This is a genomic window from Streptomyces plumbidurans, assembly GCF_019857225.1.
Taxonomy (GTDB): Bacteria; Actinomycetota; Actinomycetes; order Streptomycetales; family Streptomycetaceae; genus Streptomyces; species Streptomyces plumbidurans.
In genome coordinates this window covers 170,262-285,604 of the sequence record NZ_JAFJSY010000001.1, presented here as the reverse complement: position 1 = coordinate 285,604, position 115,343 = coordinate 170,262, and the positions used below count along the sequence as shown (strand labels likewise).

Genomic DNA, 115,343 nt, shown 5'->3' with positions numbered 1-115,343 from the left:
ACTGGATCTCGTCCGCGATGAACAGACAGCCCTTGCGGCGGGTCACCTCGCGCACCCCGGTCAGATAGCCGTCGTCCGGGATGACGACACCCGCCTCGCCCTGGATGGGCTCGATGAGCACGGCGGCCGTGGTCTCGTCGACCGCCGCCTCCAGCGCCGCCAGGTCGTTGTACGGCACGATCCGGAAGCCCGGCGTGAACGGCCCGAACCCCGCCCGCGCCGTCTCGTCCGTGGAGAAGCTGACGATCGTCGTCGTACGGCCGTGGAAGTTGTCCGCGGCGACCACGATGGTGGCCCGGTCGGCCGGGACCCCCTTGACCTCGTAGGCCCACTTGCGGGCCACCTTGATGCCGGACTCGACCGCCTCGGCGCCGGTGTTCATCGGCAGCACCATGTCCAGGCCGGTCAGCGCGGCCAGCCGCTCGGCGAACTCGGCCAGCTTGTCGTTGTGGAAGGCCCGCGAGGTGAGCGTGAGCCGGTCCAGCTGGCGGTGGGCGGCCTCGATCAGCGCCGGGTGGCGGTGGCCGAAGTTCAGTGCCGAGTAGCCCGCCAGCATGTCCAGGTAACGGCGGCCCTCCACGTCCTCGACCCAGGCGCCCTCCGCGCGGGCCACCACCACGGGCAGCGGGTGGTAGTTGTGCGCCAGGACCGGCTCCTCGGCACGGATGAGGTCGGCGGACGAACGGGCGGTCACGGGTGCGGTCATGAACGGATCTCCTGAGTGCAGCACTTGATGCCGCCGCCTGCCTTGCGGAACTCGGACAGGTCGACGGGCACGGGGACGTAGCCGCGGTCGTTGAGGGCGGAGGCGAGCGCCTCCGCCTGGGGCGCGATGAAGACGTTGCGGCCGTCGGAGACGGAGTTGAGGCCGAAGGCCAGTGCGTCGTCGAGGGTGGCGAGCACCGCGTTCGGATACAGCCGGGCCAGCACCTCGCGGCTGCCCGGCGAGAACGCCTCCGGGTAGTACGCGATGTTGTTGCCGTCGGCGGAGTCGTCCAGCACGAACAGCGCCGTGTCCAGGTGGTAGAAGCGCGGGTCCACCAGGGTCAGGCTGATCACCGGGTGACCGAAGAACTCCTGCACCTCGCGGTGCGCCTCACGGGTCGTACGGAATCCGGTGCCGGCCAGGACGTAGCGGCCCGTCCAGACGAGGTCGCCCTCGCCCTCGCAGACGGACTCGGGACGGTGCACGTCGAAGCCGGCCGACTTGAACCAGGTGTCGTAGTGGGTGGACTCGGGGCGCCGTTCGGGCGCGTGGAAGAGGGAGCCGAAGACGCGGCCGTCGACGACGACCGCGGAGTTCGCGGCGAAGACCATGTCCGGGAGGCCGGGGGCGGGATCCACGGCGTCCACGGTGTGGCCGTGGGTGCGGTAGGCGCCGATCAGGGCCTGCCACTGCTCCCTGGCGAGATCGACGTCGACCGGGGCGTCGAGCCGCATCCAGGGGTTGATCGCGTACTGCACGGCGAAATGTCTGGGTTCGCAGACGAGGAAGCGCCGCCGGCGCGGCACACGCGAGGTGGGCACAGAGGGGTTCCTCCGCTTCCTGAGTGTCGACTACGGGTTGACACCAAGGTAGGAAGTGACCGCAACGAGCGACAAGGAAGGAGAATTGCGTGTCCGCGCAGGAATGCTGCGTCTTGGACCGGTTCCGCGCAGCGCTGCTGCGCATTCGTCCCTTTTTTTCGGACGCCTACTCGGGAGCGGCCTGGGTGGCGCCCGCCTCGGGGCTTTCCGGGAGCAGATGCGACAGCACCATGACGCTGATCGTCTTGCGGATGAACGGCTCGGTGCGGATGCGTTCCAGCACCTCCTCGAAGTGCTCCACGTCCCGCGCCCGCACATGCAGCAGCGCGTCCGCGCCGCCGGTCACGGTCATCGCCGCCGTGATCTCCGGGTGGTTGCGCACCACCTCCGTCAGCCGCCGCGGCGGGGCAGCGCCCTCGCAGTACACCTCGACGTACGCCTCCGTGCGCCAGCCGAGCGCGGACGGCTCCACCGTCGCCGTGAACCCGGTGATCACACCCGTCTCGCGCAGCCGGTCCACGCGCCGCTTGACCGCCGTGGACGACAGCCCGACCTCCGCGCCGATCTCGGCGAAGCTGGTCCTGGCATTGACCATCAGCGCGTTGACGATCTTCCGGTCGGTCTCGTCGAACGGCGCGAGCCTGCTGTTCATGCCCGCACTGTATCCAGCGAGAACGTCCATACCCGGCACATGTCCAGCCGTCCTGATAACACCTAGACTCCGGGGTCATGTTGCGCGCCCTCGCCGTCGACGACGAACGCCCCTCGCTGGCGGAACTGCTCTTCTTGCTGAACGCCGACCCCCGCATCGGCAGCGTGGAGGGCGCCGGTGACGCGACCGAGGCGCTGCGTCGCATCAACCGGGCGCTGGAGTCGGGGCCGGGCGGTCCCGAGGCCATCGACGTCGTCTTTCTCGACATCCACATGCCGGGCCTCGACGGGCTTGATCTGGCGCGGCTGTTGACCGGGTTCGCCCAGCCGCCGCTGGTCGTGTTCGTCACCGCGCACGAGGACTTCGCCGTACAGGCCTTCGACCTCAAGGCCGTCGACTACGTCCTCAAACCCGTGCGCAAGGAGCGGCTCGCCGAGGCGGTGCGCCGGGCCGCCGAACTCACCGGCGCCGCCCCCCGCATCCCGGTGCACGAACCCGACCCCGACCACATCCCCGTCGAACTCGGCGGTGTGACCCGCTTCGTCGCCGTCGACGCCATCACCCATGTCGAGGCGCAGGGCGACTACGCCCGGCTGCACACCGACCGAGGCAGTCATCTCGTCCGCATCCCCCTGTCCACCCTGGAGGAGCGCTGGAGCTCCCGCGGCTTCGTGCGCATCCACCGCCGCCACCTCGTCGCCCTGCGCCATGTCGGCGAACTGCGCCTGGACGCGGGCACGGTGAGCGTCCTGGTCGGCGGCGAGGAGCTCCAGGTCAGCCGCCGGCACGCCCGCGAGCTGCGGGACCTGCTGATGAGGAGGCCCTAGCCGTGCCGGGCCAGGACCCCGCCGAGCGCCGCGTCGTCGTCACCGGCCCGGCCCGCCGCGCCCGCCGGGCCTCCGGCTACTACCGCCCGCGCACCGAGATCGACGAGCAGACCACCCTCGGCCACACCTACGTCCGCTCCCTCATGCGCAGCCAACTGCGCGCGGGCCTCGCGGTGTTCGCGTTCCTCGTGCTGCTCATCGGCCCGCTGCCACTGGTGTTCGCGGCGATGCCGGACGCCCGCCGCCTGGAATGGGCGGTCCTCGGCTTCTGCCTCTACGCCCCGCTCGTCCTGCTCGCCCTGTGGTACGTACGGCGCGCCGAGCGCAACGAACGGGACTTCGTGCGACTCGTAGAAGAGCGATGAACTCGAGCTACGCCATTCCCGCGGTGGCCCTCGTCGTCGTGGTGACCGTCCTCGTCGGCGCGTTCGGCCTGCGCATATCCCGCACCACCTCCGACTTCTACGTCGCCTCCCGAACCGTCGGCCCCCGCCTCAACGCCGCGGCCATCAGCGGCGAGTACCTCTCCGCCGCCTCCTTCCTCGGCATCGCGGGCCTGGTCCTGGTCCAGGGCCCCGACATGCTCTGGTACCCGGTCGGCTACACCGCCGGCTATCTGGTCCTGCTGCTCTTCGTCGCCGCCCCGCTGCGCCGCTCCGGCGCCTACACGCTGCCCGACTTCGCCGAGGCCCGGCTCGCCTCCTATCCGGTACGGCGCCTTGCCGGGGCGTTCGTCGTCGGCGTCGGCTGGCTGTATCTGCTGCCGCAACTCCAGGGCGCCGGGCTGACGTTGATGGTGCTGACCGGTGCGCCGCAGTCGCTCGGCGGGATCATCGTCGCCTTCGTCGTGGTCGCGACCGTCGCCGCGGGCGGCATGCGCAGCATCACGTTCGTACAGGCCTTCCAGTACTGGCTCAAGCTCACCGCCCTGCTCGTGCCCGCCCTCTTCCTGGTGCTGGCCTGGCAGGGCGACGGCGCGCCCCGCCACGCCTTCGAGGAACCGGCGACCTTCCGCGAACAGCGGGTCGTACGCGTCGACGACAGCCTCGACCTCACCCTCGACCGCCCGCTGACCGTGACGGCCAGCGGCACCATCGACGGCCGTACTCGGCAGGGCCGGCGGATCCAACTCGCCGCCGGTACCCACCACATCGAGGCCGGCACCCGGCTGACCTTCGCCAAGGGGAGCCCCGTCCCCGCGGCGGACCGCGGAGCCGCCGGCGGTATCTCGACCACCCTGGAGACCGGCCGCGAGGAACGCCCGCTGTACGCCACGTACGGGCTGATCCTCGCCACCTTCCTCGGCACCATGGGCCTGCCGCACGTCGTCGTCCGCTTCTACACCAGCCCGCACGGCGTCGCCGCCCGCCGCACCACCGTCGCCGTGCTCGGTTTGATCGGCGCCTTCTATCTGCTGCCGCCCCTGTACGGCGCCCTCGGCCGGCTCTACACCCCCGAACTCACCCTCACCGGCGACGCGGACGCCGCCGTACTGCTGCTGCCCGACCGGCTGATCGGCGGCGTCGGCGGCGACCTGCTCGGCGCGCTGGTGGCGGGCGGCGCCTTCGCCGCGTTCCTGTCCACCGCGTCCGGACTCACCATGGCCGTGGCCGGAGTGCTCACCCAGGACGTCCTGCCGACGCGCGGCGTACGGCACTTCAGGCTCGGCACCGTCCTGTCCATGGCGGTGCCTCTCGCCGCCAGCGTGCTGGTGGGCGGCCTGCCCGTCGCCGACGCGGTGGGCCTCGCCTTCGCCGTGTCCGCCTCCTCGTTCTGCCCGCTGCTCGTCCTCGGCATCTGGTGGCGGCGGCTGACCCCGCCCGGCGCGGCCGCCGGAATGCTGATCGGCGGCGGTTCCGCGTTCGTCGCGGTGGCCGTCACCATGGCGGACTTCCCCGGCACGGGCGCGCTGCACTCCCTGCTCGCCTGGCCCGCCCTCTGGTCGGTGCCGCTGGGCTTCCTCACCATGGTGCTGGTGTCCCTGGCCACGCCGGGACGGGTGCCGAGCGGCACGGAGGCGATCCTGGCCCGGTTCCATCTGCCGGAGCAGCTGCGGGCGGAGGTGAAGGCATGAGCGGATTCCTCGCCGGGCTGTGCGTGGCCGTCCTGCCGCTGCTGGCCGCCGGGTTCTGGCTCGGGCGGCGCACGGCCCGGCCGGAGAGCCAGGGCGGCCTCGGCACCCCCGTCGAGCACGCCACCTTCGAGACCCTGCACACCGCCTCCCTCGCCGCGCCCCCGCTGCGGGCCGGCCTGACGGAGGAGACCGCCCGCAAGTCCGCCCGCAGACTGCGCACCCTGCTCGGCACGGACGCGCTGTGCCTGACCGACCGCAAGGACGTGCTGGTCTGGGAGGGAGTGGGCGGCCACCACCGCAGCGAGATCATGGATCGGCTCGCCGGACCGCTGGAGACCGGCCGTGGCGAGGCCTTCCGCCTCACCTGCGACACCCCGGACTGCCCGGTGCGCTGGGCGGTCGTCGCCCCGCTCACCGTGGACGACAGCGTGCACGGCACCCTCGTCGCCTGCGCGCCCCGCGAGTCCGCGGTCCTCGTGCGGGCCGCCGGTGAGGTCGCCCGCTGGGTCTCCGTGCAACTGGAGCTGGCGGATCTGGACCAGTCCCGCACCCGGCTCATCGAGGCCGAGATCAAGGCGCTACGGGCCCAGATCTCCCCGCACTTCATCTTCAACTCACTCGCGGTGATCGCCTCGTTCGTGCGCACCGACCCCGAGCACGCCCGTGAACTCCTCCTGGAATTTGCCGACTTCACCCGCTACTCGTTCCGCAGGCACGGCGACTTCACCACCCTCGCCGACGAACTGCACGCCATCGACCACTACTTGGCGCTGGTGCGGGCCCGCTTCGGCGACCGCCTCTCCGTCACCCTGCAGATCGCCCCCGAGGTACTGCCCGTCACCCTGCCCTTCCTGTGCCTGCAGCCGCTCGTGGAGAACGCCGTCAAGCACGGCCTGGAGGGCAAGGCGGCCGCCGCGGGCAAGAGCCGCATCAGCATCACGGCCCAGGACGCGGGGGCCGAGGCGCTGGTCGTCATCGAGGACGACGGCGCCGGAATGGACCCCGACCTGCTGCGCCGCATCCTCGCCGGCGAGGTCAGCCCCTCGGGCGGCATCGGCCTGTCCAACGTCGACGACCGGCTCCGCCAGGTCTACGGCGACGACTACGGGCTCGTCATCGAAACCGCCGTGGGCGCGGGCATGAAGGTCACCGCCCGCCTGCCGAAGTACCAGCCGGGCGTGCATCCGTCCGGGCACATCGCCGAGAGTCGCGCGGGGGACTGAGTGTCACGTGTTGCTGCGAGTGGCGATCATGCCGAGTGTGAGCAGGCCAAGGACGACCCAGCCGAACCACAGCCAGCCGTTGGAGCCGAGCGCCACCGTGTAGGCGGTCACCACGACGAGACCGCCGACCGTGAGCGCCCCCATCGTCTTCGTCGAACTGTCCGTGGAACCGGGCATCGCAACACCCTCCTCAGGATTCTTCTCCCTCCATGGTGCCTCCGTTCTGCCTGCGGACGGTGCACACGACGAAATGAGTGCCCGACTTCCATGATCCGGCGCTGGTCCAGGAGCCAGACGTGTAGACGGACGGGTCGAAGCCGTACTCGCGCGGCGGCACGTCCTTCGCGCACGCCGCGTCCGACTCCGTACGCGCCCGGCCGAGCGTGACGTCCTTGCCGAGGCGGGTGAACCCGAGCACCTGCTCGTCGTGCGGGCCGGCGCAGGACACCAGACGGGCGTCCCGGTTCGTACGGGCCTGCAGACAGTCCCGCCGCTGCATGTTCGCCGTGTCGGTGAAGGACGTACCGGGCTTGCGGTGGGCGCCGAGCGGCCCGTACACCGGCCCGTGGGCGCCCAGCACCAGACAGGCGGTGCGCCGCCCCGCGGCCTCGAACCCGTCGCCGCTCGGCACGATCGCGACGGTGCGGACGTCCGCCAGCCGCTCCCGGATCTCCTGGGTCCGCTCCTCGCACCGCCCGGGCCCCAGCTTGCGGGCCTCGTCCGCCGAGGCGGCCTGCACGAACGCCATCACCTGCCCGTCCGGTACGTTGCCGCAGGCGTCCAGGCGCAGCCGGGGCGTGCCCTGGAAGCGGGCCGAGTCCGGCCAGTCGGCCAGCACGCAGTCCCCGTCCTTGAGCGGCTCGGCGAGCCCGACCGCGCTGCCGTACGGCTTCGCCTTCGCGCCGCCGCCCGACTCCTGATGCGCCGTGGCGTACCACACCCCGCCGAGAGCGAGCACCAGGCCGAGCGAGGCGGCGAGGACGGCGCGCAGGGCGCGGGGCAGCTCGCGGCGCCGATGCGCGGGCGACTGCACCACGACCGGCCCGAAGCCGTCCGGCACCGGAGCGGTCGGCGCGGGCGGAAGCGGGGCGGGGGCCGCCGCGGCCCACGGCGGCTGGGAGCCGAGGTCGGTCTGCGTACGGGCGTAGGAGTCGGCCTGCGGTGTCACGATCCGCGACAGCGCCGCCTCCGCCTCGATCGCGGACGGCCGCTCCGCCGGATCCTTCGCGAGCAGGCTTTGCAGTACGGGGCCCAGCGCACCCGCCCGCACGGTCGGGCGCGGCTCCTCCATGACCACCGCGGTGACCTCGGCGAGGTTGGACTCGCGCTCGAAGGGGCCGCGGCCCTCGACGCCGTAGTACAGCGTGCAGCCCAGCGAGAAGAGGTCGGCGGCCGGAGTGGGCGAGCCGCCCGTCGCGCGCTCCGGTGCCAGATATCCCGACGTCCCCACCAGCACGGACGCCAGCGTGTACCGGGTCTCACCGGCGTCCGGCTGCACCGAGATGCCGTAGTCGGTGAGCAGGATGCGGCCGTACGGCGCTCCCGTGCGGTCCGGTGCCAGCAGGATGTTCGCCGGCTTCACGTCCCGGTGCATCACCCCTCGCTGGTGCCCGGCGGTCAGCGCGTCGAGCACGGCGAGCCCGAGGCGGGCGCACTCCGCGGGGGCGAGCGGGCCGCGCCGCTCGACCAGCTCCTTCAGATCGACGGCGCCCTCGACGTACTCCATCACGATCCACGGCAGCCCGTCGTGCTCCAGCACGTCGTGCACCGTCACCACGTGCGGATGGCCGCGCAGCCCCGCCGCGTGCCGGGCCTCCGCGCGGGCACGGGCGACCCGCGCCTCGCGCTCCCCAGCGTCCGGCTCGGGCTCCCGGAAGACGATCTCCTTGAGCGCGACCTCGCAGGCGAGTCTCTGGTCGTGGGCGAGCCACACATGGCCCATGCCGCCGCTGCCGAGCCGGTTCAGCAGCAGATAACGGCCGGCGATGACCCGGCCCACTCCTGACGTCGGTGATCCTGATGGCATCCGGTGACTCCCGGGTTCTGCGGGGGCGCTAGGTGATCGCGGTCAAGGCGGACCCGGGGGACGCGGGCCCGCTCGTGACGGGGGCGCTGCTCGCGGGCTCGCTCGTGGCCGGGTCGCTCACGCTCGGAGCGCTCGTGGTCTCGGGCGGAGGCGGGGGTGGGGGCGGAGGCGGCGGGGCGGTCGTCGTCGCGCTTGACGTCGTGTTGGACGGCGGTGCCGTGGACTCGGGCGGCGGTTTCGAGGTGGACGCCGAGGACGAGGGGCCGGGGCCGGTGCTCGGCGGCGAGGACGGAGACGTGGACGGGGGCGTGGAAGGCGGCCTGGACGATGGCTTCGAGGACGAGGACGAGGACGAGGACGAGGACGAGGACGAGGGCGAGGACGAGGGCGAGGACGACGGCGGTGGCGTGGACTTCGTAGCGGAGGATGACGACCCCGGGGGAGTCCCCGACCCGTCGGACGCCCCTCCGGACGCCCCTCCGGGCGTGCCTCTGGAGGCGCCCCCGGAGGTGCCCCCTGGCTTCTCGTCGGACGTGCCGCCCGACGCACCCCCGGCCACGCTCAGCGTTACGTACGCCCCGAACCCGAGCGCGGTCCCGGCCGGTGGATCCGACGCCGTGACCCGGGCGTCGTCGGCGGGCCGCCGCTTCCCGGCGTACCCGACCGCCAGGCCCCGGCCGGTCAGCCGCCGGCTCGCGTCCGCGAACGTGGACCCGGAGAGGCGGGGCACGACACGCCGCTTCTGCGCGTCGAAGGTCTTGTCCCGCGCGCCCGTGGTGCCCACCGGCCGGTCGATGCCCCGGCCCGGATCCGCGACGTCGACCAGGGTGAGCCGCGCGATTTTCCGCGGCGCCGGCCGCACGGACACGACCGACGAAGACTGATATCCGTGCCACTTCTTGTTGCCGGCCTCGAACTTGACCGAAATCCTGTTCGTGTCGCCCGTGAAGGGACGGAGCGGATTTCCGCACGAGCACTTCACAGCCGGAATTCCCCGCTCATCGACGAGAACGGCGATTCCCGTCTGCAGCAGGGAGTTGAAGGGGGTGGCTTTTCCCTTTTTGTAGTCGTGGTTCAGTACGAGCGTGTCGTGACGCAGGAGAACAGGAGTCAGCCGGTCCAGATATCCGGGAATCTGCGCCGTGGACATGTGCAGCGCCGCCGCCCAGGCTCGTGCCTTGCGATGGTTCGCCGGGTCCGTGAGGAACGCCTTGAGCCGCTTGACGTCGCAGATCGTCGGCTGCCTCGTGCCCCCGTACAGCCCGGGCGTGTCCCCCTGTTGCAGGCTGCCGTGCACGGCCTGCGGCCTGATTCCCTCGGCGTCGTGGCCCAGACCGCTGTGCTCGTCGAAGAAGGGCGACAGCGAAGGAACCCCCGCGGCCACCGCCTTCACCACGAGCAGCGGCGCTCCCCGGTCACACCCGCTGAGGACGAGCAAGAAAACAAGCAGGACGGCGATCTTTCGAATCGCCGATTTCCCCGCACCCTGCATAAACGCGCGAAGTGTCATCACCGCTCCCCCTTGCGGTTCCCCCGATGCACTTCATGCTACTGAAAAGCGGCGAAAGGCGGAGCGTTCAACGGCCCTGTGCGTTCAATGAGGCCAAATAGGCGTTGTATGCCTCGAGTTCCTTGTCGCCGTCGCGGTCGGCGGCCCGGTCCTGGCGCTTGGCCTGCCGCTGCTCGGAGCCGTACCACTGGAACAGCAGGGCGAGCAGCACCAGCACGGAGGGGACCTCGCTGAACGCCCAGGCGATACCGCCGGCCGCGGTCTGGTCGGAGAGCGCCTCGATGCCGAGCGAGGCGGGCGGGTGCTTGAAGGTGTCCACCATCGGCGTCGACGCCATCATCAGGGCGATGCCGAAGAACGCGTGGAACGGCATGCCCGCGAACAGCTCCAGCATCCGCATGAGGTAACCCGGGCGCTGCGGGCCGGGGTCGACGCCGATGATCGGCCAGAAGAACACCACGCCGACGGCCAGGAAGTGCACCATCATCGCGACGTGCCCGGTCTTCGACCCCATCAGGAAGTCGAACAGCGGCGTGAAGTACAGCGCGTACAGGCTCGCGATGAACAGCGGGATGGTGAACGCCGGATGCGTGATGATCCGCATGTACCGGCTGTGCAGCAGCATCAGCAGCAGCTCGCGCGGACCCTTGCGACCCTTGCCAGTCGTCGGCAGCGCGCGCAGGGCGAGCGTGACCGGGGCGCCGAGCAGGATCAGGATCGGCGACAGCATGCTGATGATCATGTGCTGCACCATGTGCACGCTGAACATGACCATGCCGTAGTCATTGAGCTTCGTGCACATCACGAGCCCGATGGTCAGCACCCCGATGACGAACGACACCGTCCGCGCGACCGACCACTTGTCCCCCCGCCGCCGCAACCGTACGACGCCGTACGCATAGAGCCCGAGCCCCAGGAGGCAGGCCACGAGGAAGAACGGATCCGTGGACCACTCCAGCCCCCGTCCCAGCGTGAACGGCGGCAGATCCATGGTCATGCCGTGCCCGCTATGGTCCATCGGCCGGCTCCTGATTCGTGGGGGTTGTGCAAGTCTGTCCGCACACAGACTAAGACTGCCCCCGGCCGCGTCTACGACCGGGGGCAACTGCAACCCACCCAGGGGCGCGGGGCTGTATCAATTTGCGGCTCCGCCGCGTGGGCGCGAGCAACCCAAAACAACCCGCACCCGACAGCCGGCTAAAGCACACACTCCGCTTCGTCGTACCGCTCCACCGGCACCGTCTTCAAAGTCTCGACGGCCTCCGCAAGAGACACCATCACAATGTCCGTCCCCCGCAGCGCCGTCATCCGCCCGAACTCCCCCCGATGCACAGCCTCCACCGCATGCCACCCGAACCGAGTGGCAAGCACCCGGTCGTACGCCGTAGGCGTCCCCCCACGCTGTACATGCCCGAGAATCACCGGCCGAGCTTCCTTCCCCAGTCGCTGCTCCAGCTCGATGGACAGCTGACGCGCGATCCCGGCGAACCGCTCGTGCCCGTAGACATCCTTCCCGCCCTCGTCGAACTCCATGGTCCCGACCCGGGGCTTGGCCCCCTCGGCGGCGACGACGATGGCGAACCGCTTGCCCGCCTCGAAGCGCTCGCCCACCTTGCGGGCCAACTCCTCGATGTCGAAAGGACGTTCCGGTACGACGATGGCGTGGGCGCCGGCCGCCATGCCGGAGTGCAGGGCGATCCAGCCGGTGTGGCGGCCCATGACTTCCACGACCAGGACGCGCTGATGGGACTCGGCGGTGGTCTTGAGCCGGTCCAGCGCCTCGGTGGCGACGCCGACGGCCGTGTCGAAGCCGAAGGTGACGTCGGTCACCGCGATGTCGTTGTCGATGGTCTTGGGGACGCCGACGATCGGCAGCCCGCTGTCGTACATCAGCCGGGCCGCCTTGAGCGTGCCCTCGCCGCCGATGGGGATGATCGCGTCGAGCCCGAGTTCCTCGACATGGCCCTTGGCCCGCTCCACGCCGTCACGCAGATGTGAGGGCTGGACCCGGGAGGAGCCGAGGATCGTGCCGCCACGGGCCAGGATGCCGCCCACCGCGTCGAGGTCGAGCTTGAGGTAGTCGCACTCCAGGAGGCCCTTCCAGCCGTCCCGGAATCCGATGACCTCGTCGCCGTGATCGACGACGGCCCGGTGGACGACGGATCGGATGACGGCGTTCAGGCCGGGGCAGTCGCCGCCGGACGTGAGGACACCAATGCGCATAGCCCGAAAAACCTTCTCCAACGTGGTCGGATCCGGACCACGTCGTCCGGCTCGAACCCCGCCACCCTAACGGCAGGAGGGGGCGGGGCCGCACTGTACGTCCGACTGCTGGACGACCGCGCTCACCTGTGCGGACGCGCCGTCAGACGGGCTGGTTCCCGGACCGCCGGACGGGCCGGTTCCCGGACTAGGCCGGCTGCTGAGCCGCGGCGATGCGCTCGTTGCGCAGTGCCTCGTACCAGCGGTCGTCGGTCGGGGGAAGCGCGTTCACGTCGAGCGCGAGCTTCAGCAGCAGGTCCGCGATCTGCGGGTTCCTGGCCAGCACGGGGCCGTGCATGTACGTACCGAAGACCGTGTCGTTGTACGCGCCTTCCGTGCCGTCGCCCGTGCCGTTGCCGTTGCCGAAGCGGACCTGCGCGAGGGCGCGGGCCGTCGGGCCGAGGTGGGTGACGCCCTGGTGGTTCTCGAAGCCGGTCAGCGGCGGCAGGCCGAGGCGGGCGTCGACGTCGCCGAGCACGTCGCCGACGCAGCGCCGGCCCTCGCCGCGCACCGAGACCACGTCGAGCAGGCCGAGGCCCGGCTCGCGCTGGCCGAGGTCGTTGATGAACTCGTGGCCGAGGATCTGGTAGCCGGCGCACACGGAGAACAGGATGGCGCCGTTCTCCGCGGCCCGGTTCAGACCGCCGTCGCGGCGCAGCCGCTCGGCCGCGAGCCGCTGCGGCCGGTCCTCGCCGCCGCCGATGAGGTAGATGTCGCCGGAGGTCGGGATCGGCTGGTCGCTGCGCACGTCGAGCCGGGCCACGTCCAGGCCACGCTGCCGGGCCCGGCGCTCCACGACCAGGACGTTGCCCTGGTCGCCGTAGGTGCTGAGCAGGTCGGGGTAGACCCAGACGACCCGCAGGCTGTTGTCGCTCATGAAGTCCTGTCCTTACGAGTACGTCAGTTGCCGACGCGGCGGCGCAGGTCCTGGAACGCGGTGTAGTTGGCGATGACCTCGATGCGCCCGGGCGGGCTCATCTTGACCGCCTGGTCGAGGTCCTCGCAGACCTGGAACTGCTGGTTCGCGACCTCCAGACGCACGGCGAGGTCCAGCTTGCGGTCGCCGATCACACAGATCGGGTGGCCGGTCAGGCGCGTGTAGTCGACGTCCCAGAGCCAGGAGGTGTCGGTGCCGTCGGCGCCGCGCGCGTTCACCGAGAGGATCACCGGGGTCGGCGGCGGGTCGATCAGGCTGAACGTCTCCAGCCAGCCGGCCGGGTTCTTCGCGAGCAGCAGCCGCAGGTCGCGCTGCTGGAACTGCACGACGTCGTAGCGGCCGGCCACGGCCTGCACCTGGTACATGCGTTCCAGGGCGACCTGCGGCGGCACGCCGAAGACGGCGGCCACGGCGGCCGAGGAGGCGGCGTTGGCCTTGTTGGCGCGGCCGGGCAGCTGGAGGTGGATCGGCCAGGCGGAACCGTGCGGGTCGAGGACGTGGTCGCCGGACAGGGCCCAGCTGGGCGTGGGCCGGCGGAAGCCGCACTCGCCGCAGAACCAGTCGTCGCCGGGCCGCTGCATCACTCCGCCGCAGGACGGGCAGGACCAGGCGTCGTCCTTCCACATCTGCCCGGCGGCGACCCAGATCACGTTGGGGGAGGAGGAGGCGGCCCAGACGACCAGCGGGTCGTCGCAGTTGGCGACGATGACGGCCTTCGAACCGGCGAGCCCCTCACGCCAGTTCTCCGCGAGCATGCGGGTCTCGGCGGCGCGGTCGAGCTGGTCGCGGGAGAGGTTGAGCAGGGCGATGCACTTCGGGTCGGTGTCCCGGGCCACGCCAGCGAGGTACTTCTCGTCGACCTCGATCACGCCGTAGCGGGCGTCCGAGCTGCCGGCCAGGGCCGAGGTGATGCCGGCGGGCATGTTGGCGCCGAGCGCGTTGGAGACGACCGGTCCCGCGGCCCGCAGCGCCTCGGCGATCAGCCGGGTCGTCGTGGTCTTGCCGTTGGTCGCGGAGACCAGGGTGACGTCCAGGTTCTGCGCGAGCCGCGCGAGGAGGTCGGGGTCGAGTTTGAGTGCCACCCGGCCACCGATCACAGATCCGCTGCCGCGGCCCGCGGCACGCGACGCCGCAGCGACCGCCTTGCCCGCGGTCACGGCGAGCTTGGCCCGCGGCGTGAGCGGGTCCGAGTTGCCTGACATCAGTTCTCGATCCTCCTTGCGTACGCGCCGCGCTCCTGCCTGACGGCAACGTGGTGGTGGTCAGCCTATCGAGATCCATTGGCACTCCCGAATCGCCGTACCCTTGCGGCCATGCGAAACAGCTCCATCCCGGGCACCCGCGGGCGCGTGAGACCGCTCACCCTGTACGGCGACCCGCGGCTGCACGCCCCCTGTGCGGACGTGACCGACTTCGGCCCCGAACTGGCTTCGCTGGTGGAGGACTTGTTCGCGACGATGTACGCGGCCCGGGGCGTGGGCCTCGCGGCCAACCAGGTGGGGGAGTCCCTGCGGGTGTTCGTCTACGACTGCCCCGACGACGATGACGTACGACATCTCGGGCATCTGGTGAACCCGCGTCTGGTGGAGACCGGTGGCCTGGTGCTGCGGGGGCCGGAGGGCTGTCTGTCGCTGCCGGGTCTGGAGGCGGGGACCGAGCGCCACGACCAGGCCGTGGTCGAGGGCCGGACGGTGACCGGGGAGCCGGTCACCGTGCGCGGCACGGGGTTCTTCGCCCGCTGCCTCCAGCACGAGTGCGACCACCTGGAGGGCGGGGTGTACGTGGACCGCCTCGACGGATGGCGCAGGCGGAGGGTGCTGCGCCAGGCGGCGAAGGCGTCCTGGAGCGGGCAGGGTCAGAACCCCGGCCCGCCGACCTTGTCGCCCGCCGCGGCCAGCCTCCCCCACAGCAGGTCGGCGAGGATGCGCACCAAGTCGGCGCGCGAGCAGGGGCGTTCGTAGAGCCACCAGTCGCCGGCCGCGTGCATCATGCCGACGATGCCGTGGCCCCACACCCGGGCCAGCTGCTGGCTCTCCGGTCCGAGGTCGAGGCGGTCCTCGATGACCTGGGCCAGTTCCTCGCCCATCCTGCGCAGCAGCGGGGCGGTGTGCTTGCCGACGTCGAAGCCCTGGTCGCTGCCCGGATCGCTCTGGGAGCCCTCCGCCGGATGCATCAGGAACCGGTAGACCTGCGGGCGCGCCTCGATTGCGGCGAGGTAGGTGTCCAGCGTGGCCTCGACCCGCTCACGCCGGTCGGCCGGTGCGTCCAGGGCGGCCCGCAGCGAATCGAGCAGGGCGTCCGTGTGGCGGGTGGCCAGGGCGGCGTAGAGTCCGCTCTTGTCGCCGAAGTGCCGGTACAGGATCGGCTTCGTGATGCCGGCCTCGGCGGCGATGGCGTTCATCGAGGCCTGCGGTCCGTCACGCAGCACGACCCGGTCCGCGGCCTCCAGCAGTTCACGCCGACGTCGGTCGGCGGACCGTTGTTGTTCGGTCCGCTGCGTGGTGTCCATGAGCTCTCCCCACCCGTGCTGTTTCGGTGACGCCTGCGCAAACTAACACTCAACATGCTCACCGCATCGAACTGGCTGCCGAGCGCCATCCGCAGTTGACTTTTCCTACCGACGGGTAACACATTAGTGTTACCGCAAGTAACACAGATGTGCGCCGCCTCTGGAGGGGTCATGGCCGAGTTCACCATGGAGCTCAACGACGAACAGAAGGAGGTCAGGGACTGGCTGCACGGCTTCGCCGCCGATGTCATCCGCCCCGCGGCCGCCGAATGGGACGAGCGTGAGGAGACTCCCTGGCCTGTCATCCAGGAGGCCGCGAAGGTCGGCATCTACTCCCTCGACTTCTACGCCCAGCAGTACTTCGACCCCACCGGGCTCGGTATCCCGATGGCGATGGAGGAGCTGTTCTGGGGCGACGCGGGCATCGCTCTGTCGATCGTAGGCACCGGCCTGGCCGCCGTGGGCGTTCTCGCCAACGGGACCGAGGAGCAGATCGGCACCTGGATCCCGCAGATGTACGGCGACCCCAGTGATGTCAAGGTGGCCGCCTTCTGCTCCTCCGAGCCCGACGCCGGCTCCGACGTGGGCTCCATGCGCACGCGTGCCGTGTACGACGAGGCCAAGGACGAGTGGGTGCTCAACGGCACCAAGACCTGGGCGACCAACGGCGGCATCGCCAACGTCCATGTCGTGGTCGCGGTCGTCGACCCCGACCTCGGCTCCAAGGGCCACGCGTCCTTCATCGTCCCGCCGGGCACCCCGGGCCTGTCCCAGGGGCAGAAGTTCAAGAAGCACGGCATCCGCGCCTCGCACACCGCCGAGGTCGTCCTGGACAACGTCCGCGTCCCGGGCTCCTGTCTGCTCGGCGGCAAGCAGAAGCTCGACGAGCGCCTCGCCCGCGCCCGTGAGCGGGCCAAGGCGGGCGGCGAGCGCGTCAAGAACGCCGCCATGGCCACGTTCGAGGCGTCCCGCCCGGCCGTCGGCGCGATGGCGGTGGGCACCGCGCGTGCCGCGTACGAGGTGGCACTCGACTACGCGAAGACGCGCGAGCAGTTCGGCCGCCCGATCATCGACAACCAGGGCGTGGCCTTCCAGCTCGCCGACATGCGCACCCAGATCGACGCGGCCCGGCTGCTGGTGTGGCGTGCCTCCTGGATGGCCGTCAACGGCAAGCCGTTCACGGCGGCCGAGGGCTCCATGTCCAAGCTGTACGCGAGCGAGACCGCCAAGAAGGTCACCGCGCAGGCGGTGCAGATACTCGGCGGCAACGGGTACACCCGGGAGTACCCGGTGGAGCGGATGCATCGCGACAGCGCGATCTACACCATTTTTGAGGGGACCAGTGAGATTCAGCGGCTGGTGATTGCCCGGACCTTGGCGGGTATGCCGATTCGCTGAGGCTCGGGTGCGGCGGGGTGGCGCGGCTGCGTCGCGGGGCCTCGGCCGCGTGGCGTCTGAGGCGCCGTCCCGGCTGGCCGCGCAGTTCCCCGCGCCCCTCGGGGGTGCTGCCGTGCCGTTGACTCGACGGGCGCCGTCCCGTGCACGGCCTGTTGCGCCGCCTGGGCCGCGGTTGTGTTGCGTCTGCGGCGTCGTCGTGGCTGGGCGCGCAGTTCCCCGCGCCCCTGGCGGGGCGCGATCGCCCCGTCAATCAATTGCGCGGCCTCCGCGGGGGACCACCAGGCCGCAGTCGTAGGCCAGGATGACTGCCTGGACCCGGTCGCGGAGGGCGTACTTCTCCAGGATGTGGGCGATGTGGGTTTTCACCGTCGTCTCGCCCACACCCAGGTCTGCGGCGATCTCCGCGTTGGACAGGCCGCGGGTGAGGGCGCGCAGTACGTCCAGTTCGCGGCCGGTGAGGGCGTCGAGGCGGCGGGGGACCGGGGCGTCTGCGGGCGCTCCCAAGTGGGCGAAGCGGTCGAGGAGTCGATGGGTGATGCGGGGCGAGAGCACGGCGTCCCCGTGGGCGACCGTGCGGATCGCGCCCACCAGGGAGTCCGCGGGGCCGTCCTTGACCAGGAACCCGCTGGCTCCCGCGCGCAGCGCGTCCACCACATGGGCGTCCAGGTCGAAGGTGGTCAGAATGACGACCCGGCCGGCCGAGCCCGAGCCCACGATGCGCCGGGTGGCCTCCACGCCGTCCATGCCCGGCATGCGGATGTCCATGAGCACGATGTCCGGTTCCAGCAAGCCGGTGCTCCGCACGGCCTCCTCGCCGTCCGCGGCCTCGCCCACGACCTCGATGTCCGGCTCCGATTCGAGGATGAGCCGGAATCCCGTCCGGATCATCGGCTGGTCATCGACCAGCAGGACGCGGATGCTCTGCATACGGGGAGTGCCCTTCGTGCCGGGGTGCGGGGGAGGAGGCCGATGCGGTCGTGGGGAGCGGGATGACGGCGTGCACGCAGTAGCCGCCGCCGGGCCGGGTGCCGGTGTGCAGGGAACCGCCGACCGCGCCGACGCGCTCGCGCATGCCGACCAGACCGTGCCCGGCGCCGTGCGCCACGACCGGCGGCCGTACCGGCGCCTCGTCGTTCCGGTCGTCGTCGGCCCGCTCGCCGTCGGGCCGGGGCCCGTCGTCGCACAGCCGTACGGTGAGCCGGGCGCGCTCCGGTTCCCAGGCGACGCGCAGCACGGTCCGGGTGCGGCCGGCGTGCTTGAGGGTGTTGGTGAGGGCCTCCTGCACCACCCGGTACACGGTCAGATGTGATCCGGCGGGCAGTGCGGCGGGTGTGCCGCTGGTGCTGAAGTCGACCTGGAGCCCGGCCGCGCGCACCGAGTCCACGAGCGCGGGCAGGCTGTCGAGCGTGGGCTGCGGCGGCTCCTTGCTCGGATCGCCCTCCGCCCCCTCGTCGGTGCGCAGCACGTCGAGGAGGCGGCGCAGCTCGGTGACGGTGGCCCGGCCCGTCTCCTCGATGGTGCCGTGCAGTTCGTGCGCCTTGGCCGCGTCCCGCTCCTGGACCCGGTCGGCGGCGATGGTCTGCACGACCATCAGGCTGACGTTGTGCGCGACGATGTCGTGCAGCTCACGGGCGATCCGGGCCCGTTCCTCCATGACCGCGGCCCGCGCGTTGGCGACCTGCTCCCGCTCCAGCGCCGCGGCCCGCTCCACCGCCTGGTCGCGGATGGCCGCGCGCGCCCGGGTGAGCCGCCCCAGCGCCCACGCGGCGACCAGCAGCACCGCGTCGGTGAACAGCGCGGCGAGACGGTGCCCGTCCGGGGCGAGCACCGCCTCGGTCACGGCGGCCGCCGGGATGAACACCGACACGACCAGCGTGGCGATCCGCGGCGTGCTGCGCGTGGCGGTCAGGAAGACGGCCGTGCCGACGGCGGCGTAGGTGGGCCCGATGGAGGTGCCCTCGGGCCCGGACAGCTCGGGGACGTAGTGCAGGCCCTGGAGCACGGCCGCGGACACCGCCGTCACCAGCAGCACGGGCACCGGCAGGAACCGGTGCACGGCCAGCGGCAGCGTCGCCAGCAGGACCAGGACGAAGAACCCGGCGTCCGTCGTACGCAGCTCGGGACCGCCGGGCGGCATCGCCATCGGCAGCGTCATGCACACCGCGGCCAGCACCAGGGCGAGGGCCGTGTCGGTCACGGCGCGGGGGATGCGGCGCCCCGCCAGCGACTCCATCCGGTCCATGTCACCACCGTAGCCGCGCCACCCGGCCACGTGATCTCACCTGGGGTGGAAAGCCTCGGGCCGCTCTCCTCCGTGCAGCCTCCTCCGCAAGGAGGAGACGCCGGGGCACCTCGCCCGACCGGCCGAGACGCCGGTTCGACGGCACGGCCGAGGCCAAGAGCGGCCCGTGCCGGTGCACTTGAGACATCACCCACGGACAGTCGCACAAGGAGTCACGGTGCTCGCAAGCCGGTACGCGGTCCACCTCACGGACGTGACGAAACAGTACGGACAGGGCCCGGACGCGGTGCTGGCCCTCGACAGGGTCGGCGCGGGCATCGAGAGCGGCACCTTCACCGCCGTCATGGGGCCGTCCGGCTCCGGCAAGAGCACGTTCCTGCACTGCGCCGCCGGTCTGGACCGGCCCACCTCCGGTGAGGTCCGGCTCGGCGACCAGGAGCTGTCCGCGCTCAGGGAACGGCGGCTGACGGAGCTGTGCCGGACCCGGATCGGCTTCGTCTTCCAGGCCTTCAACCTGCTGCCCTCGCTGACCGTCGAGCAGAACATCGTGCTGCCGCTGCGGCTGGCCGGTCAGCAGCCCGACGAGACCTGGCTGCGGCACATCGTGGACGCCGTCGACCTCGGCGGGCGGCTGGCCCGGTTCCCCGCGCAGCTGTCCGGCGGCCAGCAGCAGCGGGTGGCGATCGCCCGCGCGCTGGTCACCCGGCCCGAGGTGATCTTCGCCGACGAACCCACCGGCGCCCTCGACCCGGAGACCGCCCGGGACATCCTGATCCTGCTGCGCCAGGCCGTCACCGATCTGCACCAGACGGTCGTGATGGTCACCCACGACCCGGTGGCCGCCGCCCACACCGACCAGGTGCTCTTCCTCAACGCCGGACGCGTCGTCGACGGCATGGTCGGACCCGGCGCGGACCGCGTCGCCGAGGTCATGTCCGGCCTGCGCAGGGCGGTGTGATGTTCACCCTCGCACTGCAGACCCTGGGGGCCCGCAAGGGCGGCTTCGTGGGCACCTTCGTCGCGCTGCTGCTGGGCGCCGCCGTGCTCGGCGCCTGCGGCGTCCTGCTGGAGTCGGGCATCCGGGCCGGTTCCTCCGCCGAGCGCTACGCGGCGGCCGACGCGATCGTCACCGGCCGCCAGGAGGTCGAACTGACCCTCAAGGACCTGGACGGCTCCACCCTCCACGAGTCGCAGCCGCTGCCCGAACGCGTCCCCCTCAAGGCATCCCTGGCGGAACGGCTCGGCAAGGTCGACGGCGTCCGCACGGTGATCGAGGACGACGCCGTGACCGTACGCCTCGCCGACGCCCACGACCGGCCCGTACCCGGCCGCCACGGCTCCGCCCTCCAGGCGCACAACTGGGCCGGACTGCGCCTGGGCGACTTCCGCCTCACCCGGGGCCACGCCCCGCGCACGGCCGACGACGTCGTACTGGACTCGGCACTCGCCGCACGCGCAGGCGTACGCCCCGGCGACGAGGTCCGGCTGATGACGACGTCCGTGCCGCGCACCTACACCGTCACCGGACTCGTCGCGCTCAAGGACGGCCGTGCACCGCGCCGGTCGGTGCTGTTCCTGTCGGACCCGGCCCTGCGCCAACTCGGCCCCGCCGTGCAGGCGTTCGGCGTCCTCGCCGACCCTGGAACCTCGCCAGGCCGACTGGCCCACGCGATCAACTCCGCGCTCGACGACGACAGCCTGTCCGTGCACACGGGCGACGGACGCGGCCGGGCGGAGTTCCTCGACGTCGTCGTCAGCGGATCCAACCTGGTGCTGCTGGCCGTCGCGATCGGCGGCAACGTCCTGCTCATCGCCGTCTTCGTCCTCTACGCCACCACCGCCCTGTCCGTACGCCACCGGCGCCGCGAGATCGCCCTGCTGCGCGCGATCGGCACCACGCCCGGCCAGATCCGGCGCATGCTGGCGTCGGAGGCGGCGGTGACCGCGCTGGTCGCCGGAGTGCTGGGCTCGCCGCTCGGACTGCTCCTGGTGTACTGGCTGCGCGACCGGTTCGCCGGACACGGCATCGTGCCGCCAGACTTCCCGCTCGCCCTCAGCCCGTTGCCGTTCCTCGCGGCCATCCTGGTGACCGTGCTGACCGCCCTGGCCGCCGTCCTGATCTCCGCCCTGCGCGCCACCCGGATCCGCCCGACGGAAGCCCTCGGCGAGGCCGCCGTCGAACCGACGGGGCTCGGCCGGGGACGCAAAATCACCGGCTGGGTCCTGGTGGCACTCGCGACCGGGAGCTTCAGCACCGGGCTGGCCCAGCACGCCGACTTCTTCACTCTGGTCTCGCTCGCCAACTCCCTCGTCCTCATCCTGGTGATCGCCACCGCGGTCCTCGGACCGCTGCTGTCCCGGGCGGCCGTACGGCTCCTCGCCCCCCTCCTCGACAGGACGGGCGTCACCGGCTACCTCGCGGCCGCCAACACCCGTGCGAACGTGGGCCGGTTGGCCGGAGCCATCACCCCGCTCGTACTCGCCGTCTCCTTCGCCTCGACGGTGGTCTTCACCCAGACCACGGCCCTGCGGGAGTCCACCGACCAGGTCCGCGCCGGACTCGTCGCCGACCATGTGCTGACCGCGCCGGGCGGGGTGTCGCCCGACCTCGCGGCCAAGGTGCGCCACCTCAAGCAGGTCGAGTCGGCCACCGGACTGGTGAAGTCCAAGGTCGTCGGCGCGGGCCAACTCCTCGGCGCCCAGGAGGCCGTCTCGCTCGGAGCCCAGGGAGTCGACCCCGGCGCGCTCGGCACCACCATCGACCTGCACGCCCGTCACGGCGACCTGTCGAACCTCTCGCCCCGCACGCTGGCGATCAGCACCACCGCGGCCTCCTGGCTGGGTCTCGGCGTCGGCGACACCGCACGGCTCCACCTCGGCGACGGCACCCCGTTCCGCGGCAAGGTGATCGCCGTCTACACCCGGGGGTTCGGCTTCGCCGACGTCACCCTTGACCACGACCTGCTGCTCGCCCACACCACGCAGAAGACCGACCAGTCCGTCCTCGTCCGCTCCGCCGACCGCGCGGACGGGCAGGGGCTCACCCGCGCACTGTCCGCTCTCGCCGCGAACTACCCCGGCACCGTCCTGCGCGACGGCCTCGCCGTCGACGACCAGCTCGCGGAACAGCGCGCGAACGCCTGGGTCAACTACCTCGTCGTCGGCCTGATCATCGCCTACACCGCGATCACCGTCGTCAACACCCTCGCGATGGCCACAGCCGCCCGCCGCCGGGAGTTCGCCCTGCTACGGCTCTCCGGCACCGCCCGCCGACAGGTCGCCGGCATGATGCGCAAGGAGAGTGCCGTCGTCGTGCTGGCCGGGGTGGGCCTCGGCACGGTGCTCGCCGCGTTCCCGCTGACGCTCGTCGCCCTCGGGCTGGGCGGATCGCCCTGGCCGGCCGTACCGGGCCTCGGCTATCTGGCGATCGCCGGCATCACCGCCGCCCTGGCCGTCGGGGGCACGATGGCGCCGACCCGGCTGCTGCTGCGGATCCGTCCGGTGGAGGCGATCGGGGCCAGGGAGTGAGCCGAGCGGTGCCGCGCACGCCCGAGGGCGCCACTGCGTGACGTCAACTCAGCGGTGCCGCAAGGGAGTCAGCTGCTCGATGTCGTAGCGGGCCCGCAGCTCCTCGATCGCCGCGTGGTCCGGCGGCCCCCCGTTGCCCAGGATCTCCAGCAACTCCTCGAAGTAGCGCTCGTGGTCCGGCGGCGGGGACGCCTGGAAGAACATCTTCGCCGGGCTGTCGGTCGGGTTGGCGAACGCGTGCGGGCAGCCGGGCGGTACGACGATGACCGTGCCCGGCGTCGCCCGCACCACCCGGTTGCCCGAACTCGACACCCACCGCTGCCAGTTGTCGGGGGTGCGGACGCGGGGCTCGAAGGCCAGGACGTCCAGTTCGCCGTCGAGGACGTAGAACAACTCCTCGCTGTGGGTGTGCACATGGGCGCCGACGTCGAAGCCGGGCGGGACCTCCACCTCGAAGGTGGAGGCCGTGCGCGAGTGGGTGCCGGTGACCTTGAACGTCACGCGCTGGGCGGCGCTCTGCACGACCCTGCCGTGACCCGGCGGCACCAGCAGACCCTCCGTCGCGGTCACCGGGCGCTCACCACGTCACGGGCAGGGACTCGGGGCCCCGGATCAACGCGCCCTTCTTGAACGGCACTTGACCGGGCGGGACGGCGAGCCGCAACCCCGGCACCCGCTCCAGCAGCGTGCCGACCAGCAGCTCGGACTCCAGCCGCGCCAGCATGTTGCCGGGGCAGAAGTGCGGGCCGAAGCCGAAGGACACGTGCGGGTTCGGGCTGCGGCCGAAGTCGATCGCCTCCGGGTCGGGGAAGGCCTCCGGGTCGCGGTTGGCGGCCAGATAGGAGACGTAGATCGGGTCGCCCGCCCGGATCCGTACGCCCTTGATCTCCACGTCCTCGAGCGCGATGCGCGACAGGCCGACCGCGTTGCGGTGCGGGATGTAGCGCAGCATCTCGTCGATGGCACGGGGCCGGATCTCCGGCTCGGTGCGCAGCCGTTCGGCCAGATCCGGGCGGGTCAGCAGCAGATAGAACATCTGGCCGCTGTTGTTGGTGACCGCCTCGCCGCCGATCTGCAGGAGCACGGCAAGGCCGACGGCCTCCTCCCGGGTGATCTCGCCGCTGCCCACCGCGGCCCCGAGCAGGGAGGCGACGTCCTCGCCCGTGGCCCCCTTGCGCCGGCCGATCAGATCCGTGAAGTAGGCGCCCATCTCGTGCTTGGCCTTCTCGCTGACCTGCTTGCCCTGCGAGGACGACAGGATCAGCTGGGTCCAGGTGTGCATGGCGTGCCGGTCGGCCGCCGGGACGCCCATCAGTTCGCAGATCACCGCGATGGGGAAGGGGCGGAGCACCGTCTCGGTGAGGTCGGCGGGCGGGCCGTCCTGCAACAGCTCGTCGACCAGTTCGTCGAGCATGCACCGCGATCGCTCGCGGATCCGCTCCACGCCCTTGGCCGTGAAGGCCGCCGCCACCGAACGGCGCAGCCGGGTGTGGTCCGGCGGGTCGAGGAAGCCGACCGCGCCCCGCTCGGGGATGAAGTGCGGGGCGAGCCGGGTCACCGGCTGGTCCATGACCGCCTCGCGGCCGAAGCGCGGGTCGTTGGTCACCATGCGTACGTCGTCCAGGCGGGTCACCAGCCAGGCCCAGCCCTCGCCGTTGGGCAGCGCGATGCGGGTGACGGGGCCCTCGGCCATCAGCTCGGTCAGCACCGGGTCGAAGTCGAGGCCGGTCAGATCCAGGGCCGGCCAGTGCCGTACCGGGGGCAGGGTCTCCGTCAGGGTCTCTTCAGCCATGCCGTACTCACGCCGTCCCTTCGCCCGGGCGGTGCCAGCGGCCCAGGCTCATCTCCGCGGTGATGCCGGGACCGAACCCGGCCAGCAGCCCGCGCGCCCGGTGCTGGACGGCGCCCTCGTCGAACAGCCGACGCAGCGCGTCCAGGACGACGGCGCTGGCGATGTTGCCGTACTCGGTGAGCGTGGCCCGGCTGAAGCGGAAGGCGTGCGGGTCGACCTGCAGGAACTTGCTGAGGTCGTCCAATATCCGGGGACCGCCCGCGTGGATGATGTAGAAGTCCAGGTCGGAGGCGTCCCAGCCATGCCGGGCGGCCAGCTCCTTCAGCGCCGGGGCCAGCGGCTCCATCGTGCCGGGCACCCGCTTGTCCAGCAGGAAGTGGAAGCCGGTGGCCCGGACGTCGTACATGATCCACTCCTCGGTCTTGGGGATCAGGTACGAACCGTTGCGCTCCAGCTCCATGCCCTCGCCGCCCCGGCCGCGCACCACCGCCGCGGCGATCCCGTCGCCGAACAGGCCGTTGCAGAGCAGGGAGCCGACGCCGAGATCGGTGGGCTGGTAGCACAGCGAGCAGAACTCGCAGGCGACGATCAGCACATTGGCGTCCGGGTAGGCGCGGCAGAAGTCGTGCGCCCGGTTGATCGCCGCGCCGCCTGCCGCGCAGCCCAGCTGGGCCATGGGTATCTGGCGGGTGGTGCTGTCGAAGTCCATGGAGTTGATCAGCCAGGCCGTGAGCGAGGGCATCATGAAACCCGTGCACGACACATAGACGATCACGTCGATGTCGGTGCTCAGGAGCTCGGCCTCGTCCAGCGCCCGCTGGACGACAGCGGGCACCCGGGCCTTCGCCTCGTACTCGTAGACCTTGTTGCGGTCCTCGAAGCCGGGGTGCCTGAGGGTCTCCTCGATGGGCTGCACGATGTGCCGGGTCCGCACACCGGTGTTCTCGATCAGCCGGAGGGCCAGCGGCAGTTGTGGATGGTCGGCGTGTCGGGAGCGTGCCAGCTCCAGCGTCTCCTCCATCGTGATCACGTGCTCTGGTACGGACACCGAGGGTCTGCACAAAGTGGCCATGCTTCACGATCACCCGTCGGGGCGACTATCTCCCGTCGGACTACTCCGAACCGGGGACCCCGTGCCAGGGTCGGATCAGCAGCCCCACATCCGAGACCACGGAGGACGCGATGACGCGTACGGCCACGGAACTGCTGGAGAACGCCGCCAGGACACTGGCCCCGGACCCCGCCGCCAACCCCCTCGTACCGCTGATCGCCCGCGGCGACGCCTCCCGCGACACCCTCGCCACCCTGGCCCTGGAGCAGCACTGGGTGATCCCGGCGGACCGCACCGCGTTCCTGCATCTGGCGCAACGCACGAACGAGCCCGACATCGCCGCGTACTTCGAGACGCTCGCCGAGGGCGAGACGCTGGCCGGCCGGCACCTGGAGTCCTTCGCGGCGGCCTGCGGCATCGACGAGACCCGCACCCGCGCCTACGACCCGCTCCCCGGCTGCCAGGCCTACCCGTCCTGCATCGCCTGGCTCGCCCTCAACGCCTCCCCGGCGGACGCGGTCGTGGCCATCACCGCCAACTTCTCCGCCTGGGGCGGCTACTGCGCCACCATCGCCAAGTCCCTACGCACCCACTACGGCTTCACCCCCGAAGCCTGCGCCTTCTTCGACTTCTTCGCCGAACCGTCCCCAGACCTGGACGAGAAGGCCACAGCAGCAGTCCAGGCAGGCAGGGACACCTTGAACCTGGAACAGGCATTCCGCTACGGCCGCCTACTACAAAGCTACGAGTCCCTCTTCTGGACAACCTTGCTGCAGCTCCCCTAGGGGCGCGGGGAACTGCGCGATCAACCACACACAAACCCGCACCCGGCGACTCATAGGCACCCCCTACGGCGCACCCCCGCTGCTATGAGCAATACACGCCACATCAATCCGATCGGCCAACTTGGCCAACTCAATGGTCAACGCCGCCACCGTGTCCTCATCAAGCCCCCCTTCCCCGGACTCGACAAGCCGCACCCACCTCCCACCGACCGTCCGCAACAACTTGCTCACATCGGCGGCAGCCACCTGCAAGGTCCCGCGGTCGTCGACGATCAGAGGCAGAGTCACTTCGCGGTTCACAGACCGGATGTTAACCGCGGAGCGCTCACGCACCGTGCCAAACCGTGGTGATGTTGCAGAACTCGCGGATTCCGTGCCCGGACAGCTCACGCCCGTACCCGGAGCGCTTCACCCCGCCGAAGGGGAACGCCGGGTGGGAGGCGGTCATCCCGTTGACGAACACACCGCCGGCCTCCAGGTCCCGTACGAACCGGTCGACCTCCGCCTCGTCCCGCGTCCAGACGTTCGAACTCAGCCCGAACGGCGAGTCGTTGGCGATCAGCACCGCCTCGTCCAGATCGGCCGCGCGATACAGCGTGGCGACGGGGCCGAAGGCCTCCTCGCGGTGGATGCGCATCTCACGGGTGATCCCGGAGAGCACCGTCGGCGGGTAGTACCAGCCGGGCAGCTCGGGCCGGCGCAGCCGGTGGCCGCCGCACAGGGCCGTGGCCCCGCTGCGGGTGGCGTCGTCGACCAGTTCCTCCAGGTCGGCGCGGCCCTGCTCGGTGGAGAGCGGCCCGACGTCGGTGTCCTCGTCCATCGGGTCGCCGACCTTCAGCGCCTTCATGCCCGCCACGAACCGTTCGGCGAAGGCGTCGTAGACGTCGGTGTGCACGATGAACCGCTTGGCGGCGATGCAGGACTGTCCGTTGTTCTGAACGCGTGCGGTGACCGCGATCTCGGCGGCCCGGTCGAGGTCGGCGGACGGCATGACCACGTACGGGTCGCTGCCGCCGAGCTCCAGCACCGTCTTCTTGATCATTTCCCCGGCGGTGGAGGCGACCGCGCGTCCGGCGGGCTCGCTGCCGGTGAGGGTGGCCGCCTTGACGCGGTCGTCGCGCAGGATGTCGTCGACGGCGCCGGAGCCGATCAGCAGGGTCTGGAAGCAGCCCTCGGGGTGGCCCGCGCGGTGGAAGAGGTCCTCCAGGAACAGGGCGGTCTGCGGAACGTTGGAGGAGTGCTTGAGCAGGCCCACGTTGCCCGCCATCAGCGCGGGCGCCGCGAAGCGTACGACCTGCCACAGCGGGAAGTTCCACGGCATCACCGCGAGCACGGGGCCGAGCGGCCGGTAGCGGACCAGGACGCGCGAGGCGCCGGAGTCCTTGGCGTCGGACTCCGCGGGCTCCTCGTCGGCGAGCAGTTCCTCGGCGTGGTCGGCGTACCAGCGCATCGCCTTGGCGCACTTGGCGGCCTCCGCGCGGGCCTGCTTGATCGGCTTGCCCATCTCGGTGGTCATCACGCGGGCGATGTCCTCGCCGCTCTCGTCGAGCAGGTCGGCGGCCTTGTGCATCAGCCGGGCGCGCTCGGCGAACGTCGTCGTGCGGTAGGTGCGGAACGTCGCCTCGGCGAGCTGGAGCCGGCGCTCGAGCTCCTCCTCGCCCATGGCCTCGTACGTCTTGAGCGTCTCGCCGTTCGCCGGGTTCACCGTCGCGATGGGCATGGCTGACCTCCTGGGGGCGGGCTTGGTTCGACCTTCCCGCGCGCTGCCGTGGACCGCAACGCGTGGGCGGCCGTGGGGTTACCGGGCGTTGTCCGAGTGCTCAGCGAGCCGGTCGAGAAACGCGCTCTGCGCCTTGACGATCACATCGCGGGCGCCGTCGAGCCGGAACCAGGCCACCCGGTCCAGCTCGGGGAACTCCCGCGTCTGCCCGGAGCGCGGCGGCCACTCCATGGTGAACGTGCCGGGGGTGATCGTCGCCGGGTCCAGGTCGCCCCGGACCGCCCAGGCCGTCACGGTCTTCCCGCCGGACTGGCGGACCTCGCCCAGTTCCACCGCGTCGCCGTCGGGCGGCGGCAGTCCCAGCTCCTCCTGGAACTCGCGCCGGGCAGCGTCCCAGGCGGTTTCCTCCGCGCTCTCGTACTCGCCCTTGGGCACGGTCCAGGCGCCGGTGTCGCGCCGGGCGAAGAAGGGGCCGCCTATGTGGCCGAGGAGCACTTCGAGGCCGTGGTCGGTGTGCCGGTACAGCAGCAGGCCCGCACTCCGCTTCCCGCTCACGGGCGGACCTCCGGGTGCGCGGCGAGGAGTGTCTCGACGGTGTCGGCCTCCTCGGGGCGCTTGTCCTCGCGGTAGCGGACCACGCGGGCGAAGCGGAGGGTGACGCCGGCCGGGTAGCGGGTGGACCTCTGCAGGCCGTCGTAGGCGATCTCGACGACGAGTTCGGGGCGTACGGTCACGACGTAGCCGCTGGACTCGACGGCCAGTTCCTGGAGGCGTTCGGTCTGCCAGGTGAGCATCGCGTCGGTCATGCCCTTGAAGGTCTTGCCGAGCATGGTGAAGGAGCCGTTGGGGTTGCGGGCGCCGAGGTGGAGGTTGGAGAGCTTGCCGGTGCGGCGGCCGTGGCCCCACTCGGCGGCCAGCACCACCAGGTCGAGGGTGTGTACGGGCTTGACCTTCAGCCACGACGCGCCGCGCCTGCCCGCGCTGTAGGCGGCGTCCAGGCCCTTGACGACGACGCCCTCGTGGCCGCGCTCCAGCGTGTCGGCGAGGAACCGCTCCGCCTCGGCCAGGTCGTCGGGTCCGGAGACCAGGGTGCGGCGTACCCGCATCGGTTCGGGGACCAGCCGGGCCAGTTCGGCGTGCCGTTCGGCGAAGGGCAGGTCGAGCAGGTCGTGGTCGTCGACGGACAGGGCGTCGAAGAAGACGGGGGAGACGGGGACGGCCTCGGCGGCGGTCGCCACGTCCACGCGGGAGCCGACGCGCCCGGCGGTCTCCTGGAAGGACCGGGGCCGCCCGTCCGCGTCGAAGGAGATCACCTCGCCGTCCAGGATGAACCGCTGCCCGTTCAACTCCAGCGCGGCAGTGGTGAGTTCGGGCAGGCGGTCGGTGATGTCGTCGAGGGTGCGGGTGTAGATCCGTACGGTGTCGCCGTCGCGGTGGACCTGGACGCGGATGCCGTCCAGCTTCTCCTCGACCGCGCACGTACCGAGTTTGCCGACCGCCTCGGCGACCGAGGAGGCGCTGTGCGCGAGCATCGGGAGGACCGGGCGGCCGACGGTGAGGCGGAAGCGGTCCAGGGCGGCCGGTCCTTCGACGAGCAGTGCCTGCGCCACCGACTGCAGGGATCCCGCCAGCATCACCGCCCGGCGGACATCGGCGGGCGGCGCCTCGGTCGCCTGTGCCAGGCCCTCCACGGCGACGGCGTCCAGGGCGCCCTGCCGCACCTCGCCGGTGAGCAGTCCGAACAGGAACCGCTGTTCCTCCTCGGTGGCCGCACCCAGCAACTCGCCGACCAGCCGGGCCCGTTCGGCCTGTGATCCGGCGCCGGAGACCTTGCTCAGACCGGTGAGCAGGGCGTCCACCTCGCGCACGGTGAGGGTGGGCTCGGCGGCCGGTGGGACCGGGCTGCTCAGCACTTTCCAGCCGACGCCGATCCTGCCCTGCGGCAGCCGTCCCGCGAGATACGGGATCACGATCGGCACGTCGTCGGCCTCGGCGTCCCGGAACAGCTCCGCGAGCAGAGCGATCTTCCGGGACCGCGCCGAGGTGGCGGCGACCTCCTGGGATGCCTGAGCCAGGCGGGCGAGCAGCATCTAGCAATCGTGCAACGCGCTCTGCCGGAGCACACCCGGAACGAGGGGCGTCTTTCGGCTACTGGCTCGTTGTGGCTGGTCGCGCAGTTCCCCGCGCCCCTCAGGGCACGCGGCTCCCCGCGCCTCTCAGGGCACGCGGCTCCCCGCGCCCGTCAGAGCGCTCCGTCCAGGTCGGCCATCAGCAGCTCCCCGTTGATGGTGGCGCCCGCGCGGTAGCCGCGGCTGGCCGCGTTGATCACCTGCTCGGCGAAGCCGGAGGCGTTGCCCGCGGCCCACAGACCGGGCACGGTCGTGAGGCCGCGCTCGTCGATCACGGGGTAGGCGCCGAACGGCGTCTCCCGCAGCTCGGCCCCCAGCCGCACCAGCAGGTCGTTCTGCGGGACGGGGCGCGGCGCGACGAACAGGACCGACCGCTCGTGCGTGGAGCCTCCCCCAGAGGGGGTGCCCCCAGCGAGCCGCACCCCGGTCAGCCGGTCGTCCTCGACCACCAGCGCGGCCACCTCGCCCGGCACGACCTTGACCCCGGCCGCGGCGAGCCTGCGCAGGTCGTCGTCCGACAGATCCTTCTCGGCGACCTCGTGCAGGAAGAACGTCACGTCCTTGGACCACTGGGAGACCATCAGTGCCTGGTGCACGCTCATCGGCGTCGTGGCCAGCACCCCGAAGGGCTGGTCGCGCACCTCCCAGCCGTGGCAGTAGGGGCAGTGCAGCACGTCGCGGCCGAAGCGCTCGGCGACGCCGGGCACGTCCGGTAGTTCGTCCTTGAGGCCGGTGGCGATCACGAGCGCGCGGGAGCGGACGGTGCGGCCGCCGGCCAGGGTCACGGCGAAGTCCCCGTGGGCCCCCTCCCGGCTCGCGTCCACGGCCCGGTCCCGCACCAGCTCGACGCCGTAGCGTGCGATCTCCTCGCGGCCGATCGCGAGGAACTCCGCGGGCGGCATGCCGTCCCGGGAGAGATAGCCCTGCATATGGGCGGCGGGCGCGTTGCGGGGCTCGCCCGCGTCGACGACCAGGGTGCGGCGCCGGGCCCGTCCGAGGACCAGTGCGGCGGAGAGCCCGGCCGCTCCTCCGCCGACGACGATCACTTCGTACCGCCCGGTCTGTTCGGTCTTCTCGGTCTGCTCCGTCATGGATGACGCCATGGGTGACCACCTCCTCGTACGACAGTCGCGCCATCGCTGCCGCATTGACAAACGCGTTTGCCGAAACTGCAATGAACTCATGACTGACGACACCGAAGAGGTCCTTGCCGAGGTCGGGCCCCGGCTGCGCCGGATCCGCAAGGAGCGGGGCGCGACGCTCGCCGGGCTGTCGGCGGCGACCGGGATCTCGGTCAGCACGCTGTCCCGGCTGGAGTCCGGGCTGCGCAAGCCCAGCCTGGAGCTGCTGCTGCCGATCGCGCGGGCGCACCAGGTGCCGCTGGACGAGCTGGTCGGCGCCCCCGCGGCGGGCGACCCCAGGGTGCGTTCCGAACCGATCGTGCGTTACGGCCGCACCCACTGGCCGCTGACCCGCCAGCCCGGCGGACTGCAGGCCTTCAAGGTGCTCGAACCACAGCGCAAACTGGAGCCGGAGCCGCGCGTCCACGAGGGCTACGAGTGGCTGTACGTCCTGTCCGGGCGGCTGCGGCTGGTGCTGGGCGACCACGACGTCGTGCTCACGGCGGGGGAGGCCGCGGAGTTCGACACGCGGGTGCCGCACTGGTTCGGCTCGACGGGGGAGGGGCCGGTGGAGTTCCTGAGCCTGTTCGGGCCGCAGGGCGAGCGGATGCACGTAAGGGCGCGGCCGAAGCAGGGACGTGGCGAAGACGACTGATGTCGGCGGTTCCCAGAGCGGCAAGCGACCGCTTAGTATGCGGTTGACCCCGGTCAGACACCGCAGTCCCGTGGAGGCACCGCATGCAGGCATGGCAAGTGCACGAGAACGGCGAGCCGAGCGAGGTGATGCGGCTCGAGGAGGTCGAGCGGCCCACGCCCGGCGACGGCCAGGTGCTGCTGAAGGTGCGTGCCGCCAACATCAACTTCCCCGACGTGCTGATGTGCCGGGGTCAGTACCAGGTGCGTCCGCCGCTGCCGTTCACGCCGGGCGTGGAGATCTGCGGCGAGACCGAGGACGGCCGCCGGGTGCTCGCCAACCCCGCGCTGCCGCACGGCGGTTTCGCCGAGTACGCCCTCGCCGACGCCCGGGCCCTGCTGCCCGCCCCCGACTCGCTGGACGACGCCGAGGCCGCCGCCCTGCACATCGGCTACCAGACGGGCTGGTTCGGACTGCACCGCCGCGCCCACCTGGAGGCCGGTGAGACGCTGCTCGTCCACGCCGCCGCGGGAGGGGTCGGCAGCGCGGCCGTGCAGCTCGGCAAGGCGGCCGGGGCCACCGTCATCGGCGTCGTCGGCGGCGCCGACAAGGCCGCCGTCGCCCGCGACCTGGGCTGCGACGTCGTGATCGACCGCAAGAGCCAGGACGTCATCGCCGCCGTGAAGGAGGCCACCGGCGGCCGCGGTGCGGACGTGATCTACGACCCCGTAGGCGGCGAGGCCTACACGCAGTCCACCAAGGTCGTCGCCTTCGAGGGCCGGATCGTCGTCGTCGGCTTCGCGTCCGGCACGATCCCCAGCCCGGGGCTCAACCACGCCCTGGTGAAGAACTACGCGATCCTCGGCCTGCACTGGGGCCTGTACGGCACCAAGAACCCGAAGCTGATCCTGCACTGCCACGAGCAGCTCACCGAGCTGGCCGCGCGCGGCGCGATCAAGCCGCTGGTCAGCGAGCGCGTACCGCTGGAGGGTGCCGCGGCCGCCGTGCAGCGCGTCGGCGACGGGGTGACCACCGGCCGGGTGGCCGTCGTACCGTCCCTCGCGAACGGAGCCGCGGCATGACCGACTCAGCCGAACTCCAGCGCCGTACGGCCGAGTTGCTGGCCGCGCACCCGCCGGCCACGACCGACCGGCTCGACTTCCTCAAGGCCCGCTTCGACGCCGGGCTCTCCTGGGTGCACTACCCGGAGGGCCTGGGTGGACTGGGTGCCCCGCGCTCCCTCCAGGCCGTCGTGGACGCCGAGTTGGAGGCCGCCGGCGCCCCCGACAACGACCCGCGCCGCAACGGCATCGGCCTTGGCATGGCCGCCCCCACCATCCTCAAGTACGGCACCGAGGAGCAGAAGCAGCGCTATCTGCGGCCGCTGTGGATCGGCGAGGAGGTGTGGTGCCAGCTGTTCAGCGAGCCCGGCGCCGGATCCGACCTCGCGGCGCTCGGCACCCGGGCCGTGCGGGACGGGGACGACTGGATCGTCAACGGGCAGAAGGTGTGGACATCGGGCGCGCACAACGCCCGCTGGGCCATCCTCATCGCCCGCACCGACCCGGACGTGCCCAAGCACGCGGGCATCACCTACTTCATCTGCGACATGACCGACCCCGGTGTGGAGGTCCGGCCGCTGCGCCAGATCACCGGCGAGGCCGAGTTCAACGAGGTCTTCCTCACCGACGTGCGCATCCCCGACTCCCGCCGCCTCGGCGCGATCGGCGACGGCTGGCGGGTCGCGCAGACCACCCTGAACAACGAGCGTGTCGCCATCGGCGGCATGCGGCTGCCCCGCGAGGGCGGCATGATCGCCCCGGTCGCCAAGGCGTGGCGCGAGCGCCCCGAGCTGCGCACCCACGATCTGCACCAGCGACTGCTGAAGCTGTGGGTGGAGGCCGAGGTCGCCCGCCTGACCGGCGAACGCCTGCGCCAGCAGCTGGTGGCCGGGCAGCCGGGACCCGAAGGCGCCGGCATGAAGCTCGCCTTCGCCCGCCTCAACCAGGAGATCAGCGGCCTGGAGGTCGAACTCCTCGGCGAGGAGGGCCTGTTGTACGACGACTGGACCCTGCGCCGCCCCGAACTCGTGGACTTCACCGGCCGCGAGGCCGGCTACCGCTATCTGCGCGCCAAGGGCAACAGCATCGAGGGCGGGACCAGCGAGATCCTGCTGAACATCGTCGCCGAGCGCGTCCTGGGCCTGCCGGCCGAACCGCGCACCGACAAGGACGTCGCCTGGAAGGACCTCGCCCGATGACCGACCTGCTGTACTCGGAAGAGGAAGAGGCGCTGCGGGCCGCCGTACGGGACCTGCTCGCCGACCACTGCGACGCCCCCGGCGTCATCGCGCGCACCGAGTCCGACGCCCCGCACGACCTCGCGGCCTGGAAGGCGCTCGCCGACGGCATGGGCCTGGCCGGACTGCTGGTGCCCGAGGCACAGGGCGGCCAGGGCGCCGGCCACCGCGAAGTCGCCGTGGTAATGGAGGAGTTGGGGCGCGCGGTCGCCCCCGTTCCGTATCTCTCCAGCGCCGTCGTCGCCACCGAGGCCCTGCTGGAGTGCGGGGACGAGGAGCTGCTCGGGCAGCTGGCCTCCGGGCGGGCCGTCGGCGTGCTCGCGGTCGGGCTGCACCGTGCCCCCGGCACCGCCTTTCCCGCCGTACGACTGGAGAACGGCGTCCTGCACGGCGAGTTGACCGCGATCGCGGACGCCGTGGCGGCCGACGTCCTGCTGGTGCCGGCCGAGGACGGCGGGCTGTACGCGGTGGACGCGTCCGACGCCACCGTCACCCCGCAGTCCTCCTTGGACCTCACCCGGCCGCTCGCGACCGTCACCCTGAACGGGGCACGGGCGCGCAGGCTCGGAGACGCCGAACCCGCCGTGCGGCGCGCCCTGCGCTCCGGCGCCGGACTGCTCGCCTCCGAGCAATTCGGGCTCGCCGAATGGGCGTTGACGGAAACGGTGCGCTATCTCAAGGAGCGCAAGCAGTTCAACCGTCCGGTCGGCGGCTTCCAGGCGCTCAAGCACCGGCTCGCCCAGCTGTGGCTGGAGACCGTCAACCTCCGTGCGGCGGCCCGCAACGCGGCGGACGCGCTCGCCACCGGCGAGGACGTCGACGTCGCGGTCGCCGTCGCGCAGTCCTACGCGGCGCCGGTCGCCGTGCACGCCGCCGAGGAGGCGCTCCAGCTGCACGCCGGCATCGGCATGACGTGGGAGCACCCGATCCACCTCTACCTCAAGCGGGCCAAGGCCGACTCGATCGCCTACGGCACGGCCGGAGCCCACCGCTCCGCCGTGGCCGAACTCGTCGGTCTGCAAGCACCCTGACGCTCCCTCGGTGAAGCCCGCCCCACCTGGGGCGGGCTTTTCCGTGCGCCTGGGCGGAAGGAGTGAACAAGGGGCGGCAGTCCGGCCAACTCCTGGCATGTACAGGTTCATCGAGGCCCAATCCGCCCCATACTCCCTGTGGTTCGAACCCGCCCCACAGGGAGGCAGAACATGGCCCTCATCACCCGCCGCAGAGCGCTGACCGCGTTCGGTGCCACGCTCGCGGCCGTGCTCGCCCCGCCCGCCGGCAGCGCCTTCGCGGAAAGCGGCAAGCACCGCCCCCGCCCGCTGTGGCGGGCCCACGCCCACAACGACTACGAGCACCCGCGCCCCCTCTTCGACGCCCTCGACCACCGGTTCGGCAGTGTCGAGGCCGACATCTTCCTCGTCGGCGACCAGCTCCTGATCGGCCACACCGCCGACGACCTGGACCCCACGCGCACCCTGGAGTCCCTCTACCTCGACCCGCTCGCCAGGATCGTCAGGGCCAACCACGGCTCCGTGTACCGGGGGGAGCGCAGGCCGCTGCAGCTGCTCATCGACATCAAGACCGAGGGCTCGTCGACCTATCTCGAACTCGACCGCCATCTGCGGCGCTACCGGCACCTGTTCACCACGTACGCCCACGGCCGCGTGTATCCCGGCGCCGTCACCAACGTGATCTCGGGCGACCGTGCCGCGCGTACCCCGATGGAGGCCCAGACCGTACGGCGCGCCTTCTACGACGGCCGGCTCACCGACCTCGGCACCGCGGCGCCCGCCTCCTTCGTCCCGCTGATCAGCGACGACTGGCAGCTCAACTTCACCTGGCTCGGCGAGGGCGCGTTCCCGGACGCCGAGCGGCAGAAGCTGCGCGACATCATCGCCCGGGCGCACAGCCGCGGACAGAAGGTCCGCTTCTGGAACACGCCCGACCTGGCGGGACCGGCGCGCGACGCCCTGTGGGGCGAGCTGCTCGCGGCCGACGTCGACTACCTCAACACCGACGACCTGGCAGGACTCGAAGCCTTCCTGGACGCGCACAAAGCGGCGTAGACACCACACGTTCGGAGGACAGGTCAGCCGCCCGGACGAACCCTCCGCTACGCCACACTTGCCGCCGAACGCCGTGAAACGGACGTGGCGGCGTAGCGGAGGAGGCTGACAATGGCGATTTCCATCTCTGTGGTGCTGCTGCTACTGATCCTGGCGGTGATCTTCCTGCGCAACGGAGGCCTGAAGGTCTCCCACGCGCTGGTGTGCGCGCTGCTCGGCTTCTATCTCGCCGGCACGAACATCGCGCCCACCATTCACAGCGGCGTCAGCGCGACGGCGGACATCGTCAGCAGTCTGCGTCCGTGACGGCCGGGTCAGGACTGTTGGGGATCACCGCCCGCTGAACACCCCGATCCCGTTGGCGACCGGGCGCTCCGGGTCGACCGACGGGTGGTTGCGCACCGACACGGCCGAGGCCCCCGGCGCGCGGGCGACCAGCGTCGTCGAGCCGCCGCCGTCCAGGCTGAAGGCATCGGTCGAACCCAACGACCGCATGGCGGAGGCCACTTCGGCGATCGTCAGGCCGGTGCGGTACGCGGGCGCACCGTCCAGCGCGAACAGGAACACCCGCTTCCCGCCGTCCGCGAAGCCGACGGCCGTGCGCACGGCCGCGGTCGCGTCGTCCAGACCCGCGAGCGGACGCCCGTCCCTCAGAACCGGGTAGCCGCCGAGCGCGAAGCTGTACGGGATCCTGGAGCGGGCGGCGACCAGCCGGTGCGTCACCTTCACCGGCTCGCCCTCGAAGAACTTCCGCAGCCTCTGCGCTCCCGCCTCCCGTCCGACGAGCACCGTGGTGCCCGCGGCGATGGCGCCGTTGCCCGGGGTGTCGGAGGTGGCGACGACCCGGCCGCGCCGGACGGTCACCTCGTAGGTGTCCGTGCTGCAGGGCGCGGCCCGGTCGGTGTCGGTGCCGCAGGTGGCGCGGATCCGGGAGACACCGCCCCAGTCGGAGGTGAAGGCGCCGATCGAATCCACCGGCAGCGCGTACTGGTTGAGCCCGCCGAGCGGCAGCCGTCCCGCCGGCGTACGGATCGAGCCGGTCAGGCTCAGGGCGTCCAGGCGGGCCCTGCGGTCGATGCCCACGCCGAGCACGTCCCGGGTGCTGGTGCCGGGCGGCAGGGCCGGGCCGAAGCGCTGCCCGTCGGGCACCGCTGCCTTGAGCACATGGCCGTTCGCGATCGCCGGGCCGTCGGTCGAGCCGGTCGCCTCGACGCCCGGGTGCTGGGTCTCGGTGATGTTGAAGAAGTCGCCGTTGACACCCGCGACGGCGCCCTGGGTGTCGGCCAGTTGGGAGACGGGCGCCCGCGCGGCCACGGCTCCCGGGTACAGCAGGCCCAGGCGGACATGGCTGTCGCGCAGGTCGACGGTGATCACATGGGCGTGGGCCGGTCCCTTGGCGCCCTGGATGTCGAACTGCCGGTAGGTGACCCCCGGCGCGATCGACGTGGAGCTCTGCACGCCGCTGGCCGGTGCCGCCCCCACCAGGGCCGCACCGGCCAGCGCGCCGAATGCCGTGAGAAGCGTCAGTGCCGATCTCACCGACGCTCGAACCGTTCTTTCCGGCTTGGTCACCCCCATATCCGATCCGGTTGCCGCAACACGCCTCTGACGATGCGTCACATTGCCCCCTGAGAGAACGTCAAGTGCCTCGGGCCTCAGGGGAAGTGCAGCAGATCGGGGTGATCAATGGGATGGCTATGCGTCGACAACGCGAGAACGGGTGAGGAAACGCACCCCCTCGGGGGCTTCCAGCGAGAACCCGCTGCCGCGGCCCTCCACCACGTCCACGATCAGCCGGGTGTGGCTCCAGACCTCGTACTGGCTGCGCGACATCCAGAACGTCACCGGCTCCACCACTCCCTCGACCTGCAGCTCCGCCAGCAGGACGTCCGAGCCGCCGGTACGGAACTCGCCCTCCGGGTAGCACATGGGCGCACTGCCGTCGCAGCAGCCACCGGACTGGTGGAACATCAGCGGGCCGTGCGTGGCGCGCAGCCGGCGCAACAGATCGGCGGCCGCGGGGGTGAGTTCGACGCGCGGGATGTCCTCGTACTGCGGATTCTGCTCAGCCATGCCTCCAGGGCAGCACGGGCAAGGTTGCGAGAGGGTTGCACGCCGGGGCCGCCCCACTCGGCCGCCGCCTCACTCCGCGCGCAGCGCGGTCGCGGTGCGGATGCGGGCCGCCCAGCCCGCCGGCAGCAGCGAGCCCAGGACGGCCACGGCCGCGCCGGACAGGGCGAGCAGGACCAGTTCGGGCGTGCCGTATACGGCGAGCACTGATTCGGGCAGCCGCAGTCCGCCGCTGTGGCCCATGGCCGGTACCACCGCGTCGTGCACCGCGACCCCGAGCGGCACGCCCAGCGCGCCTCCCACGATGCCGGGCAGCAGCACCGAGGTGATGACGAGCGTGACGGTCTGACGGGGCGTCATGCCCAGCGCCTTGTGGATGCCGAGGTCCCGGATGCGTTCATGGGTGTCGAGGACGACGCCGCCCAGCACGCCGAGCGCGGCCACGCAGATCAGCAGCGCCGTGAGGAACGCGGTAAGGGCGTCGATGACCGTGACACTGTCGCTGCCGTTGACGTACTTCTCGCCGGTCGCACTGGTGCCCAGCGGCTGCAACGCCGAGTCGAGCGCCTTCACATAGGCGTCCTTGTCCGTGCCCGCCGTCAGATCGATCGCGTACGTCGTGGGCTTCAGGTCCGGCAGGGCGGACCACAGGGTGGCCGCGTCGGTGAAGACGCGGGTGCCGTCGTCGCCGGTGTCGAAGACCTCTCCGACGATCCGCACCGGCACGGGCTTGCCGTGCACTCGGAGCGTGATCGTGTCGCCGACCTTCGCTCCGGCGAGGGTCAGCACCGATGACGCGACGACGACTTCACCCGGCTTGTGGACCCAACGTCCCGAGACCATCCGGAAGCCGCCCCAGGAGGCGTCCCCGTCGTACGCGACCAGACTGATCTCCCCGGAGACACCGGCCAGGGCCGCCTGCGCGGTGGCGGTGCCGTAGTACCTGCGGGTGCCGTCCGTGTCCTCGATCGCCTTGGTGATCGCGGCGGGATCGGCGGGCGTCTGGCGGCCACCGCCCGGACGCGTGTGCGGTCCGCCCGGTCCTGGGACGGCCTCGCCGACCGTGACATCGGCGGCGTTGTGGTTCTTGGCCGCGATCACCTCGCCCAGGGAGCCGGACAGACCGGTGGCGAAGGTGACCGCCGCCGCGCCGAATACGACCGCCGCGACCATCGAGGCCGTGCGCGCCGGGCGGGCGAACGGCCGGGCCAGGCCCAGGCCGACCGGTCGGGGCAGCGGGAGTCGGGCGGCGAGGCGCGCCGCCCGTCGGCCTCGGCCGGGGGCGGGGGTGCGGCCGACGGCGAGCGCGTCCACTGTGCGCAGGCGTCCGGCTCGCCAGGCGGCGGTGCATGCGGTCACGGCGACCACGGCCAGCACCCCGCCGGCCACGGCGGCATCCAGCCAGAGCTCGACGCCGAGCCCTGCGGTGCCGTACGCGTCCTCGGTGTCCGACAGCAGCGGTACGGCGAGCAGTTGGCCCGCGACCGTGCCGAGCACCGCCCCGAGCGCGGCGGGCAGCAACGCCTGGGCCGCGCAGGCCCGTACGACCTGGCCGGGTGTGCAGCCGACCGCCTTGAGGACACCGATCCGGCGGCGTCCGGTGGCGACCGCGCCGGCGACCACGTTGCCGACGATCAGCACCGACATGACCAGGCCCAGGACGCCGAACGCGACCAGGAAGGGCACGAACAGCGAGGTACTGCGGGTGGCGACCTTCCGCACGGACAGCCAGGACTGGGCGCCCGTCAGCGAGCTGCCGGGCACCGCCGACTCCACCGCGGCCCGGTCCCGGCTCATCTCGGTGGAGGTCGCCGCGTGCGTGAACCGGTACAGCATCTGGTAGCCCTCGGCCCGGCCGGACGCGCTGAGCGCCGGGATCTCGGACGGCAGCACCCAGCCGTCGGCCGTACGGCTGACCGAGCGGGCCACGCCGACCACCGTCAACGAGGGGCTGCCGGGCAGGTCGGGGAAGGAGAGTCGGCGGCCGAGGGGCACGGCCGGTCCGGTGTCCGCCGACACGACGATCTCCCCGGCCTTGCGGACCCAGCGGCCCTCGGTCAGGTCGACCCGGTCGACGGCTCCACCGGGCGTGGCCCGCCCGACGACGGACAGCGACGCCACGGCCTGTCCGCCTAAGCCCATGACGGGAGAGGCGGTCGGGAACGGACCGGACGCTGCACCGACCCCGGCGGCCCGCGCACTCGCCGCCACCTGCGCCGACGTGGCCCGCCCGGCGTCGAACTGCGCGCTCAGATGCGCCCCGTGCTGCCGCGCGAACGCCTTGTCGAACGGCGCCCGCGACGCCACCAGCAACGACCCGCCCAGCACAGATGCCGTCACCGCGATCAGCGTGGCCAGCCCGATCACCAGCGCCTGCACCCGGCGACGGGCCGTTCCCGCGCCGACGACCCGCAAGAGCGCGCTCATCGGACCGGCTCCGTGTCGGTGCTCGCGCCGGTCGCCGTTTCGGAGGCTGTGCTCGCGCCGGCAGCCGTGTCGGTGTCGCCCGCGACGCATCCGTCCGCCAGTCGCACCGTGCGGCGCGTGCACGCCCGGGCCAGTTGCAGGTCGTGGGTGACGACCACGATCGTCTGGCCGTCGTCGTTGAGTTCCTTCAGCAGGCGGGCGACGTCCTGGCCGGAGGCGGAGTCGAGGGCTCCGGTCGGCTCGTCCGCCAGGAGCAGGGGCGGGCGGTTCATCAGGGCGCGGGCCACCGCGACACGTTGCCGTTCGCCGCCGGACAGGCGGCCCGGAAAGGCGTGGGCGTGCCGGTCGATGCCGAGCGACTGCAGCAGGGCCTCCGCACGCCGCTGCGCCTCGCGCCGCCCGAGGCCCGCCAGGCGTGCGGGCAGGACCACGTTGTCGAGGACGCTCAAGTCGTCGAGCAGATTGAAGAACTGGAACACCATGCCGATCTTCGCCCGCCGGTAGCGCGCGGCGGCGGCCTCGCCGAGCCGGTCCACCCGCACCCCGTCCACCGTGACCGTCCCGGCATCCGGCCGGTCCAGTCCCGCGACCAGGTTCAGCAGCGTCGACTTGCCGCTGCCCGAGGGGCCGAGGACGGCGACGGCCTCCCCGGCGTTCACGGTCAGCGACGCGTCCCGCAGCGCGGGCGGTCCGGTGTCGTAGCGGCGGCTCACGTCCCGCAGTTCGATCAGTGGCGTCGTCATGCCGGTCTCCTCGGTCGGGCGCATCGACTGGGTGCCTCGACGCTAGGAACGCCACCGGGGGCGGCACGACGGCCCACGGGGGTAATCGCCGTACCGCAGCGGGAGGAGGCCGTGGAGCGTCATCCCTGAGATGTACGCGCGGGATGTACGCGAGCCGGTCTCAGGAGGGATTCCCGGCGCCGCGGCCGCCCGGGAGAATGGGGCGGTGACGGTGTGGCGGTACACGCGAGAGGGAGTCCTGGACCGTATGCGTGAGGCGGCCGGGGCGTTACTGCGTCCGACCGGGCCGCTGCCCGTGCCGACGCGGCGCGGCCGGTTCCTCGACGCGGGCCTGGCTCTGCTGCTGGCCGCGCTCTCGGCCGGCTTCACGATGGGTGACGGATACGAGCAGGCCCATGCGCACAGCATCGTGGGCCTGTGGGACCTGGCGTTCCTGGCGTCGGCGGCGCTGGCCTGGCGGCGCCGCTACCCCCTCGCCGTGCTGTGGACCGTACTGCTCGCCACGGCCCTGACCCCGGACAGCGTCGAGCGGATCACCTTCTACCACTGCGTGATCGCCGCCTACTCGGCCGCCGCCTACAGCCCCTACCGTCCGGCCACGCTGGCGAGCCTCGCCGTCGCGGTCGGACTGATCGGCCGGCCCGACACACCCCGGTCGCCCTACGGCTACTTCGAGCCCACGGTCCCGACCCAGTACGTGCCTCTGCTGGTCTCCGTGCCCGTCGTGATGGCCGCCGTGGGACTGCGGACCTGGCGGCGGCGGGCCGCCGAGGCGCGGACGCGGCTGACGACCGTGGAGCGCGAGCAGAGCGAGGTGCTGCGCCGGGCCGTCGAGCACGAACGCGCCCGGATCGCAAGGGAGTTGCACGACGTCGTCACGCACAACGTGAGCGTCATGGTCATCCAGGCCGGGGCCGCCCGCAAGATCATGGAGAAGTCGCCCGAGGAGGCACGGGAGGCGCTTCTCGCGGTCGAGGCGGGCGGCCGGGCCGCGATGGGGGAGCTGCGGCATGTGATGGGGCTGCTCACCCCGGACACCGACACCGCCGACGCCCTCACCCCGCAGCCGGGACTCGGCCAACTGAAGGCCCTCGTCGGCCGGATGCGCGCCGCCGGGCTGCCGGTCGAACTGACCGTCACCGGCACACCCCGCCAACTCCCGTCACCAGGCGCCGAACTGGCCGCCTACCGCGTCGTCCAGGAAGCCCTCACCAACACCGTCAAACACGCGACCGGCGCGAGGGCGAGCGTCCGGATCGCCTACGACGACCATGGCCTCGACGTCGAGGTCACCGACACCGGCGGCCCGCCAGGGCCCGGCGCGGCCACCGGGAACGGCCGCGGACTCATCGGCCTGCGCGAGCGGCTCGCCGTCTACGGCGGCACCCTGCGCACCGGACCGCGCCCGCTCGGCGGCTACCGCGTCCAGGCCCGGATCCCCGTGCGTACCGAAGAGTTGGAGCACTCGTGAACCCTCCGCTGCGCGTCGTCGTCGCCGACGACCAGGCCCTGGTGCGCACCGGATTCCGGCTGATCCTCGGCGCCGACGGCATCGACGTGGTCGCGGAGGCCACCGACGGCGAGCAGGCCGTGGCGGCGGTGCGGCGCACCCGGCCCGACGTGGTGCTGATGGACATCCGGATGCCGGAGATGGACGGCCTGGAGGCCACGCGCCGCATCCTCGCCGACGCGCCGCCCGACGCACCCCGCGTCGTCATGCTCACCACCTTCGACCTCGACCACTACGTCTACGCCGCCCTGACCGCCGGAGCCAGCGGGTTCCTGCTCAAGGACGTCACGCCCGAGCAGCTCGTCGCGGCCGTGCGCACGGTCCGCGCGGGCGACGCGCTGCTCGCACCGGCCATCACCCGCCGCCTGGTGGAGCGCTTCGCCCGCAGCGACCCCGGCACCACCGCCCTGCACCGCGACCTGAGCGCCCTGACACCCCGTGAACTCGACGTCCTGCGGCTGCTCGCGCAGGGCCTGAGCAACGCCGACCTCGCCGCCCGCCTCCACCTCTCCGAGGCCACCGTCAAGACCCACGTCTCACGCATCCTCACCAAGCTCTCCCTGCGCGACCGCGCCCAGGCGGTGGTGGTGGCGTACGAGACGGGACTGGTCAGCCCTCGGTCGAGTGCGACCGAGGGCTGACCATGCCAGCGAACTCCCTGATGGTCAGCGGGCGTTGTACGGCTCCACCTTCAGCCGTGCCGTCGCCGGCGCGTCGGCGGGCCAGGACACCGTGAGGGTGCGGGACTCGCCGGGCAGCAGCCACAGGTAGTTGTCGCTGTACTGCGCGGGCAGCACCCGGTGGCCCTTCGCGTCGACGAGGGAGACGCGGACCATCGCCGCCACCGAGGAGCCGCGGTTGCGCAGCCGTGCCGACAGCTCGCGGCGGCCGCCCGAGGTGCGGGTGCCGGAGGTGTCGACCGACACCCGGGACAGTTCGAGGGCGGTGAGCGCCTGCATGTCCTCGGGCTTGCCGTATTGCCAGTAGGTGTTCTCCGACAACAACCGACCGTGTGCGTCGGCCAGTCGGAGCCGCAGCAGGTGCAGAGCCGGCAGGCCGTCCTGGTCGTCCAGGGTGAACGCGTCCGCGGTCGAGGAGCGCGCGACGTCCACGGACCCCCGCTGCTCGGGGCCGTGGGCGTGGCCTGCGAGGTCGTAGCGGCGGGCGGAGACCGTGGCGCCGGTCAGCGCGTGCGGGGTGTGGTTGACCGCGATGACCCGGCCGTCGGGGCCGACCTGCACATGGACGGGTTCACTGGCCTTGCGGGCGCCGTAGTAGGCGCCGTTGACGTCGAAGTCGTAGTCGTAGGTCTGCCACACCGTGCTGTACCAGGCGGGATGGGACATCCACAGCATCAACCCGCTCGCGTCGTCCCACAGGTTGGCGTTCCAGGCCTCGAACATGGCGCGGTGGCTCTCGAAGTTGACGAACTGCGCCTTGCGGCAGAAGTCGTCGAGATCCTTCGCCGTGCCGAGCCGGGTCTCGATGGCCGCGCGGTAGTTCTGCGGCGCCTGATTCCCCTTGGTGCTCCAGTCGTGGTAGTACCAGGCGCCGCCGATCGGCCACTCGGGCTCGTCGCCGACGAGGTTGCGCATGGACTCCGCGGTCGGCACGACCGGCATGCCGATCTCGGTGTGGAAGCCGAAGCTGCCGCTGCCGTAGGTGGAGGCGGAGTAGTAGCGCTCGGGGTCCACCCAGCTGTAGGGGCCGCCGCCGGAGACGATCCCGCCCGCCGAGTTGTTCTGGTAGAGCACGTCCGGCGCCTGGGCGCGCACCGCCGCCCGCATGCCGTCGTCCACCGGTCCGGGCGGGTTGCCCTCGTTGGCGCCGCACCACACGACGACGCTGGGGTGGATGCGGTAGCGGAGCACGGTGTCCTCGGCCAGGTCGAGGAAGGCCTTGTGGTCCGGCGGGTCCATGCCCCAGGCGTTGGGGAAGTCGTTCCACACCAGCAGTCCGTGCTCGTCGCAACTGGCGTAGAACTCCTCGCGGTTGGAGCTTGCCACCCAGTTGCGGATCATCGTGAAGTTCATGTCCCGGTGCATCCGCACCGCCGTGTCCATGCGCGAGGCCGGCATGCGGCGCAGCAGTTCGTCCCAGCCCCAGTTGCCGCCGCGGCAGAAGACCCGCACCCCGTTGACGCTGATCTTCAGCGGCACGGTGCTGTTGTCGACCGACTTCACGTCCGTCCACGTCGTGCCGTCGTCGGAGACCTGGATCGTGAACGACTTCGCGTACGCCGTCTCCCACAGGATCGCCACGCGGTCGAACGTCACCGAGGAGCCGAGGTCGACCGCGATCCACTGGTCGTCCTCGTAGACGGAGGACCAGCGGGAGTTGGGATCGCCGTCGGTGGCGTTGCCCGCCTTGTGGTCGTCCTCGTCCTCCGACGAGGCCGTGGCCTGCTGGTGCAGGGCCAGGTCCTTGTCCGGAGCGGAGCTGTCCAGGACCGACAGGCTCCACATCGACGAGCCCCAACTGGTGGCGCGGTCATGGCAGTTGATCCGCAGATGCCGGGCGGTCCGCGCGGTGAAGTCCACCGTCTGCAGCGCCGCCGAGCCGCTGCTGCGGAACGGCAGCGGGACCGCCGTGTTGTCGACGTCGGCAGCGTCCGTCCAGTTGTCGCCGTCGTCCGAGACCTGGACGGTGAACGTGCGGGCGTAGGCCTGCTCCCAGGTGATGGTCACGGCGTCGAAGGAGACGGACGAGCCGAGGTCGACCCGGATCCACTGGTCGTCTTCGAAGGAGGAGGACCAGCGGGTGCCGTCGTCGCCGTCGGTGGCGTTGCCGGGCTTGTTCCCCGGATCGTCCACGGAGGAGGACGTGGCGTCCTTGTGCAGGGCGAGGTCGGTGCCGGGAGCCGAGCTGTCGGTGACCGACAGGGCCCACATCGACGAGCCCCAACTCGTCGCCCGCGTACGGCACATGATGCGCACGTAGCGGGCCGTGCGGCGGGTGAAGGTCACCTTCTGCGCGTAGGCGTCGCTGCCGGACTGGAAGGTGAGCGGCACTTCCGACTCGTAGCCGAACTGGCGTATCCCGAAGCGGGTGGTGCGCCGGTCGCTCTGTGCGCCGTTGACCGTGGCGGTGAGGGTGAGGTCGTGCAGGGCCGGGTCGCCGTAGCCGTTGGGCCACCACAACTTGGGGTTCTTGAGCCTCAGTTGCGAGTGGTCGGCGGGTGTGAAGGTGACGTCGGCCGTCTTGCCGCCTGGGATCGTGACCGTCTGGGACAGCCGGATGCCGTCGAAGGACGCGGAGACGGTCACGCGCCGGTCGTCGGGGTCCGCGTTGCGCACCGGGACGAGGATGGTCAGCTCGGCCGTACCGGTGTCGGGCAGGTCGGGCAGGCGGGTGTCCACGCGGGGGTCGCCGAGGACGGCGGCGCCCGTCGAGCGCAGCCGGACGTGGTTCCAGATGCCGGCCGCGCGGTCGCGCACCGCGGGCATCCAGTCCCAGCCCGAAGAGGCCAGGTAGGTGGGCGAGTTGCGGTTCATCATGTTCGCCCCGGCGTCGACCCACGACGAGCCCGCCGGGCCCTTGTCGGCGGGGCTGCCGGGGAACGGCATGGGCGTGATCTTCACGGCCAGCGCCTGCTCACCGCCGCTGCCGCTGCCGCTGTCACTGCCGCCGTCGCCGATCAGGCTCGTCACGTCGAACGCGGCCCGCGCGAACGGGAAGGTGACCTCTCCGACCCGGCTGCCGTTCAGCCACACCTCGGCCTTGTGGTTGACCCCGTCGAACTCCAGCCAGAGACGGCGTCCGGCGCCGGTGCGCACGCCCTTGGGGAGGCGGAAGCCGCGCCGGTACCACCAGGAGTGGCGCGAAAGGGCCTCCGGGACATGGAGGTTGCCGAAGCCGGCCACCGGTTCGGGCAGTTTGCCCTGGTCCACCAGCGAGGTGAGCACCGTGCCGGGCACCGTCGCGGGCAGCCAGCCGCTGGTGTCCAGGGCCGGCTTCGACAGCGCGGCACCGTCCCCGTCGGCCCAGTCGTCCATGGTCAGGTCCCAGCCGGACTCCAGCGGCACGGTGCCGTCCGCGGCAACCTTCAGGGCCGGGGGAGTGCGGTGGTGGGTGCCCCAGTCGGTCCAGCCGGTGACATGCGGGCGCTCGGTGCGGCAGGTGCCGTAGACCTGGAAGCCGTTGAGGCCGAGCGGGTTGGTGTTGGAGCGCTTGTGCACGGTCATGCGGACCCAGCGGGCGGTGACCGGCTTCGCCGGTGCGATCTCGACGGCGCCGCCCTTGCCGGAGGTGGTGCTGTAGATCTGCGTCCAGCTCTTGTGGTCGCGCGAGGTCTCGACGACGTAGTCCACCGCGCAGCTGGAGAGGATCTCCTGGCCGGTGGTGTCGGTGCGCGGGTTGCTGCCGGAGGAGCCGACGAAGGGCGGGTCGTCCGAGGTCGCCTCGAAGGTGAGGTGGACCGACTCGACCTCGCACAGGGCCTGGAGGTCGACGGAGATCCACTGCGGGTCGCCGTCCGCGGCGCGCCAGCCGGTGCCGCGCACGCCCGCCGCGGGGACGCCGTCGACGGCGAACTCGGCGGGCGTGGGCGCGTAGTCGGTGGAGGAGACCTCGACGGGGCGGTAGGCGGCGAGTTCGCCGGGTGCGGCGGGCCGGTCCGGCGACCCGGAACTCGACGCAAGGGCATCGGCGGGGAGGGCCATGCCGAGGCCGAAACCTGCGAGGAGCGTGGACCCGGTGGACAGCAGGGTGCGACGCGAAGGTCTGAGGGACTGGTCCGACATGAACTGCGGCTCCGATCAGCGACATTGGCCTCTGACAACGTTGCCAAACAGTGCACCTGGGTGGGGTGGGTGTCAAGACCTGTGACAGCGGGATCCTGGGTGTTTGAATAAATTAGGAATTAATATTGACAGGGTTCCGGCCACGGGCCACAGTCTTCGCCGTGACGACTTCACCCCTGCAAGGCTTGGCGGCGACAGCCGCCGTCGCGACCGTTCTCACCGTGACCGCCGCTCCCACGGCCACCGCGCAGGGCGCCGTGGACCAGGGCGCTCCCGCGTACTACGACAGCGGTCTCGCACCAACGCCCTACATGGGCTGGAACACCTACTACGGCATCGGCGCGCCCACCGAGACGGAGGTGCGCGCCGTCGCCGACAAGCTGGTCAGCAGCGGCCTGCGCGACGCCGGTTACGACATCGTGTGGCTCGACGGCGGCTGGCAGGCCGACAACCCCCGTGACGCACAGGGGCGGTTGACCGCCAACCCGGAGCGCTTCCCCTCCGGCATCCCGGCGCTGGTTTCCTATTTGCACAAGCGAGGGCTGCGCGCCGGCATCTACACCGACGCCGGCACCTACGACGGCGGCAAGAGCTGCGGCCTCGGCAGCCGCGGGTACTACGACCAGGACGCCAAGCAGTTCGCGGCCTGGAAGTTCGACGCCGTCAAGGTCGACTTCCTGTGCGGCATCGGCGCCAAGCTCGATCCGGGGCCCGCGTTCAAGGAGTTCAGCGACGCGGTCGCCAAGTCCGGCCGGAAGATGCTGCTGAACCTGTGCAACCCGCTCACCGACGACTGGGGCCTGCCGCACACCCCCGAGCAGGACGCGCACAACACCTACGTCTACGGCCCGACGACCGCCGACTCCTGGCGCACCGGCACCGACATCGCCTGGGGCACCCCGAGCCCCGGCCAGTGGCCCAACATCCTGCGCAACATGGACGCCAACGCCTGGCACCCCGAGGCACAGGGCCCCGGCCACCACAACGACCCCGACTACCTCATCCCCATGCGGAAGATGACCGACGGGACGTACGAGCTGACGCAGGAGGAGTCCACCAGCCAGTTCGTGATGTGGGCCGAGATGGGCTCGCCGCTGATGCTGGGCTCCGACCCGCGCACCCTGTCCGAATCCATGCTGAGGACGCTCCGCAACCCGGAGATCATCGCCGTCGACCAGGACCCGCTGGCCGTCCAGGGCGTCCGGGTGGCGACCGACGCGACCGGCGACGTCTACAGCAAGGTCCTCACGGGCCACGGCCGCCGCGCGGTCGTCCTGCTCAACCGCTCCGACAGACCCGCCGAGCGGACCGTGCGCTTCGCCGACGCCGGCCTCGGCGGAAAGGTCCAGGTCCGCGACCTGCGGGCGCGCGCCGACCGGGGCACGCACACCGGCTCGTACACCGTCGAGGTCCCCGCGCACGGCACCGCGTTCCTGAAGCTGACCGGCACTGACGCCGCGCCCGGCACCAGCCTGGGGGAGAAGAGTTCGGCGAGCCCGGCCGTGGTGCGCGAGGGCTCCGGCCTGACCACCTTCTTCCGCGGCCCGCACGGCTCGCTCGTCGCCGCGAACGACAACGGGCGGCGTGATCTCGGCGGCCCGACCCACGGGAAGTTCGTTGGCCAGCCCGCCGCGTACGCCTCCGCCGACGGCCGTATCGACGTCTTCGTGCGGGGCACCGACGACCGCGCCTACCGGCGCAGCTACGACCACGGCCACTGGGCTCAATGGCAGTCGCTGGGCGGCGAGTTGACCGACGCGCCGTCCGTGGTGTTCACCGACCCGGCGCACTGGACACTGTTCGCGCGCGGCGCCGACGGCGCGGTGGTGCAGCGCGGCCCCGCGACCGGCTGGATGTCGCTCGGACTGCCCGGTGACAAGCAGACCTACGGCCGTCCGTCCGCCGTCGTCGACAGCGCGGGCCGCGTCCATGTCGCCGTGCGCACCGCCGCCGACGAGATCTGGACCCGCACCCGGGACGCGTCGGGCCAGTGGTCGGCGTGGAGTTCGCTCGGCGGGACCGTCAGCGGCAGTCCGACGCTGGTCGCCACCGGGGACGCGGTCGTGCTGTACGCGCGGGCCGCCGACTACACGCTCTGGCAGCAGCGGTACGCCGACGGCGCCTGGCAGGGCTGGAGCAAGCGGGAGGAGTTCCCGAGCGCCGCCCTCGACGGTGCGCTCGGCGCGGTCGCCGGACCGGACGGAGCCGTCGACGCGGTGTTCCGCGGAGTCGACGGCTACGTGCACCGGACCCAATTCAAATAAATTAGGAATCAATCATGGCCAACCTTCAGCCCAGCCGACGCCGGTTCCTCGGCGGACTCGGTGCCGCCGGGACAGCGGCACTGCTCAGCGGCTGCGTCACCTCGACCTCCTCGGGCAAGAGCTCCTCCAAGGGCAATGTGACGCTCCAGTCCAACCTCTCGGCCCCGCAGGCCAAGACGGCGATGGAGGACATCGTCGCCGCCTACGCCAAGAAGGGCTCAGGCAAGGCGAGCCTCAACACCGTCGCCGCCGAGACGTTCCGCACCCAGCTGCCGACGTATCTCACCTCGGCCAACCCGCCGGACGTCTACACCTGGTACCCCGGCTCGGTGGCGGACGCGTACGCCAAGAAGAACCTGCTGCTCGACCTCGACGAGGTGTGGAACTCCTCGCACGACCTCAAGCGCTACTCCAAGGCACAGAACAAGCTGTGCACCTCCAGCGCCGGCAAGAAGGTCTTCGTGCCCGCCACCTACTACTGGTGGGGCATGTTCTACCGCAAGTCCAACTTCGCCAAGTGGGGCGTGCGTGAACTCCCCAAGAGCTGGGACGACTTCCTCGACCTGTGCGACAAGCTCAAGAGCAAGGGCATCGCCCCGATCGGGCTCGGCGCCGGCGGCAACACCCCGTGGGTGGCCTCCGCCTGGTTCGACTACCTCGACATCCGCATCAACGGCGCCCAGTACCACCGTGAACTCCTCGCCGGGAAGCACCGGTTCGACGACCCCGAGGTGCGCAAGGTCTTCGACCGCTGGCAGGAGGTGCATCGCTACTTCGACCCGAACGGCACCGCCCTCGCCTTCCAGGACGCCACGACCGCCCTGCTCAACGGCAAGACCGGCATGATGCTCATCGGCACCTTCTTCGCCGACTCGGCACCCAAGAACGCCCTGGACGACATCGACTTCTTCCGCTTCCCGATCATCGACGCCAAGGTCCCGCTCGCCGAAGAGGCCCCCGTCGACGGCTACTTCGCCAGCGCCCGCACCGGCCGCCGCGAGCAGGTCTACGACCTGATGCGTTACCTCGCCACCGTCGAGGCCCAGGAGACCTACATCAAGGGCTCCTCCGGCACCGTCCTGCCCTGCAACCCCGACGCCAAGGACGCCGGGACCGCGCTGGTCAAGAAGGGCCGGGCACACGTCGCCTCGGCCACCGAGATCACCCAGTTCTTCAACCGCGACTCCAGCGACGCGCTCCAGCCCACCGCCGACACCGCGCTCACCAAGTTCCTGGCCAAGCCCCAGCAGATCGGCTCCATCCTGACCGACTGGCAACGCGACGCCGAGAAGATCTGGAACGCCTGAGATGGCCGTCCTGACCGCACCCGAACGGAAGTCCCCGGCCCGCACGCCCGCAGGCGGCAAGCGGGCCCGGGGCCCCCGGCGCACCCCACCCCTCGTCCTCGCCTTCGTCCTGGTCCCGCTGCTCGCCGAGTCCGTGTGGGTCTTCTGGCCCGCCCTGCAGGGCTTCTACCTCGCCCTGACCAAATGGGACGGCGTCTCGACACCGCAGTTCGTCGGCCTGGACAACTTCCGGGAGATGGCGAACGACGACGTCTTCCGCAGCGCGGCCGCCCACACCGTGCTGTGGCTGGTCGTCTTCGGCGGCCTGTCCGCCGTCCTCGGCCTCGCCGCCGCCCTGCTGCTCCAGCAGGAACGGCGCGGCGTCGGCTTCTACCGCGCCGCCCTGTTCCTGCCCGTCGTCTTCTCCCTGGTCGCGACCGCCCTGGTCTGGCAGGCGATCTACCAGCCCGACGGCGTCCTCAACCGCCTCCTGGACGCGGTCGGCCTCGGCAGCCTCCAACACCCCTGGCTCGCCGACCAGGACACCGCCCTGTACGCGGTGATCGTGCCCGCGCTGTGGCGGCAGATCGGCTACGTCATGGTCCTGTACCTGGCCGGCCTCAAGGGCATCGACCCCGCGCTGTACGAGGCCGCCAAGGTCGACGGCGCGAGTGCCTGGCAGCGCTTCCGCCATGTCACCCTGCCCCAACTGCGCAGTGTCAACGCGGTCGTTCTGTCCGTCATCATCATCGACTCGCTGCGCTCCTTCGACGTCGTGTGGTCCCTGACCCGCGGCGGCCCCTACCACTCGTCCGAGCTGCTGAGCACCTACATGTACTCGACCGCCTTCCAGTCCCTGCGCCTCGGCTACGGCTCCGCCCTCGCCGTCGTCATCTTCGTGCTGGCCTTCGGCGTCATCTGCTCCTACCTCGTCCGCGCGTTCCGGGAGGCCGACTGATGTCCGCCAACTCCACGGCGGTACGCCGCAGGAGGGCCGCGACGGCCGGATTCCACCTCGGCGCCGGCGCCCTGTCCCTGCTGTGGCTGCTGCCCATCCTGCTGGTCCTGGTGACCAGCCTGCGCTCCTTCGACGACATCGCCGCCCACGGCCTGGGCAGTTGGCCGCACTCCTTCACCCTGTCCAACTTCGGCCAGGCATGGAACGACGGCGGCCAGCAACGCGCCCTGATCAACAGCCTGATCGTGACCATTCCCTGCGTCATCGTCACGCTCGCGCTCGCCGCGATGGCCGCGTTCGCCCTCAGCCGCTACGAACTCCCGTTCCGCCGCGCCTTGTTGCTGCTGATGCTCGGCGGCAACCTGCTCCCGCCGCAGATCCTGCTCATCCCGGTCTCCAAGCTCAGCGAGATGATGGGCGTCTACGACACCCTGCCCGCGCTGATCGGCGTGCAGATCGGCTTCGGCGTCGGCTTCTACGTCTTCGTCCTGCACGGCTTCATGCGGTCCATCCCGACCGAGATCCAGCAGGCCGCGGTCGTCGACGGCGCCGGGCCCTGGCAGATCTTCTGGCGCATCATCCTCCCACTGACCCGCCCTGCCCTGGCCGCGCTCAGCGCCCTGTCCTTCACCTGGATCTTCAACGACCTGCTCTGGGCGATCACCGTCCTGCGCAGCGACACCAAGATGCCGATCACCGCCGCCCTCATCGGACTGCAGGGCCAGTACGTGTCGATGTGGAACGTGATCGCCGCCGGTTCGGTCATCGCCGCCGCCCCCACGGTCGCCGTCTTCCTGCGCTTCCAACGGCACTTCGTGGCGGGCCTCAACCTGGGAGCGGTCAAGTGACCCACCGGCGCTGGACCTTGCGCACCGAGCACACCAGCTACACGGTGCGCCTCTCCCCGGACGGCCCGTGGGCCGAGCTGGACGCCTGGGGTCCGCTCGGCGTGGAGGACGGTCCCTCCGCCCTGGACTGGTCGCACCGCACCCACTTCATCACGCCCGCCGACGCCGCGCCCGCCGAGTATCTGCCGTACGGACTGCGGCCGTTCACCGGCGCAGAGCTGGTGGCGGCCGGGCCGGGCGGCGAGCGGGGAGTGTGGTGGGAGTTCGACGGCGCCGAGGAGGGCCCGGGAAGCCTGCGGCTCGCCTTCGCCGACGAACTGCTGGGCCTGCGCACGGTCCTGTGCTACGAGACCGTGCCCGGCACGGACGTACTACTGCGCTGGACCGAACACACTGCCCGAGACCGGGAGTTGAGGCTGGAGCGGTTCGACTCGGCAGCGGTGAACATCCCCGTGGCGGGGGCGGCGGCCCGGCTGACGTATCTGAGCGGGCAGTGGTCGCAGGAGTTCCAGCGCACCCAACTCGAGCTGCCCCGAGGCACGTTCGGCATCGGCAGCCGACAGGGGGCGCCCGGACACGCGTACGCGCCCTGGCTCGCCGTGCAGGACCAAGAGGCCGCCTACGGCGTCGCCCTGGAGTGGCCCGGCAACTGGCACATCACGGCGGAGGCCGAGCCGGGCGGCAGCGTGCGCGTGCGCGCCGGGCGCGTCCCGCACGAGGGCGCCGTCCTCCTGGCGCCCGGCGACACCCTGGTCACGCCCCGCCTGACCTGCGCCTTCAGCCCGGACGGGCTCGACGGCCTCTCCCGCGTCTGGCACCGCTACGAACGCCTGCTGACGGGCGATCGCCTGCACCGCCCCCGCAAGGTGCTCTACAACTCCTGGGAGGCGACTGGCTTCGACGTCGAGGCCGCCGGGCAGTTGGAGCTGGCCAAGGTGGCCGCCGACATCGGCGCCGAGCTGTTCGTCGTCGACGACGGCTGGTTCACCGGGCGGCACGACGACACCGGGGGACTGGGCGACTGGTACCCCGACCCGGCCGCCTTCCCGGACGGCTTCGACCGGTTCGTCGCCGACGTACGGGCCCTGGGCCTGGACTTCGGCCTGTGGGTCGAGCCCGAGGCGGTCAGCCCCGGCAGCCGGCTGTACGCCGAGCACCCCGAGTGGGCGTACCGGATCGAGGGGCGCCCGGCCCGCCTGGTCCGCAACCAGCTCCTGCTCGACCTCGGCCGCAGAGATGTCCAGGACTTCGTGATCGGCACGCTCGACCGGCTCCTCGGCGCCCACGAGATCAGCTACCTGAAGTGGGACATGAACCGCCCGCCCACGGAGCGCGGCCGCCCCGGCGCCGGGCCCGCCGACCGCCTCGACCTGGACGCCGAGCACGTCGCCGGCTACCTGCGCGTCCTGGACCATCTGCGCACCGCCCACCCCGGCGTCACCGTCGAGGGCTGCGCGGGCGGCGGCGGACGCGTCGAACACGCGACGATCGCCAGCACCGACGTCGTGTGGCCCAGCGACAACACCGCCCCGCTGGACCGCCTCGCCATTCAGCACGGCTTCCTGCACGCACACGCTCCGCACGTCATGAGCTCCTGGGTCACCGACGCCCCCGGCGTCTTCGACCCGCGCCCGCGCAGCCTCGCCTTCCGCTTCGTCAACGCCATGTGCGGGGTCCTGGGCATCGGCGCCGACCTGCGGACCTGGAGCCCGGAGCAGCGGGCCGAGGCCGCGCACTGGATCGCCCGCTACAAGGAGGTGCGCGACGTCATCCACCACGGGGAGGCGCGGCTGCTCGGCAGCCCCGAAAACCCGACCTGCGGAGTGCAGTACGACGCCGGCGGGCGCACCGTCGTCGCGGCGCTGAGCACCGGCCGCCTCGACGGCGCCCCGCTGCTGCCCGGCCGCCCCGACCGGCTGCGGTTGCGCGGACTCGACCCGGCGGCCCGCTACCGCGACACGGCGACCGGGACGACGTACGGCGGGGCCCATCTGCTGCACTACGGGCTGCCGTTCGCCTGGAGCGCCGGGCACGACGCCGACCTGGTCGTACTGACCCGTGAACCCGCTCGTGCCGATACGCGAACCTCGTCGGGTGACACGTGAATGAGCCCCGTATGTTTTCGAGCAAGCCCTTTCCCGCGAAGGAGTCGGATTCCACGATGGACCAGCCCGCACGACGGCACGGCAGCCGCTTCACCGGCCGCACGGCCGTGGTCACCGGAGCGGCCTCCGGCATCGGAGCCGCGACCGCCGCACGCCTCGCCGAGGAGGGCGCCCACGTCGTGCTCGCCGACGTCGCCGAGGAGCGCGGCGAGGCCGTGGCGGAGCGCATCGGCAAGGACGGCGGCCGGGCCCGGTTCGTGACCGCCGACGTCGCCCGCGAGGAGGACTGGTCCCGCATCGCCGCCGCCGCGCACGCCTACGGGCCCGTGGACGTCCTGGTCAGCAACGCCTTCACGGTCGACGTCACGCCCGCCCACGAGATGACCCTGCCGTCCTGGCAGCGCCAGCTCGACGTCAACCTGACCGGCAGCTTCCTGGGCGTTCGGGCCTTCCTGCCCGATCTGCGCGAGCGGCAGGGCGCGGTGGTGCTGACCTCGTCCGTGCACGCCCACCGCGGCCTGCCCGGACACCCCGCCTACGCCGCCTCCAAGGGCGCCCTGCTCTCCCTGTGCGGGCAGCTCGCCGTCGAGTACGGGCCCGAGGTGCGCGTCAACGCCGTCGTACCGGGGCCGATCCTGACCGGCGCGTGGGACAGGGTGCCCGAGGACGAGCGGGAGCGCAGCGTCGCGGAGACCGCGGCCCGGCGGTTCGGGACACCCGAGGAGGTGGCCGCGGCCATCGCGTTCCTCGCCGCCGACGAGGCGTCCTACATCACCGGGACGAGTCTCGTGGTGGACGGTGGCTGGAGCGTTGTGAAGGCCTCGGCATGAGGATGCCCATCGTGAAGCAGAGGACGCCCGTCGTGAAGCAGACGAAGCAGCAGAAAGGCTCTACGACATGACCCCCTACGCCCGCCGAGGTGTGCACGGCCAGACCGTCGAGGCCCTCGCGCGCCGCATCCTGGGCGGTGACATCCCCGAGGGGGCCACGCTCGACCTGGTGGCGCTGCAGAGCGAGCTGGACGTGAGCCTCACCGCGCTGCGCGAGTCCCTGAAGGTGCTCGCCGCCAAGGGCATGGTCGACGCCCGCCAGAAACGCGGCACCTTCGTCCGCGCGCGGGCCGACTGGAACCTGCTCGACGCCGACGTGCTGCGCTGGCAGTTCGAGGGCGGCCGCACCGGCGACGCCGACCGGGCGCTGCTGCAGAACCTCGCCGAGGTCCGCGCCATCATCGAACCCGCCGCGGTGCGCCTGGCCGCGCAGCGCCGCACCGACGCCGACCTGGTCGCCCTCGACGCGGCGATCACCGCGATGGGGCAGGAGGACGCCGGGGCGTCGCACGCGGTCGAGGCCGACCTCGCCTTCCACCGCGCCCTGCTCACCGCCACCCACAACGAACTCCTCGAACGCATGGAAATGGTGATCGAGTCCGGTCTCGCCCACCGCGACCGCATCGTGCACAGCTCCCCCCACAGCCAGGACCCGATACCGGCCCACCGCGCCGTCCTGGACGCCGTACGCGACCAGGACCCCGTGGCCGCCGAGGCCGCCATGCGTGCCCTGCTCGAACAGGCCGGCCGCGACCTGGACCGGATCGGCACCGCCGACGAGACGGAAGGCACCCCCACCCAGTGAAGATCACCCGAATCGAGACGTTCCTGGTCCCGCCGCGCTGGCTGTTCTGCCGCGTCGAGACCGACGACGGCGTGGTCGGCTGGGGAGAGCCCGTCGTCGAGGGCCGCGCCGAGGTCGTCCGCGCCGCCGTGGACGTCCTGGCCGAATACCTGATCGGCCAGGACCCGCTGCGCATCCAGGACCACTGGCAGGTCCTCACCAAGGGCGGCTTCTACCGCGGCGGCCCCATCCTCTCCAGCGCCGTCGCCGGCATCGACCAGGCCCTGTGGGACATCGCGGGCAAGACCTACGGCGCCCCGGTGCACGCCCTGCTCGGCGGCCCCGTACGCGACCGGGTCCGGGTCTACGCCTGGGTCGGCGGCGACGAACCCGCCGCACTCGGCGAGCAGATCGCCGAACAGGTGGAGGCCGGCTTCACCGCGGTCAAGATGAACGGCGCCGGAGCCACCTCGCCCGTCTCCACCGTCTCCGAGACCGCCGCCGTCGTCGCCCGCGTCGCCGCCGCCCGCGAGGCCCTCGGCCCGGACCGGGACGTCGCCGTCGACTTCCACGGCCGATTCAGCGCCGCCGCCTCCCGCCGCGTCCTCGCCGAACTCGCCCCGCTGCACCCGCTGTTCGTGGAGGAACCGGTCCTGCCCGAGCAGAGCCATCTGCTGCCGGGCCTCGTCACCTCGACCTCGGTGCCGCTCGCCACCGGCGAACGCCTGTACTCGCGCTCGGAGTTCCTGCCCGTCCTCGCCGCGGGCGTCGCCGTCGCCCAGCCCGACCTCTCGCACGCCGGCGGCATCTCCGAGGTCCACCGCATCGCCTCACTCGCCGAGACCTACGGCGCCCAGCTCGCCCCGCACTGCCCCCTCGGCCCGATCGCCCTGGCGGCCAGCCTCCAAGTCGCCTTCGCCACGCCGAACTTCCTCATCCAGGAGCAGAGTCGCGGCATCCACTACAACAAGGGCGCGGATCTCCTCTCCTACGTCGTCGACACCGAGCCGTTCCGGTTCGTGGACGGGTACGCGCCGCGCGGCGACGCACCCGGGCTCGGGGTCACGATCGACGAGGCGGCGGTGCGCGCGGCCGACCGGACCGGGCATGCGTGGCGCAATCCGGTGTGGCGGCATGCGGACGGGTCGTTCGCGGAGTGGTGACGGAAGGGGCGACGGTGGGCGCGCTGCAGATCGTCACCGACCCGGCGCACGGCGGGCGTTGGACGTCACTGAGTGCCGGCGGCCGCGAGTGGCTGTGGCGACGCGACGGTGTGGGGCGCGAGCGGGTGTCTCCCGGCGACGCCTTCGTCGACGCGGGCGGGCTGGAGGAGTGCGTGCCGACCGTGCGGGGCACGCCCGATCACGGTGAGGCCTGGTCGCGGGCGTGGACCAGCGACGGGGCCGGCACGGAGAGCGTGCGCTGCGAGCGGTTCTCGCTGCACCGGACGGTGGGGGAGGGCGGCAGGGTCGACTACGTCCTGTCGGCCGACCCCGGCTTCCGGTTCGTGTGGGCCGCGCACGCGCTGCTGGACCTCTCGTCGCGGGCGGTCGTGCAGCTGCCCGAGGGGGCGGATACGCGGCTGTATCCGACGGCCAACGGGCCCTGGATGCGGGGCAGTTGGCCCACGCCCGCCGGAACGCGCCTGGACCGCTTCGGACCGGACGACGGCACCGCGGTCGGAGCGGTCGTGGACGCGGCCCGTGCGTGCGTCCACGACGACGAGGATTGCCTGTCGTTCGCGCTCGAAGTATTCGGGGGTGCGGCTCAGCCCGTGTCGATCGCCCTGTGGCGCAACCTCGGCGGCTTCCCGGACACCGGCCCCTACCGCAGCACAGGCGTCGAGCCCATGCTCGGCCGAGTCTTCGACCTCGCCGAGGCGGGTCCGGGCGACGCAGCCGAGGTGCCCGCGTCCGGCGAGGTGCGCTGGCGGCTCACCGTGACCGCGGCCTGCAACTGCCCCTGAAACCGTACGCATTGGAGCCTGTGTTCATGGATCTGCGAGCGGCCCTGGCCGCCCACCGTCTCGTCGCCATCGTGCGGGGGAACGACCCCGACGCCGCCCTGCGCACCGTCCTGGCCCTGGCCGCCGAGGGCATCGAGCTGATCGAGGTGTCGCTGACCGGCAAGGACGCCCTCACCGTCATCGAGCAGGCCCGGCAATCCCTCGGCCCCGACCGCCCGCTCGGCGCCGGTACGGTCCTGACCGCCGACGACGCGCGGGTCGCGCACCGGGCGGGGGCGGACTTCGCCGTCACCCCGGCGCTCGGCGAAGGCGTCGGCGCCGCACAGGAGTTGGGCATGCCGGTCCTCGCGGGGGTGATGACCCCGACCGAGATCGTGGCCGCGCGTGGCCTCGGCGCCGCCGCGCTGAAGATCTTCCCCGCGTCGCAGGCGGGCGGCCCCGGCTACCTCAAGGCGCTGCGCGGGCCGTTCCCCGATGCCCCCTTCGTGCCGGTGGGCGGGGTCGACGAGGCCGCCGCGCGGGAGTACCTGGCCGCCGGTGCGATCGCGGTCGGTGTCGGCTCGCCGCTCATCGGCGACGCGGCGGACGGCGGCAGCATCGCGGACCTGCGGGAGCGCGCCCGCGCGTTCCGGGCCGTGGTGGGGGAGTTCGACCAGTGACTGTCAGCGCAGTGAGCGATCTGCTACCCGACGAGCCCCTGCGCCCCGACCGTCTGGAACTCGGCGAGGGCATCCGCTGGACCGATGAGGGGATGGTCCTGGTCGACATCCTGGCCGGCCGCCTGCTCTCGGCGCCCGACGATCCCACCGCCCCCCTACGGGAACTGGCCCACCTGCCCTTCCCGTTGGGCGCGGTGGCGCCCGTCGCCGACCGCCCCGGCACCTGGATCGCCGCCGCGGGCACCGGCATCTGCCTGCTCGCCCCCGACGGGAAGACGACGTGGCTGGCGCGGCCCGAGGACGGCGCCCCGGTCGCCATGCGGATGAACGACGCGGCCGCCGACCCCTCCGGCCGGTTCTGGGCGGGCAGCATGGCCTACGACGCCGACGAGGGAGCGGGTTCGCTCTACCGGGTCGACCACGACGGCACGGTGACCCGGGTCCTCGACGGCATCACCGTGCCGAACGGGCCCGCGTTCACGGCGGACGGCACGGCGATGTACCTCGCCGACAGCGCACGCGGGCTCGTCCGCCGCTATCCCGTGGACCCGGCGACGGGTGAACTCGGCGCGCCGGAGACCTTCTTGACCGTGGACGACGGCAGCCCCGACGGCATGACGGTCGATGCCGAGGGCGCCGTCTGGATCGCGGTGTGGGGCACCGGGACCGTACGCCGGTATCTGTCCGACGGCCGACTCGACCGCACCCTCCGTCTGCCCGCGAGGCAGCCCGCGGGGGTCTGTCTGCGGGAGGACGTCCTGCACATCACGACCGCCCGCGTCGGCCTCACCGCGCCCGGCCCGCACGACGGCGCCGTGTTCACCGCCCGGGTCGACGTGCCGGGCACGCCGGCGGCCGCGTACCGCCCCTCTTCGGAGGTGTCATGAACGGCGTCCTCGATGTTCCGTTCCCGTCGGACGGCAGTGTCGTCTGCATCGGCGAGACCATGGCCGCCCTGGCGCCCACCCCGCCCGTGCCCCTCGACACCGCCGAGGATCTGCGGCTGTCAGTGGCCGGAGCCGAGTCGAACGTTGCCATGTACCTCGCCGATCTGGGCCGCAGCGTCTCCTGGCTCTCCGCTCTCGGCGACGACGCCTTCGGGCGGCGGGTGCGGGCGGCCGTGGCTGCCGCGGGCGTAGACGTCAGGGGCGTACGGACCGATCCGGAGCGGCCCACCGGCCTGCTGGTGAAGGACCCGGGCCGCGACCGGACCCGCGTGCACTACTACCGCAGCGGCTCGGCGGCCTCGGCCTTGGGGCCCGAGACGCTGGACGACGAACGCGTGCGGTCGGCCGCCCTGGTGCACCTCACCGGAGTCACGCCGGCCCTCTCCCCGTCCTGCCGGAAACTCGTGGAAGCCGCCCTCGGCACCCCGCCCGGCGACCGCCCCCACGCCGTCAGCTTCGACGTCAACCACCGCCCCGCCCTCTGGCCCGACGGCACGGCCGCCACGGTGCTGCGCGACCTGGCCGACCACGCCGACATCACCTTCGTCGGCCTCGACGAGGCACAGGAGTTGTGGGGCGCCGACCTCCAACCGGCCGACGTACGACGGCTGTTGGCCCGCCCGCGCATCCTGGTCGTCAAGGACGGCGGGGTGGCGGCCCACGCCTTCGCGGACGGAGAAGCGTGCACGGTTCCGGCCCTGCGCACCGAGGTCGTCGAGCCCGTGGGCGCGGGCGACGCCTTCGCCGCCGGCTTCCTGGCGGGCCTGCTGCGCGGCGAGGCCCTGCGACGGTCCCTGCGCCTCGGCCACATCACCGCTTCGTCGGCCCTCCGCGTGACGGGGGACCACGGCCCACTGCCGGACACCGACACGATCGCGGCACTGCTCGACCTCGGCGACGAGGAGTGGTCGTCGGAGGCCCGTCACGACGAGGACATCCATCGCACCGAGAACATGGGCCGCCGCGGCAGCTACCCCGGCACACGCGAGGCAATCAGGAATGCGGCAACCGAGAGCACATCTTGATGTGAGTGGCCCGGCTCACATGGCGTGACGGGATCGTGACCGACACCATGGTGCACGTCATCGGCAGGCTGAAGGGAGCGGTGATGTTCCGCAAGGTGCTGGTCGCCAACCGTGGTGAGATCGCGATCAGGGCGTTCCGCGCCGGGTTCGAGCTGGGTGCGAGGACCGTCGCCGTCTTCCCGTACGAGGACCGCAACTCGCTGCACCGGCTCAAGGCCGACGAAGCCTATGAGATCGGTGAGCAGGGGCATCCCGTGCGGGCCTACCTCTCCGTCGAGGAGATCGTCCGCGCCGCGCGCGAGGCGGGCGCCGACGCGGTCTACCCGGGCTACGGCTTCCTGTCCGAGAACCCGGAGCTCGCGCGCGCCTGCGAGGAGGCGGGCATCACGTTCGTCGGCCCCAGCGCGCAGACCCTGGAACTGACCGGCAACAAGGCGCGCGCCGTGGCCGCCGCCCGTGCGGCCGGTGTCCCCGTCCTCGGTTCCTCCGAACCCTCCAACGACATCGACGAACTCGTCCGCGCCGCCGAGGAGATCGGCTTCCCGGTGTTCGTGAAGGCGGTCGCGGGCGGCGGCGGGCGCGGTATGCGCCGCGTCGAGGACCCGGCCGCGCTGCGCGAGTCCATCGAGGCCGCGTCCCGCGAGGCGGCCTCCGCCTTCGGCGACCCGACCGTCTTTTTGGAGAAGGCCGTCGTCGACCCCCGCCACATCGAGGTGCAGATCCTCGCCGACGGCGAGGGCAACGTCATCCACCTCTTCGAGCGCGACTGCTCCCTGCAGCGCCGCCACCAGAAGGTCATCGAGATGGCCCCGGCGCCCAATCTCGACCCCGAGCTGCGCGACCGCATCTGCGCCGACGCGGTGCGCTTCGCGCGCGGCATCGGCTACCGCAACGCGGGCACGGTGGAGTTCCTGCTCGACCGCGACGGCAACCACGTCTTCATCGAGATGAACCCGCGCATCCAGGTCGAGCACACGGTCACCGAGGAGGTCACCGACGTCGACCTCGTCCAGTCCCAGCTGCGCATCGCCTCCGGCCAGACCCTGGCCGACCTGGGCCTGTCGCAGGAGACGGTGCGGCTGCACGGCGCGGCCCTGCAGTGTCGTATCACCACCGAGGACCCGGCCAACGGCTTCCGCCCGGACACCGGCCGCATCAGCGCCTACCGCTCGCCCGGCGGCTCGGGCATCCGGCTGGACGGCGGCACCACCCACGCCGGTACGGACATCAGCGCCCACTTCGACTCGATGCTGGTCAAGCTGACCTGCCGGGGCCGGGACTTCCCGTCCGCGATCGGCCGGGCCCGGCGTGCCGTGGCCGAGTTCCGTATCCGCGGTGTGGCCACCAACATCCCGTTCCTGCAGGCCGTGCTGGACGACCCGGACTTCCGGGCCGGGCGGGTGACGACGTCGTTCATCGAGGAGCGGCCGCATCTGCTGACCGCCCGCTCCTCCGCCGACCGCGGCACCAAGCTGCTCACCTACCTGGCCGACGTCACCGTCAACAAGCCGCACGGCGAGCGCCCCCACCTGATCGAGTCGACCTCCAAGCTGCCCGCGCTGCCCGCCGGTGAGCCACCCGCGGGCTTGCGGCAGAGGCTCGTCGAGCTGGGCCCGGAGGGCTTCGCCCGCGCGCTGCGCGAGTCGCCGACCATCGGCATCACGGACACCACCTTCCGCGACGCGCACCAGTCGCTGCTGGCCACCCGGGTGCGCACCAAGGACCTCCTCGCGGTCGCCCCGGTGGTCGCCCGCACCCTGCCCGAGCTGCTGTCCCTGGAGTGCTGGGGCGGCGCCACCTACGACGTGGCGCTGCGCTTCCTCGCCGAGGACCCGTGGGAGCGGCTGGCCGCGCTGCGCGAGGCCGTGCCCAACATCTGTCTGCAGATGCTGCTGCGCGGCCGCAACACCGTCGGCTACACCCCGTACCCGACCGAGGTGACCGACGCCTTCGTGCAGGAGGCCGCGGCCACCGGCATCGACATCTTCCGCATCTTCGACGCCCTCAACGACGTCGGCCAGATGCGCCCCGCCATCGACGCCGTACGAGGGACGGGCACCGCGATCGCCGAGGTCGCCCTCTGCTACACCGCGGACCTGTCCGACCCGAACGAGCGCCTCTACACCCTGGACTACTACCTCCGGTTGGCGGAGCAGATCGTCGAGGCCGGCGCCCACGTCCTGGCCGTCAAGGACATGGCCGGTGTGCTGCGCGCCCCGGCCGCCGCGACCCTCGTCTCCGCGCTGCGCCGTGAGTTCGACCTGCCGGTGCACCTGCACACCCACGACACCGCAGGCGGCCAGCTCGGCACCTACCTCGCCGCGATCCAGGCGGGCGCGGACGCGGTGGACGGCGCGGTCGCCTCCATGGCCGGTACGACCTCGCAGCCCTCCCTGTCGGCGATCGTCGCCGCCACCGACCACTCCGAGCGGCCCACCGGACTGGATCTGCAGGCCGTCGGCGACCTGGAGCCGTACTGGGAGAGCGTCCGCAAGATCTACGCCCCCTTCGAGGCGGGCCTCGCCTCCCCGACCGGCCGCGTCTACCACCACGAGATCCCCGGCGGCCAGCTCTCCAACCTGCGCACCCAGGCCGTCGCGCTCGGCCTCGGCGACCGCTTCGAGGACATCGAGGCGATGTACGCGGCGGCCGACCGGATGCTGGGCCGCCTGGTGAAGGTCACCCCGTCCTCCAAGGTGGTCGGCGACCTCGCGCTGCACCTGGTGGGCGCCGGCGTGGACCCGGCCGACTTCGAGGCGAACCCGAACCGCTACGACATCCCCGACTCGGTCATCGGATTCCTGCGCGGCGAGCTGGGCACCCCGCCCGGCGGCTGGCCGGAACCCTTCCGCACCAAGGCACTTGAAGGCCGCGCCGAGCCCCGCCCGGTCCAGGAGCTGACGGCGGAGGACCGCGAGGGCCTGGCGAAGGAGCCGCGCGCCACGCTCAACCGGCTGCTGTTCCCCAGCCCGACCCGGGACTTCGACAACCACCGGCACGCCTACGGCGACACCAGCGTGCTCGACAGCAAGGACTTCTTCTACGGTCTGCGTCCGGGCAAGGAGTACACCGTCGACCTGGAGCCCGGCGTCCGGCTGCTGATCGAGTTGGAGGCCGTCGGCGAGGCCGACGAGCGCGGCATGCGCACCGTGATGTCCACCCTGAACGGCCAGCTGCGGCCGATCCAGGTGCGCGACACCTCCGCCGCCTCCGACATCCCGGTGACGGAGAAGGCCGACCGGTCCAACCCGGGCCATGTCGCCGCACCGTTCGCCGGTGTGGTCACCCTCGCGGTCGCCGAGGGCGACGAGGTGGACGCCGGGGCGACCGTGGCGACCATCGAGGCCATGAAGATGGAGGCCGCGATCACCGCCCCGAAGGCGGGCCGCGTCTCCCGGCTGGCGATCACCAAGATCCAGCAGGTCGAGGGCGGTGACCTGCTCGTCGAGATCGGGTGATCCCGGCGCTGACCCGATGGGGCGGCCCCGGTACGGCTTCTGCCGTGCCGGGGCCGTTTCGCGTCTTGACCCACGGTCCGCGCTCCATGATGCTGTGTTGCGACACACGAGATACGTGCCGTATTGAGCAACTCAGTTCCGACTGGCTTCCACGTTCGAGTTCTTCACAGCCGAGGAGTCGCCATGACCCATCAGGTCCGCGCCGTCGTCGCGCGGGGCAAGGGTGCCCCCGTCAGCCTGGAAACGATCATCGTGCCCGACCCGGGCCCGGGCGAGGCGCTGGTGAAGATCGAGGCGTGCGGGGTGTGCCACACCGATCTGCACTACCGCGAGGGCGGCATCAACGACGACTTCCCCTTCCTGCTCGGCCACGAGGCGGCGGGCGTGGTGGAGTCCGTGGGGGAGGGCGTCACCGATGTGGCCCCCGGCGACTTCGTGATCCTCAACTGGCGTGCCGTGTGCGGTCAGTGCCGGGCCTGTCTGCGCGGCCGCCCCTGGTACTGCTTCAACACCCACAACGCCAAGCAGAGGATGACCCTGACCGACGGCACCGAGCTGTCGCCCGCGCTGGGCATCGGCGCGTTCGCCGAGAAGACCCTCGTCGCGGCCGGGCAGTGCACCAAGGTCGACCGGAAGGCGTCCGCGGCCGCCGCCGGTCTGCTCGGCTGCGGTGTCATGGCGGGCATCGGTGCGGCGATCAACACCGGCGGTGTCGGCCGCGGCGACAGCGTCGCCGTCATCGGCTGCGGAGGCGTCGGAGCCGCGGCGATCGCCGGCGCGAACCTCGCGGGCGCCGCCAAGGTCATCGCGGTCGACATCGACGACCGCAAACTGGCCACCGCGCGGAAGCTGGGCGCCACCCACACCGTCAACTCCCGCGAGGGCGACCCGGTCGAGGCGATCCGCGAACTGACCGGCGGCTTCGGCGCCGACGTCGTCATCGAGGCGGTCGGCCGCCCGGAGACGTACCAGCAGGCCTTCTACGCCCGCGACCTCGCCGGGACCGTGGTGCTGGTCGGCGTGCCCACCCCGGAGATGAAGCTGGAGCTGCCGCTGCTGGACGTCTTCGGCCGTGGCGGCTCCCTGAAGTCCTCCTGGTACGGCGACTGCCTGCCCTCCCGCGACTTCCCGATGCTGATCGACCTCTACCTCCAGGGCCGCCTGCCGCTGGACACGTTCGTCACCGAGACGATCGAGCTGGACGAGGTGGAGAAGGCGTTCGAGCGGATGCACGGCGGCGACGTGCTGCGCTCGGTGGTGGTGTTCTGATGGCCGCCGTGCGCGTCGAACGCCTCGTCACCTCGGGCACGTTCTCGCTGGACGGCGGCACCTGGGACGTCGACAACAACGTCTGGATCGTCGGCGACGACCACGAGGTGATCGTCGTGGACGCCGCGCACGACGCGGACGCGATCGCCGAGGCCGTCGGCGACCGCGCCCTGCGAGCCGTCGTCTGCACCCACGCCCACGACGACCACGTCAACGCCGCCCCCGAACTGGCCGCCCGCACCGGCGCACCGGTCCTGCTGCACCCGGACGACCTGCCGCTGTGGAAGCAGACGCATCCCGACCGGACGCCCGACGCCGACCTGGCCGACGGGCAGACCCTGACGGTGGCCGGCGTAGAACTGACCGTGCTGCACACGCCCGGCCACGCGCCCGGAGCCGTATGCCTGTACGCGCCCGCCCTCGGGGCGCTCTTCAGCGGTGACACCCTCTTCGCGGGCGGGCCGGGGGCCACGGGAAGGTCGTACAGCGACTTCCCGACCATCGTCGAGTCCATCCGGGAAAGGCTGCTCACGCTGCCCGCCGGTACCACCGTGCACACCGGCCACGGGGACACGACCACCGTCGGCGCCGAGGCGCCTCATCTGCAGGAGTGGATCGACCGCGGTTTCTGAGGGCTGAGCGGGGCCGTTGCCGCAGGCAAGCCCGCCTTTCCGTCCGGTGCGCACCGGACGGAAAGGCGGGCTTGCCCATGCTTCCGTTGTTTCTCATGTTGCTGCAAGTTGCATATGGAGCAACTCCGTTCGGGCCATAAACCTGCTCCCGGAACGCCTTGACAGCGGTTCTGGGCGACCCCAGACTGATGTTGCGCTTACCGCAATCCGTTTCGTTATACGCACCCGAGGTGTCATGATGATTCCCGCGTGCCGTCTCGCGGATCTCCCGCGAGGTGAGGCCTTCAGGCTCGACATCGATCCACCGGTCTCGGTGTTCCACACCGACGACGGCGAGGTCTTCGCCATCGACGACACCTGCACCCACCAGGACGCCTCGCTCGCCGACGGCTGGCTGGAGGGCCGCGAGGTGGAATGCCCGCTGCACGCCTCGAAGTTCGACCTCAGGACCGGCGCGGTCGACGCCCCGCCCGCCCGGCTCCCGGTGCGGACGCACGAGGTCGTGATCGAGGACGGCACGGTCTACGTGCGGGTGTCCACGGACGCCCCGAACCTGCCGCCCTGCATCGCCGCCCGCCTCGCCGGGGGTATCGCGTGAGGACGGTCGCCGTGGTCGGCGCCTCGCTGGCCGGTCTGTCGGCGGCCCGCTGCCTGCGCAAGCGGGGCTACGACGGACGGCTCGTCCTCATCGGCGACGAGCCCCACCGCCCGTACGACAGGCCGCCGTTGTCCAAGGAGTTCCTGGCCGGCACCATCGGCGAGGCCGACCTCGTCCTGGAGACGGACGACGAGGACCTGGAAGCCGAGTGGCTGCTCGGCGCCCGCGCCACCGGACTCGACCCGGCACGGCGCGCGGTCCGCCTCGCCGACGGGAGCGAGGTCCGCGCCGACGGCATCGTCATCGCCACCGGCGCCGCCGCTCGCGGCCTGCCGGGCTCCGAGGGCCTGGCCGGAGTGCACACCCTGCGCACGCTGGACGACGCCCGCGCCCTGCGGGACGAACTGGCCCGCGGGGGACGGCTGGTGGTGATCGGCGGCGGCTTCATCGGCGCCGAGGTCGCCTCCACCGCCCGCGCCCTGGGACTGGACGTGACGGTGATCGAGGCGGCCCCGACCCCGCTCGCCGGACCGCTCGGCGAGACCATGGGCGCCGTCGTCTCCGGACTCCATGCGGACCACGGCGTACGGCTGTTGTGCGGGGTGGGCGTCAAGGGCCTCAGCGGTGAGCGCCAGGTCGAGGCCGTACTGCTGGAGGACGGTCGCACCGTCCCCGCGGACATCGTGGTCGTCGGGGTCGGCGCCCGCCCTTGTGTCGAGTGGCTGGAGGGCTCCGGCGTCCAGCTCGACAACGGCGTCAAGTGCGGCGCCGACGGGCGCACCAGCCTGGCCGGGGTGGTCGCGGTCGGCGACTGCGCCAACTGGTACGACCCCCGCGCGGGCACCCACCGCCGGGTCGAGCACTGGACCGGCGCCCGCGAGCGCCCCGACGCCGCGATCGCCACCCTGCTGGCCGGCGGGGCGGTGGAGCCGGGTGTGCCCCGGCCGCCGTACTTCTGGTCGGACCAGTACGGCGTGAAGATCCAGTTCGCCGGGCATGCGGCGGGCGCCGACAGTTTGACCGTCGAGGAGGGCGCCGTGGACGACCGCAACGTCCTGGCCGTCTATCGGCGTGCCGGCGTCCCGGTTGCGGTGCTCGGAATGAACCAGCCGCGGATGTTCATGCGCTGGCGCAAGAGGCTTGCCGCTTCGCTGTGAGCGCCGACATGGGTTGTTGTCTGTGCGCGGCGCCGTTGTGGTTGCTCGCGCAGTTCCCCGCGCCCCTACGGGGCGCTCGTCCCCCGAGGAGTGCACCGTGACCTCGACCAGTCTGCCGGACAGCCTGATCGCCACCCTTCCCGGCTCCTCCTACACGGACCCGGCGATCTTCGCCCAGGAGCAGGAGCGCATATTCGAGAGCATGTGGTTCTGTGTCGTGCGCTCGTCCGATCTCGCCAAGCCGGGCGCGTTCCGGACCGTCGACGTGGGCCGCGAGTCCCTTCTCGTGACCCGCTCGCGCGACGGCTCGGTCCGCGCGTTCTTCAACGTGTGCCGCCACCGCGGCGCGCGGCTGTGCACCGAGGAGTCCGGTGAGGTCAAGCGGGCCTTCCAGTGCCCGTACCACGCCTGGACCTACGGCCTGGACGGCAAGCTGGTCGCCGCGCCCAATCTGACCAAGATGCCGGACGTCGGCCGCACCGAGTACGGCCTGGTGAACGTGGCCGTGCGCGAATGGCTCGGCTATGTCTGGGTCTGCCTCGCCGAGGACCCGCCCTCCTTCGAGGAGGAGGTCATCGGGGACGTCGTCGCCCGCCTCGGGGACGTCGAGGCGATCGACCACTACGACATCGCCGGTCTCTCCGTCGGCAAGCGGATCGTCTACGACGTGAAGGCCAACTGGAAGCTCATCATCGAGAACTTCATGGAGTGCTACCACTGCGCCACCATCCACCCCGAACTCACGGAAGTGCTCCCGGAGTTCGCGGACGGATACGCCGCCCAGTACTACGTCGGGCACGGCGCGGAGTTCGGCGAGGACGTCAAGGGGTTCACCGTCGACGGCTCGGAGGGGCTGGACCGCATCCCGGGCGTCGCGGACGACCAGGACCGCCGCTACTACGCGATCACCGTACGGCCGCAGGTGTTCATCAACCTCGTCCCCGACCATGTCATCTTCCACCGGATGTACCCGGTGTCCGTCGACCGCACGATCGTCGAGTGCGACTGGCTCTACCTGCCGCACGTCGTGGAGAGCGGGAAGGACGTCAGCCGGTCCGTGGAGCTCTTCGACCGGGTCAACCGCCAGGACTTCGACGCCTGCGAGCGCACCCAGCCCGCGATGAGCTCCCGGCTGTACGCCAAGGGAGGCGTACTGGTGCCGAGCGAGCACCACATCGGCGCGTTCCACGACTGGGTGCACGAGCGCCTGGGCACCCGGCAGCCTCGGTAGCCGAACGGTTCAGCCCAGGTATCCCATCCGGTGGCTGATCTCCTCCGCGCCCTTGAGCAGGACCGGCGCCAGCTCGTGCATGCGGCCCTCGGTGAAGCGGTAGGCCGGGCCGGAGGCGCTCAGCGCGGCGATGACCTGGCCGTCGCGGTTGCGCACCGGCGCCGCCATGGCGTGCAGCCCGATCTCGAACTCCTCGAGGGTCCAGGCGTACCCGCGCTCGCGCGCTTCGGCCAGGCTCTTCTCCAGCTTCGTCTTCGCCGTGATGGTGCGCGCGGTGACCTTCTTCAGACCGGTCTCGGCCAGCAGCGCGGACCGGTCCTTGGCCGGCAGGTGCGAGAGCAGGACCTTGCCGCTGGAGGTGGCGTGCAGCGGGGTCAGCTGGCCGACCCAGTTGTGGGCCGTGATCGCACCGGGGCCGCGCACCTGGTAGAGGTTGATCGCGTAGTGCTCCTGCATGACCGCGATGTTCACGGTCTCGCCGAGCTCCTCGGCGAGCCGCTCGCACACCGGGCGGCCCTGCTGCGTGATGTCGATACGGCCCGTGACCGCTCCGGCGAGGCGCACGATGCCGAAGCCGAGCCGGTACTTCCCCCGCTCGCCCGCCTGCTCCACCAGTCCGCGCGACTCCAGCGCGCCGAGCAGGCGGAAGGCGGTGGACTTGTGGACGTCGATCTCACCGGCCACCTCACTCACGCCCGCCTCACCACGCTGCGCGAGGATCTCCAGGACGCTGATGGCGCGATCGACCGACTGCACTCCACCGGCCGGTGCATGGGACGTTTCGGCTTCTTCACTATGGTTGCTCACAGCGAAACTATACGCGCACTACGGCACAAGTTGTTACCTGTCGGTAGCCGGTTTGTGGACCGTTGCGCAGGCATCTCAGTCCTGACGTGCGGCTCTGCATGCCCGCGACGCCTCGACGACACTGCCGTACAGAAAGGCCGGACGGCCGAGGTCCGCGGTGTTGAAGGCGCTGCGCGCATCCGGCCCCGCGACCAGCGTGAGCATGCCGCCCTCGGCGCGGATGGTGCGCCGGGCCGCCGCCAGAAGCTGGATGCCGGCGTTGTCGAAGCGCGTCACCCGCTGGAAGTCGATCACGAACTGGCGGTGTCCCACCCGCAGCATCCGGACCAGCGGCCCGCACAACAGGGGCGCCGACTCGGCGTCGAACACCCCTTCCGCCTCGACGACCAGCAGGTGGGCATCCATCCAGCGAGGCGTGAGCCGCAAGGGCTGCCCCTCCATATCCGCCTCCCGCCTCGCCGGCCCGGCCACCCGCAGGCAGAGCCCTTCGGGTTCTCGCCTGCCCAGGCCGCCGTATGTCATGCGAATCAGTCACGCCGTCGCGGATGCCGTGGCCCACAACGGCCGTCAGGTTGCGTTGTTCGCAACCTGGTGCGCATCGCGGTACGGCGCTAGCATGCGTCGCACATCGACGGCGCGAGCGAGACGAGGCACCATGGCTCCACTGCAATACGACTTCGTCATCGTCGGCGGCGGTTCGGCCGGCAGTGCACTGGCGAATCGACTCTCCGCCGATCCGGCCCACCGCGTGCTGGTCCTGGAGGCCGGCCGGTCCGACTATCCGTGGGACGTCTTCATCCACATGCCGGCGGCTTTGACCTACCCGATCGGCAGCCGCTTCTACGACTGGAAGTACGAGTCGGAACCCGAGCCCCACATGGGTGGCCGCCGCGTCTACCACGCCCGCGGCAAGGTGCTGGGCGGCTCCAGCAGCATCAACGGCATGATCTTCCAGCGCGGCAACCCCATGGACTACGAGCGCTGGGCCGCCGACCCAGGCATGGAGAACTGGGACTACGCGCACTGCCTGCCGTACTTCCGGCGGATGGAGAACTGCCTCGCGGCCGACCCGGACGACGAGTTCCGCGGCCACGACGGCCCCCTCGTCCTGGAGCGCGGCCCGGCCACCAACCCGCTCTTCGGCGCCTTCCTCAAGGCCACCGAGGAGGCCGGCTACGCCCCCACGGACGACGTCAACGGCTACCGGCAGGAGGGCTTCGCCAAGTTCGACCGCAACGTCCACCGCGGACGCCGGCTGTCGGCCTCGAAGGCCTACCTCAAGCCCGCCATGAAGCGGCCCAACCTCACCGTGAAGACCCGCACCCTGGTCACCCGCGTCCTGTTCGAGGGCAAGAAGGCGGTCGGCGTGGAGTTCCGGCGCGGCAAGGGCGCCGTGCAGCAGGTCCGCGCCAAGGAGGTCATCCTCTGCGGCGGCGCGATCAACTCCCCGCAGCTGCTGCAGCTTTCGGGCGTCGGCAACGCCGAGGAGCTGCGTGCCCTCGGCATCGACGTCGTGCACGACCTGCCGGGCGTCGGCGAGAACATGCAGGACCACCTGGAGGTGTACATCCAGTACGCCTGCAAGCAGCCCGTCTCCATGCAGCCGTACCTGGCGAAGTGGCGGGCGCCCCTCATCGGCCTGCAATGGCTGTTCAGGAAGGGCCCGGCGGCGACCAACCACTTCGAGGCCGGCGGCTTCGCCCGCAGCAACGAGGACGTCGACTACCCCAACCTGATGTTCCACTTCCTGCCGATCGCGGTCCGCTACGACGGCTCGGTGCCCGCGGGCGGCCACGGCTACCAGGTCCACGTGGGCCCCATGTACTCCGACGCCCTCGGCTCAGTGAAGATCAAGAGCAGGGACCCGAACGTGAAGCCGGCGCTCCGCTTCAACTACCTCTCCACCGAGCAGGACCGACGGGAGTGGGTCGAGGCCGTCCGCGTCGCGCGCGACATCCTCAACCAGCCCGCGCTGGCCCCCTACAACGGCGGCGAGATCTCTCCCGGACCGTCCGTGGCGAGCGACGAGGAGATCCTCGCCTGGGTCGCCAAGGACGGCGAGACCGCCCTGCACCCCTCCTGCACCTGCAAGATGGGCACCGACGAGATGGCCGTCGTCGACCCCACCAGCATGCGGGTGCACGGACTGGAGGGCCTGCGCGTGGTGGACGCGTCGGTGATGCCGTACGTCACCAACGGCAACATCTACGCCCCGGTCATGATGGTCGCCGAGAAGGCCGCCGACCTGATCCTGGGCAAGGAGCCGCTGCCCGCATCCAAGGCCGCGTACTACCGCCACCCCGACGCCAGGAAGCAGCGCGACGCCCAGAAGCAGACGGGGTGAGACCTTGGGTGCCGCAGGACTGGGGGCGCTGCTCGGCAGCGTCCGCTACGAAGTGCTGCCCGCGCGGGCGACCGAGGAGAAGGTCCTCGCCCATGTCCCGCGCGACGTCGCGATCACCGTCACGGCGTCGCCGGTCAAGGGCCTGGAGCCGACGCTCGACCTCACAGGCCGGCTCACCGCGCACGGCTACCGGGTCGTGCCGCACGTGCCCGCGCGGCTGCTGCGCGACGACGTCCACCTCAAGGAGGTCGTGGAACGGCTGCGCGGTGCGGGCGTGGACGACGTCTTCGTGCCCGCGGGCGACGCGGACCCGCCGGCCGGGCCCTACGACGGGGCGCTGCCGGTGCTGCGCCGGCTGAGCGAACTGGGCAAGCCGTTCGCCCGCGTGGGCATCACCGGCTATCCCGAGAGCCATCCGCTCCTCCACGACGACCTCACGGTCCAGGCGATGTGGGACAAGCAGGCCCACGCCGACTACATCGTCAGCAACCTCTGCTTCGATCCTCGGGTGTTGGACGAGTGGATCGCCCGGATACGGCGGCGGGGCGTCACCCTGCCCCTGTACGTGGGCGTCGCCGGGCCGGTGCAGCGGGCGAAGCTGCTGGCCGTGGCGACGAAGATCGGGGTGGGGGAGTCGACGCGCTTTCTGACCAGGCACGCGTCCTGGTTCTGGCGGTTCGCGGCACCGGGCGGCTACGCGCCCGAGCGGTTCCTGTCCCGCAGCGAGCGGGCGCTGACCGCTCCCTCGGCGGGGGTGGCCGGTCTGCACCTGTTCACCTTCAACCAGATCGCCGAGACGGAGCGCTGGCGCCGGGCGCTGCTGGCGCGGCTCGGGGCCCTGTCGCCGTAGCGCCGCATTCGTATACGAAGGACGGGCGGGCCGGAAGTCCGGCCCGCCCGTAGCTCACGTCCCGCTCAGCGGAAGACCACCGTGCGGTTGCCGTGCGTCATCACGCGGTTCTCGCTGTGCCACTTCACCGCGTGCGCCAGCACCTGCGCCTCCACGTCGCGGCCCACCGTGACCAGTTCGGAGGGGTCGAGCGAGTGGTCGACGCGGACCACGTCCTGCTCGATGATCTGGCCCTCGTCCAGGTCGGGCGTCACATAGTGCGCGGTGGCGCCGACCAGCTTCACGCCGCGGGCGTAGGCCTGTTCGTAGGGTCGTGCCCCCTTGAAGCTGGGCAGGAAGGAGTGGTGGATGTTGATGGCGCGACCCTCGAGCTGCTTGCAGAGGTCGTCGGAGAGGATCTGCATGTAGCGGGCCAGCACCACCAGGTCGATGTCCAGCTCCCGTACCAGCTCCAGCAGCCGTGCCTCGGCCTCGGGCTTGGTGTCCTTGGTGACCGGGACGTGGTGGAAGGGGATGCCGTACGTCTGCGCCAGGCCCTCGAAGTCGCGGTGGTTGGAGACGATGGCCGGGATCTCGATGTTGAGGGCGCCGGTGCGGCAGCGGAAGAGCAGGTCGTTGAGGCAGTGCCCGAACCTGGACACCATGATCAGCGTCCGGGTCGGGGTCGAGGCGTCGTGCAGGGTCCAGGAGATGCGGTGGGCCTCGGCGACCGGGCCGAAGCGGTAACGCAGTGTTTGCAGATCCGCGTCGGGATCGGACACGTCGAAGTGGACCCTCATGAAGAAGCGGTCCTGGAGGCGGTCGTCGAACTGCTGGCTCTGCAGGATGTTGCCGGAGTTGCGGACCAGGAAGCCGCTGACGGCATGGACCAGTCCCGCGCTGTCGGGACACGAGAGCGTGAGCACGTAACTGCGGCCGGGCTGCGGACGAGGGGACATGGGCGGCCTCCGTCGGTGCGTATTGCACAACAAGGTGAGCGATGCGCAACATGGTCGGCTCGTCGTGCGGCTGCGGTCAAGGGGTGGCCCGGTAATGGGCCACATGGCCAAATCGTCATCCGCCAACCACTTGACGGGCGTCGGCGCTTTCGCCACTGTGTTCCACCACAAGCAATCGAATGCACGATGCGCAACGCATTTCGGCTGAAGGGCTTGGCGCGTGGCACACCTGTATGTGGACGGCGAATGGCGGGAGCCGGTGGCGAAAGGGCAGCGCGACATCCGCTGCCCCGCCGACGGCACGCTCGTCGCGACCGTGGCGGAAGGGACGCGCCCCGACACGGAGGCCGCGATCGCCGCGGCCCGCCGGGCCTTCGACGAGGGGCCCTGGCCCCGCACCCCCGAACGCGAGCGCGGCGCACTGCTGCTGCGCACCGCCGACCTGATGGAGCGCGACGCCAAGGAGTTCGCCCGCGCCGAGTCGCTGGACACCGGCAAGCGGCTGGTGGAGAGCGAGTACGACATCGCGGACGTCGTCGCCTGCTTCCGCCACTACGGCGGCATCGCCGGCACCGACGCCGGACGCGTCATCGACACCGGCCGCGACGACGCCGTGAGCCGCGTCGTCTACGAACCCGTCGGCGTCTGCGGACTGATCACACCCTGGAACTACCCGCTGCTGCAGGCCAGTTGGAAGGTCGCCCCGGCGCTCCTGGCCGGCAACACCATCATCCTCAAGCCCAGCGAGCTCACCCCCTCCACCTCCGTCCTGCTGATGAAGGCACTTCAGGAGGCGGGCCTGCCGGCCGGGGCCGCCAACCTCGTCCTGGGCACCGGCCCCGAGGTGGGCGCCCCGCTGTCCGAGCACCCCGACGTCGACCTGGTCTCCTTCACCGGCGGCTTGGAGACCGGCAAGCGGATCATGGCTTCCGCCGCCGCCACGGTGAAGAAGGTGGCCCTCGAACTCGGCGGCAAGAACCCCAACGTCGTCTTCGCCGACGCCGACTTCGAAGCGGCCGTGGACTTCGCGCTGACGGCCGTCTTCCTGCACTCCGGGCAGGTCTGCTCGGCCGGTGCCCGGCTCATCGTCGAGGACGCGCTGCACGACCGCTTCGTCGACGAGGTCGTGCGCCGCGCCCGCCTCATCCGCCTCGGCGGCCCCTTCGACCCCGACGCCGAGACCGGGGCACTGATCTCCGCGCAGCACCTGTCGAAGGTCGAGGCCTACGTCGCGGCAGGCATCGCCGAGGGCGCCGTGCTGCGCTGCGGCGGCACCCGCCCGGACGACCCCGCGCTGGCGAACGGCCACTACTATCCGCCGACCGTCCTCGACGCCTGCACGCAGGACATGAGCGTGGTGCACGAGGAGTCTTTCGGGCCCGTGCTGACCGTGGAACGCTTCACCGATGAGGACGATGCCGTACGCATCGCCAACGACACCGACTACGGTCTGGCCGGCGCCGTCTGGACGCAGGACGCGGGCAGGGCCCAGCGGGTCGCCCGGCGGCTGCGCCACGGCACGGTGTGGATCAACGACTACCACCCCTACGTACCCCAGGCGGAATGGGGCGGCTTCGGACACTCGGGCGTGGGCCGGGAGCTGGGCCGCAGCGGCCTGGACGAGTACCGGGAGCCCAAGCACATCTGGCAGAACATCCAACCCCGGCCGCAGCGCTGGTTCAGCGGCTGAACGCCGAAAAGAGGTCGATCGTGACCCCAACTCAGACCGAGGTGGCGCAGCGGCGCGGCACGCCCGAGGAGTCGGACGGGACTCCGGTCATATCCGTGCGCAAACTGTGGAAGGTGTTCGGACCGAAGGCGGACCGGGTGCCGGACTCCGAGGAACTGTGCGGCCTGACCCGCCGCGAGCTCATGGACCGCACGGGCTGCACCGCGGCCGTACGCGACGTCAGCTTCGACGTGGCGCCCGGCGAGGTCTTCGTCGTCATGGGCCTGTCCGGCTCGGGCAAGTCCACGCTGGTGCGATGTCTGACCCGGCTGATCGAACCCACCGCGGGCGAGGTCGTCTTCGAGGGCCAGGACATCCGCCAGGCCGACGACAAACGGCTGCGCGACCTGCGCCGCAGCAAGTTCTCCATGGTCTTCCAGCACTTCGGGCTGCTGCCCCACCGCCGGGTCGTCGACAACGTGTGCTTCGGCCTGGAGATCCGCGGCATGGGCCGCGCCGAGCGGACCAAACGGGCCCTGGAAGTGGTGGAGTTGGTCGGCCTGTCCGGCTACGAGAACTCCTACCCCGACCAGCTCTCCGGCGGTATGCAGCAGCGGGTGGGCCTCGCCCGCGCCCTGGCGGGCGATCCGGACGTGCTCTTCTTCGACGAGCCGTTCTCCGCGCTGGACCCGCTGATCCGCCGCGACATGCAGAACGAGGTCATCCGGCTGCACCACGAGGTCGGCAAGACCATGGTGTTCATCACCCACGACCTCTCCGAGGCGCTCAAGCTGGGCGACCGCATCCTGATCATGCGCGACGGCAAGATGGTCCAGTGCGGCACCGGCGACGAACTCGTCGGCGCACCGGCCGATGACTACGTCAGCGAGTTCGTCAAGGACGTGCCGCGCGGCGAAGTCCTCACCCTGCGCTGGATCATGCGCGCACCGGAGGACCAAGACGCCCTGGACGGGCCGGAGTTGGGCCCCGACGTGATCGTACGGGAAGCCACCCGGACCGTGCTGGCCGCCCACAGGCCGGTCAAGGTCGTCGAGAACGGCAAGCTGCTCGGCATCGTCGGCGACGAGGAGATCCTCTCCGTGGTGGCCGGGCAGGAAGGCGGCGCGTGATGACCGTCGCCATCGAGAAACCCGAGACCACGGGCCCGGCCGCACCCGAGGCGCCCGCCAGGGAGGTGCGCAAGGTCAACCGGACCACGGTGGTCGCGGGCATCCTGGTCGCCTGGTTGGTGCTGTTCTTCGTGCTGCGCGGCAAGCAGACGCTCACGCTCGCCACGGCCGATCTCACCGATCTGCACCGGTGGTTCAACGACGTCAACGACTCCGTCGGCGCCAACCGCAACTCCAACCCGCTCTTCCTGTACTTCTTCAACGAGATCCGGCTGGTCATCGACAACCTGGTGACCTTCGTACAGCATCTGATCTCCCAGCCGCCGCCCGGCCGTCCCCTCCCGCAGATCGGCTGGCTCGGCGTGGTCGGCATCGCGGGCTATGTCTCCTGGGCCGTGGGCAACTGGCGCGTGGCGCTGCTCGCCGTGGCCGGCTTCACCTTCTTCGGGCTGCAGGGCCTGTGGCAGGAGTCCATGGACACCCTGGCCCTGACGATCTCCGCGGTGTTCGTGGCGCTGCTGTTCGCCATCCCGCTGGGCATCTGGGCGGGACTGTCCGACCGGTTCAACGGGATCGTGACGCCGTTCCTGGACTTCATGCAGACGATGCCGACCTTCGTCTATCTCGCCCCGCTGACCCTGATCTTCCTGATCGGACCGGCCTCCGCGACGATCGCCACCGTCATCTACGCGGCCCCGCCCGCGATCCGCATCACCGCGCACGCCATCCGCTCCGTACCCGAGACCACGGCGGAGGCGGCCGACTCCCTCGGCGCGACCCGGCGGCAGACGCTGCAGAAGGTCCTGCTGCCGATGTCCAAGCGGACCGTGGTGATGGGCGTCAACCAGTCCATCATGGCCGCCCTGGCCATGGTCACCATCGCCGCCCTGATCGACGCGCCCGGCCTCGGCAAGACCGTCGTGCAGGCACTGCAGTCCCTCGACGTCGGCACCGCCTTCAACGCGGGCCTCGCCATCGTCGTCATGGCGATCGTGCTCGACCGTGTGACCACTGCGGCCAGCACCCGTGAGGAGAACGCCCGCCGCTCCAAGAACCGCTTCCTGAAGTGGCGCAACCCGCTGCTCGGCGCCGGCGCAGTCGTTGCCGCCGTACTGATCTATCTGTCGCACACCTATGTGTGGGCGGCCGACTTCCCCGGCGACGGCACCGTCGGCAGCCATATCGCCAGTGCCGCCGACAGCGTGACCAACTGGGCGCAGGACAACCTCTCCGGTCTGACCAACGCGATCCGCGACGTGATCACCAACGTGCTGCTCAACCCGTTCCAGTCGCTGCTGACCGACTCGCCCTGGTGGCTGGTCGGCCTGGTGCTGGTCGCGCTCGCCGTGGTGCTCGGCGGCTGGAAGGCCGGTGTCACCACCGCGGTGTGCGTGGGCCTGCTGGTCGGCACCGGCGTGTGGTCGGACGCCATGACCACGACCGCCTCCACGCTGGTGGCGACGGTCCTGGTGATGGTGCTCGGCATCGTCTTCGGGGTGTGGATGGGCCGCAGCATGCTGGTGGACCGGCTGGTGCGGCCCACCCTGGACGCGGCCCAGGTCATGCCGCCGTTCGTGTATCTGGTGCCGTTCCTGGCGCTGTTCGGCGCGACCCGCTTCACGGCCATCGTCGCCGCCGTCGTCTACGCGGCACCCGTCGCCATAAAGATCATCGCGGACGGTGTACGGGCGGTGCCCGAGGCCACCGTGGAGGCGGCCACCTCCGCCGGGAGCAACACCCGGCAGATCATCACCAAGGTCCAGCTGCCGATGTCACGCAGCGCCCTGACCCTCGCGACCAACCAGGGCCTGATCTACGTGCTGTCGATGGTTGTTGTGGGCGGCCTGGTGGGCGCGGGCGCCCTCGGCTACGACGTCGTGGCCGGCTTCTCGCAGGGAGAGCTGTACGGCAAGGGGCTGGCGGCGGGGCTCGCCATCGTACTGCTCGGAGTCATGTTCGACCGGATCACTCAGGCTGCGGCGCGACGCACCGGTGCATAAGGAGCAGGACACCATGGCAAGAACCTGGCGAGCCGGCGCGGCCGGCCTGGCCGTCCTCGGCCTCACCCTCACCGCGTGCGGAGGTGCGAAGGTCGGCGACGACTCCGCGGGCTCGGGCGGCAGCTCGGGCAAGTGCGGCACCTTCAACCTGGCCGTCAACCCGTGGGTGGGCTACGAGGCGGACGCGGCGGTCGTCGCCTACGTCGCCCAGCACGACCTGGGCTGCACGGTCAACAAGAAGGACCTCAAGGAGGAGATCGCCTGGCAGGGCTTCGGGACCGGCGAGATCGACGCCGTCCTGGAGAACTGGGGCCACGACGACCTGAAGAAGAAGTACATCACCGGTCAGAAGACCGCCGTCGAAGCCGGCTCCACCGGCAACAAGGGCGTCATCGGCTGGTACGTGCCGCCGTGGCTGGCCAAGGCGCACCCCGACATCCTCGACTACAGAAACCTCGACAAGTACGCGGACAAGTTCAAGACGTCGGAGTCCGGCGGCAAGGGCCAGCTCCTGGACGGCGACCCCTCCTACGTCACCAACGACGCCGCCCTCGTCAAGAATCTGAAGCTGGACTTCAAGGTGGTGTACGCGGGCAGCGAGACCGCGCTCATCCAGGCCTACCGCAAGGCCGAGAAGGACAAGGAATGGGTGATCGGCTACTTCTACGAGCCGCAGTGGTTCATGTCCGAGGTGCCGCTGAAGAAGGTCGCCCTGCCCGCCTACAAGAAGGGCTGCGACGCGGACGCGGCCAAGATCGCCTGTGACTATCCCGTCTACGACCTCGACAAGATCGTCAGCGCCAAGTTCGCCAAGTCGGGCAGTCCCGCCTACGACCTGGTGAAGAAGTTCCACTGGACCAACGACGACCAGAACACCGTGGCCAAGTACATCGCGGTGGACAAGATGACGCCCGACGCGGCGGCCAAGAAATGGGTCGACGCCAACAAGGACAAGGTGGACGCCTGGGTCAAGTGAGCCCCGTCTGACAGCAGTGACCCCATGCCCGGCGGGCGGTGCGCACAGGTGTGCACCGCCCGCCGGGCATCGCCTTGTCCCGGGCCGTTCCGGGCCGCGTCCTCCGACGTCACGGACCTCTTGACACCCCTCCCCACGGCAGGCACATTGAGTTGCGCAACCCGAACTGCGTTGCGCAGAAAGCAACTAGCTGGTTTTGATTTCGGAGGTGCGGCGATGGCGGGACCCCGAGTGGTGATCATCGGAGCGGGCGTCGTGGGAGCGGCCCTCGCGGACGAGGTCTCCGCGCGAGGCTGGACCGATGTGACCGTGGTCGACCAGGGCCCGCTGCCGGCCACGGGAGGCTCCAGCTCGCACGCACCGGGCCTGGTCTTCCAGACCAACTCCTCCAAGACCATGACCGAACTGGCCCGCTACACCGTCGAGAAGTTCTGCTCCCTCGACGTCGACGGCCAGCCCTGCTTCCTCCAGGTCGGCGGCCTCGAAGTGGCGACAAGCCCCGAGCGCCTGGCCGAACTGCGGCGCCGCCACGGCTGGATCACGGCCTGGGGCATCGAGGCCCGGCTGCTGACCCCCGACGAGTGCGTCGAGCAGCACCCGCTGGTCGACCGCGACCGCGTCCTCGGCGGCCTGCACGTACCCACCGACGGCCTCGCCAAGGCGGTCCTCGCGGTCGAGGCACAGATCCGCCGGGCCACCGAGCGCGGCGTGCGCTTCCTCGCCCGCCACGAAGTTCTCGACATCCGCCAGGACGACGGCCGCGTCACCGGCGTCGTCACCGACCACGGCGAGCTGGACGCCGACATCGTCGTGTGCTGCGCCGGCATCTGGGGCCCCAAGATCGCGCGCATGGCCGGCATGAACCTCCCGCTGACCCCGCTCGGCCACCAGCTCGCCTGGACCGGCCCCGTCCCGGCCCTCGCCGGTCAGACCGAGGAAGCGGTCCGCCCGATCCTGCGCCACCAGGACGCCGACCTCTACTACCGCGACCGCTTCGACGGCATCGGCATCGGCTACTACGGCCACCGCCCCATGCCCACCACCGCCGACGAGATCCTCTCCTTCGACGAGGCCGCCGAGATGCCCTCGGTCCTGAAGTTCACCGAGGAGGACTTCGAGCCCGCCTGGGCCGAGACCCAGTCCCTGCTGCCCGCCACGCGGGAGGCGAAGATCGAGGAAGGCATCAACGGCCTGTTCTCCTTCACCACCGACAACTTCCCGCTGCTGGGCGAGTCCCCGGACGTCAAGGGCTTCTGGGTCGCCGAGGCCGTCTGGGTCACCCACTCCGCGGGCGTCGGGCGGGCCATGGCCGAATGGCTCGTCGACGGCCACTGCTCCTCGTTCGACCTGCACGAGTGCGACGTCAACCGCTTCGAGCCGCACCAGCTCTCCCCGGAGTACGTACTGGCCCGCGACTGCCAGAACTTCGTCGAGGTCTACGACATCCTGCACCCGCTGCAGCCCTCCGGAGACCCGCGCCCGATCCGCACCAGCCCCTTCCACCCCCGCCAGCAGGAGCACGGCGCCTTCTTCCTGGAGGCGAACGGCTGGGAGCGCCCGCAGTGGTACGAGGCCAACGCGCACCTGGTGGAGGGCCGTTCGATCCCCACGCCCAACGACTGGGCGGCGCGGTACTGGTCGCCCATCGTCGGCGCCGAGGCCCAGGTCACCCGCGAGACCGTCGCGATGTACGACATGACCGCCCTCAAGCGCCTCGAGGTCACCGGCCCCGGCGCCGCCGCCTTCCTGGAGGGCCTGGTCACCGGCAAGGTCGCCAAGTCCGTCGGCTCGGTGACCTACACCCTGCTGCTCGACCGCGACGGCGGCATCCGCAGCGACATCACGGTGGCCCGCCTGGCCCGCGACCGCTTCCAGGTCGGCGCCAACGGCAACCTCGACCTGGACTGGTTCAGCCGCCATCTGCCGGCCGACGGCACCGTCCAGGTCCGCGACATCACCCCCGGCACCTGCTGCATCGGCCTGTGGGGCCCGCTCGCCCGCAAGGTCCTGCAGCCGCTCACGGACGCGGACTTCACCAACGACGGCCTCAAGTACTTCCGCGCCAAGCACGCCTACATCGGCAGCGTCCCGCTCACTGCGATGCGCCTGTCCTACGTCGGCGAACTCGGCTGGGAGCTGTACACCACCGCCGACCAGGGCCTGAAGCTCTGGGACACGCTGTGGGAGGCGGCTCGCCCGCTGGGCGGGATCATCGCCGGGCGGGGCGCGTTCGACAGCCTGCGCCTGGAGAAGGGATACCGCTCCTTCGGCGCCGACATGACGTACGAGCACGACCCCTACGAGGCGGGCGTCGGCTTCGCCGTCAAGCCCGACAAGGGGGAGTTCACCGGCAGGGAGGCGCTGTCGCACCGCAAGGAGAACGTGCGGCGGAAGTTGACCTGTCTGACCATCGACGACCCGCGGTCGGTCGTGATGGGCAAGGAGCCGGTGTACGACGGCGAGCGGGCCGTCGGCTACGTCACCAGCGCGGCGTACGGCTACACGATCGGCAAGGGGATCGCCTACGCGTGGCTGCCGGCGGAGCTCTCGGTGCCCGGGACCGCGCTGCACATCGGCTACTTCGACCAGCGGATCGAGGCGGTCGTGGCCGAGGAGCCGCTGTTCGACCCGAGCATGTCCCGTCTGCGCGGCTGACTCTCCGCGTCGCATCCGAGGAAAGGAACACCACCGGTGACCGCACAACTCCTCGACGGCAAGGCGACTGCCGCCGACATCCGCAGCGAACTCGCCGAGCGCGTGGCCAAGTTGGCAGCCACCACCGGCCGCGCGCCGGGGCTTGGCACGGTCCTGGTCGGCGACGACCCGGGCAGCCGGGCCTACGTCGGTGGCAAGCACCGCGACTGTGCGCAGGTGGGGATCGCGTCGATCCGCCGGGATCTGCCCGCCGACGCCTCGCAGAGCCAGGTCGAGGACGTGATCGACGAGCTCAACGCCGACCCTGCCTGCACCGGCTACATCGTCCAACTGCCGCTCCCCGCACACCTGGACGCCAACGCCGTACTGGAACGGATGGACCCGGCCAAGGACGCCGACGGACTGCACCCCGTCAACCTCGGCCGGCTCGTGCTGGGCGTCGAGGCGCCGCTGCCGTGCACCCCGCGCGGCATCGTGGAGCTGCTGCGCCGCCACGACGTGCCCCTCGCGGGCGCACGGGTGTGCGTGATCGGGCGCGGCATCACCGTCGGACGCCCCATCGGCCTGCTGCTGACCCGCAGGTCGGAGAACGCCACCGTGACCCTCTGCCACACCGGAACCAAGGGCCTGGCCTGGCACACCTGCGAGGCGGACATCGTCGTCTCGGCCGCCGGGTCGCCCGGACTGATCACCAAGGACATGCTGCGCCCCGGCGCGGCCGTCCTGGACGTCGGCATCACCCGCACCGAGCAGGGGCTGGTCGGCGACGTGCACCCGGAGGCCGCCTCGGTCGCCGGACGGCTCGCGCCGATGCCCGGGGGAGTGGGCCCCATGACCCGCGCCATGCTGCTCGCCAACGTCGTCGAGGCCGCCGAGAGGAACGCGAACCCGGTATGAACGCGCTGAACACCCCGCTGGCCCAGCTGGACCCCGAGGTCCACGACGCCCTGCGCGCCGAACTGCACCGCCAGCAGTCCACCCTGGAGATGATCGCCTCCGAGAACTTCGCGCCCACCGCCGTGATGGAGGCGCAGGGCTCGGTCGCCACCAACAAGTACGCCGAGGGCTATCCCGGCCGCCGCTACTACGGCGGCTGCGAACACGTCGACGTCACCGAGCGGTTGGCGATCGAGCGGATCAAGTCCCTGTTCGGGGCAGGGTTCGCCAACGTCCAGCCGCACTCCGGCGCCCAGGCGAACACGGCCGTCTTCTTCGCCCTGTTGCAGCCCGGCGACACCGTCCTCGGCCTCGACCTCGCACACGGCGGTCATCTCACCCACGGCATGCGCATCAACTACAGCGGCAAGATGCTCAACGTCGTGCCGTATCACGTCTCCGAGGCCGACAACCTGGTCGACATGGACGAGGTCGAGCGCCTCGCCAAGGAACACCGCCCCAAGATGATCATCGCGGGCTGGTCGGCGTACCCCCGGCAGCTGGACTTCGCCGCCTTCCGCCGCATCGCCGACGAGGTCGGCGCGCTGCTCATGGTCGACATGGCGCACTTCGCGGGCCTGGTCGCCGCCGGACTGCACCCCAACCCCGTGCCGCACGCCCATGTCACCACCACGACCACGCACAAGACCCTCGGCGGCCCGCGCGGCGGCGTCATCCTCACCAACGAGGCCGACCTCGCCAAGAAGATCAACTCGGCGGTGTTCCCCGGGATGCAGGGCGGCCCGCTGGAACACGTCATCGCCGCGAAGGCGGTCTCCTTCAAGGTCGCCGCTTCACCGGAGTTCGCCGACCGCCAGGCCCGCACCCTGGCCGGCGCCCGCATCCTCGCCGATCGCCTCACCCAGGCCGACGCGGCGGCTGCCGGCGTGAAGGTCCTCACCGGCGGCACGGACGTCCACCTGGTCCTGGTCGACCTGCGCGATTCAGACCTTGACGGCCGTCAGGCGGAGGACCTCCTCCACGACATCGGCATCACCGTCAACCGCAACGCCGTGCCCTTCGACCCGCGCCCGCCCATGGTCACCTCGGGCCTGCGCATCGGCACCCCGGCGCTCGCCACCCGCGGCTTCACCGAGGACGACTTCACCGAGGTCGCCGACGTGATCGCGCTGGCCCTCCAACCCGCCCCCGACACCGCCGCGTTGCGCGCCCGCACCCGGGCCCTGGCCGCCCGGCACCCGCTCTACCCGCACCTGTCACAGGCAGCATCCCCGTCACAGGCGGCATCCCTGTCACAGGCGGCATCCCTGTCACAGGCGGCATCCCTGTCACAGGCGGCAACAGAAGCCGGAGACACCGCATGAGCCCCCGCACCCCCGGCGCCGAGCTGCCCGAACACCCCGACTTCCTGTGGCGCACACCCGAGCCGAAGCGCTCGTACGACGTCGTCGTCGTCGGCGGCGGCGGACACGGCCTGGCCACCGCGCACTACCTCGCCAAGAACCACGGCATCACCAATGTCGCCGTACTGGAGAAGGGCTGGCTCGCGGGCGGCAACATGGCCCGCAACACCACGATCATCCGCTCCAACTACCTCTGGGACGAGAGCGCCGGCATCTACGAGCACGCCCTCAAGCTCTGGGAGGGCCTGGCCGACGACCTCGACTACCCGATCCTCTTCTCCCAGCGCGGCGTGCTGAACCTCGCCCACAGCCTCCAGGACGTCCGCGACAGCGTGCGCCGCGTCGAGGCCAACCGGCTCAACGGAGTCGACGCGGAGTACCTCGACGCCGAGCAGGTCAAGGAAGTCTGCCCGATCGTCAACATCAGCCAGGACGTGCGCTATCCCGTCCTCGGCGCCACCTACCAGCCGCGCGCGGGCATCGCCAAGCACGACCACGTCGCCTGGGGCCTGGCCCGCTCCGCCGATGCCGCCGGCATCGACATCATCCAGAACTGCGAGGTCACCGGCCTGGACGTGGTCGGAAACCGCGTGGTCGGCGTCCAGACCAATCTGGGCCCCATCGCGGCGGGCAAGGTCGCCCTGTGCTCGGCGGGCCACACCTCGGTCCTCGCCGCCATGGCGGGCATCGAACTCCCCGTCCAGAGCCACCCCTTGCAGGCCCTGGTCTCCGAACTCCTGGAGCCGGTCCACCCGACGGTCGTCATGTCCAACGCCGTCCACGTCTACGTCAGCCAGGCCCACAAGGGCGAGCTGGTGATGGGCGCGGGCATCGACGCCTACAACTCCTACACCCAGCGCGGCGCCTTCCACATCATCGAGGACCAGATGTCCGCGGCCCTGGAGCTCTTCCCGGTCTTCGCCCGCGCCCACGTCCTGCGCACCTGGGGCGGCATCGTCGACGTCAGCCCCGACGCCTCACCCATCGTCGGCCTCAGCCCCGTCGACAACCTCTACCTCAACTGCGGCTGGGGCACGGGCGGTTTCAAGGCCACCCCCGGCGTCGGCTGGGTCTACGCCCACACCATCGCCCACGACACCCCCCACCCCCTCAACGCCCCCTTCTCGCTCGACCGTTTCACCACCGGCGCGCTCGTCGACGAACACGGCGCCGCCGCGGTGGCCCACTAGGGAGCCCAACCCATGCTGCTCATCCCCTGCCCGTGGTGCGGGCCCCGCGACGAGTCCGAGTACCACTACGGCGGCCAGGCCCACATCCCCTACCCGGACGACCCGTCGGCCCTCACCGACGAGGAATGGGCCCGCTACCTCTTCTTCCGCGACAACCCCAAGGGCCCCTTCGCCGAACGCTGGAACCACACGGCGGGATGCCGCCGCTGGTTCAACGCGGTACGGGACACATCGACGAACGAGATCCTGACGGTGTACCGAGTGGGGGAGGAGCGTCCCGCAACGGCTGAGCGGGGTGGGCTGTATTCAGCCCGTCCGGCGTTTGAGGACGAGGCCCTTTCGGGGCCGATCGGGGGTCTGGGGGCAGAGCCCCCAGCACGCACCCGCACCCGCACAAACACCCGCACCTTGACTTTCACGTTCGACGGCGCCGAATACCAGGGCCGAGAAGGCGACACCCTGGCCTCCGCCCTGCTCGCCAACGGCGTCATCCAAGCCGCCACAAGTATCAAACTCGGCCGCCCCCGCGGCATCTTCTCCGCCGGCGCAGAGGAACCCAACGCCGTCATCCAGATAGAAGAACCCTTCCCGGAGCCCATGCTCCCGGCCACCACCGTCGAGCTCTACGACGGCCTCGTCGCCACCAGCCTCCCCGGCCAGGGCCGCCTCGCCACCGAACCGGACCCGGCCCGCTACGACGCCGTTCACGACCACTGCGACGTACTGATCGTCGGCGCGGGCCCCGCAGGCCTCGCCGCAGCCGCAGCGGCAGCTCGCTCGGGCGCCCGCGTCATCCTCGCCGACGACCAGCCGGAACTCGGCGGCAGCCTCCTCGGCACCGGCGAACTCCCCACCTGGGTAAGCGAAACGACCCGGCTGCTGACCACATCGCCGGACATCCGCGTCCTTCACCGCACCACCGTCTTCGGCTACTACGACGACAACCACCTCCTCGCCGTGGAGCGCCGCACCAACCACCTAGGCGCCGCCGCCCCACCCAACGTCGCCCGTGAACGCGTCCACCGCATCCGCGCCCGCCGCGTCGTGCTCGCCACCGGCGCCCACGAGCGTTCCCTCGCCTTCGCCGACAACGACCGTCCCGGCGTGATGCTGGCCCATTCGGCCCGCACCTACGCCAACCGGTACGGCGTCCTGCCCGGCCGCCGCGCCGTCGTGTTCACCACCAACGACAGCGCCTACGCCGCCGCACTGGACCTCGCCGCGGCGGGCGTGGAGATCGCCGCGATCGTCGACACCCGTGACGATGCGGGGGAGTGGGCCGAGCGTGCCCGCACGGCAGGCATCGAGGTGCTGCCCGGCCACGCGGTCACCGGCACGGACGGCGACACCCGCCTGACCTCGGTCACCGTCTCCACGTACGGAAGGACCGAAAAACAAAGGGAGTTCACCGCCGACCTCCTCCTGGTCTCAGGCGGCTGGAACCCGGTGGCGCACCTGTTCAGCCAGGCCGGCGGCAGGCTCCGCCACGACGAAACGCTCGGCACCTTCGTGCCGGACAGTTGCCGTCAGGCCGTCGAGGTCGCGGGCAGTGCGAGCGGTGTTCTCGACCTGGCCGGGGTCCTGGCGCAGGGTGCGGCGGCGGGTGTCCGTGCGCTGGAGGCCGAGGGATACGCGGCGCAGGCCCCCGCCCTCCCGGCCGTACCGGCACAGCCGCGGCCTACCCCGCCGATGCAGGTCTTCACCGTCCCCGGCCGCGAGGGCGCCCCGCGCTTCGTGGACCTCCAACGGGACGTCACCGTCGACGACTTGACCCGCGCCACGGCGGCCGGCATGCGCTCGGTGGAGCACACCAAGCGCTATACCACCGCCGGTACCGCGAACGACCAGGGCAAGACCTCCGGCGTGCTCGCCAGCGGGGTGGTCGCCGAGCTGCTCGGTGTGGACATCTCCGCGCTCGGCACGACCACGTTCCGACCGCCCTACGTCCCGGTCTCCTTCGCCGCGCTCGCCGGCCGCGACCGGGGCGGACTGAGCGACCCGGTGCGTACGACGGCCCTGCACGCGTGGCATGTCACGCACGGCGCGCTGTTCGAGAACGTCGGCCAGTGGAAGCGTCCTTGGTACTACCCGCAGGACGGCGAGGACATGGAGTCGGCCGTGCTGCGCGAGTGCGCGGCCGCCCGCGAGGGCGTCGCGTTCATGGACGCCTCCACGCTGGGCAAGATCGACGTGCAGGGCCCGGACGCGGCACTCTTCCTCGACCGGCTGTACACCAACATGATCAGCACCCTGAAGACCGGCATGATCCGCTACGGCGTCATGTGCCGCCCGGACGGCATGGTCTTCGACGACGGCACGGTCATGCGTCTCGCCCAGGACCGCTTCCTGGTCACCACGACCACGGGCAACGCCGCCGCCGTACTGGACTGGATGGAGGAGTGGCTGCAGACCGAGTGGCCCGAACTGCGCGTCCACTGCACGTCGGTCACCGAGCAGTGGGCCACCGTTGCCCTGGTCGGCCCCAAGTCGCGCGCGGTCCTCGGCTCGCTGGCACCCCAACTGGCCGTCGCCAACGAGGACTTCCCGTTCATGGCCTGGCGAGAGACGACAGTCGCAGGGCTCGACGCGCGCGTGTGCCGGATCAGCTTCTCCGGTGAACTCGCCTACGAGATCAACGTATCGCCGTGGGAGGCGCTCGCCCTGTGGGAGGCGCTGTGCGAGGCCGGTGCCCCGTACGGCATCACCCCGTACGGCACCGAGACCATGCATGTGCTGCGGGCGGAGAAGGGCTACCCGATCGTCGGGCAGGACACCGACGGCACGGTCACCCCGCAGGACCTCGGCATGAGCTGGGCGGTGTCCAAGAAGAAGCCCGACTTCATCGGCAAGCGCTCCTACGCCCGCGCCGACACCGCCCGCCCCGACCGCAAGCACCTGGTCGGCCTGTTGACGGAGGAGCCCGGCACCTTCCTGCCCGAGGGCACCCACTTGGTGGCCGACAGCGTGCTGCCCGCCCCGCCGGTCCCGATGCTCGGCCATGTCACCTCCAGCTACCGCAGCGCCGCCCTGGGCCGGACCTTCGCGCTGGCCCTGGTCAAGGGCGGCCGGGACCGCATCGGCGAGCGGCTGTACGCCCCCGTGGGCGGCCGACTGGTCCCGGTGACCGTCGCAAGCCCCGTCCTCTACGACCCCGAGGGAGCCCACCGCGATGGCTGACACCGCGCTTTCCGCCCCGCCCCGCAGCCCCCTGGCACACGACGCCCACCGCCTGGCCGCCGCGACCCGCGCCTCCCGGGGCGCGATCCGGCTGGCCGAGCTGCCCTTCCTGGCCCAGGTGAACGTCCGCCTGGACGCCAAGGGAGGGGCGGCGGACGCGGTCGGGCTCGCGCTGGGACTGCAACTGCCCCTGGAACCCAACACGGTCGTACGGACCGGGGAGCTGACCGCGGTCTGGCTCGGCCCGGACGAATGGCTGGTGGTGGGGGCGCCGGGCAGCCAGGCGGCCGTGGAGGCCCGCATCCGGGAGGCGGCCGGGGACGAGCACGTCTCCGTCACCGACGTCTCCGCCCAGCGCACCACGCTGCTGGTCGCCGGCCCCCGCGCCCGCGACCTGCTGGCCCACGGCTGCTCGCTCGACCTGCACCCGCGGGTGTTCGGCGCCGGCCGCTGCGCCCAGACGACGCTGGCCCGCACCCAGGTCGTCCTGGTCGCCCGGGACCAACCACGCGCCGGATTCTGGGTGCTGGTGCGCTCCTCCTTCGCCGGCTATCTGACGGACTGGCTGCTGGACGCGGCGACCGAATACCTGGCCTGAGCGGGTTGTTGAAGGAGTTACCAATGAGAACTTTGTGACGGTTTGCATGCTTTGTGCGCATATGGTGACCTGGGTTACGAAGGCTGTTCGTACACCCAGAGGAGATGGTCGTATGCCTTCCACGGACAAGACGGTCGCGGAACTCACGGAGATCCAGAGCGTCGATATCGAGGCGGCACTCGACCCGGCCGAGCCCGACGGCGTCTACCGTGACAGCCGCGAGTGCGCCGCACTCGCGCTGACCTCCGGAACCACCTCACTGCTGCTCTCCCCGCCGACCCCCCGCCCGAAGAAGGGCTGAGCGAGCCGACGGGAGCAGCTGAATGGAGCAGTCAGGCACGGGCGCCCTCCTGCAGGGCGCGGTGCAGGACCTCTCGTCGGACGTGGCCTCCGCCCTTCGGGGCGGGGGCCACGCCCCGGTCACCGGCGGCCCCGAGGACGGCATCACCGTCGCGGCCGTACGCGTTCTGGGCGCGGACCTGTTGCTGCCGCACCTCCTGGCCCGCACCCCGCCGCCCCCGGACACGCTCGACACGCTCCGGCAGACGGTCAGCGCCTTCCCGCCCCGCACCGACGCCGCCCCCACCGTCGTATGGAGCCACTGGGCGATGCGGCGCACCCTGCGCCACTTCGAGCAGCCCCCGGACTCCACGCCCGCGGCCGAGGAGGGACCGGAGCCCGACGGCGCCTGGCTGGACGGCGCGAGCTGGCAGTACCTCACCCATCAACTCGCCGTCCTGGCACCGCTCGCGGTGCCCGGCGCGGACTGCGCGGTGGCGCGCGCCGCGCGCAGCCGCCCGGTCGACGTCGCCCGCGGCTTCGTCAGGGCGGTGCGCCGCAGGGACTGGCAGCAGGCCGCGGGCGCCGGCCGCTGGCTGACCCTGCTGGACGGGGTGCCGGACACGCTCGGCCTCGACGGCGGCCTCGACTTCGTGGAGCTGATGGGCGGCAGCGACCCCCGGGTCGCCCTCCAGGTGGCGGCGGCACGCGCGATGCGCCGGGCCGGAGCGCTCGTATGACGACCGCCGTGGACACCCGGCTGATCCGGGACGTGGCGGTCGCCGCGCTCGGCTGGGTGTCCGCCCACCGCGGCGACTTCGCGCTGGGCGCGGACGCCCTCACCACCGACGGCCCGGTCGACCTCACCTGGAAACCCCTCGGCGAACTGGCCCAGACCTGCGTGAGCGTGCGCCGCTGCACCCCGCCCTCGGACCCGCTGCACGCCTGCGCGTCCGACCTGCTGGACTTCGCCTGGCAGCAGACGGTCCGGGGCGAGCTGTTCCTGCGCCTGCAGCGCACCGAGCCGTTCGCGACGTACCCGCTGGAGGTGTACTCCGTCTTCGCGGGCGCCGGACTGCGGCACGCCGGGTACGAGGCGGCGGCCGCCACGGTCGCGCGCAGCCGCGGCTGGCGCCTCACCGAGCAGGAACCCACCCGGCGGCTCGGCCTGTTGAACGCCGAGCGACGCAGCGACATCCACCGTCCGGAGCCGTTCACGCAGGCGCTCGGCCGCACCTGGCTCGGCGGACTGCCGGAACCGTGGACCTTCGAGCGCGCCTCCGGCTACGCCCTCACCCACGTCGTCTTCCATCTCACCGACTGGGGCCGCACCGCCCAGGACGTCCCCGCCGAACTGGCCGCCTATCTGACCGACTGGCTGCCGCCCTGGCTCGACACCTGCCTGGACGCCGGGATGTGGGACCTCGCCTGCGAACTGCTGATCGTGGCCGCGAGCCTGCCCCGCCCGATCGACGCGGCCACGCTGCGGGACGCCTGGACGCGGATCGCGCGGGTCCAACACCCCTCCGGCGCACTCCCGTTGGTGGCCCCCGACCCCGCGCACACCGACGCGGCCGACCCGGAGCCGGGCTTCGTCCACGGCTACCACTCCACCCTCATGCTGGCCTTCGCCGCGGCTCTGACACAGGGAGTACCGGCATGACCGACACCCGTCTGCTGCACACCGTCGGCGTCCGCGCCCTCGATTGGCTGTGGGCCCACCGCGACGGCTTCCGCCTGGAACCCGACGTCGATCCGGAAGTGGGCTTCCTGGAGCGGTTCAAACCGGTCGGCGAACTCGCCCTGATCTGCGGCGTGTTGTTCCGCGAGGGCGTGGCCGGGTCACAACAGGCCGAACTGGCACGCCGGTTGGTGGACCACACCTGGCGCGACACCCTGGACGGCGGCCGCGCGCTGGTGCGCGGCCAGCGCATCGAACCGCTCTCGCCCATCCCCTTCGAGGTGTACCGGCCCTACCGGGAACTCGGCTACAGCGAGCCCGAGGTGGAACGCGCCACCGCCCTCTACCACCGGCTGACCAGCTGGTCCGCGCTGGAACTGCACCCCACCCGCCGCCTCGGCCTGTCCGCCTTCGAGCGCCGCTACGGCCTCACGCCCCGCCCACCGGAGGCCGACATCGTCGGCAACACCTGGCTGGGCCGCACTCCCGAACCCTGGACGGTCGGCGGGCACATCGCCTACGACATCACCCACGCGGTGTTCCACCTGACCGACTGGGGAGAGCGTCCCGAGGGCCTGCCGCCGCGCATCGCCGACTACCTCGCCACCTGGCTGCCGGTGTGGATCGACGACTGGCTGGACCTCGAGCGCTGGGACCTGCTCGGCGAACTCCTCGTCGTCGACGCCTGTCTGCCCCGCCCCACCCTCGACGAGCGGGCCTGGCAGGCGTTCGCCGCGGCGCAGCAGCCCGACGGTGCCATGCCCGCCGTACGCACCATGCCCGAGGGCGAGCCCGAGGAGGTGTTCGACCTGGTCTACCACCCCACCCTCGTCGCCGCCTTCGCCTCCGTGCTGGCCACCTCCCGCGCCCTGTCCGAGATGGCGCACGTCACCTCATGAACACCTTCCTCCTGAGCACCTCGGCCGGGCCCTGGCCGGGCGACCCGCACGACGCGGACGACTTTCGGGCGGGCCGCTCCGCGGAGACGGAGCGCAAACAGGCCGCGCACGACGAGGAGTTGGGCCAGCGCCTGCAGGCGGCCGTGGACGCCGTCGACGCACCCGACGTCGTCCTCGCCGTCTCCCGCCACGGCCGCCGCACCCTGCACTGCGGCGGCACCGCCCCGCCGCCACCCACGCCCCGTCAGGACCTGCGCTACGAACTCGGCTCCGCCTCCAAGACCTTCACCGGACTGCTGCTGGCCCAGCTGATCCGGCGCGGCGTGCTGTCCGGGGGCGAGCCGGCCACCGTCTGCCTGGCCCCTGCCCGGCACCGCGGCGCGACCCCCGTGACGCTCGCTCACCTCCTCACCCACACCTCCGGACTGCCCGCCCTGCCACCCGACTTCTTCCCGCGTTCCCTGCCCGTCTGGCACACCACGCCCTACGCCCGCTACCCAGCCGAACGCGTCATCGACGCCTTCCTGCGCCGCCGCCCCGCACCCCGTCCAGGCACCCGCTGGCGCTACTCCAACTTCGGGGTCGCCGTACTCGGCCACGCCGTCGCGGCGGCGACCGGCACCGCCTGGGAGGACCTGCTCACCGAGCAGATCCTGCGCCCACTGGACCTCGACGACACCGCCCTGCACGCGCACGGCCCGGGCACCGATGCCGCCGGACACCGCAAGGACGGCCGCACCCCCGTGCCCGCCTTCGACGCGGGCGGCTTCCAGGCGGCGGGCGCCGTCCGCGCCACCCCGCACGACCTGCTCACCTTCCTCGAAGCCCACCTCGACCCGCCCGACACCCGCCTGGCCGGCGCCCTGCGAGCGGTCCGCACACCGGTGCTACGCCGTGGACTCGGGCACCGCCACGTCCACACCACGGCCTGGTTCCGGCACCCCACCGACACCGGTCCCCTGTACTTCCACGGCGGCGCCACCCTCGGCCAACAGGCCTTCCTGGGCTTCCGCCCCGACACCGGCACCGCCCTGGTCGCCCTGTGCACACGCCGCGTCCGCGCCCACGACCCCTTCGTGGCGACGGCGTACCGGCTGCTGGCCGAGGCGTAGGCGGTCCAGGGCCCGGACACACGAACGGTGCGGGGATCGTGTCCCCGCACCGCACATGCCGTACTCCTACTCCACCCGTTACTTCACCCGCTGCCACAGGGACGGCGTGCCGTCCGGGGTCCAGACCGCCTGTGCCTGGTGGGTCTGCAGGCACTGGTAGCGGACGCCTGCGTGGCTGACCGTGTCACCGGTCTGGTAGACCCGCCCGGCCCGCCATGCGTCGGCCGCGTTGTCCTGCGGGCCCTGCGTGCCGGACTGGGAGGCCGCGGTCTTCAGGGTGAGGCCGAAGTCGCTCAGGATCGGGTTGACCGGCTGGAAGAAGGTGGTTCCGCCGGTGGTGCAGTCGCCCGAGCCGCCGGAGGTGGTGCCCTGGGCCTGCGCGCCGGAGACGAACGGCCCGCCGGAGTCGCCCGGTTCGGAGCACACGCTGGTGCGGGTCAGGCCGGTGACGGTGCCCTCTTCGTAGTCGACCGTGGCGCCGAGCTGCTGGATGGTGCCGCAGTGCCAGCCGGAGGTGGAGCCGGAGCGGCACACGGACGCTCCGACGAGCGCCTGGACCGAGCCGGCGATCTGCGCCCGCTTGCCGCCCTGACCCTTGTAGTCCGGCGTGGCGGTCCAGTTGCTGTTGACGGCCACCCAGGACATGTCCTTGCCGGGGAAGGTGGACGCCTGGAAGGTGCCCTGGTCGGTCTTGTCGTACCCGGTGGTCGTCGAGCCGGGCTTGCCGCAGTGGCCCGCGCTGACGAAGCCCTGCCGGCTGCCCTTGGTGACCGAGAAGCCGACGGAGCAGCGGGCGCTGTTGTCGATGTAGTAGGCGTCGCCGCCGACGATGTCCTCGCGCAGCTTGGGCCGCGCCGCCGACACCCGGATGACCACGCCCCGCCCTTCGAGGCCGGCGGCCTTGACGAAGGCGCTGGCCGCCGACTTCCTGGTCGCCTGGACGACGACCCGGTTGGCCGGTACGTCGACGTACCAGACCGGGGTGTCGTGGGAACGGCGGTGCAGAGCGGTCGCGTCCAGCCTTTCCTTGAGTGCCTGCAGGGTGCTGAGCGGTGTGGTGACGACCGCGGCCTTGGCGCCCTGCGCCTGGATGGCGGCCACGTCCGCCGCGTGCGTGGTGGCGACGGTGAGTTCGGCGGAGGTCGTTCCGTGCACCCAGGCGCCGGCGAAGTGCCCGCCCAGTGCGTTGCGCAGGCGGCCCGCACGGGTGCCGGCCTCGGCCTCGTTGGTCAGCCTGGCCTTCGCCTGCTGCCGCGTCAGGCCCAGGTCGCGTTGCATCGCCTGCAGCATCTGCGCGGACGGCCGGACGGTGTCCAGGGTGCGGGCGGCGATGCTGACGGGGCCCGGCGCGGGTGGTGGCGGGGCCGCGGCTGCGGACGGGACCTGGGTGAGGACGAGAGCGCCGAGCGCGGTCAGGGCGGCGCGGCGCGCGCCCACAGCATGTCTGGCGACCATGCGGTGTGCCTCCTTCTGAAGGGGGTGAGACAGTGGCGAATCCGTAGGCGGCCTTGCCGCAAAGGCCCGGAACGATGTCAAAGGCGGAGGTCTTTCGCGCTTTGGGGGACGCCTCGGGTGGCATGTGCAGTACTCGCCCGTCGCCGCCACGCACGCCGTGCCCGCTGCGGGGGTGTCATGGTGGGGTCATGTGCTGGAGTGCGACGGCCGATCTGGTCGCGGGAACGGGGATCGCCTGCGTCGGTGTCGCCTGTGTGGCGCGGGTGCGGCGGATCGGGGATCTCCCGCTCGCCGCGCTGCCGTTGCTGCTCGGCATCCATCAGCTGGTCGAGGCACGGGTGTGGCAGGTCGAGGGCGGCAGCGGACCGGCCGTCATCGCCTGGACCGTGATCGCGTTTCCCCTACTGGCGCTGTGGGTGCCCCTGGCCGTGGTGTGCGCCGAGCCCCGCCCGGTCCGGTCCCGGCTCGCGATTCCCGCGCTGTCCGGCCTGGTGACCGGCGCCGTGCTGGCGTACGTCATCGCCACCCGCACCGTCCGGGCCGAGATCCGCGGCCACACCGTCGGCTACGTCATCGGCCTGCCGCACGGACAGCTGCTCGTCGCGGGCTATCTCCTCGCCACCGTCGGCGCGTTGCTGCTCTCCGGCGACCGCCGGGTGCGCGTGCTGGGGGTGCTCGCCGGTGCGGGTGCGCTGGTCTGCTGGGCCCTGTGGCGACTGGAGTTCGTCTCGACCTGGTGCGCGTTCGCGGCGGTGTGCTCGGTGGTGGTGTTCGAGTGGGTGGGGAGCCGACGCCGAAGCCCTGACAGCGTGGAGTTCAGCCCGTCCTCGTAGCTGCGTGGAGTGCAGTTCGTTGCCCCCTCACATCGCCCGTGCCACGAGCAGGGCCACGTCGTCGTGGTCCTCGGGGTGGCGCAGGCCGTGGAGGAGGAGGTCGCAGGTCTCCTCCAGGGGGCGCAGCGGCTCGTCGAGGAAGCCGAGCATGGTGTGCAGGCGGTCGTCGATGGAGTGGTGCCGGGTCTCGACGAGACCGTCGGTGTACAGCACGAGCAGTTCGCCGGGTCCGAGCCGGGTCGTGGTCGCCTCGAAGGGGACACCGCCGACACCGAGCGGGGCACCGGTGGGCAGGTCGAGCAGTTCGGGGGAGTGGCCCGGTCCGGCCAGCGCGGGCGGCATGTGTCCGGCGTTGGCGATCTGGCACCGATGGGTGCGGGGGTCGTAAACGGCGTAGAGGCAGGTGACGATGTAGTGCTCCAGATCGCAGGTGATCTTGTCCAGGTGCTGGAGCACGGCGCTCGGGGCGAGATCGAGGTCCGCGTAGGCGCAGGTGGCGGTGCGCAGGCGGCCCATGGTGGCGGCGGCGTCGATGCCGTTGCCCATGACGTCGCCGACGACCAGGGCCGTCTTGTCGTCGCTGAGCGGGATGACGTCGTACCAGTCGCCGCCGACCTCGCTGGTGGCCTGGGCGGGCTGGTAGCGGGAGGCGAGTTCGAGCCCCGAGTGTTCGGGCGGGTGGTCGGGCAGCAGGCTGCGCTGCAGCGTGAGGGCGGTGTTGCGCACGCTCTGGAACCAGCGGGCGTTGTCGATGGCCACGGCCGCCCGCCCCGCCAGTTCGCCGGCCAGCACGACGTCGTCCTCGTCGAAGGGGAGCGGATTGCGGGTGCGCTTGAGGTCGAGGGCGCCGAGCACCTCGCCGTGGGCGATCAGCGGCACCGCGAGATACGAGTGCACCCCGGCCCGCGCCAGCAGCGACCCGGCCTCGGCGTCCCGGGCGATCCGGGGCAGGTCCTGGGCGTCGACATGGCGTACCAGAACCGGCCGCCCGGAGTGCACGCACAGCGTGACCAGGCGGTCCCCGTCGTAGGCCGCGAGCCCGCCGGGCGGATCGGCGGCCCGCAGCGCCACCGTCGGGTGGGAAGCCTTGAGGGCCAGTGAACGGAACAGCTCCGGGCCGTCGTCCGGTCTGCGCGAGCGCCGGCAGGCCAGCGCCGAGTCGAGTACGTCCACGGCGACCACGTCGGCGAGCTGCGGGACGGCGATCTCGGCCAGTTCCCGGGCGGTGTCCTCCACCTCCAGCGTGGTGCCGACCCGCACCGAGGCGTCGGCGATGAGGGCGAGCCGACGCCGGGCCCGGTCGGCCTCGGCGGCCGCGCGGTGCCGTTCGGTGACGTCGACGACCGAGATGGTCGCGCCCAGGACACGCCCGCCGGGGTCCTCCAGCCGGTAGAAGGACAGCGACCAGGCGTGCTCGTTCTCGGGGTCGGCCGGGGGCCGGCCCACGTGGTACTGGTCGAGCAGCGGGGTGCCGGTGGTCAGCACCTGACGCAGCGCGGACTCGATGGTGTGAACGTCGGGCAGCGGCAGGGCCTCGCGCAGCGTGCGGCCCACATGGTCCTCGGCGGGGATGCCGTCGATCCGGGCCAGCGCCGGGTTGACCAGCAGATACCGCAGGTCGGGGTCGAGCAGGGCGAGACCGATCGGGGACTGGTTGATCAGCCGCTCGCACAGGGCCAGGTCGGTCTCCACGCGCTGGAGCAGATTGTGGTCGGCGGCCAGGCCCAGGGCGTAGACGTCACCGAGATCGTCCTGGAGCCGCATGTTGCGGAACTCCATGAGCCGGGAGCTGCCGTCCTTGTGCCGGATGGGGAAGGCTCCCGCCCAGCTCCGGCCGGTCTCCAGCACCTCCGTGAACAGGTTGACCACGGCCGTCATGTGCTCGGGGTGGATGAACAGCCGCGCCGCATACGTGCCCAGTGCCTCCTGCGCGGTGTAGCCGAACAACTCCTCGGCCTGCGGGGTCCAGAAGACGATGCGCCCGTCGGTGTCCAGGACCACCGCGGACACGCTCAGCACATCCAGCAGACCGGTGACCCGGGGCTCCGCTTCCGACCGGAGGGAACCGGGCGGGGCGGAGTCGTCCTGGACGGACTCGGGCTCGGAGGAATCGGGCTCGGAAGAGCCGTGCGCAGAAGAGCCGTGCGCAGAAGAGCTGTGCTCAGAAGTACTGGGCTCAGAAGAATCGGGCTGGAAGGAATCTGCCGCCATCTCGCGACCACCTCCACCTGTGGCCCTTCCATGCTGCCCCCGCCTCGCGCCGGGCGGAAGCAGAGGCGGTCGGGGACCTGTTTCTCCGGAACCGTGCGCAATGGCCGGACAAGCAGGAACATGGTGCTGTAAAGGACGGAATGCTATGGCACCCAAGGATTCCGCGCGTGACGCGTCCGACGGTTCTGCGCCCGCGGCACCGCGCGACTTTCTCGACGCGTCCACGGACGCGGCGGCGATCGTGTCCGGCGAGGGCGTGGTGCTCGGCTGGACCCGGGGCGCCGAGGCCCTGCTCGGCCGACCCGCGTCCGAGATGGTCGGCGGCCCGGCCGCGCGGGTGGTGGCGATGCCCCGGGACCCGGCCCGGGTGGCCGGAGTCGTCGAGCGGTGCCGCGCGGGCATGGGATGGAACGGCGTGGTCACGCTGCGGCACAGCGACGGCCGGGCCGTCGACGTCGACCTGCGGGTCTCCGCGTCGTTCCGGTTCGGCGGGCAGGACTGCTTCCTGCTGTCCGGGCGGGAGCGACGGCCGCAGTGGACGGTGGGCCAGACCGTGCTCGACGGGTTCCTCACCCGCTCCCCGGTCGGCATGGCCGTGATGGACCTGGAGCTGCGTTACATCTGGCTCAACGACACCCTGGAACGCTTCGGCGGCGTACCCCGTGAACAGCGGCTGGGACGCCGGCTGAGCGAGCTGCTGCCCGGTCTGCAGGCGACCACCCTGGAGAGCCTGATGCGCAAGGTCCTGGAGACCGGGGTCCCGGTCACCGACTACGAGTATTTGGGCTGGAGCTGGGCCGACCCGCACCGCCAGCGCGCCTACTCCACGTCGTTCTTCCCCCTGCTGGACGCGGCGGACAACGTCACCGGGGTCTGCTACATGGTCCAGGACGTCACCGAGCGGTGGACCGCCCGCCGGCTGCTGATGCTGGTCAACGAGGCCGGGACCTGCATCGGCACGAGCCTGGACGTGCTGGGCACGGCACAGGAGCTCGCCGACTTCGCCGTACCCCGCTTCGCGGACTTCGTCGTCGTGGACCTCCTGGAGCCCGTCCTGAGCACCGAAGGGCACGGGGCCTGGCTGACGGACGCAGGGCCTGCCTCCGTACGGCCGTTGCTGCGCCGCGCCGGGATGAGCTCGGTGCGCGAGGGCTGCCCGGAAGCCGTGGTGCGGGTCGGCGAGACGGCCGGCTTCCTGCCCCCCTCGCACGACCTGAACCTGCTCGTCGAGGGCGAGCCGATCCTGCTGCCCGTCCTCGACCCGTCCGAGGAGCAGTGGACGGTCGGGCAGCCGGAACGGGCCGACCGTATCCGCCGGTTGGGACTGCACTCCCTCATCTCCGTGCCGATGCGAGCCCGCCGCACCGCCCTGGGCATCACCACCTTCATCCGCTCGCTCAACCCCATCTCGTTCCAGCCCGACGACGTCCTGCTGGCCCGGGAACTGGTCGCGCGGGCGGCGCTGTGCGTCGACAACGCCCGCCGCTACACCCGAGAGCACACGGCGGCGATCACCCTGCAGCGCAGCCTGCTGCCGCAGGCCCTCACCGGCGGTACGGCGGTGGAGGTGGCCTCCGCCTATCTGCCGGCGGACCCGTCGGGCGGCGTGGGCGGCGACTGGTTCGACGTGATCCCGCTGTCCGGGGCGCGCGTCGGTCTCGTGGTGGGCGATGTGGTCGGGCACGGCATCACCGCCGCGGCGACCATGGGGCGGCTGCGCACCGCGGTGCAGACCCTGGCCGACATGGAGCTGCCGCCCGACGAACTGCTGGCCCACCTCGACGACCTCGTGCTGCGGCTGAGCGGGGAGAAGGCCGACGACGAGGCGGCGCAGCGCAGCACGACCTCCTTCCTCGGGGCGACCTGTCTCTACGCCGTCTACGACCCCGTCACGGGCCGGTGCACGATGGCCCGCGCCGGACACCCGCCCCCGATCGTCGTCGCACCGGACGGGCAGGTGTCCTTCCCCGAACCCCCGGCCGGGCCCCCGCTGGGGCTGGGTGGCATGGCGTTCGAGGCCGCCGAGATCGAGCTCGCGGAGAACAGCGTGCTCGGTCTCTACACCGACGGCATCATCGAGGGAACCGACGGCGACATGGAGCGCGGGATGTCCCGGCTCGGCGACCTGCTGGCCCGCTCCGACGCCGACCTCTGCGCCCTGTGCAACTCGGCGGTGGAGCAACTGGTGCCCGTGCCGCAGCCCGACGACATCGCCCTGCTGCTGGCCCGCACGCACAGCCTGGGCGCCGACCACGTCGCCTCCTGGGACGTGCCCCTGGACCCGTCCGCCGTGGCCGAGATCCGGGCCCGCGCCACCCGGCAGGTGGCGGCCTGGGGGCTGGGCGAGGGCCTGGCCATGACGACGGAACTCGTGGTGAGCGAGCTGGTCACCAACGCGATCCGCTACGCCGAACCGCCCATCCGGCTCCGGCTGATCCGTGACGCCCGCCTGACCTGTGAGGTCGCCGACGCCAGCAGTACGGCACCGCGTCTGCGGCACGCCCGCAGCATGGACGAGGGCGGTCGCGGCCTCTTCCTGGTGGCCCAGCTGACCGACCGCTGGGGCGCCCGCTACACGGCCGACGGAAAGATCATCTGGGCCGAGCAGGAGATCCCGGCTCCGGCCTCCTAGCCCCCGACCTGGGCGCCTCGGGGGCGTCTCGCCGACTCCTTGACAGGGGAGGGGTGCGCCCCCAAACTGGCGTTGCGTTAAGCGCACGCCGTTGCATATTACGCATCCGTGTCGAGGTGATCATGAGGATTCCCGCGTGCTCTCTGGCCGATCTGCCGCAAGGCGAGTCGATCCGGCTCGAGTGCGAACCGCCCGTCGCCGTGTTCCACACCGATGACGGTGAGCTCTACGCGATCGACGACACCTGCACCCACCAGGACGCCTCGCTCGCCGACGGCTGGCTGGAGGGCTGCGAGGTCGAATGCCCGCTGCACGCCTCGAAGTTCGACCTCAGGACGGGCAAGGTGGACGCCCCGCCGGCCCGGCTCCCGGTGCGCACCCACCAGGTCCTCGTCGAGAACGGCATGCTCTACGTCGAGCTGTCCGACGCCCCGCCGAACCTCCCGCCGACCTGCGTCGCGGCCCGGCTCGGAGCGGTGGCCGCAGGAGGGGTGGCGTGACGGACTCGGCGGCGCGGACGGTCCGGTCCAGGTGATCGGCACCGCCCGCGCCGCCACGGCCACACCCGCGGGGGCCCCGCGCCTCCACCCCCACGGGCTCCCGCGGCCCGGCCGGGCACTGGTCATGGGCGTCGTGAACGTCACCCCGGACTCGTTCTCCGACGGCGGACACTGGTTCGCCACGCAAGCAGCCGTCGCTCACGGTCTCGCGCTGTTCGAGGAGGGCGCGGACATCGTCGACGTGGGCGGCGAGTCGACCCGACCCGGCGCCGAACGCCCTTGCGTGGACGAGGAGTTGCGGCGCGTCCTGCCCGTCGTACGGGAACTGGTCGCGGCGGGCACCGTCGTCAGCGTCGACACCATGCGCGCCGAGGTCGCCGCCCGTGCCCTCGACGCGGGCGCACGACTGATCAACGACGTCTCGGGCGGCCTCGCCGACCCCGCCATGCTGCCGCTGATGGCGCGCGCGGGCACGCCGTACGTCCTGATGCACTGGCGCGGCCACGCCGCCGCCATGCAGGCCAACGCCGTCTACGGCGACGTCGTCACCGATGTCGTCGACGAACTGCGGCTGAGGGTCGAGGCCGCCCTGCACGCCGGGATCGCGCCCTGCGACCTGATCCTCGATCCAGGGCTCGGCTTCGCCAAAGAGGCCGAGCACAACTGGGAGTTGCTCGGCCGTCTCGGCGAGGTCGCCGCCCTCGGCCATCCCGTCCTCGTGGGTGCGTCCCGCAAGTCCTTCCTGGGGCACCTGCTCGCGGACCCGATGACGGGAGAGCCCCGCCCCGCGCGACTGCGCGACGCCGCGACCACCGCCGTCTCCGCCCTCGCCGCGGCCCACGGCGCTTGGTGCCTGCGCGTCCACGACGTCGCATCGACACTCGACGCGGTACGGGTGACGGCCCGTTGGGGCGCGGAAGCGGCAGCCCGGGCTCCTGCTTGAGGCGATCGTCCCCGGCGTCTCCTGGGCGGACTCAGCCCAGGTGGCCCATCCTGTTGCTGATCTCCTGCGCGCCCTTGACCAGCGTGGGCGCCAGCTCGTGCATCCGCGCTTCCGTGAAGCGGTAGGCCGGTCCCGAGGCGCTGAGCGCGGCGATGACCTCGCCGTCGCGGGAGTGGATCGGGGCCGCCATGGCGTGCAGGCCGATCTCGAGCTCCTCCAGAGTGATCGCGTAGCCCCGCTCCCGAGCGAGGGCGAGGTCCTTGTCCAGCTTTGCCCTGGCCGTCAGGGTGTTGGGCGTCAGCTTCCGCAATCCGGAGTCCCCGAGCACCTCGGCGCGCGCCTCCGCTGAGAGGTGGGCCAGCAGGATCTTGCCGCTGGACGTGGCGTGCGGCGGGGTCAGTTGGCCGACCCAGTTGTGCGTGCCGACCGCGCCCGGACCGCGTACCTGGCAGAGGTTGACCGCGTAATGCTCCTGCAGGACCGCGATGTTGACGGTCTCGCCGAACTCCTCCGCGAGCCGCTCGCACACCGGCCTGCCCTGCTGGGTGATGTCGAGCCGGCCCGTCACCGCCCCCGCCAGGCGCACGATCCCGAAGCCGAGCCGGTACTTGCCCCGCTCGGTCGCCTGCTCCACCAGGCCGCGCGCCTCCAGCGCACCGAGCAGACGGAACGCCGTCGACTTGTGCACCTCGATCTCGGCGGCCACCTCGCTCACGCCGGCCTCCCCGCGCTGGGCGAGGATCTCCAGAACGCTGACGGCACGGTCGACGGACTGCACCCCGCTCCCCGCGGGCCCCGTTGTTTCGCCATCTGCCGTGTGGTTGCTCATGGCGCAACTATACGATCCCGGCCGACTGACCGGGAAGGTGCGGGGGAGACGCTGGTGGGTGGTGGGTGGTGGGTGGTGGTTGGCGGGTGGTGGGTGGTGGGTGCGGGGACGGTATCGCGCGCGCGGAGTTCCCTCAAGCCATACAGGGACGTACGTCAGTTGCTGTGGGTCGCGCGTATCGGCCGGTAGCGTCGCCCTGTCCGGCCGAGAGGGGCCCGCGACGGCGACCGGTGGGAGGCGCGCATGGCGACCAGGTGGACCGTGACGATCGACTGCGAACAGCCGGCGAAGCTGGCCGCCTTCTGGGCGCTGGCGCTGGGCTATGCGGAAAGGCCCGCGCCCGACGGGTTCGGGAGCTGGGAGGAGTGGTTCGTCCACCACGGGATCCCGGAGGACGAGTGGGACGAGGGCGCCTATCTCTCCGACCCGGACGGGGTCGGGCCCGACATCTCGTTCATGCGGGTCCCGGAACGCAAGGTGGCGAAGAACCGGCTGCACCTGGACGTGCAGGTCGGCGGCGGCCGGGAAACGCCCTGGGAGGAGCGCTGGCCGCGCGTGCAGGCAGCCGTGCGGCGGCTGACGGCCGCGGGCGCGACCGTGGTCGGTGAGGAGAGTCTGGACGGCAGGCCCGACCACATGGTGATGGCCGACCCCGAGGGGAACGAGTTCTGCCTGCTCTGACGGAGCCGCGCCGGCGGGGGCGAGGTGCCGGCCGGTGTCACGCCAGCGACAGGAACAGCTTCTCCAGGCGGGCCCGCATCTGCTCGACGTCCTCGCCGTTCTTCCGGCCGGACTCGGCATCGGTGACGCACTGCTGCAGACCGGTGGCGATGATGGCGAACCCCGCCCTGTCCAGAGCCCGTGAGGCGGCGGCGAGCTGGGTGATGACGTCCTCGCAGTCGCGTCCCTCCTCGATCATCCGGATCACCCCGGAGATCTGCCCCTGAGCACGACGCAGCCGGTTCAGGACCGATTTCAGCTCAGCACCCGCGAGCTCCATGTCCACGACCACACCTCCGTCGACTCATACCCCTGGGGGTACTGTACGTCCCGGTCAGGGACGGCGTCGAACCCTCCCCTCACTGGCGGCCGGCTACAGGGCACTGATCCGGTTGAGGGCGCTGCGGCGCCGACCCCGAGTGCCAGCCGCATCAGGAGACACCGGACGCGGAACGGGCCCGGTGGCGGCGCACCGCGTCGCGGTTGGCGCAGCGCTGCGAGCAGTAGCGCTGCCGTCCGGTGCGCGAGGTGTCGGCGAAGATCACGGTGCACTCGGTCACGTCGCAGCGCCGTAGACGGTGCATACCGCGCCCCGCCAGATGCAGGGCTGTGCCCACTGAGATCAGCGACAGCAGCAGCCTGCCGAGCGGCTGATCATCGTCGCGGTAGTGCACATGCCAGCCGGTCCCGGCGTGATCAGTCAGCCGCGGGTAGGCCGTGGCCGACGCCAGCATGGCGTTGAGCACCGCAGCCCGCTCGTGCTCATCGGTCGCGTCCACCACCAGGCCGGCGGCAGCGGTCGGCGCAGTCTGATGAACATGCCACAACGCACCGCAACCGCAGCCTCTATTGCTGTACGGCAGGCCGCGGAGTACGACCTCGTGGAGCGCCTGCGCCTGCGGAGCCTGCTCTTCGACGACCTCGCCGGTGACTTCTTCAACCCGGCGACGGGGGACGGCAGTTGGCTGGACGCCCTCGCGGTGGTCCTGAAGCAACAGCTGACGGTGGACGACGTACGCATCCTCGTCGTCGATGCCGATGGTGGGGGTGACGGCGATAATGAGGGCGGGGGCCTCGCGGCCTGCGGCATCGGCTCGATCGAGCAGCGGCTGCCGGGACCGCATCTGCTTAACGGTCGGATCGGGCAGGTGATCGGCGTGGTCACCGACCCGGCGCACCGGCGGCGCGGATACGGCCGTGCCGTCATGCGGGGCCTGCTCTACCGCGACCTTGGCTTCACCGACCACCCCGACCTGACCTGACCTGACCTGACCTGACCTGACCTGACCTGACCTGACCGAGCTCTACTCCGCGGGTGCAATTCTCGGCAAAACATGCGCGTTGAGCTTGACCGCGCCCAATAGGCCGCACATGTAAAACTTCTCACCGAATGGCAAGGCCAACTGGCGGCCGTGGCTACCCCATCCGGTGGCTTATGGCGGTTGCAGCGTTATGTGTGCCTCCGATTTCCAGATTATTCCACTATCCGGCTCTAGGTACTGACCAGCGGTCAGAAGCCCTGAACCAAGTCGAGGAGAGTGGAAGCAATGACTACATCGCCGAGATGGCGATCAGTTCTGGCGTCGGCCACCATGGTGGCCGCGTTCGCCACAACCCCGCTGGTGACCCCGGCAATCGCCCACGCTCAGGACGACGCGACCCCGCATCCGTATCCGGGGCCTTTCGCCCACCAGGCGAACCCGTCCAAGGGGGTATATCAGACCCGGAACGCAGGCCCGGAGGATCAGGCCAAGCCAGAGGGCTCGGGACACCCGTCAAAGCCCGCACATCCGGGTTACGCGGCGAAGCCGGAACACCCGGGCCACCCGGCGAAGCCTGAGCGCCCGGTGAAGCCTGAGCACCCGGCCTACCCGGAGCACCCGAGCAAGCCTGAGCACCCGGCGTACCCGGAGCGCCCGGAGCATCCCGTAAAGCCTGAATACCCCGCCCATCCGGTCAAGCCTGAGTACCCGGCCCACCCCGTGAAGCCGGAGTATCCGTCGAAGCCCGTTTATCCGGTGAAACCTGCGCTCCCCGCTCTCCCGGAGAAGCCGGTGTACCCGGTGAAGCCGGAGATGCCTGCCGTTCCGGTGAAGCCGTCCTATCCGGTGAAGCCAGAGATGCCTGTGTACCCGGTGAAGCCGGCGTATCCCGTCAAGCCGGAGATGCCTGTCTATCCGGTAAAGCCCGCGTACCCCGTGAAGCCGGCGATGCCCGTCTATCCGGTGAAGCCGGCATACCCCGTCAAGCCGGAGATGCCCGCGTATCCGGTGAAGCCCGCCTTGCCTGCGTATCCGGTGAAGCCCGCGATGCCCGCCTACCCGGCCAAGCCGGAGAAGCCTGCCCTCCCGTCGAAGCCGGCCATGCCTGCGTACCCCACGCGGCCAGAGATGCCGGTGAAGCCTGCGTATCCGCAGAGGCCGGCCATGCCGGAGAAGCCCGCGTACCCGCAGAAGCCCGCGATGCCGGAGAAGCCCGCCTACCCGGCCAAGCCGACGTACCCCGAGAAGCCGGCGACGCCGGTCAAGCCGGCCTACCCGGAGAAGCCGGCCATGCCTGCTCAGCCGGTCAAGCCTGCGTATCCGGAGAAGCCGGCGATGCCGGTCAAGCCGGCCTACCCGGAGAAGCCGGCCATGCCTGCTCAGCCGGTCAAGCCTGCGTATCCGGAGAAGCCGGCGATGCCGGTCAAGCCGGCCTACCCGGAGAAGCCGGCCATGCCTGCTCAGCCGGTCAAGCCTGCGTATCCGGAGAAGCCGGCGATGCCGGTCAAGCCGGCCTACCCGGAGAAGCCGGCCATGCCTGCTCAGCCGGAGAAGCCCGCCTATCCCGCCAAGCCCAAGAAGCCCGCCTATCCTGCGCACCCGGAGAAGCCGGCCTACCCCGAGAAGCCCGCCTATCCTGCGCACCCGGAGAAGCCCGCGGCGCCCGCCTACCCCGCGTACCCGGCCAAGCCGGCGTACCCGGAGAAGCCCGCCCACCCGGACAAGCCCGCTCTGCCGATGAAGCCGGACTACCCGGCGCACCCGGCCAAGCCGGACATGCCCGCGCATCCCATGAAGCCGGAGATGCCGTCCCACCCGATGAAGCCAGACATGCCCGCGCACTCGATGAAGCCGGACATGCCCTCCCACCCGTCCGCTCCCGACCACCCGTCCAAGTCGTCGACGTCCTGGTAGCAGTGACGTCTGCGCCGTAGAAAGCCGCCGCCCGGGAGTGCCTCGCCGCGCTCGTCGGCTCGGTGGTGACAACCAGGTGAAGCTGGGTGACCGTGCAAAGGGCGCCTGACAGGGCAGACACCCGTCAGGCGCCCTTGCTCGTTGGCCGCGTGATTCGTGACCCTCGTGCAGTCGGAGTCGGAGTCGGAGAGGGACAACCGGGGTAGTCGTGTCCCGATGGACATGTACTCGACCGACCGATCCGGGGAGCCGACGGGTGGCGCCCGCGCCGTGTATCGGTGCCGTGTGGAGTGGTGGGACACCGACGCCTCCGGTCACTACCACAACGCGGCGATCGGACGGTTCGTGGAGGCGGCCGAGGCGGTGCTGGTGCGCGAGTGCGGGGTGGTCGGCTATTTCGGGGCGGCGCCGCGAGTGCGCTACGAGGTCGATTTCGCCTCCCCGCTGTGGTTCGGGCAGCAGGTGACGACCACCATCACCGTGGAGCGCATCGGTACGTCCTCGATGACGTTCGGCTTCGAGGTGTGGGGCGAGGAGCACGAGGGCCGTCCGCGCGGGCTCGCGGCGTCGGGGCGTTATACGGTCGTACATGTGCCGCCGGGGGAGGAGCGCGTCAGCACTCCCTGGCCCGAGGAGTGGATCAAGGCGCTGACCACGGAAGCGGGATGACGTTCCGCTTCTCGGCGACCCACCCGTTCTCGGCGACCCACCCGTTCCTGGCGACCCACCCGTTCCCGGCGACGTACCCGTCCTCGATCTGAAAGGCGCCCGATGTCGCGGTCTGAGCACACGTCACGGCACAACACCCGTGAGATCGAGCAGGGCATCCACACCGACCTGCACCGGCAGACCACGTACAGCGGCTATCTCCGGCTCGACCGGCTGCTGTCCGCGCAGCAGCCGCTCAGCGATCCGCCCCACCACGACGAGCTTCTGTTCATCATCCAGCACCAGACCTCCGAGCTGTGGTTCAAGCTCGTCATCCACGAACTGCGCGAGGCGATGCGCCGGCTGGCCGCGGACGACCTTCAGCCGGCGCTCAAGTCCCTCGCCCGCGTCAAGCACATCCAGCACCAACTCGTCGACCAGTGGGCGGTGTTGGCCACCCTGACCCCGAGCGAGTACGCCCAGTTCCGCGGCGTGCTCGGACATGCCTCGGGCTTCCAGTCGGCGCAGTACCGCGTCGTGGAGTTCCTGCTCGGCAACAAGAACGCCCGTATGACCGAGGTCTTCGCCCATGACCCGCAGGCGCGCGCGGCCCTCGAGGAGGCCCTCGAACTGCCCACGCTCTACGACGAGTTCCTCCGCTACCTCGCCCGCGCGGGCCACCCGGTCCCCGACGACCTGCTGAAGCGGGACGTCTCCCAGGCCCACGTGTTCCACGACGGCCTGCTGCCCGTACTGAAGGAGATCTACGAACACCCCGAGGAGCACTGGGGCGCGTACGAGACCTGCGAGGAGCTGGTCGACGTCGAGGAGAGCTTCCAGCTCTGGCGCTTCCGCCACCTCAAGGTCGTCACCCGCGTCATCGGCTTCAAACGCGGCACCGGCGGTTCCAGCGGAGTCTCCTTCCTCAAGGCCGCCCTGGATCTGTCCTTCTTCCCCGAGCTCCTCGCGGTCCGCACCGAGATCGGCTGACCGTCGTCCGGTCCGGGCCCGGACCGGGTGGTCCGCCCTCGTGCTAACGTGGCTCGTTTGCAGCGTCACCGTGCTGTCCGTGCCCGGCTCCGGGTTCATGGCCGGTGGCCGCGTCCCCGCCGCGCCTTCCTCGGTACGGTCCCTACGGAGGAAGGCTTTCTGTGAGCGAACCGGCACGTGCCGATGCCCGGCAGCAGTACGAGGCGTCAGAGGCGTCCGAGTCGGCGGCGTCTTCGGACACGACTGCGGCGCCGCCCACGGTGGCGTCCTTCGCGGAGCTGGGGCTGCCGGCCGAGATCCTGCGGGTGCTCGACGAGCACGGTGTGACGGTGCCCTTCCCCGTCCAGGCGGCGGCGCTGCCCAACGCGCTCGCGGGACGTGACGTCCTGGGCCGGGGCCGTACGGGATCGGGCAAGACGCTCGCCTTCGGCCTGGGGATGCTCGCCCGGACGGCCGGGCGGCGCGCGCAGCCCAAGGAGCCGCTGGCGCTCGTGCTGGTGCCCACCAGGGAGCTGGCGCAGCAGGTCGGTGAGGCGCTCAGGCCGTACGCCGAGGCGCTCGGGCTGCGGCTCGCGACCGTCGTGGGCGGAGTGTCCGTCGGACGCCAGGCGGCCGCGCTGCGGGACGGCGCCGAGATCGTCGTCGCCACACCCGGTCGGCTGCACGACCTCATCGACCGCAAGGGCTGCAGGCTGGGACGGGTGCGCATCACCGTCCTGGACGAAGCCGACCAGATGTGTGACATGGGCTTTCTGCCGCAGGTCACCGAGATTTTGGACCAGGTGCGTCCCGAGGGGCAGCGGATGCTGTTCTCCGCCACCCTCGACCGCGACGTCGACCAGCTGGTGCAGCGCTATCTGCGCGACCCGGCCGTGCACTCCGTGGACCCCTCGTCCAGTGCGGTCTCCGAGATCGAGCACCATGTCCTCGTCGTGCACGGTCCGGACCGGTACGCCGTGACCACCGAGATCGCCGCCCGCGACGGCCGGGTCCTGCTGTTCCTGGACACCAAGCACGGCGTCGACCAGCTCACGCGGCATCTGCGGGCCAATGGCGTGTCCGCCGCCGCCCTGCACAGCGGCAAGGCCCAGCCGCAGCGCACAAGGACCCTAACCCAGTTCAAGAACGGGCAGGTCACCGCGCTGGTGGCGACCAACGTCGCCGCACGCGGCCTGCACATCGACGACCTCGACCTCGTGGTGAACGTCGACCCGGCCACCGACCCGAAGGACTATCTGCACCGCGCCGGCCGCACGGCCCGGGCCGGCCGCTCCGGCACCGTCGTGACACTCGTCCTTTCGGGGCAGCGCCGCGAGACGAGCCAGGTCATGGCGGACGCCGGCGTCGTCCCGAAGGTCGCCAAAGTGCGTTCCGGTGAGGCCGAATTGAGCCGTATCACCGGCGCCAAGGCCCCCTCCGGACAGCCGCTCGACGGCGGGCCTGCCGCACCGCGCACCAAGAACCACAACGCCCCGTTCCGCGGCCTGGGCAGCAGCAAGGACGCGACGAAGGACGGTTCCGGCGGCGGGTCGTCCCGCAAGAGCAACGAGGCCCGCAAGCTCGCCGAGGCCCGCCGAGCGGCCCGGGTGCGGCGCGGCGGCTGACCGCCACCGAGACGGCCTACGGTCCTCGCGGCCACCTCGTGCCCGAGCAGGCGCAGGGCGGCGAAGTCGCCGATGCCTCCGTCCTCCCGCTCGTCGTCAACGGCAAGGAGTCCCGATCGACGTCGGGCCCGGCCCCATCGTCCGCGGCACCTACACCAGGAACGACTGGCCGACACCTTGTCGAGCGGGACCCCCGGGACGCTCAGCTCGGCAGTTTCCAGTTCTGGGCGGCCGAGCCGTTGCAGGTGTACAGCTGGAGTTGAGTGCCGTTCGTGGTCGAGGAGTTGGGGTCGTCCAGGCAGAGCTTGGACTGCGGGTTGACGAGTGATCCGTTGGCGCCCTGGGTCCACTGCTGGGCGCCGCTGCCATTGCACGTCCACAGCTGGATCAGGGTGCCGTTGGTGGTCCCGCTGTGATCGGCGTCGAGGCATTTGCCGAGGGAGCGGATCGTTCCGTCGCCGGCGATGAGCCAGTCCTGCGCGTAGGTGTTGTTGCAGGTGTAGATCTGGACGTGGGTCCCGTCGCCCGTGGCGGAGTTGGCGTCGTCCGCGCAGAGGTTCGCCGCGACCGAGGAGGCCAGCGGGCCGATGCGCGGCGACGCCGGTGCGGTGGTGTCCCCGGCGTAGGAGGGCGGCGCCGCCGAAGCCCCGCTCGCCCAGGAGGTGTTGGGGCTGGTGCCGAGGGTGTAGTCGAGGGTGCCGCCCGCGGTGATCGCTGTCGTGGGGGCGTAGGCGTTGTTCCAGGCGGAGCCGTTCCACGCCGCGGACTGCACGTAGGGGGCGTTGTCCGCCGCGCCGTTGCCGTTGATCGTCAGGCTCTTGCCCGACGGGAGGGTGACGACGGCCTGGGTGAACAGCGGTGAGCCCAGGGCGAGATCCGAGGTGCCCGGGGTCTCGGGGAACATGCCGAGCGCGGACCACACGTACCAGGCGCTCATCGCGCCGAGGTCGTCGTTGCCGTCGGCCAGTCCACCGGGTGTGTTCGCCCAGATCTGGTCCTGGATCGCCCGCACGGTGCCCTGCGTCTTGTACGGCTGCCCGGTGTAGTCGTACTCCCAGGGCAGTTCGATGCTGGGCTCGTTGCCCACCCAGGCATAGCCGTTGGCGCCGGTGAAGCTGCGCAGCACGGTGTCCAGGTAGTGGTTCATCGCCGTGTTGCCGCCCTTGGCGTGTGCCAGACCGCCGACGTTGAAGGGCACCATGCCGGTGTAGATCCAGGAGTCGGCCTCGACCATGTCGGTGCCGCTGGTGGGGTCGAACCCGCCGGTCCACGCACCACTGGCGTTGCGCGGCTCGACGAACCCGGAGGCCGGGTTGAGCACATTGCGCCAGTCCTGCGCACGGTTCGCGTACGTCTTCTGGTTGGCGGTGTCACCGAGCGCCCCGGCCATCGCGGAGATCGCGAAGTCGGCGGTGTCGTACTCCAGTGTGGTGGCCACCGGACCGTAGAAGTTGCAGCAGCCGTAGCTGCCGTCGTGCGGCATGTACCCGGGGGAGTTCAGGTAGTTGAGGCCGGGGCGGTCGTTGTTGGTGGTGCTCGCCTGCTTGACCATGTCGGCCAGGGCGGCCTTGGTGTCGAAGTCCCGGGCGCCGAAGGCGTAGTAGTCGGCGATGATGGCGTCCGCCGGGTCGCCGACCATGACATACGACTCCCCGTTGTTCTCCGACCACTTGGGGAAGATTCCGGTCTGGGCGTAGTCGTCGACCATCGACTGCGCGGTGTCCGACGCCACCTGGGGAGCGAGCAGGGCTTCGAGCTGGGCCTGCGAACGGTAGATGTCCCAGCCGGAGTAGTTGGCGTACACCGCCTTGTGCCCCGAGTCCACCGTGTGCGTCCTGCCGTCGAAGCCGTAGTACTGGCCGTTGGTGTCGCTGATGACGTTCGGGTGCAGCAGTGAGTGGTAGAGCGCGGTGTAGAAGCTCTCCTGCTGCGCGGCCGTCCCGCCGGCGATCTGCACCTTGCCGAGCGCGCTGTTCCAGGCGTTCTGCGCGGCGGTGCGGGTCGCGTCGAAGTCCCAACCGGAGTTCTCCGCCGTGCGGTTGGCGACGGCGTTGGCGACCGAGACGTAGGAGACGCCGACCTTTGCCTGGACGACGTGGTTGGACGTGGTGTTGAAGGTGACGTAGCCGTTCGAGGCTGCGGCGTCCGGGGAGGCGCTGCTCTTGGCGGACTTCGATGCCGCCCCGGTCGGGACCTTGCCGTGCAGCACCGGCTTGTTGGGCTTCTCGGCTGCGTTCTTGGACGCCTTGCCCTGCTGGACGGGCTTGAGGGTCGACTTGGCGAGGGAGCTGCCCTGCGAGCTGAAGGGCTGGTCGAAGACCATGTCGAAGTACACGGTGTAGGTGTTTCCCGCGCCGCAGAAACGGCCGCTGGTGACCTGGCCGCTCACCTCGGTGCTCGAGACCTTCGTGAACTGAGTGTTGCCGGCGCCGTTCTGACTGCCCGTCAACTTGAAGATCAGATTGGCCTGGCTGGTTGAGGGAAAGGTGAAGCGGGCCATGCCACTGCGGGTCGTGGCGGTCAGCTCGGTCGTCACCTGGTTGTTGAGCGCGACCTTGTACGACCCGGCCGACGCGGACTCGTTGGAGTGCGAGAACCCGTCCGTGGCACCGGTGTTGACGGCCCCCACCGTGGGCAGGACCGGAACGTCACCGGCAGCGCCGCAACCGGGACCGGCGATGTGGGTCAGGCTGAAACCGGTGATCGACGAGTCGTTGTACTCGTAGCCTCCGCCCGGGGGACGCGACGGCGTGTCCGGACTCCACTGCACCATCCCGAACGGAACGTCGGCGCCGGGGAAGTCGTTGGCCTGGTTCGACGTCCCGATGAACGGGTTGACCACGGTGGCCGGGGAGGCGACGAACGCGGGCTTCTCCGCCGCCGACGCGGGCGCGCACAAACCGGCCGCGGCCAGCGCCGCCACCGCGAACGCGCCGATCACCGTGTTTCTCGGGGGTCTCAGCGTGCGTGGCATCGGTCGTGTCGTCACGAGAGTTCTCCTCTACTCGGAGCGGGGGGGTCCGACAACGTTGTCTCCGACGCGGGCGTCCGGGAGGGGGCAGGGTGATCAGGTGCGCTTGGTGCGATGGAGGTGATCACGTATGCGTGGGTGACAACGTTGTCGGGCTCTGGAGGTGAGGTGCCTGACCGTGGAGCTCATGAGTCGTACGTCCGGGACGGATGGCGCCCGGGGTGTGGCTGTGAACCCTTCGTGAAGCTAGCCATCCGGCAGGGCCATGTCAACGACTTGCGTACGACGCACTCGGGCAGCGCCCCGTGCGGCAGGTGCCCAGGCGGCGCCCTCCGCCCCTGGCGCGCTTTACGGCGAGGTGGGCGAGGTGGGCGACTGCGGGGCCCGGAGCACGAGCAGGGTGATCTCGCTGGGGGCGAAGACGCGGAACGGCGGGCCCCAGAAGCCGGTGCCACGGCTGGTGTAGAGGAGCGTGCGGGTGCCGTGGTGGCTGAGACCAGCGAGGGCGGGCTGGTCGATGCGGACCAGGAAATGGAAGGGCCAGATCTGGCCGCCGTGGGTGTGGCCAGAGAGCTGGAGGTCGATGCCGTGGGCCGCCGCGCGGTCGACGAACTTGGGCTGGTGTGCCAACAGCAGGACGGGCAGTTCGGGGTCGGCGCCGTCCAGCGCTCCTTCGAGGTGGGCGCGGTGGCCCTCCAGGCCGGAGGACTCGGCGGTGACGTCGTCCACACCGGCCACCACGAGGGTGTCGCCGCCCCGTTCGAGCAGCAGATGGCTGTTGCGCAGCGGCTTCCAGCCCAGCTCGTCCATCAGGTCGACCCAGCCCTGGGCCTCGCTGTAGTACTCGTGGTTGCCGGTGACGTACACCCGGGCCCGGCCGGCCCGCACCGTAGCCAGCGGTGCGGCCTGGGCGCGGCGGCGTTCGGCCGTGCCGTCCGCGATGTCGCCGGCGTGGCAGACCACGTCCGCCTCGAGGGTGTTCACCGTCTCGCACACCCGCGCCGACCAGCGGGCACGATCGAGCGGGCCGTAGTGGGTGTCGGTGATGAGGGCGACGCGGGTGCCGTCCAACCCGGCACCGAGCCGGGGGAGTTGCACGTCGAGCCGGCGCACGCGTGGCACGCGACGGGCCTCGACGTATCCCCAGACGAGCAGTACGGCGGTCACGCCGAGCACGGCCCACGTGACGATTCGGGCCCGATCCTGACCCTGGCCGACGCCGGCCACGGTGAGGGCGAGCCGCAGGAAGACACCGAGCAGCACGGACCACGTGAACAGGACCCAGCTGCTCCCCAGCAGGGTGTCACCGGTGATCGCCGCCCAGTCCTGCTGGCGCCTGCCGTGGCCGCGCGTCATGGCCAGCGGCATACCGACGAGACCGAGGACGAACACGGCGGTGCCGGCC

Annotated in this window: 96 protein-coding genes and 2 pseudogenes (2 of these 98 cut by a window edge); 62 read left to right on the top strand and 36 right to left on the bottom strand. The window is 71.3% G+C overall.

From position 1 onward, the window contains the following. The 3 genes from rocD to JYK17_RS01230 all read right to left on the bottom strand — a co-directional run. Positions 1–706 carry the 5' portion of an ornithine--oxo-acid transaminase gene (rocD, locus tag JYK17_RS01240; protein WP_222809572.1) on the bottom strand. 515 nt of this gene lie to the left of the window's left edge, so only the first 706 of its 1,221 coding nucleotides appear in the window; its start codon is at positions 704–706; its stop codon lies beyond the left edge, outside the window. Then, positions 703–1,527, bottom strand: coding sequence for a dimethylargininase (ddaH, locus tag JYK17_RS01235; RefSeq protein ID WP_108009843.1), 825 nt, complete (start codon positions 1,525–1,527; stop codon positions 703–705). Before ddaH ends, rocD begins: the two co-directional genes overlap by 4 nt. Positions 1,528–1,693: 166 nt before the next feature. Continuing rightward, complete coding sequence (locus JYK17_RS01230; RefSeq protein WP_108009841.1) at positions 1,694–2,179, bottom strand: Lrp/AsnC family transcriptional regulator; 486 nt, start codon at positions 2,177–2,179, stop codon at positions 1,694–1,696. A gap of 77 nt (positions 2,180–2,256) precedes the next feature. On the opposite strand from JYK17_RS01230, the gene JYK17_RS01225 reads away from it, so the two are divergent. From JYK17_RS01225 to JYK17_RS01210, 4 genes are read left to right on the top strand one after another with little or no spacing between them, the layout of a single operon-like run. Further along, positions 2,257–3,006: a LytR/AlgR family response regulator transcription factor gene (locus JYK17_RS01225; protein ID WP_108009839.1), complete on the top strand. Its 750-nt coding sequence runs from the start codon at positions 2,257–2,259 to the stop codon at positions 3,004–3,006. Between the two features lie 2 nt (positions 3,007–3,008). Next, a complete protein-coding gene (locus JYK17_RS01220) occupies positions 3,009–3,371 on the top strand; it encodes a hypothetical protein (RefSeq protein WP_108009837.1) in 363 nt (120 codons plus the stop codon). After that, positions 3,368–5,080: a sodium/solute symporter gene (locus JYK17_RS01215; RefSeq protein WP_108009835.1), complete on the top strand. Its 1,713-nt coding sequence runs from the start codon at positions 3,368–3,370 to the stop codon at positions 5,078–5,080. Before JYK17_RS01220 ends, JYK17_RS01215 begins: the two co-directional genes overlap by 4 nt. Continuing rightward, positions 5,077–6,303, top strand: a complete 1,227-nt coding sequence (locus JYK17_RS01210) for a sensor histidine kinase (protein WP_128803784.1) — start codon at positions 5,077–5,079, stop codon at positions 6,301–6,303. The genes JYK17_RS01215 and JYK17_RS01210 overlap by 4 nt, the downstream gene beginning before the upstream one ends. Positions 6,304–6,306: 3 nt before the next feature. Here the strand turns inward: JYK17_RS01210 and JYK17_RS01205 are convergent, their stop codons facing one another. From JYK17_RS01205 to JYK17_RS01175, 7 genes are all read right to left on the bottom strand, one after another. Continuing rightward, on the bottom strand, positions 6,307–6,480 hold the full coding sequence (locus JYK17_RS01205; RefSeq protein ID WP_108009831.1) for a hypothetical protein: 174 nt from the start codon (positions 6,478–6,480) through the stop codon (positions 6,307–6,309). Positions 6,481–6,493: 13 nt separating this feature from the next. Then, on the bottom strand, positions 6,494–8,329 hold the full coding sequence (locus JYK17_RS01200; RefSeq protein ID WP_108009829.1) for a serine/threonine-protein kinase: 1,836 nt from the start codon (positions 8,327–8,329) through the stop codon (positions 6,494–6,496). A 28-nt stretch (positions 8,330–8,357) separates the two neighbouring features. Next, the gene (locus JYK17_RS40365) at positions 8,358–9,821 is read right to left on the bottom strand and encodes a DUF6777 domain-containing protein (protein ID WP_308011625.1); all 1,464 of its coding nucleotides are present in this window, start codon (positions 9,819–9,821) and stop codon (positions 8,358–8,360) included. 85 nt (positions 9,822–9,906) lie between these two features. Next, positions 9,907–10,857, bottom strand: coding sequence for a cytochrome c oxidase assembly protein (locus tag JYK17_RS01190; protein WP_108009825.1), 951 nt, complete (start codon positions 10,855–10,857; stop codon positions 9,907–9,909). 179 nt (positions 10,858–11,036) lie between these two features. Then, positions 11,037–12,062 (bottom strand): 6-phosphofructokinase, encoded by a 1,026-nt coding sequence (locus tag JYK17_RS01185; RefSeq protein WP_108009823.1) that lies wholly within the window; start codon positions 12,060–12,062, stop codon positions 11,037–11,039. Positions 12,063–12,249: 187 nt separating this feature from the next. Then, positions 12,250–12,978, bottom strand: coding sequence for a type 1 glutamine amidotransferase (locus tag JYK17_RS01180; RefSeq protein WP_108009821.1), 729 nt, complete (start codon positions 12,976–12,978; stop codon positions 12,250–12,252). Between the two features lie 23 nt (positions 12,979–13,001). Beyond that, complete coding sequence (locus JYK17_RS01175) at positions 13,002–14,240, bottom strand: MurT ligase domain-containing protein (protein WP_108009819.1); 1,239 nt, start codon at positions 14,238–14,240, stop codon at positions 13,002–13,004. Positions 14,241–14,351: 111 nt separating this feature from the next. Here JYK17_RS01175 and def point away from each other — a divergent pair. Beyond that, positions 14,352–14,891, top strand: a pseudogene (gene def, locus JYK17_RS01170) (peptide deformylase); the annotation flags it as partial. A 2-nt stretch (positions 14,892–14,893) separates the two neighbouring features. Here the strand turns inward: def and JYK17_RS01165 are convergent. Next, complete coding sequence (locus JYK17_RS01165; protein WP_108009817.1) at positions 14,894–15,547, bottom strand: TetR/AcrR family transcriptional regulator; 654 nt, start codon at positions 15,545–15,547, stop codon at positions 14,894–14,896. A gap of 171 nt (positions 15,548–15,718) precedes the next feature. Here JYK17_RS01165 and JYK17_RS01160 point away from each other — a divergent pair, with 171 nt between their 5' ends. Further along, positions 15,719–16,945 carry an acyl-CoA dehydrogenase family protein gene (locus JYK17_RS01160; RefSeq protein WP_108009815.1) on the top strand — a complete coding sequence of 409 codons (1,227 nt, stop codon included), beginning with the start codon at positions 15,719–15,721 and terminating at the stop codon, positions 16,943–16,945. A 246-nt stretch (positions 16,946–17,191) separates the two neighbouring features. Here the strand turns inward: JYK17_RS01160 and JYK17_RS01155 are convergent, their stop codons facing one another. Further along, the gene (locus tag JYK17_RS01155) at positions 17,192–17,872 is read right to left on the bottom strand and encodes a response regulator (protein WP_108009813.1); all 681 of its coding nucleotides are present in this window, start codon (positions 17,870–17,872) and stop codon (positions 17,192–17,194) included. After that, positions 17,841–19,187 carry a sensor histidine kinase gene (locus tag JYK17_RS01150; protein WP_146191710.1) on the bottom strand — a complete coding sequence of 449 codons (1,347 nt, stop codon included), beginning with the start codon at positions 19,185–19,187 and terminating at the stop codon, positions 17,841–17,843. Before JYK17_RS01150 ends, JYK17_RS01155 begins: the two co-directional genes overlap by 32 nt. 217 nt (positions 19,188–19,404) lie before the next feature. Here JYK17_RS01150 and JYK17_RS01145 point away from each other — a divergent pair, with 217 nt between their 5' ends. Further along, positions 19,405–20,145, top strand: coding sequence for an ABC transporter ATP-binding protein (locus JYK17_RS01145; RefSeq protein ID WP_222809570.1), 741 nt, complete (start codon positions 19,405–19,407; stop codon positions 20,143–20,145). Then, positions 20,145–22,715: an FtsX-like permease family protein gene (locus JYK17_RS01140; RefSeq protein ID WP_222809569.1), complete on the top strand. Its 2,571-nt coding sequence runs from the start codon at positions 20,145–20,147 to the stop codon at positions 22,713–22,715. Before JYK17_RS01145 ends, JYK17_RS01140 begins: the two co-directional genes overlap by 1 nt. A gap of 48 nt (positions 22,716–22,763) precedes the next feature. Here JYK17_RS01140 and JYK17_RS01135 read toward each other — a convergent pair whose 3' ends face one another. From JYK17_RS01135 to JYK17_RS01125, 3 genes are read right to left on the bottom strand one after another with little or no spacing between them, the layout of a single operon-like run. Then, on the bottom strand, positions 22,764–23,285 hold the full coding sequence (locus JYK17_RS01135; RefSeq protein ID WP_222809568.1) for a cupin domain-containing protein: 522 nt from the start codon (positions 23,283–23,285) through the stop codon (positions 22,764–22,766). A gap of 7 nt (positions 23,286–23,292) precedes the next feature. After that, on the bottom strand, positions 23,293–24,507 hold the full coding sequence (locus tag JYK17_RS01130; RefSeq protein WP_222809567.1) for a cytochrome P450: 1,215 nt from the start codon (positions 24,505–24,507) through the stop codon (positions 23,293–23,295). A 7-nt stretch (positions 24,508–24,514) separates the two neighbouring features. Beyond that, the gene (locus tag JYK17_RS01125; protein ID WP_222809566.1) at positions 24,515–25,579 is read right to left on the bottom strand and encodes a type III polyketide synthase; all 1,065 of its coding nucleotides are present in this window, start codon (positions 25,577–25,579) and stop codon (positions 24,515–24,517) included. 110 nt (positions 25,580–25,689) lie between these two features. Between JYK17_RS01125 and JYK17_RS01120 the strand changes: the two genes are divergently transcribed. Then, positions 25,690–26,343 (top strand): thiaminase II/PqqC family protein, encoded by a 654-nt coding sequence (locus tag JYK17_RS01120; RefSeq protein ID WP_222809565.1) that lies wholly within the window; start codon positions 25,690–25,692, stop codon positions 26,341–26,343. A gap of 63 nt (positions 26,344–26,406) precedes the next feature. Here JYK17_RS01120 and JYK17_RS01115 read toward each other — a convergent pair whose 3' ends face one another. The 5 genes from JYK17_RS01115 to JYK17_RS01095 form a co-directional block, all read right to left on the bottom strand. Beyond that, a complete protein-coding gene (locus JYK17_RS01115) occupies positions 26,407–26,643 on the bottom strand; it encodes a DUF6213 family protein (protein WP_037781537.1) in 237 nt (78 codons plus the stop codon). Between the two features lie 25 nt (positions 26,644–26,668). After that, positions 26,669–28,063, bottom strand: coding sequence for an NADP-dependent succinic semialdehyde dehydrogenase (locus JYK17_RS01110; protein WP_108009797.1), 1,395 nt, complete (start codon positions 28,061–28,063; stop codon positions 26,669–26,671). Between the two features lie 78 nt (positions 28,064–28,141). Next, complete coding sequence (locus JYK17_RS01105; protein WP_222809564.1) at positions 28,142–28,618, bottom strand: NUDIX hydrolase; 477 nt, start codon at positions 28,616–28,618, stop codon at positions 28,142–28,144. Continuing rightward, on the bottom strand, positions 28,615–30,153 hold the full coding sequence (locus tag JYK17_RS01100; RefSeq protein WP_222809563.1) for an ATP-dependent DNA ligase: 1,539 nt from the start codon (positions 30,151–30,153) through the stop codon (positions 28,615–28,617). The genes JYK17_RS01105 and JYK17_RS01100 overlap by 4 nt, the downstream gene beginning before the upstream one ends. A 152-nt stretch (positions 30,154–30,305) precedes the next feature. Then, on the bottom strand, positions 30,306–31,283 hold the full coding sequence (locus JYK17_RS01095; protein WP_222809603.1) for an NAD(P)/FAD-dependent oxidoreductase: 978 nt from the start codon (positions 31,281–31,283) through the stop codon (positions 30,306–30,308). Between the two features lie 91 nt (positions 31,284–31,374). Here JYK17_RS01095 and JYK17_RS01090 point away from each other — a divergent pair, with 91 nt between their 5' ends. From JYK17_RS01090 to JYK17_RS01065, 6 genes are all read left to right on the top strand, one after another. After that, positions 31,375–31,968, top strand: a complete 594-nt coding sequence (locus JYK17_RS01090; protein ID WP_108009789.1) for a helix-turn-helix domain-containing protein — start codon at positions 31,375–31,377, stop codon at positions 31,966–31,968. A gap of 83 nt (positions 31,969–32,051) precedes the next feature. Then, entirely contained in the window at positions 32,052–33,029 is a 978-nt protein-coding gene (locus tag JYK17_RS01085; protein ID WP_128803796.1) for an NADPH:quinone oxidoreductase family protein, read from the top strand. Then, complete coding sequence (locus JYK17_RS01080; RefSeq protein WP_108009785.1) at positions 33,026–34,207, top strand: acyl-CoA dehydrogenase family protein; 1,182 nt, start codon at positions 33,026–33,028, stop codon at positions 34,205–34,207. Before JYK17_RS01085 ends, JYK17_RS01080 begins: the two co-directional genes overlap by 4 nt. Next, positions 34,204–35,277 (top strand): acyl-CoA dehydrogenase family protein, encoded by a 1,074-nt coding sequence (locus JYK17_RS01075; protein ID WP_222809562.1) that lies wholly within the window; start codon positions 34,204–34,206, stop codon positions 35,275–35,277. Before JYK17_RS01080 ends, JYK17_RS01075 begins: the two co-directional genes overlap by 4 nt. Before the next feature lie 171 nt (positions 35,278–35,448). After that, the gene (locus tag JYK17_RS01070) at positions 35,449–36,312 is read left to right on the top strand and encodes a phosphatidylinositol-specific phospholipase C/glycerophosphodiester phosphodiesterase family protein (RefSeq protein WP_222809561.1); all 864 of its coding nucleotides are present in this window, start codon (positions 35,449–35,451) and stop codon (positions 36,310–36,312) included. A gap of 111 nt (positions 36,313–36,423) precedes the next feature. Next, complete coding sequence (locus JYK17_RS01065) at positions 36,424–36,618, top strand: hypothetical protein (protein WP_108009779.1); 195 nt, start codon at positions 36,424–36,426, stop codon at positions 36,616–36,618. Positions 36,619–36,642: 24 nt separating this feature from the next. Here the strand turns inward: JYK17_RS01065 and JYK17_RS01060 are convergent, their stop codons facing one another. The 4 genes from JYK17_RS01060 to JYK17_RS01045 form a co-directional block, all read right to left on the bottom strand. Next, a complete protein-coding gene (locus JYK17_RS01060; RefSeq protein ID WP_222809560.1) occupies positions 36,643–37,851 on the bottom strand; it encodes a phosphodiester glycosidase family protein in 1,209 nt (402 codons plus the stop codon). 156 nt (positions 37,852–38,007) lie between these two features. After that, on the bottom strand, positions 38,008–38,385 hold the full coding sequence (locus JYK17_RS01055) for a DUF779 domain-containing protein (protein ID WP_128803799.1): 378 nt from the start codon (positions 38,383–38,385) through the stop codon (positions 38,008–38,010). Positions 38,386–38,454: 69 nt separating this feature from the next. After that, complete coding sequence (locus tag JYK17_RS01050) at positions 38,455–40,809, bottom strand: ABC transporter permease (RefSeq protein ID WP_222809559.1); 2,355 nt, start codon at positions 40,807–40,809, stop codon at positions 38,455–38,457. Then, positions 40,806–41,552, bottom strand: coding sequence for an ABC transporter ATP-binding protein (locus tag JYK17_RS01045; RefSeq protein ID WP_108009773.1), 747 nt, complete (start codon positions 41,550–41,552; stop codon positions 40,806–40,808). Before JYK17_RS01045 ends, JYK17_RS01050 begins: the two co-directional genes overlap by 4 nt. 247 nt (positions 41,553–41,799) lie before the next feature. On the opposite strand from JYK17_RS01045, the gene JYK17_RS01040 reads away from it, so the two are divergent. Together JYK17_RS01040 and JYK17_RS01035 are read left to right on the top strand one after the other, a co-directional pair. Further along, a complete protein-coding gene (locus JYK17_RS01040) occupies positions 41,800–43,023 on the top strand; it encodes a sensor histidine kinase (protein WP_108009771.1) in 1,224 nt (407 codons plus the stop codon). Further along, positions 43,020–43,703, top strand: coding sequence for a response regulator (locus JYK17_RS01035; RefSeq protein ID WP_108009769.1), 684 nt, complete (start codon positions 43,020–43,022; stop codon positions 43,701–43,703). The genes JYK17_RS01040 and JYK17_RS01035 overlap by 4 nt, the downstream gene beginning before the upstream one ends. Before the next feature lie 24 nt (positions 43,704–43,727). Here JYK17_RS01035 and JYK17_RS01030 read toward each other — a convergent pair whose 3' ends face one another. Beyond that, positions 43,728–47,804: a discoidin domain-containing protein gene (locus JYK17_RS01030; protein ID WP_222809558.1), complete on the bottom strand. Its 4,077-nt coding sequence runs from the start codon at positions 47,802–47,804 to the stop codon at positions 43,728–43,730. Between the two features lie 161 nt (positions 47,805–47,965). On the opposite strand from JYK17_RS01030, the gene JYK17_RS01025 reads away from it, so the two are divergent. The 18 genes from JYK17_RS01025 to JYK17_RS00940 all read left to right on the top strand — a co-directional run bounded on the left by JYK17_RS01025 (position 47,966) and on the right by JYK17_RS00940 (position 69,821). Further along, positions 47,966–50,068 carry a DUF8189 domain-containing protein gene (locus JYK17_RS01025; protein ID WP_234547457.1) on the top strand — a complete coding sequence of 701 codons (2,103 nt, stop codon included), beginning with the start codon at positions 47,966–47,968 and terminating at the stop codon, positions 50,066–50,068. A gap of 14 nt (positions 50,069–50,082) precedes the next feature. Further along, positions 50,083–51,375, top strand: a complete 1,293-nt coding sequence (locus JYK17_RS01020) for an ABC transporter substrate-binding protein (RefSeq protein ID WP_108009763.1) — start codon at positions 50,083–50,085, stop codon at positions 51,373–51,375. 1 nt (position 51,376) lies between these two features. After that, positions 51,377–52,312: a carbohydrate ABC transporter permease gene (locus JYK17_RS01015; RefSeq protein WP_108009761.1), complete on the top strand. Its 936-nt coding sequence runs from the start codon at positions 51,377–51,379 to the stop codon at positions 52,310–52,312. Beyond that, complete coding sequence (locus tag JYK17_RS01010) at positions 52,312–53,160, top strand: carbohydrate ABC transporter permease (RefSeq protein ID WP_108009759.1); 849 nt, start codon at positions 52,312–52,314, stop codon at positions 53,158–53,160. Before JYK17_RS01015 ends, JYK17_RS01010 begins: the two co-directional genes overlap by 1 nt. Further along, positions 53,157–55,265: an alpha-galactosidase gene (locus tag JYK17_RS01005; protein ID WP_222809556.1), complete on the top strand. Its 2,109-nt coding sequence runs from the start codon at positions 53,157–53,159 to the stop codon at positions 55,263–55,265. Before JYK17_RS01010 ends, JYK17_RS01005 begins: the two co-directional genes overlap by 4 nt. 56 nt (positions 55,266–55,321) lie before the next feature. Beyond that, positions 55,322–56,095, top strand: coding sequence for an SDR family NAD(P)-dependent oxidoreductase (locus JYK17_RS01000; protein WP_108009755.1), 774 nt, complete (start codon positions 55,322–55,324; stop codon positions 56,093–56,095). 67 nt (positions 56,096–56,162) lie between these two features. Continuing rightward, the gene (locus JYK17_RS00995) at positions 56,163–56,900 is read left to right on the top strand and encodes a FadR/GntR family transcriptional regulator (protein ID WP_108009753.1); all 738 of its coding nucleotides are present in this window, start codon (positions 56,163–56,165) and stop codon (positions 56,898–56,900) included. Further along, positions 56,897–58,042: a galactonate dehydratase gene (gene dgoD, locus JYK17_RS00990; protein ID WP_222809555.1), complete on the top strand. Its 1,146-nt coding sequence runs from the start codon at positions 56,897–56,899 to the stop codon at positions 58,040–58,042. Before JYK17_RS00995 ends, dgoD begins: the two co-directional genes overlap by 4 nt. Next, on the top strand, positions 58,039–58,845 hold the full coding sequence (locus JYK17_RS00985) for a hypothetical protein (protein ID WP_308011621.1): 807 nt from the start codon (positions 58,039–58,041) through the stop codon (positions 58,843–58,845). Before dgoD ends, JYK17_RS00985 begins: the two co-directional genes overlap by 4 nt. A 26-nt stretch (positions 58,846–58,871) precedes the next feature. After that, positions 58,872–59,504 carry a bifunctional 4-hydroxy-2-oxoglutarate aldolase/2-dehydro-3-deoxy-phosphogluconate aldolase gene (locus JYK17_RS00980; RefSeq protein WP_108009747.1) on the top strand — a complete coding sequence of 211 codons (633 nt, stop codon included), beginning with the start codon at positions 58,872–58,874 and terminating at the stop codon, positions 59,502–59,504. Positions 59,505–59,515: 11 nt separating this feature from the next. Then, positions 59,516–60,391, top strand: a complete 876-nt coding sequence (locus tag JYK17_RS00975) for an SMP-30/gluconolactonase/LRE family protein (protein ID WP_128804589.1) — start codon at positions 59,516–59,518, stop codon at positions 60,389–60,391. Next, positions 60,388–61,476, top strand: coding sequence for a sugar kinase (locus JYK17_RS00970; protein WP_234547455.1), 1,089 nt, complete (start codon positions 60,388–60,390; stop codon positions 61,474–61,476). The genes JYK17_RS00975 and JYK17_RS00970 overlap by 4 nt, the downstream gene beginning before the upstream one ends. An 83-nt stretch (positions 61,477–61,559) precedes the next feature. Continuing rightward, complete coding sequence (locus JYK17_RS00965; protein WP_222809601.1) at positions 61,560–64,934, top strand: pyruvate carboxylase; 3,375 nt, start codon at positions 61,560–61,562, stop codon at positions 64,932–64,934. Between the two features lie 183 nt (positions 64,935–65,117). Further along, positions 65,118–66,203: an S-(hydroxymethyl)mycothiol dehydrogenase gene (locus JYK17_RS00960; protein WP_108009742.1), complete on the top strand. Its 1,086-nt coding sequence runs from the start codon at positions 65,118–65,120 to the stop codon at positions 66,201–66,203. Beyond that, positions 66,203–66,835: an MBL fold metallo-hydrolase gene (locus JYK17_RS00955; RefSeq protein ID WP_128803804.1), complete on the top strand. Its 633-nt coding sequence runs from the start codon at positions 66,203–66,205 to the stop codon at positions 66,833–66,835. Before JYK17_RS00960 ends, JYK17_RS00955 begins: the two co-directional genes overlap by 1 nt. A gap of 235 nt (positions 66,836–67,070) precedes the next feature. Beyond that, on the top strand, positions 67,071–67,433 hold the full coding sequence (locus JYK17_RS00950; RefSeq protein WP_128803805.1) for a bifunctional 3-phenylpropionate/cinnamic acid dioxygenase ferredoxin subunit: 363 nt from the start codon (positions 67,071–67,073) through the stop codon (positions 67,431–67,433). After that, positions 67,430–68,590 carry an NAD(P)/FAD-dependent oxidoreductase gene (locus tag JYK17_RS00945; protein WP_128803806.1) on the top strand — a complete coding sequence of 387 codons (1,161 nt, stop codon included), beginning with the start codon at positions 67,430–67,432 and terminating at the stop codon, positions 68,588–68,590. Before JYK17_RS00950 ends, JYK17_RS00945 begins: the two co-directional genes overlap by 4 nt. A gap of 97 nt (positions 68,591–68,687) precedes the next feature. Beyond that, on the top strand, positions 68,688–69,821 hold the full coding sequence (locus JYK17_RS00940; RefSeq protein WP_108009734.1) for an aromatic ring-hydroxylating oxygenase subunit alpha: 1,134 nt from the start codon (positions 68,688–68,690) through the stop codon (positions 69,819–69,821). Positions 69,822–69,830: 9 nt separating this feature from the next. Here the strand turns inward: JYK17_RS00940 and JYK17_RS00935 are convergent, their stop codons facing one another. After that, a complete protein-coding gene (locus tag JYK17_RS00935) occupies positions 69,831–70,577 on the bottom strand; it encodes an IclR family transcriptional regulator (protein WP_108009732.1) in 747 nt (248 codons plus the stop codon). Between the two features lie 126 nt (positions 70,578–70,703). After that, positions 70,704–71,054, bottom strand: coding sequence for an STAS domain-containing protein (locus JYK17_RS00930; RefSeq protein WP_164932312.1), 351 nt, complete (start codon positions 71,052–71,054; stop codon positions 70,704–70,706). A 229-nt stretch (positions 71,055–71,283) separates the two neighbouring features. Between JYK17_RS00930 and betA the strand changes: the two genes are divergently transcribed. Both betA and JYK17_RS00920 read left to right on the top strand, forming a co-directional pair. Continuing rightward, positions 71,284–72,972 carry a choline dehydrogenase gene (gene betA / locus JYK17_RS00925; RefSeq protein WP_128803807.1) on the top strand — a complete coding sequence of 563 codons (1,689 nt, stop codon included), beginning with the start codon at positions 71,284–71,286 and terminating at the stop codon, positions 72,970–72,972. Positions 72,973–72,976: 4 nt separating this feature from the next. Then, on the top strand, positions 72,977–73,822 hold the full coding sequence (locus tag JYK17_RS00920) for a methylenetetrahydrofolate reductase (RefSeq protein WP_108009726.1): 846 nt from the start codon (positions 72,977–72,979) through the stop codon (positions 73,820–73,822). A 65-nt stretch (positions 73,823–73,887) separates the two neighbouring features. Here the strand turns inward: JYK17_RS00920 and purU are convergent, their stop codons facing one another. After that, positions 73,888–74,760, bottom strand: a complete 873-nt coding sequence (purU, locus tag JYK17_RS00915; RefSeq protein ID WP_108009724.1) for a formyltetrahydrofolate deformylase — start codon at positions 74,758–74,760, stop codon at positions 73,888–73,890. Between the two features lie 220 nt (positions 74,761–74,980). Here purU and JYK17_RS00910 point away from each other — a divergent pair, with 220 nt between their 5' ends. From JYK17_RS00910 to JYK17_RS00840, 15 genes are all read left to right on the top strand, one after another. Further along, positions 74,981–76,450 (top strand): aldehyde dehydrogenase family protein, encoded by a 1,470-nt coding sequence (locus tag JYK17_RS00910; RefSeq protein WP_222809554.1) that lies wholly within the window; start codon positions 74,981–74,983, stop codon positions 76,448–76,450. Positions 76,451–76,470: 20 nt separating this feature from the next. Further along, the gene (locus JYK17_RS00905) at positions 76,471–77,559 is read left to right on the top strand and encodes a quaternary amine ABC transporter ATP-binding protein (RefSeq protein WP_108009720.1); all 1,089 of its coding nucleotides are present in this window, start codon (positions 76,471–76,473) and stop codon (positions 77,557–77,559) included. Then, on the top strand, positions 77,559–79,559 hold the full coding sequence (locus JYK17_RS00900) for an ABC transporter permease (RefSeq protein WP_108009718.1): 2,001 nt from the start codon (positions 77,559–77,561) through the stop codon (positions 79,557–79,559). Before JYK17_RS00905 ends, JYK17_RS00900 begins: the two co-directional genes overlap by 1 nt. 13 nt (positions 79,560–79,572) lie before the next feature. Further along, positions 79,573–80,535, top strand: coding sequence for an ABC transporter substrate-binding protein (locus tag JYK17_RS00895; RefSeq protein WP_108009716.1), 963 nt, complete (start codon positions 79,573–79,575; stop codon positions 80,533–80,535). A gap of 216 nt (positions 80,536–80,751) precedes the next feature. Beyond that, the gene (locus tag JYK17_RS00890; RefSeq protein WP_222809553.1) at positions 80,752–83,190 is read left to right on the top strand and encodes a GcvT family protein; all 2,439 of its coding nucleotides are present in this window, start codon (positions 80,752–80,754) and stop codon (positions 83,188–83,190) included. A 36-nt stretch (positions 83,191–83,226) separates the two neighbouring features. After that, a complete protein-coding gene (locus JYK17_RS00885; RefSeq protein ID WP_222809552.1) occupies positions 83,227–84,087 on the top strand; it encodes a bifunctional methylenetetrahydrofolate dehydrogenase/methenyltetrahydrofolate cyclohydrolase in 861 nt (286 codons plus the stop codon). Next, positions 84,084–85,451 (top strand): serine hydroxymethyltransferase, encoded by a 1,368-nt coding sequence (gene glyA / locus JYK17_RS00880; protein ID WP_128803810.1) that lies wholly within the window; start codon positions 84,084–84,086, stop codon positions 85,449–85,451. Before JYK17_RS00885 ends, glyA begins: the two co-directional genes overlap by 4 nt. Beyond that, positions 85,448–86,680 (top strand): sarcosine oxidase subunit beta family protein, encoded by a 1,233-nt coding sequence (locus tag JYK17_RS00875; RefSeq protein WP_108009708.1) that lies wholly within the window; start codon positions 85,448–85,450, stop codon positions 86,678–86,680. The genes glyA and JYK17_RS00875 overlap by 4 nt, the downstream gene beginning before the upstream one ends. 12 nt (positions 86,681–86,692) lie before the next feature. Next, positions 86,693–89,857 (top strand): sarcosine oxidase subunit delta family protein, encoded by a 3,165-nt coding sequence (locus JYK17_RS00870; protein WP_222809551.1) that lies wholly within the window; start codon positions 86,693–86,695, stop codon positions 89,855–89,857. Then, positions 89,850–90,455 carry a sarcosine oxidase subunit gamma gene (locus tag JYK17_RS00865; protein ID WP_222809550.1) on the top strand — a complete coding sequence of 202 codons (606 nt, stop codon included), beginning with the start codon at positions 89,850–89,852 and terminating at the stop codon, positions 90,453–90,455. Before JYK17_RS00870 ends, JYK17_RS00865 begins: the two co-directional genes overlap by 8 nt. A 112-nt stretch (positions 90,456–90,567) precedes the next feature. Beyond that, positions 90,568–90,756: a hypothetical protein gene (locus JYK17_RS00860; RefSeq protein WP_108009702.1), complete on the top strand. Its 189-nt coding sequence runs from the start codon at positions 90,568–90,570 to the stop codon at positions 90,754–90,756. Positions 90,757–90,778: 22 nt separating this feature from the next. Then, entirely contained in the window at positions 90,779–91,474 is a 696-nt protein-coding gene (locus JYK17_RS00855) for a hypothetical protein (protein ID WP_108009700.1), read from the top strand. Further along, complete coding sequence (locus JYK17_RS00850; RefSeq protein WP_222809549.1) at positions 91,471–92,397, top strand: DUF6895 family protein; 927 nt, start codon at positions 91,471–91,473, stop codon at positions 92,395–92,397. Before JYK17_RS00855 ends, JYK17_RS00850 begins: the two co-directional genes overlap by 4 nt. Continuing rightward, on the top strand, positions 92,394–93,314 hold the full coding sequence (locus tag JYK17_RS00845; RefSeq protein WP_222809548.1) for a DUF6895 family protein: 921 nt from the start codon (positions 92,394–92,396) through the stop codon (positions 93,312–93,314). The genes JYK17_RS00850 and JYK17_RS00845 overlap by 4 nt, the downstream gene beginning before the upstream one ends. Next, the gene (locus JYK17_RS00840) at positions 93,311–94,426 is read left to right on the top strand and encodes a serine hydrolase domain-containing protein (protein WP_222809547.1); all 1,116 of its coding nucleotides are present in this window, start codon (positions 93,311–93,313) and stop codon (positions 94,424–94,426) included. The genes JYK17_RS00845 and JYK17_RS00840 overlap by 4 nt, the downstream gene beginning before the upstream one ends. A 78-nt stretch (positions 94,427–94,504) precedes the next feature. Here the strand turns inward: JYK17_RS00840 and JYK17_RS00835 are convergent, their stop codons facing one another. Further along, positions 94,505–95,881 carry a carbohydrate-binding protein gene (locus JYK17_RS00835; RefSeq protein WP_108009692.1) on the bottom strand — a complete coding sequence of 459 codons (1,377 nt, stop codon included), beginning with the start codon at positions 95,879–95,881 and terminating at the stop codon, positions 94,505–94,507. Positions 95,882–96,069: 188 nt separating this feature from the next. On the opposite strand from JYK17_RS00835, the gene JYK17_RS00830 reads away from it, so the two are divergent. After that, entirely contained in the window at positions 96,070–96,714 is a 645-nt protein-coding gene (locus JYK17_RS00830; RefSeq protein WP_108009690.1) for a DUF6629 family protein, read from the top strand. A gap of 27 nt (positions 96,715–96,741) precedes the next feature. Here JYK17_RS00830 and JYK17_RS00825 read toward each other — a convergent pair whose 3' ends face one another. After that, positions 96,742–98,925: a SpoIIE family protein phosphatase gene (locus tag JYK17_RS00825; RefSeq protein WP_108009688.1), complete on the bottom strand. Its 2,184-nt coding sequence runs from the start codon at positions 98,923–98,925 to the stop codon at positions 96,742–96,744. Between the two features lie 145 nt (positions 98,926–99,070). Here JYK17_RS00825 and JYK17_RS00820 point away from each other — a divergent pair, with 145 nt between their 5' ends. The 3 genes from JYK17_RS00820 to folP all read left to right on the top strand — a co-directional run bounded on the left by JYK17_RS00820 (position 99,071) and on the right by folP (position 103,000). After that, positions 99,071–101,557 carry a SpoIIE family protein phosphatase gene (locus JYK17_RS00820; protein ID WP_222809546.1) on the top strand — a complete coding sequence of 829 codons (2,487 nt, stop codon included), beginning with the start codon at positions 99,071–99,073 and terminating at the stop codon, positions 101,555–101,557. A 122-nt stretch (positions 101,558–101,679) separates the two neighbouring features. Then, entirely contained in the window at positions 101,680–102,057 is a 378-nt protein-coding gene (locus tag JYK17_RS00815) for a bifunctional 3-phenylpropionate/cinnamic acid dioxygenase ferredoxin subunit (protein WP_108009684.1), read from the top strand. Positions 102,058–102,181: 124 nt separating this feature from the next. Further along, on the top strand, positions 102,182–103,000 hold the full coding sequence (gene folP, locus JYK17_RS00810) for a dihydropteroate synthase (protein ID WP_164932405.1): 819 nt from the start codon (positions 102,182–102,184) through the stop codon (positions 102,998–103,000). A gap of 31 nt (positions 103,001–103,031) precedes the next feature. Here folP and JYK17_RS00805 read toward each other — a convergent pair whose 3' ends face one another. After that, on the bottom strand, positions 103,032–103,829 hold the full coding sequence (locus tag JYK17_RS00805) for an IclR family transcriptional regulator (protein WP_128803814.1): 798 nt from the start codon (positions 103,827–103,829) through the stop codon (positions 103,032–103,034). A 243-nt stretch (positions 103,830–104,072) separates the two neighbouring features. Here JYK17_RS00805 and JYK17_RS00800 point away from each other — a divergent pair, with 243 nt between their 5' ends. Then, positions 104,073–104,510 (top strand): VOC family protein, encoded by a 438-nt coding sequence (locus JYK17_RS00800; RefSeq protein ID WP_222809545.1) that lies wholly within the window; start codon positions 104,073–104,075, stop codon positions 104,508–104,510. A 37-nt stretch (positions 104,511–104,547) separates the two neighbouring features. Here JYK17_RS00800 and JYK17_RS00795 read toward each other — a convergent pair whose 3' ends face one another. Beyond that, on the bottom strand, positions 104,548–104,835 hold the full coding sequence (locus JYK17_RS00795) for a metal-sensitive transcriptional regulator (RefSeq protein WP_108010164.1): 288 nt from the start codon (positions 104,833–104,835) through the stop codon (positions 104,548–104,550). A 145-nt stretch (positions 104,836–104,980) separates the two neighbouring features. Further along, positions 104,981–105,331, bottom strand: a pseudogene (locus JYK17_RS00790) (CGNR zinc finger domain-containing protein); the annotation flags it as partial. 36 nt (positions 105,332–105,367) lie between these two features. Here JYK17_RS00790 and JYK17_RS00785 point away from each other — a divergent pair. The 5 genes from JYK17_RS00785 (at position 105,368) to JYK17_RS00765 (ending at position 110,967) form a co-directional block, all read left to right on the top strand. After that, positions 105,368–105,811, top strand: coding sequence for a GNAT family N-acetyltransferase (locus JYK17_RS00785; protein ID WP_234547453.1), 444 nt, complete (start codon positions 105,368–105,370; stop codon positions 105,809–105,811). 330 nt (positions 105,812–106,141) lie between these two features. Beyond that, positions 106,142–107,725, top strand: a complete 1,584-nt coding sequence (locus JYK17_RS00780; protein ID WP_222809543.1) for a hypothetical protein — start codon at positions 106,142–106,144, stop codon at positions 107,723–107,725. A gap of 216 nt (positions 107,726–107,941) precedes the next feature. Beyond that, positions 107,942–108,394, top strand: a complete 453-nt coding sequence (locus tag JYK17_RS00775; RefSeq protein WP_234547450.1) for an acyl-CoA thioesterase — start codon at positions 107,942–107,944, stop codon at positions 108,392–108,394. Between the two features lie 102 nt (positions 108,395–108,496). Beyond that, positions 108,497–109,363 carry a tryptophan 2,3-dioxygenase gene (locus JYK17_RS00770; RefSeq protein ID WP_222809542.1) on the top strand — a complete coding sequence of 289 codons (867 nt, stop codon included), beginning with the start codon at positions 108,497–108,499 and terminating at the stop codon, positions 109,361–109,363. Between the two features lie 161 nt (positions 109,364–109,524). Continuing rightward, entirely contained in the window at positions 109,525–110,967 is a 1,443-nt protein-coding gene (locus JYK17_RS00765; protein ID WP_222809541.1) for a DEAD/DEAH box helicase, read from the top strand. Between the two features lie 202 nt (positions 110,968–111,169). On the opposite strand, the gene JYK17_RS00760 is transcribed toward JYK17_RS00765, so the two are convergent. After that, positions 111,170–113,956: a lectin gene (locus tag JYK17_RS00760; protein ID WP_234547449.1), complete on the bottom strand. Its 2,787-nt coding sequence runs from the start codon at positions 113,954–113,956 to the stop codon at positions 111,170–111,172. A gap of 330 nt (positions 113,957–114,286) precedes the next feature. Continuing rightward, positions 114,287–115,343: the 3' portion of a metallophosphoesterase gene (locus tag JYK17_RS00755; RefSeq protein ID WP_128803819.1), read on the bottom strand. The gene runs 173 nt beyond the window's last position; the window shows 1,057 of its 1,230 coding nt (coding positions 174–1,230); its start codon lies off the right edge, out of view; it ends in the stop codon at positions 114,287–114,289.

Coding starts and splice junctions, on each gene's coding strand:
- JYK17_RS00900 (WP_108009718.1), top strand. CDS start 77,559: ATGACCGTCGCCATCGAGAAACCCGAGACCACGGGCCCGGCCGCACCC.
- JYK17_RS00970 (WP_234547455.1), top strand. CDS start 60,388: ATGAACGGCGTCCTCGATGTTCCGTTCCCGTCGGACGGCAGTGTCGTC.
- JYK17_RS00875 (WP_108009708.1), top strand. CDS start 85,448: ATGAGCCCCCGCACCCCCGGCGCCGAGCTGCCCGAACACCCCGACTTC.
- JYK17_RS00850 (WP_222809549.1), top strand. CDS start 91,471: ATGACGACCGCCGTGGACACCCGGCTGATCCGGGACGTGGCGGTCGCC.
- JYK17_RS00995 (WP_108009753.1), top strand. CDS start 56,163: ATGACCCCCTACGCCCGCCGAGGTGTGCACGGCCAGACCGTCGAGGCC.
- JYK17_RS01040 (WP_108009771.1), top strand. CDS start 41,800: ATGCGTGAGGCGGCCGGGGCGTTACTGCGTCCGACCGGGCCGCTGCCC.
- JYK17_RS00860 (WP_108009702.1), top strand. CDS start 90,568: ATGCCTTCCACGGACAAGACGGTCGCGGAACTCACGGAGATCCAGAGC.
- JYK17_RS01090 (WP_108009789.1), top strand. CDS start 31,375: ATGACTGACGACACCGAAGAGGTCCTTGCCGAGGTCGGGCCCCGGCTG.
- JYK17_RS01165 (WP_108009817.1), bottom strand. CDS start 15,547: ATGGACACCACGCAGCGGACCGAACAACAACGGTCCGCCGACCGACGT.
- JYK17_RS00800 (WP_222809545.1), top strand. CDS start 104,073: ATGGCGACCAGGTGGACCGTGACGATCGACTGCGAACAGCCGGCGAAG.
- betA (WP_128803807.1), top strand. CDS start 71,284: ATGGCTCCACTGCAATACGACTTCGTCATCGTCGGCGGCGGTTCGGCC.
- JYK17_RS00870 (WP_222809551.1), top strand. CDS start 86,693: ATGCTGCTCATCCCCTGCCCGTGGTGCGGGCCCCGCGACGAGTCCGAG.
- JYK17_RS01125 (WP_222809566.1), bottom strand. CDS start 25,579: ATGGCCACTTTGTGCAGACCCTCGGTGTCCGTACCAGAGCACGTGATC.
- JYK17_RS40365 (WP_308011625.1), bottom strand. CDS start 9,821: ATGCAGGGTGCGGGGAAATCGGCGATTCGAAAGATCGCCGTCCTGCTT.
- glyA (WP_128803810.1), top strand. CDS start 84,084: ATGAACGCGCTGAACACCCCGCTGGCCCAGCTGGACCCCGAGGTCCAC.
- JYK17_RS01045 (WP_108009773.1), bottom strand. CDS start 41,552: ATGACGACGCCACTGATCGAACTGCGGGACGTGAGCCGCCGCTACGAC.
- JYK17_RS01230 (WP_108009841.1), bottom strand. CDS start 2,179: ATGAACAGCAGGCTCGCGCCGTTCGACGAGACCGACCGGAAGATCGTC.
- JYK17_RS01010 (WP_108009759.1), top strand. CDS start 52,312: ATGTCCGCCAACTCCACGGCGGTACGCCGCAGGAGGGCCGCGACGGCC.
- JYK17_RS00865 (WP_222809550.1), top strand. CDS start 89,850: ATGGCTGACACCGCGCTTTCCGCCCCGCCCCGCAGCCCCCTGGCACAC.
- JYK17_RS00770 (WP_222809542.1), top strand. CDS start 108,497: ATGTCGCGGTCTGAGCACACGTCACGGCACAACACCCGTGAGATCGAG.
- JYK17_RS00775 (WP_234547450.1), top strand. CDS start 107,942: ATGGACATGTACTCGACCGACCGATCCGGGGAGCCGACGGGTGGCGCC.
- JYK17_RS01000 (WP_108009755.1), top strand. CDS start 55,322: ATGGACCAGCCCGCACGACGGCACGGCAGCCGCTTCACCGGCCGCACG.
- JYK17_RS01160 (WP_108009815.1), top strand. CDS start 15,719: ATGGCCGAGTTCACCATGGAGCTCAACGACGAACAGAAGGAGGTCAGG.
- JYK17_RS01030 (WP_222809558.1), bottom strand. CDS start 47,804: ATGTCGGACCAGTCCCTCAGACCTTCGCGTCGCACCCTGCTGTCCACC.
- JYK17_RS01175 (WP_108009819.1), bottom strand. CDS start 14,240: ATGTCAGGCAACTCGGACCCGCTCACGCCGCGGGCCAAGCTCGCCGTG.
- JYK17_RS01110 (WP_108009797.1), bottom strand. CDS start 28,063: ATGCCCATCGCGACGGTGAACCCGGCGAACGGCGAGACGCTCAAGACG.
- JYK17_RS01150 (WP_146191710.1), bottom strand. CDS start 19,187: ATGGACCGGATGGAGTCGCTGGCGGGGCGCCGCATCCCCCGCGCCGTG.
- JYK17_RS00890 (WP_222809553.1), top strand. CDS start 80,752: ATGGCGGGACCCCGAGTGGTGATCATCGGAGCGGGCGTCGTGGGAGCG.
- JYK17_RS01140 (WP_222809569.1), top strand. CDS start 20,145: ATGTTCACCCTCGCACTGCAGACCCTGGGGGCCCGCAAGGGCGGCTTC.
- JYK17_RS01075 (WP_222809562.1), top strand. CDS start 34,204: ATGACCGACCTGCTGTACTCGGAAGAGGAAGAGGCGCTGCGGGCCGCC.
- JYK17_RS01020 (WP_108009763.1), top strand. CDS start 50,083: ATGGCCAACCTTCAGCCCAGCCGACGCCGGTTCCTCGGCGGACTCGGT.
- JYK17_RS01130 (WP_222809567.1), bottom strand. CDS start 24,507: ATGGCTGAAGAGACCCTGACGGAGACCCTGCCCCCGGTACGGCACTGG.
- JYK17_RS00960 (WP_108009742.1), top strand. CDS start 65,118: ATGACCCATCAGGTCCGCGCCGTCGTCGCGCGGGGCAAGGGTGCCCCC.
- JYK17_RS01225 (WP_108009839.1), top strand. CDS start 2,257: ATGTTGCGCGCCCTCGCCGTCGACGACGAACGCCCCTCGCTGGCGGAA.
- JYK17_RS00965 (WP_222809601.1), top strand. CDS start 61,560: ATGTTCCGCAAGGTGCTGGTCGCCAACCGTGGTGAGATCGCGATCAGG.
- JYK17_RS00780 (WP_222809543.1), top strand. CDS start 106,142: ATGGTGGCCGCGTTCGCCACAACCCCGCTGGTGACCCCGGCAATCGCC.
- JYK17_RS01155 (WP_108009813.1), bottom strand. CDS start 17,872: ATGCAGAGCATCCGCGTCCTGCTGGTCGATGACCAGCCGATGATCCGG.
- JYK17_RS01190 (WP_108009825.1), bottom strand. CDS start 10,857: ATGGACCATAGCGGGCACGGCATGACCATGGATCTGCCGCCGTTCACG.
- JYK17_RS00840 (WP_222809547.1), top strand. CDS start 93,311: ATGAACACCTTCCTCCTGAGCACCTCGGCCGGGCCCTGGCCGGGCGAC.
- JYK17_RS00835 (WP_108009692.1), bottom strand. CDS start 95,881: ATGGTCGCCAGACATGCTGTGGGCGCGCGCCGCGCCGCCCTGACCGCG.
- JYK17_RS00815 (WP_108009684.1), top strand. CDS start 101,680: ATGAGGATTCCCGCGTGCTCTCTGGCCGATCTGCCGCAAGGCGAGTCG.
- JYK17_RS01015 (WP_108009761.1), top strand. CDS start 51,377: ATGGCCGTCCTGACCGCACCCGAACGGAAGTCCCCGGCCCGCACGCCC.
- JYK17_RS01205 (WP_108009831.1), bottom strand. CDS start 6,480: ATGCCCGGTTCCACGGACAGTTCGACGAAGACGATGGGGGCGCTCACG.
- JYK17_RS00820 (WP_222809546.1), top strand. CDS start 99,071: ATGGCACCCAAGGATTCCGCGCGTGACGCGTCCGACGGTTCTGCGCCC.
- JYK17_RS00825 (WP_108009688.1), bottom strand. CDS start 98,925: ATGGCGGCAGATTCCTTCCAGCCCGATTCTTCTGAGCCCAGTACTTCT.
- purU (WP_108009724.1), bottom strand. CDS start 74,760: ATGTCCCCTCGTCCGCAGCCCGGCCGCAGTTACGTGCTCACGCTCTCG.
- JYK17_RS01215 (WP_108009835.1), top strand. CDS start 3,368: ATGAACTCGAGCTACGCCATTCCCGCGGTGGCCCTCGTCGTCGTGGTG.
- JYK17_RS00805 (WP_128803814.1), bottom strand. CDS start 103,829: ATGAGCAACCACACGGCAGATGGCGAAACAACGGGGCCCGCGGGGAGC.
- JYK17_RS00855 (WP_108009700.1), top strand. CDS start 90,779: ATGGAGCAGTCAGGCACGGGCGCCCTCCTGCAGGGCGCGGTGCAGGAC.
- JYK17_RS01185 (WP_108009823.1), bottom strand. CDS start 12,062: ATGCGCATTGGTGTCCTCACGTCCGGCGGCGACTGCCCCGGCCTGAAC.
- JYK17_RS01095 (WP_222809603.1), bottom strand. CDS start 31,283: ATGACGGAGCAGACCGAGAAGACCGAACAGACCGGGCGGTACGAAGTG.
- JYK17_RS01100 (WP_222809563.1), bottom strand. CDS start 30,153: ATGCTGCTCGCCCGCCTGGCTCAGGCATCCCAGGAGGTCGCCGCCACC.
- JYK17_RS01065 (WP_108009779.1), top strand. CDS start 36,424: ATGGCGATTTCCATCTCTGTGGTGCTGCTGCTACTGATCCTGGCGGTG.
- JYK17_RS00980 (WP_108009747.1), top strand. CDS start 58,872: ATGGATCTGCGAGCGGCCCTGGCCGCCCACCGTCTCGTCGCCATCGTG.
- folP (WP_164932405.1), top strand. CDS start 102,182: ATGGGCGTCGTGAACGTCACCCCGGACTCGTTCTCCGACGGCGGACAC.
- JYK17_RS01180 (WP_108009821.1), bottom strand. CDS start 12,978: ATGAGCGACAACAGCCTGCGGGTCGTCTGGGTCTACCCCGACCTGCTC.
- JYK17_RS00955 (WP_128803804.1), top strand. CDS start 66,203: ATGGCCGCCGTGCGCGTCGAACGCCTCGTCACCTCGGGCACGTTCTCG.
- JYK17_RS01120 (WP_222809565.1), top strand. CDS start 25,690: ATGACGCGTACGGCCACGGAACTGCTGGAGAACGCCGCCAGGACACTG.
- JYK17_RS01050 (WP_222809559.1), bottom strand. CDS start 40,809: ATGAGCGCGCTCTTGCGGGTCGTCGGCGCGGGAACGGCCCGTCGCCGG.
- JYK17_RS00830 (WP_108009690.1), top strand. CDS start 96,070: ATGTGCTGGAGTGCGACGGCCGATCTGGTCGCGGGAACGGGGATCGCC.
- JYK17_RS00845 (WP_222809548.1), top strand. CDS start 92,394: ATGACCGACACCCGTCTGCTGCACACCGTCGGCGTCCGCGCCCTCGAT.
- JYK17_RS01080 (WP_108009785.1), top strand. CDS start 33,026: ATGACCGACTCAGCCGAACTCCAGCGCCGTACGGCCGAGTTGCTGGCC.
- JYK17_RS01210 (WP_128803784.1), top strand. CDS start 5,077: ATGAGCGGATTCCTCGCCGGGCTGTGCGTGGCCGTCCTGCCGCTGCTG.
- JYK17_RS01055 (WP_128803799.1), bottom strand. CDS start 38,385: ATGGCTGAGCAGAATCCGCAGTACGAGGACATCCCGCGCGTCGAACTC.
- JYK17_RS01200 (WP_108009829.1), bottom strand. CDS start 8,329: ATGCCATCAGGATCACCGACGTCAGGAGTGGGCCGGGTCATCGCCGGC.
- JYK17_RS00950 (WP_128803805.1), top strand. CDS start 67,071: ATGATGATTCCCGCGTGCCGTCTCGCGGATCTCCCGCGAGGTGAGGCC.
- JYK17_RS00785 (WP_234547453.1), top strand. CDS start 105,368: ATGCCACAACGCACCGCAACCGCAGCCTCTATTGCTGTACGGCAGGCC.
- JYK17_RS01070 (WP_222809561.1), top strand. CDS start 35,449: ATGGCCCTCATCACCCGCCGCAGAGCGCTGACCGCGTTCGGTGCCACG.
- JYK17_RS01085 (WP_128803796.1), top strand. CDS start 32,052: ATGCAGGCATGGCAAGTGCACGAGAACGGCGAGCCGAGCGAGGTGATG.
- JYK17_RS00895 (WP_108009716.1), top strand. CDS start 79,573: ATGGCAAGAACCTGGCGAGCCGGCGCGGCCGGCCTGGCCGTCCTCGGC.